This window comes from Roseibium sp. (assembly GCF_051016195.1).
Taxonomy (GTDB): Bacteria; Pseudomonadota; Alphaproteobacteria; order Rhizobiales; family Stappiaceae; genus Roseibium.
The window spans coordinates 3936347-4051689 of the sequence record NZ_CP134616.1 but is presented as its reverse complement, the minus strand read 5'-3'; the positions used below and the strand labels follow the sequence as shown (position 1 = coordinate 4051689).

At 58.6% G+C, this 115343-nt stretch carries 98 protein-coding genes (1 of these 98 cut by a window edge); 52 read left to right on the top strand and 46 right to left on the bottom strand.

Features of this window, described 5'->3' with window-relative positions; all coding sequences use genetic code 11:
* Positions 1 to 547 precede the first annotated feature (547 nt).
* Positions 548 to 1117 (top strand): hypothetical protein, encoded by a 570-nt coding sequence (locus tag RDA78_RS18410; protein ID WP_434051272.1) that lies wholly within the window; start codon positions 548 to 550, stop codon positions 1115 to 1117.
* Between the two features lie 418 nt (positions 1118 to 1535).
* Entirely contained in the window at positions 1536 to 3752 is a 2217-nt protein-coding gene (locus RDA78_RS18405) for an NADP-dependent isocitrate dehydrogenase (RefSeq protein ID WP_434051271.1), read from the top strand.
* Positions 3753 to 4377: 625 nt separating this feature from the next.
* Here RDA78_RS18405 and RDA78_RS18400 read toward each other — a convergent pair.
* A complete protein-coding gene (locus tag RDA78_RS18400; protein WP_434051270.1) occupies positions 4378 to 5334 on the bottom strand; it encodes an AraC family transcriptional regulator in 957 nt (318 codons plus the stop codon).
* Between the two features lie 179 nt (positions 5335 to 5513).
* Here RDA78_RS18400 and RDA78_RS18395 point away from each other — a divergent pair, with 179 nt between their 5' ends.
* The 7 genes from RDA78_RS18395 (at position 5514) to RDA78_RS18365 (ending at position 11999) form a co-directional block, all read left to right on the top strand.
* A complete protein-coding gene (locus RDA78_RS18395; protein ID WP_434051269.1) occupies positions 5514 to 5885 on the top strand; it encodes an SPW repeat domain-containing protein in 372 nt (123 codons plus the stop codon).
* A 217-nt stretch (positions 5886 to 6102) separates the two neighbouring features.
* Positions 6103 to 6588 (top strand): YHS domain-containing (seleno)protein, encoded by a 486-nt coding sequence (locus tag RDA78_RS18390; protein ID WP_434051268.1) that lies wholly within the window; start codon positions 6103 to 6105, stop codon positions 6586 to 6588.
* A gap of 371 nt (positions 6589 to 6959) precedes the next feature.
* On the top strand, positions 6960 to 8156 hold the full coding sequence (locus RDA78_RS18385; RefSeq protein WP_434051267.1) for an RNA ligase RtcB family protein: 1197 nt from the start codon (positions 6960 to 6962) through the stop codon (positions 8154 to 8156).
* Positions 8153 to 8845 carry a peptide chain release factor H gene (gene prfH, locus RDA78_RS18380; protein ID WP_434051266.1) on the top strand — a complete coding sequence of 231 codons (693 nt, stop codon included), beginning with the start codon at positions 8153 to 8155 and terminating at the stop codon, positions 8843 to 8845. The genes RDA78_RS18385 and prfH overlap by 4 nt, the downstream gene beginning before the upstream one ends.
* A 68-nt stretch (positions 8846 to 8913) precedes the next feature.
* A complete protein-coding gene (locus tag RDA78_RS18375; protein WP_434051265.1) occupies positions 8914 to 9648 on the top strand; it encodes an HAD family hydrolase in 735 nt (244 codons plus the stop codon).
* A 295-nt stretch (positions 9649 to 9943) separates the two neighbouring features.
* Positions 9944 to 11161, top strand: a complete 1218-nt coding sequence (locus tag RDA78_RS18370) for an NADP-dependent isocitrate dehydrogenase (RefSeq protein ID WP_434051264.1) — start codon at positions 9944 to 9946, stop codon at positions 11159 to 11161.
* Between the two features lie 196 nt (positions 11162 to 11357).
* Complete coding sequence (locus RDA78_RS18365) at positions 11358 to 11999, top strand: glutathione S-transferase family protein (RefSeq protein ID WP_434051263.1); 642 nt, start codon at positions 11358 to 11360, stop codon at positions 11997 to 11999.
* 3 nt (positions 12000 to 12002) lie between these two features.
* Here the strand turns inward: RDA78_RS18365 and RDA78_RS18360 are convergent, their stop codons facing one another.
* Entirely contained in the window at positions 12003 to 12698 is a 696-nt protein-coding gene (locus RDA78_RS18360; protein WP_434051262.1) for an aspartate/glutamate racemase family protein, read from the bottom strand.
* A gap of 61 nt (positions 12699 to 12759) precedes the next feature.
* Between RDA78_RS18360 and RDA78_RS18355 the strand changes: the two genes are divergently transcribed.
* A complete protein-coding gene (locus RDA78_RS18355; protein WP_434051261.1) occupies positions 12760 to 13230 on the top strand; it encodes a hypothetical protein in 471 nt (156 codons plus the stop codon).
* Between the two features lie 33 nt (positions 13231 to 13263).
* On the opposite strand, the gene RDA78_RS18350 is transcribed toward RDA78_RS18355, so the two are convergent.
* Entirely contained in the window at positions 13264 to 14535 is a 1272-nt protein-coding gene (locus RDA78_RS18350; protein ID WP_434051260.1) for a cyclic nucleotide-gated ion channel, read from the bottom strand.
* A 362-nt stretch (positions 14536 to 14897) separates the two neighbouring features.
* Here RDA78_RS18350 and RDA78_RS18345 point away from each other — a divergent pair, with 362 nt between their 5' ends.
* A complete protein-coding gene (locus tag RDA78_RS18345) occupies positions 14898 to 15023 on the top strand; it encodes a hypothetical protein (protein ID WP_434051259.1) in 126 nt (41 codons plus the stop codon).
* A 78-nt stretch (positions 15024 to 15101) separates the two neighbouring features.
* Here the strand turns inward: RDA78_RS18345 and alaS are convergent, their stop codons facing one another.
* Positions 15102 to 17759 (bottom strand): alanine--tRNA ligase, encoded by a 2658-nt coding sequence (gene alaS, locus RDA78_RS18340; RefSeq protein ID WP_434051258.1) that lies wholly within the window; start codon positions 17757 to 17759, stop codon positions 15102 to 15104.
* A 252-nt stretch (positions 17760 to 18011) separates the two neighbouring features.
* A complete protein-coding gene (recA, locus tag RDA78_RS18335; RefSeq protein WP_434051257.1) occupies positions 18012 to 19103 on the bottom strand; it encodes a recombinase RecA in 1092 nt (363 codons plus the stop codon).
* Between the two features lie 310 nt (positions 19104 to 19413).
* Between recA and RDA78_RS18330 the strand changes: the two genes are divergently transcribed.
* The 7 genes from RDA78_RS18330 to RDA78_RS18300 all read left to right on the top strand — a co-directional run bounded on the left by RDA78_RS18330 (position 19414) and on the right by RDA78_RS18300 (position 26895).
* Positions 19414 to 20355, top strand: coding sequence for a PfkB family carbohydrate kinase (locus RDA78_RS18330; protein WP_434051256.1), 942 nt, complete (start codon positions 19414 to 19416; stop codon positions 20353 to 20355).
* 97 nt (positions 20356 to 20452) lie between these two features.
* Positions 20453 to 21382 carry a pseudouridine-5'-phosphate glycosidase gene (locus RDA78_RS18325; RefSeq protein ID WP_434051255.1) on the top strand — a complete coding sequence of 310 codons (930 nt, stop codon included), beginning with the start codon at positions 20453 to 20455 and terminating at the stop codon, positions 21380 to 21382.
* A 27-nt stretch (positions 21383 to 21409) separates the two neighbouring features.
* Positions 21410 to 22309: an NAD(P)H-binding protein gene (locus tag RDA78_RS18320; RefSeq protein WP_434051254.1), complete on the top strand. Its 900-nt coding sequence runs from the start codon at positions 21410 to 21412 to the stop codon at positions 22307 to 22309.
* 230 nt (positions 22310 to 22539) lie between these two features.
* Positions 22540 to 23745, top strand: a complete 1206-nt coding sequence (locus RDA78_RS18315; RefSeq protein ID WP_434051253.1) for a cell surface protein — start codon at positions 22540 to 22542, stop codon at positions 23743 to 23745.
* 61 nt (positions 23746 to 23806) lie between these two features.
* Positions 23807 to 24742 (top strand): DUF6384 family protein, encoded by a 936-nt coding sequence (locus tag RDA78_RS18310; protein WP_434051252.1) that lies wholly within the window; start codon positions 23807 to 23809, stop codon positions 24740 to 24742.
* Positions 24743 to 24779: 37 nt separating this feature from the next.
* On the top strand, positions 24780 to 26231 hold the full coding sequence (locus RDA78_RS18305; protein ID WP_434051251.1) for a hypothetical protein: 1452 nt from the start codon (positions 24780 to 24782) through the stop codon (positions 26229 to 26231).
* A gap of 169 nt (positions 26232 to 26400) precedes the next feature.
* A complete protein-coding gene (locus RDA78_RS18300; RefSeq protein ID WP_434051250.1) occupies positions 26401 to 26895 on the top strand; it encodes a hypothetical protein in 495 nt (164 codons plus the stop codon).
* Between the two features lie 56 nt (positions 26896 to 26951).
* Here the strand turns inward: RDA78_RS18300 and RDA78_RS18295 are convergent, their stop codons facing one another.
* The gene (locus RDA78_RS18295) at positions 26952 to 27380 is read right to left on the bottom strand and encodes a VOC family protein (RefSeq protein ID WP_434051249.1); all 429 of its coding nucleotides are present in this window, start codon (positions 27378 to 27380) and stop codon (positions 26952 to 26954) included.
* A 121-nt stretch (positions 27381 to 27501) separates the two neighbouring features.
* On the opposite strand from RDA78_RS18295, the gene RDA78_RS18290 reads away from it, so the two are divergent.
* Complete coding sequence (locus tag RDA78_RS18290) at positions 27502 to 28095, top strand: TetR/AcrR family transcriptional regulator (RefSeq protein ID WP_434051248.1); 594 nt, start codon at positions 27502 to 27504, stop codon at positions 28093 to 28095.
* A 98-nt stretch (positions 28096 to 28193) separates the two neighbouring features.
* Here RDA78_RS18290 and RDA78_RS18285 read toward each other — a convergent pair whose 3' ends face one another.
* Both RDA78_RS18285 and RDA78_RS18280 read right to left on the bottom strand, forming a co-directional pair.
* Positions 28194 to 30956 (bottom strand): BspA family leucine-rich repeat surface protein, encoded by a 2763-nt coding sequence (locus tag RDA78_RS18285; protein WP_434051247.1) that lies wholly within the window; start codon positions 30954 to 30956, stop codon positions 28194 to 28196.
* Between the two features lie 430 nt (positions 30957 to 31386).
* Positions 31387 to 31806, bottom strand: coding sequence for a nuclear transport factor 2 family protein (locus RDA78_RS18280; protein ID WP_434051246.1), 420 nt, complete (start codon positions 31804 to 31806; stop codon positions 31387 to 31389).
* Between the two features lie 214 nt (positions 31807 to 32020).
* Here RDA78_RS18280 and RDA78_RS18275 point away from each other — a divergent pair, with 214 nt between their 5' ends.
* Complete coding sequence (locus tag RDA78_RS18275; RefSeq protein WP_434051245.1) at positions 32021 to 32731, top strand: DUF1287 domain-containing protein; 711 nt, start codon at positions 32021 to 32023, stop codon at positions 32729 to 32731.
* 100 nt (positions 32732 to 32831) lie between these two features.
* On the opposite strand, the gene RDA78_RS18270 is transcribed toward RDA78_RS18275, so the two are convergent.
* The 11 genes from RDA78_RS18270 to RDA78_RS18220 form a co-directional block, all read right to left on the bottom strand.
* Positions 32832 to 34439: an FAD-dependent monooxygenase gene (locus RDA78_RS18270; RefSeq protein WP_434051244.1), complete on the bottom strand. Its 1608-nt coding sequence runs from the start codon at positions 34437 to 34439 to the stop codon at positions 32832 to 32834.
* Positions 34440 to 34585: 146 nt separating this feature from the next.
* Complete coding sequence (locus RDA78_RS18265; protein WP_434051243.1) at positions 34586 to 36403, bottom strand: SLC13 family permease; 1818 nt, start codon at positions 36401 to 36403, stop codon at positions 34586 to 34588.
* 138 nt (positions 36404 to 36541) lie between these two features.
* Complete coding sequence (locus RDA78_RS18260; RefSeq protein ID WP_434051242.1) at positions 36542 to 37696, bottom strand: HlyD family secretion protein; 1155 nt, start codon at positions 37694 to 37696, stop codon at positions 36542 to 36544.
* Positions 37693 to 37938: a DUF3302 domain-containing protein gene (locus RDA78_RS18255; RefSeq protein WP_434051241.1), complete on the bottom strand. Its 246-nt coding sequence runs from the start codon at positions 37936 to 37938 to the stop codon at positions 37693 to 37695. Before RDA78_RS18255 ends, RDA78_RS18260 begins: the two co-directional genes overlap by 4 nt.
* A gap of 416 nt (positions 37939 to 38354) precedes the next feature.
* Complete coding sequence (locus RDA78_RS18250) at positions 38355 to 39242, bottom strand: DMT family transporter (RefSeq protein WP_434051240.1); 888 nt, start codon at positions 39240 to 39242, stop codon at positions 38355 to 38357.
* Between the two features lie 3 nt (positions 39243 to 39245).
* The gene (locus RDA78_RS18245) at positions 39246 to 40124 is read right to left on the bottom strand and encodes an ABC transporter permease (RefSeq protein WP_434051239.1); all 879 of its coding nucleotides are present in this window, start codon (positions 40122 to 40124) and stop codon (positions 39246 to 39248) included.
* Positions 40121 to 41128, bottom strand: coding sequence for an ABC transporter permease (locus RDA78_RS18240; protein ID WP_434051238.1), 1008 nt, complete (start codon positions 41126 to 41128; stop codon positions 40121 to 40123). The genes RDA78_RS18245 and RDA78_RS18240 overlap by 4 nt, the downstream gene beginning before the upstream one ends.
* Positions 41125 to 41928 carry an ABC transporter ATP-binding protein gene (locus RDA78_RS18235; RefSeq protein WP_434051237.1) on the bottom strand — a complete coding sequence of 268 codons (804 nt, stop codon included), beginning with the start codon at positions 41926 to 41928 and terminating at the stop codon, positions 41125 to 41127. The genes RDA78_RS18240 and RDA78_RS18235 overlap by 4 nt, the downstream gene beginning before the upstream one ends.
* A 6-nt stretch (positions 41929 to 41934) precedes the next feature.
* Positions 41935 to 42738 (bottom strand): ATP-binding cassette domain-containing protein, encoded by an 804-nt coding sequence (locus RDA78_RS18230; RefSeq protein ID WP_434051236.1) that lies wholly within the window; start codon positions 42736 to 42738, stop codon positions 41935 to 41937.
* Complete coding sequence (locus tag RDA78_RS18225) at positions 42728 to 44296, bottom strand: ABC transporter substrate-binding protein (RefSeq protein WP_434051235.1); 1569 nt, start codon at positions 44294 to 44296, stop codon at positions 42728 to 42730. The genes RDA78_RS18230 and RDA78_RS18225 overlap by 11 nt, the downstream gene beginning before the upstream one ends.
* A 286-nt stretch (positions 44297 to 44582) precedes the next feature.
* A complete protein-coding gene (locus RDA78_RS18220; protein WP_434051234.1) occupies positions 44583 to 45239 on the bottom strand; it encodes a hypothetical protein in 657 nt (218 codons plus the stop codon).
* A gap of 14 nt (positions 45240 to 45253) precedes the next feature.
* Between RDA78_RS18220 and RDA78_RS18215 the strand changes: the two genes are divergently transcribed.
* Complete coding sequence (locus tag RDA78_RS18215) at positions 45254 to 45805, top strand: Crp/Fnr family transcriptional regulator (protein ID WP_434051233.1); 552 nt, start codon at positions 45254 to 45256, stop codon at positions 45803 to 45805.
* A gap of 79 nt (positions 45806 to 45884) precedes the next feature.
* Here RDA78_RS18215 and RDA78_RS18210 read toward each other — a convergent pair whose 3' ends face one another.
* Both RDA78_RS18210 and RDA78_RS18205 read right to left on the bottom strand, forming a co-directional pair.
* Positions 45885 to 47423, bottom strand: coding sequence for an arylsulfatase (locus tag RDA78_RS18210; protein ID WP_434051232.1), 1539 nt, complete (start codon positions 47421 to 47423; stop codon positions 45885 to 45887).
* A 234-nt stretch (positions 47424 to 47657) separates the two neighbouring features.
* Entirely contained in the window at positions 47658 to 48530 is an 873-nt protein-coding gene (locus RDA78_RS18205) for a LysR family transcriptional regulator (protein WP_434051231.1), read from the bottom strand.
* Positions 48531 to 48641: 111 nt separating this feature from the next.
* On the opposite strand from RDA78_RS18205, the gene RDA78_RS18200 reads away from it, so the two are divergent.
* From RDA78_RS18200 to RDA78_RS18165, 8 genes are all read left to right on the top strand, one after another.
* Entirely contained in the window at positions 48642 to 49487 is an 846-nt protein-coding gene (locus RDA78_RS18200; RefSeq protein WP_434051230.1) for a putative hydro-lyase, read from the top strand.
* A 15-nt stretch (positions 49488 to 49502) separates the two neighbouring features.
* Complete coding sequence (locus RDA78_RS18195) at positions 49503 to 50549, top strand: TRAP transporter substrate-binding protein (RefSeq protein ID WP_434051229.1); 1047 nt, start codon at positions 49503 to 49505, stop codon at positions 50547 to 50549.
* A gap of 11 nt (positions 50550 to 50560) precedes the next feature.
* Positions 50561 to 51094 (top strand): TRAP transporter small permease subunit, encoded by a 534-nt coding sequence (locus RDA78_RS18190; RefSeq protein ID WP_434051228.1) that lies wholly within the window; start codon positions 50561 to 50563, stop codon positions 51092 to 51094.
* Complete coding sequence (locus tag RDA78_RS18185; protein ID WP_434051227.1) at positions 51091 to 52371, top strand: TRAP transporter large permease; 1281 nt, start codon at positions 51091 to 51093, stop codon at positions 52369 to 52371. The genes RDA78_RS18190 and RDA78_RS18185 overlap by 4 nt, the downstream gene beginning before the upstream one ends.
* A gap of 11 nt (positions 52372 to 52382) precedes the next feature.
* Positions 52383 to 53036, top strand: coding sequence for a DUF2848 domain-containing protein (locus RDA78_RS18180; RefSeq protein WP_434051226.1), 654 nt, complete (start codon positions 52383 to 52385; stop codon positions 53034 to 53036).
* Between the two features lie 39 nt (positions 53037 to 53075).
* The gene (locus RDA78_RS18175; protein ID WP_434051225.1) at positions 53076 to 54374 is read left to right on the top strand and encodes an amidase family protein; all 1299 of its coding nucleotides are present in this window, start codon (positions 53076 to 53078) and stop codon (positions 54372 to 54374) included.
* 125 nt (positions 54375 to 54499) lie between these two features.
* The gene (locus RDA78_RS18170) at positions 54500 to 55627 is read left to right on the top strand and encodes an efflux RND transporter periplasmic adaptor subunit (RefSeq protein ID WP_434051224.1); all 1128 of its coding nucleotides are present in this window, start codon (positions 54500 to 54502) and stop codon (positions 55625 to 55627) included.
* Entirely contained in the window at positions 55620 to 58733 is a 3114-nt protein-coding gene (locus RDA78_RS18165; protein ID WP_434051223.1) for an efflux RND transporter permease subunit, read from the top strand. The genes RDA78_RS18170 and RDA78_RS18165 overlap by 8 nt, the downstream gene beginning before the upstream one ends.
* A 39-nt stretch (positions 58734 to 58772) precedes the next feature.
* On the opposite strand, the gene RDA78_RS18160 is transcribed toward RDA78_RS18165, so the two are convergent.
* Together RDA78_RS18160 and RDA78_RS18155 are read right to left on the bottom strand one after the other, a co-directional pair.
* A complete protein-coding gene (locus RDA78_RS18160) occupies positions 58773 to 60518 on the bottom strand; it encodes a CAP domain-containing protein (protein ID WP_434051222.1) in 1746 nt (581 codons plus the stop codon).
* A 450-nt stretch (positions 60519 to 60968) separates the two neighbouring features.
* Entirely contained in the window at positions 60969 to 61913 is a 945-nt protein-coding gene (locus RDA78_RS18155; protein ID WP_434051221.1) for a helix-turn-helix domain-containing protein, read from the bottom strand.
* Between the two features lie 223 nt (positions 61914 to 62136).
* Here RDA78_RS18155 and RDA78_RS18150 point away from each other — a divergent pair, with 223 nt between their 5' ends.
* The 5 genes from RDA78_RS18150 (at position 62137) to RDA78_RS18130 (ending at position 69582) form a co-directional block, all read left to right on the top strand.
* Positions 62137 to 63777 carry a sulfatase-like hydrolase/transferase gene (locus RDA78_RS18150; RefSeq protein ID WP_434051220.1) on the top strand — a complete coding sequence of 547 codons (1641 nt, stop codon included), beginning with the start codon at positions 62137 to 62139 and terminating at the stop codon, positions 63775 to 63777.
* 16 nt (positions 63778 to 63793) lie between these two features.
* Positions 63794 to 65566, top strand: coding sequence for an alkaline phosphatase family protein (locus tag RDA78_RS18145; protein ID WP_434051219.1), 1773 nt, complete (start codon positions 63794 to 63796; stop codon positions 65564 to 65566).
* Positions 65567 to 65571: 5 nt separating this feature from the next.
* Complete coding sequence (locus RDA78_RS18140; RefSeq protein WP_434051218.1) at positions 65572 to 66843, top strand: DUF3179 domain-containing (seleno)protein; 1272 nt, start codon at positions 65572 to 65574, stop codon at positions 66841 to 66843.
* Positions 66844 to 66900: 57 nt separating this feature from the next.
* Entirely contained in the window at positions 66901 to 68571 is a 1671-nt protein-coding gene (locus tag RDA78_RS18135; RefSeq protein WP_434051217.1) for a sulfatase-like hydrolase/transferase, read from the top strand.
* A 216-nt stretch (positions 68572 to 68787) separates the two neighbouring features.
* Positions 68788 to 69582, top strand: coding sequence for a hypothetical protein (locus tag RDA78_RS18130; protein ID WP_434051216.1), 795 nt, complete (start codon positions 68788 to 68790; stop codon positions 69580 to 69582).
* A 25-nt stretch (positions 69583 to 69607) separates the two neighbouring features.
* On the opposite strand, the gene RDA78_RS18125 is transcribed toward RDA78_RS18130, so the two are convergent.
* From RDA78_RS18125 to flgB, 10 genes are all read right to left on the bottom strand, one after another.
* Positions 69608 to 69943: a cupin domain-containing protein gene (locus tag RDA78_RS18125; protein WP_434051215.1), complete on the bottom strand. Its 336-nt coding sequence runs from the start codon at positions 69941 to 69943 to the stop codon at positions 69608 to 69610.
* Between the two features lie 234 nt (positions 69944 to 70177).
* Positions 70178 to 71512, bottom strand: coding sequence for a chromate efflux transporter (gene chrA / locus RDA78_RS18120; RefSeq protein ID WP_434051214.1), 1335 nt, complete (start codon positions 71510 to 71512; stop codon positions 70178 to 70180).
* 4 nt (positions 71513 to 71516) lie between these two features.
* A complete protein-coding gene (locus RDA78_RS18115; RefSeq protein WP_434051213.1) occupies positions 71517 to 72335 on the bottom strand; it encodes a chromate resistance protein ChrB domain-containing protein in 819 nt (272 codons plus the stop codon).
* A gap of 137 nt (positions 72336 to 72472) precedes the next feature.
* The gene (gene cckA / locus RDA78_RS18110; protein WP_434051212.1) at positions 72473 to 75028 is read right to left on the bottom strand and encodes a cell cycle histidine kinase CckA; all 2556 of its coding nucleotides are present in this window, start codon (positions 75026 to 75028) and stop codon (positions 72473 to 72475) included.
* Between the two features lie 189 nt (positions 75029 to 75217).
* Positions 75218 to 76297 (bottom strand): flagellar biosynthesis protein FlhB, encoded by a 1080-nt coding sequence (gene flhB, locus RDA78_RS18105; protein WP_434051211.1) that lies wholly within the window; start codon positions 76295 to 76297, stop codon positions 75218 to 75220.
* A gap of 9 nt (positions 76298 to 76306) precedes the next feature.
* A complete protein-coding gene (gene fliR, locus RDA78_RS18100; protein WP_434051210.1) occupies positions 76307 to 77080 on the bottom strand; it encodes a flagellar biosynthetic protein FliR in 774 nt (257 codons plus the stop codon).
* Between the two features lie 22 nt (positions 77081 to 77102).
* Positions 77103 to 77369, bottom strand: a complete 267-nt coding sequence (gene fliQ / locus RDA78_RS18095) for a flagellar biosynthesis protein FliQ (RefSeq protein WP_434051209.1) — start codon at positions 77367 to 77369, stop codon at positions 77103 to 77105.
* Positions 77370 to 77390: 21 nt separating this feature from the next.
* Complete coding sequence (gene fliE / locus RDA78_RS18090) at positions 77391 to 77705, bottom strand: flagellar hook-basal body complex protein FliE (protein ID WP_306146192.1); 315 nt, start codon at positions 77703 to 77705, stop codon at positions 77391 to 77393.
* A 35-nt stretch (positions 77706 to 77740) separates the two neighbouring features.
* Positions 77741 to 78151, bottom strand: a complete 411-nt coding sequence (flgC, locus tag RDA78_RS18085; protein ID WP_434051208.1) for a flagellar basal body rod protein FlgC — start codon at positions 78149 to 78151, stop codon at positions 77741 to 77743.
* 30 nt (positions 78152 to 78181) lie between these two features.
* Positions 78182 to 78586, bottom strand: coding sequence for a flagellar basal body rod protein FlgB (gene flgB / locus RDA78_RS18080; RefSeq protein ID WP_434051207.1), 405 nt, complete (start codon positions 78584 to 78586; stop codon positions 78182 to 78184).
* Between the two features lie 417 nt (positions 78587 to 79003).
* On the opposite strand from flgB, the gene RDA78_RS18075 reads away from it, so the two are divergent.
* A complete protein-coding gene (locus tag RDA78_RS18075; RefSeq protein ID WP_434051206.1) occupies positions 79004 to 80596 on the top strand; it encodes a flagellar biosynthetic protein FliO in 1593 nt (530 codons plus the stop codon).
* Positions 80593 to 81369: a flagellar type III secretion system pore protein FliP gene (gene fliP, locus RDA78_RS18070; RefSeq protein ID WP_434051205.1), complete on the top strand. Its 777-nt coding sequence runs from the start codon at positions 80593 to 80595 to the stop codon at positions 81367 to 81369. Before RDA78_RS18075 ends, fliP begins: the two co-directional genes overlap by 4 nt.
* Before the next feature lie 74 nt (positions 81370 to 81443).
* On the opposite strand, the gene RDA78_RS18065 is transcribed toward fliP, so the two are convergent.
* The 5 genes from RDA78_RS18065 to carB all read right to left on the bottom strand — a co-directional run bounded on the left by RDA78_RS18065 (position 81444) and on the right by carB (position 90004).
* Positions 81444 to 82166, bottom strand: a complete 723-nt coding sequence (locus RDA78_RS18065) for an NAD(P)-binding domain-containing protein (protein WP_434051204.1) — start codon at positions 82164 to 82166, stop codon at positions 81444 to 81446.
* A gap of 165 nt (positions 82167 to 82331) precedes the next feature.
* The gene (locus RDA78_RS18060) at positions 82332 to 83048 is read right to left on the bottom strand and encodes a helix-turn-helix domain-containing protein (RefSeq protein WP_434051203.1); all 717 of its coding nucleotides are present in this window, start codon (positions 83046 to 83048) and stop codon (positions 82332 to 82334) included.
* On the bottom strand, positions 83032 to 84930 hold the full coding sequence (locus RDA78_RS18055; protein WP_434051202.1) for an ATP-binding protein: 1899 nt from the start codon (positions 84928 to 84930) through the stop codon (positions 83032 to 83034). Before RDA78_RS18055 ends, RDA78_RS18060 begins: the two co-directional genes overlap by 17 nt.
* Positions 84931 to 84990: 60 nt before the next feature.
* The gene (gene carA / locus RDA78_RS18050; RefSeq protein ID WP_434051201.1) at positions 84991 to 86757 is read right to left on the bottom strand and encodes a glutamine-hydrolyzing carbamoyl-phosphate synthase small subunit; all 1767 of its coding nucleotides are present in this window, start codon (positions 86755 to 86757) and stop codon (positions 84991 to 84993) included.
* Positions 86750 to 90004: a carbamoyl-phosphate synthase large subunit gene (gene carB, locus RDA78_RS18045; protein ID WP_434051200.1), complete on the bottom strand. Its 3255-nt coding sequence runs from the start codon at positions 90002 to 90004 to the stop codon at positions 86750 to 86752. The genes carA and carB overlap by 8 nt, the downstream gene beginning before the upstream one ends.
* A 459-nt stretch (positions 90005 to 90463) precedes the next feature.
* Here carB and RDA78_RS18040 point away from each other — a divergent pair, with 459 nt between their 5' ends.
* Entirely contained in the window at positions 90464 to 91537 is a 1074-nt protein-coding gene (locus RDA78_RS18040; RefSeq protein ID WP_434051199.1) for a DUF2336 domain-containing protein, read from the top strand.
* A gap of 54 nt (positions 91538 to 91591) precedes the next feature.
* On the opposite strand, the gene RDA78_RS18035 is transcribed toward RDA78_RS18040, so the two are convergent.
* The 5 genes from RDA78_RS18035 to RDA78_RS18015 all read right to left on the bottom strand — a co-directional run bounded on the left by RDA78_RS18035 (position 91592) and on the right by RDA78_RS18015 (position 99238).
* Complete coding sequence (locus RDA78_RS18035) at positions 91592 to 95857, bottom strand: hypothetical protein (RefSeq protein ID WP_434051198.1); 4266 nt, start codon at positions 95855 to 95857, stop codon at positions 91592 to 91594.
* A 285-nt stretch (positions 95858 to 96142) separates the two neighbouring features.
* On the bottom strand, positions 96143 to 96880 hold the full coding sequence (locus tag RDA78_RS18030; RefSeq protein ID WP_434051197.1) for a MotE family protein: 738 nt from the start codon (positions 96878 to 96880) through the stop codon (positions 96143 to 96145).
* The gene (locus tag RDA78_RS18025) at positions 96877 to 97485 is read right to left on the bottom strand and encodes a DUF6468 domain-containing protein (RefSeq protein ID WP_434051196.1); all 609 of its coding nucleotides are present in this window, start codon (positions 97483 to 97485) and stop codon (positions 96877 to 96879) included. The genes RDA78_RS18030 and RDA78_RS18025 overlap by 4 nt, the downstream gene beginning before the upstream one ends.
* Positions 97482 to 98678, bottom strand: coding sequence for a flagellar motor switch protein FliM (gene fliM, locus RDA78_RS18020; protein ID WP_319387686.1), 1197 nt, complete (start codon positions 98676 to 98678; stop codon positions 97482 to 97484). Before fliM ends, RDA78_RS18025 begins: the two co-directional genes overlap by 4 nt.
* 47 nt (positions 98679 to 98725) lie before the next feature.
* Positions 98726 to 99238, bottom strand: a complete 513-nt coding sequence (locus tag RDA78_RS18015) for a flagellar basal body-associated FliL family protein (protein WP_434051195.1) — start codon at positions 99236 to 99238, stop codon at positions 98726 to 98728.
* A gap of 277 nt (positions 99239 to 99515) precedes the next feature.
* Here RDA78_RS18015 and flgF point away from each other — a divergent pair, with 277 nt between their 5' ends.
* The 5 genes from flgF (at position 99516) to RDA78_RS17990 (ending at position 103820) form a co-directional block, all read left to right on the top strand.
* Positions 99516 to 100256, top strand: a complete 741-nt coding sequence (gene flgF, locus RDA78_RS18010; protein WP_434051194.1) for a flagellar basal-body rod protein FlgF — start codon at positions 99516 to 99518, stop codon at positions 100254 to 100256.
* A 21-nt stretch (positions 100257 to 100277) separates the two neighbouring features.
* Complete coding sequence (gene flgG, locus RDA78_RS18005) at positions 100278 to 101060, top strand: flagellar basal-body rod protein FlgG (RefSeq protein WP_434051193.1); 783 nt, start codon at positions 100278 to 100280, stop codon at positions 101058 to 101060.
* Between the two features lie 15 nt (positions 101061 to 101075).
* Positions 101076 to 102059: a flagellar basal body P-ring formation chaperone FlgA gene (gene flgA, locus RDA78_RS18000; RefSeq protein WP_434051192.1), complete on the top strand. Its 984-nt coding sequence runs from the start codon at positions 101076 to 101078 to the stop codon at positions 102057 to 102059.
* Positions 102060 to 102085: 26 nt separating this feature from the next.
* The gene (gene flgH, locus RDA78_RS17995) at positions 102086 to 102808 is read left to right on the top strand and encodes a flagellar basal body L-ring protein FlgH (RefSeq protein ID WP_434051191.1); all 723 of its coding nucleotides are present in this window, start codon (positions 102086 to 102088) and stop codon (positions 102806 to 102808) included.
* A 205-nt stretch (positions 102809 to 103013) separates the two neighbouring features.
* The gene (locus tag RDA78_RS17990) at positions 103014 to 103820 is read left to right on the top strand and encodes a lytic murein transglycosylase (RefSeq protein ID WP_434051190.1); all 807 of its coding nucleotides are present in this window, start codon (positions 103014 to 103016) and stop codon (positions 103818 to 103820) included.
* Positions 103821 to 103910: 90 nt separating this feature from the next.
* On the opposite strand, the gene dksA is transcribed toward RDA78_RS17990, so the two are convergent.
* Together dksA and RDA78_RS17980 are read right to left on the bottom strand one after the other, a co-directional pair.
* Entirely contained in the window at positions 103911 to 104327 is a 417-nt protein-coding gene (gene dksA, locus RDA78_RS17985; protein WP_306146208.1) for an RNA polymerase-binding protein DksA, read from the bottom strand.
* Between the two features lie 162 nt (positions 104328 to 104489).
* Positions 104490 to 104912, bottom strand: coding sequence for a flagellar assembly protein FliX (locus RDA78_RS17980; RefSeq protein ID WP_434051189.1), 423 nt, complete (start codon positions 104910 to 104912; stop codon positions 104490 to 104492).
* A gap of 337 nt (positions 104913 to 105249) precedes the next feature.
* Here RDA78_RS17980 and RDA78_RS17975 point away from each other — a divergent pair, with 337 nt between their 5' ends.
* The 10 genes from RDA78_RS17975 to flaF all read left to right on the top strand — a co-directional run bounded on the left by RDA78_RS17975 (position 105250) and on the right by flaF (position 115049).
* Entirely contained in the window at positions 105250 to 106374 is a 1125-nt protein-coding gene (locus RDA78_RS17975; protein WP_434056172.1) for a flagellar basal body P-ring protein FlgI, read from the top strand.
* Positions 106374 to 106685, top strand: a complete 312-nt coding sequence (locus RDA78_RS17970) for a rod-binding protein (protein WP_434051188.1) — start codon at positions 106374 to 106376, stop codon at positions 106683 to 106685. The genes RDA78_RS17975 and RDA78_RS17970 overlap by 1 nt, the downstream gene beginning before the upstream one ends.
* A complete protein-coding gene (locus tag RDA78_RS17965) occupies positions 106682 to 107176 on the top strand; it encodes a flagellar protein FlgN (protein WP_434051187.1) in 495 nt (164 codons plus the stop codon). The genes RDA78_RS17970 and RDA78_RS17965 overlap by 4 nt, the downstream gene beginning before the upstream one ends.
* A gap of 215 nt (positions 107177 to 107391) precedes the next feature.
* Complete coding sequence (locus RDA78_RS17960) at positions 107392 to 107787, top strand: hypothetical protein (RefSeq protein WP_434051186.1); 396 nt, start codon at positions 107392 to 107394, stop codon at positions 107785 to 107787.
* Positions 107788 to 108131: 344 nt separating this feature from the next.
* Positions 108132 to 109265, top strand: coding sequence for a flagellin (locus RDA78_RS17955; RefSeq protein ID WP_434051185.1), 1134 nt, complete (start codon positions 108132 to 108134; stop codon positions 109263 to 109265).
* A 231-nt stretch (positions 109266 to 109496) separates the two neighbouring features.
* The gene (locus RDA78_RS17950) at positions 109497 to 110630 is read left to right on the top strand and encodes a flagellin (protein ID WP_434051184.1); all 1134 of its coding nucleotides are present in this window, start codon (positions 109497 to 109499) and stop codon (positions 110628 to 110630) included.
* A 291-nt stretch (positions 110631 to 110921) separates the two neighbouring features.
* The gene (locus RDA78_RS17945; protein WP_434051183.1) at positions 110922 to 112412 is read left to right on the top strand and encodes a flagellin; all 1491 of its coding nucleotides are present in this window, start codon (positions 110922 to 110924) and stop codon (positions 112410 to 112412) included.
* Between the two features lie 292 nt (positions 112413 to 112704).
* Positions 112705 to 114198, top strand: coding sequence for a flagellin (locus tag RDA78_RS17940; RefSeq protein WP_434051182.1), 1494 nt, complete (start codon positions 112705 to 112707; stop codon positions 114196 to 114198).
* A gap of 91 nt (positions 114199 to 114289) precedes the next feature.
* Entirely contained in the window at positions 114290 to 114784 is a 495-nt protein-coding gene (flbT, locus tag RDA78_RS17935; RefSeq protein ID WP_434051181.1) for a flagellar biosynthesis repressor FlbT, read from the top strand.
* The gene (gene flaF / locus RDA78_RS17930) at positions 114666 to 115049 is read left to right on the top strand and encodes a flagellar biosynthesis regulator FlaF (RefSeq protein ID WP_434051180.1); all 384 of its coding nucleotides are present in this window, start codon (positions 114666 to 114668) and stop codon (positions 115047 to 115049) included. The genes flbT and flaF overlap by 119 nt, the downstream gene beginning before the upstream one ends.
* Before the next feature lie 92 nt (positions 115050 to 115141).
* On the opposite strand, the gene RDA78_RS17925 is transcribed toward flaF, so the two are convergent.
* On the bottom strand, positions 115142 to 115343 hold the final stretch of the coding sequence (locus tag RDA78_RS17925) for a flagellar protein (RefSeq protein WP_434051179.1). 1334 nt of this gene lie beyond the right edge of the window; the window shows 202 of its 1536 coding nt (coding positions 1335-1536); its start codon lies off the right edge, out of view; it ends in the stop codon at positions 115142 to 115144.

Here is a 115343-nt window from a genome sequence, read left to right as displayed (position 1 = left end):
ACCCGGCAGGACACGCAGCCGTCTTGCCGGGTTTTCTTGTTTTTGCGAGATGGCAGCAGCATCTGGACCTGAAGCAAGGCTCCAAAAGACGGAAGAATACTCCGTCATTCCGGACAAGTGAGGCACAGCCGAACGCCGATCCGGAAACCAGACATCAGTGTGAGCGAAGCGAACGCGCAAATCTCTGTTTTGGAAGATGCGGCGCCACCGGCGCGAGATGACTTCTCGAGTCCGGGTCGCCGCCCAGCTGCCGCTGCACATGTCCGGAATGACGTAGCGGCGTTTGCGGTGCCTGCCCCCTCTCCCATTTTGTCATCCCTGCGAGGGCAGGGAACCAGTAAACGCTGATCCCACAAGTTTTGATCCGGGAGCCGCCGGCGTATTACGACTCGGATCTACGCTGCGCCCCGTCCGGAATGCCAAAAGCAGAGCCCTTTCAATCCAGACACATGAGGCAAAGTCGAATGCAGTCCGGAGGCATAACGCCTTCTTAAAACCTCAGGTTTATGGATTTGAGTTCTCCATCAAAGGGCGTTATTTCGAAAAAATGGACTTCGATCCGAACAAAACAGTCAAGATCAGGCGGTCAGTTGTCAGCCTGTTTGTGTGGTTCGTCGTAACTTCACTCCTGGCGGCCTTCGGGGGCCTGACAACCTGGAAAGTCATCACATCGGGCGGGATTGAGGTGGAAAACGGCCTGACCGGTCTGTTGTTCCTGTTCGGCTGTGGTTCGCTCGCATGTCTGAACCTGAAGCGGCTCTGGAACGCAACTGAGCCCGTAGTTCTGATCGGGCCCAACGGATTTCACGACAAGCGTGTGTTCAGCCAGCCAATCCCTTGGAACGTCGTTCGGAATATCTATGTCAGAAAGCACGATTTCAGCAGGATTCTGTACATTGAGGCGACCGAATTTGAATACATCATTCCCAAATACATTGCTTGGCTGAAACCCTTTCGAAAGTATCACGACTTCTACCCGATCGGTGTCCTCGCCTTTGAAACGCGTCTCCTCGAACCGCTTCTGAGGGCATATGCCATCACCTGGAACGGTCGAAGCGACAACGAGCAGCCATCCGCACTGACGCTTGTCGATAGACATTTCTCCCCTGTTTGTTAGGGTACGGACCCATAAATGCAGTCAATTTGGTTTGGATCGTTTTGACCAGTTGCGAAGAGCGAAAGCGCAGGAAATGTGGTGCATTTTCAAGCCTTTCACGACGTGGCAGATGGCCAAAACGGTCAAATCCGAAGGACGGCAAAATGGCTTTACCTCGCCGCGTCACCGCGCTTGACCGGGCAAAAAGCCCGCTCTGCACACGCTTCCTCCCGAGATATTGCCATTTCTGCCGCCAAATCGGCTTCATTTATGGGGCCGTACCCTGGAACGTGGCCGATCAACAGCCTTTGTCTTTCGAAGGGCTGGCTTTTGATTGCGTACAATTGTATACGCTAGGCGAAATTCCGATCCCGGGGGCCAGATCCCGCCCCTGGCGAGCACACGTCGAACACATCGAACACTGGGAAATGTGAGCACCATGGCCGATATCATCTACACCAAGGTCGACGAAGCGCCCGAACTGGCAAGCGCCTCGTTTCTGCCCATCATCCGCACCTTCACCAAGGCAGCAGGACTTACCATCGGCACACGGGACATTTCGCTTGCAGGCCGCGTCCTGGCGAGTTTTCCCGAATACCTGACCGACGACCAGAAGCAGTCCGATGACCTTGCCGAACTCGGCCAGATGGTCAAGCAGCCGGACGCCAATGTCATCAAGCTGCCGAACATTTCCGCCTCCCAGCCGCAGCTTAATGCCGCGATCACGGAGCTGCAATCGCAGGGTTACAAGCTGCCCGACTATCCGGCGGAACCGGCAAACGAGGAAGAAAAGACCGTCAAGGCAAAATATGATGCCATCAAGGGTTCTGCCGTGAACCCGGTCCTGCGCGAAGGCAATTCCGACCGCCGCGCCCCCAAGGCCGTCAAGGAATACGCCAAGAAAAACCCGCACCGCATGGGCGCATGGTCCAATTCGTCCAAGACACACGTCGCTACAATGGGTAAGAACGACTTCTTCTCCAACGAAAAGTCAATCACCGTCCCGGCTGTCTCCACGGGGACCGCGAAGATCGAATTCGACGCAAACGGCGGTGACCTGACCGTTCTGAAGGCTGACTGGCCGCTGGAAGAAGGCGACGTCATCGACGCGACTTTCATGAGTGTCAAGGCATTGAAAACGTTTCTGGAAAAGGAAATTCAGGACGCCAAGGACCAGGGTGTGCTGTTCTCGTTGCACCTGAAAGCCACCATGATGAAGGTCTCCGACCCGATCCTGTTCGGCCACTGCGTCAAGGCGTTCCTGAAAGACGTTTTTGAAAAGCATGCCGCGACCTTCGCGGAACTCGGCGTCAACCAGGATCTCGGTCTCGGCGATCTGGACGCCAAGGTTGCCAGCCTGCCGGCGGACAAGCGCGCGGAAGTGGAAGCCGACATCAAGGCAGCCCTCGAAACCGGTCCTGATCTTTACATGGTGAACTCCGACAAGGGCATCACCAACCTGCACGTTTCCTCCGACGTCATCATCGACGCCTCCATGCCTGCCCTGATCCGCGCGGGTGGAAAAGGCTGGGGCCCGGACGGCAATGAACACGATTCCAAGTGCGTCATTCCGGACAGCTCCTATGCCGGCGTCTATTCCGCCGTGATCGATTTCTGCCGCGAGAACGGCGCGCTCGACCCCGCCAAAATGGGCACGGTGCCGAATGTCGGCCTGATGGCGCAGAAGGCCGAGGAATACGGCTCTCACCCCCAGACCTTCAAAGCCCCCGCAGACGGTGTCATGCGCATCGTCGACGAGACAGGGAACACGCTGATTTCCCATGAGGTCGAGGAAGGTGACATCTGGCGCGCCTGCCGCACAAAGGACGCACCGATCCGCGACTGGGTCAAGCTGGGCGTCACCCGGTCGCGTCTTTCCGGCATGCCCGGCGTCTTCTGGCTGAACGAGAAGCGCGCCCACGACGCGGAACTGATCAAGAAGGTCAACGCCTACCTGCCGGAACACGATACGTCCGGTCTCGATCTGAAAATCATGGCACCGACCGAAGCGGCCAGATACACCACCGAGCGGATTGCCCGCGGCGAGGACACGATCGCGATCACGGGCAACGTGCTGCGCGACTACCTGACCGACCTTTATCCGATCCTGGAAGTCGGCACCTCGGCCAAGATGCTGTCCATCGTGCCGCTGATGAACGGGGGCGGGCTCTTCGAAACCGGCGCCGGCGGCTCTGCCCCGAAGCACGTCCAGCAGCTTCAGGAGGAAAACTACCTGCGCTGGGATTCCCTCGGCGAATTCTGCGCGCTCGGCGCGTCTCTGGAGCACCTTGCCAACGCCAAGAACAACGCCAAGGCGCAGGTCCTGGCCGATGCCCTCGACACGGCGATTGAAGGCCTGCTCGACAACGATAAGTCCCCGGCGCGGCGCGTCGGCGGCCTCGACAACCGCGGCAGCCATTTCTACATCGCGCTTTACTGGGCCAAGGCCCTTGCCGCCCAGGACAAGGACGCGGAGCTGAAAGCCCAGTTCACACCGATCGCGGAAGCGCTGTCCGCCAATGAAGACAAAATCGTTGGTGAACTCAACGGCGTTCAGGGTTCTCCGGCCGATACGGGCGGCTACTACCATGCCCCGCAGGCCAAGGTCGACGCGGTGATGCGCCCGAGCGCAACGCTGAACGGCATTATCGGCTAACCGTCCGGCCACAATAAGACTTGAGGGGCGGACTTTTCCGCCCCTTTGTTTTGTCAGACGATGTCTAGGGTACGGACTCATTAATCAAGTCAATTTGGTTTGGATCGTTTTGACCAGCTGCGAGAAGCGAAAGCGCAGGAAATGTGGTTCATTTTGAAGCCTTTCGCGACGTGGCAGATGGCCAAAACGGCCAAATCCGAAGGACGGCAAAATGGCTGCATATCGCGGCGTCACCGCGCTTGACCGGGCAACAAGCCCGCTCTGCACACGCTTCCGCCCGAGATCTTGCCATTTCTGCCGCCAAATCGGCTTGATTTATGAGGCCGTACCCTAAAGTTTCTCCACAATTGGTCATTTACCACCAGCGTCATTCCGGACAAGTGAGGCACAGCCGAACGCTGATCCGGAATCCAGAATGAGCGTGAGCAAAGCGAACCCGGAAATCCATGCTTTCGGAAAGTGTCGCGCCCAGGGCGCGAAATGATTTCTGGATTCCGGATCGGCGCGCAGCCTTGGCTGAGCTTGTCCGGAACGACGAAGGACACATTAGGTTGGTTCAGCCCAAAGCCGCTGAGCTAAGAACCTGGATCACGCTGCCTGACTCTCCTCCACAGATGACCAGCCGCTACACCCCTTCCGCTGCAAAAGCCGTTCCCAACCGCCGCATCTGGCCCGGGGTCTGATTGAACTGGCGCTTGAACGCGCGGTTGAAGGCGGCCTCGGAGCTGTAGCCGATGTTTTCCGCGATATCGATCAGCGGCAGGTCCGTGTCACGCAGATCGCGGCGCGCCTTTTCCATGCGCCAATGCGTGACGTAGGCCAGCGGTGTCATGCCGACGAGACTGGTAAAACGTTCCGCGAAAACGGTACGTGACATGCCCGCCTCCCGCGCCAGCGTCTCTATGGTCCAGGGTTGCTCGGGCGCTGAATGTATCCGGGACATGGAGCGCCCCAGCTTCGAATTGAGGACCGCGGCAAGGCACCCTGCCCTGTCGCCTTCCTGATCGACAAAGGTGCGCACCACCTGGATGAAGATGATCTCCGTGAGCCGGTGCACGATGGCATCAGCGCCCGGCAGGTTCGCACGCACTTCGCTGGCGACAAAGCGCATGACGGTCTCCAGCCAGTGCGCGTTCAGTGTCTGGGTATTGGGAACATGGATGACCTGCGGCAACGCATCGAGGATCGGGTGGACCGAACCGTCCTCGAACTCAAAATGTCCGCAAAACAGCTTGCAGCTCTGTTCTTCTTCCGGCCCGCCGTAATAGAGCGCACCATCACCCGTATACCCGGTTTCCTGAAGAACCTGGTCGACGCTCGCAGCCTCCCGCCCGAGTTCGTCGCACAGGACATGGGCGGCCCCGTGCGGGATCACGACCAGATCACCTGTTGCCAGATAGATGGGCTCTGCGTAGCCCTCGACCTTCAGCCAGCATGCGCCACGCATCGCCATGTGGAACCGGGCAACATGTCCGAAGGCCGGAACGGCGACCGCCCAGGGCGGTGAAAAACTGGTGTGAAAATAGATCGATCCGCGCAGCTTCAAAGCATCCAGGATCTGGCTAAGGGCATCGTTTTTCATATCTGGTCATCCCGAGTGTCGGCCTGCACCTTTTTGCGGCTTTCGTTGCCGTACCGCAAGTACGTCGGACGATCGGTCAATTTTGAGGGACTTTCGTGCATGGAACAATCGTCATGTGCGGATCATCTTGAGGTTCATGAGGCACACGCCTCTCATCAGTCCCAATCCAGGAGCACGACATGAATATCCGCTTTGTCACGAAAACCATCCACGCCTATCTGGACTATCCGGTCGCCCTTGGCCTCATCGCACTGCCGATGCTGTTGGGTCTCGGTCAATCCAATCCGCTTGCCTTCTGGCTTTCCGTTACGACCGGCGTTGCGGCGCTGATCCTGACCATCCTGACCGACCACGAAACCGGCCTGATCCGGGTCCTGCCCTATTCGTTCCACCTGATCGTCGATTTCACCGTTGGCGTGGTCTTCCTTGCGGCTCCCTTCGTCCTCGGCTTCAAGGGTATCGATCTTGCGTATTACGTCGTCAATGCACTCGCGGTCCTGACGGTCGTCTCCCTGCACAAGCCCGAGACCGGCCAACCGCAAGCGGCGTGAGGCAAACGCACACAAGCTACATGAGCCCTTGCAGACCTGTTGGCAGAAAAACGCCGGCCCTTGGCCGGTGTTTTTCGTTTTCCGGCACACTCCGGACGATCTGCAAATTCAGGCGACGTTTCGCGCATGGATCTATCGATGCCCTGAACGCAAGGTGACTACGGCTGGTGCACGGCCCAGCCAGGCAGAGCTCAAATCCATACAAGGAAAAAACATCATGTCTCTCTCAAAGACACTCATCGCCGCAACGTTGCTTGGCGTCGCCAGCCTGACCAGCCCTGGCTTTGCAGCGGACGAATACAACACGTCCAGCGGCCTGACCGCTGCCGGAGCTCCGCTCGGGATGCACGGCGTCGACCCTGTCGCCTTTGTCAATCTCGGCAACCGGATTGACGGCGCGGCACGCCATACGGCCGTTCACGACGGTGTCGCATATTACTTTTCGTCAAAGGAAACCATGGACAGGTTCACCGCAGATCCAGCAGCCTACCTGCCGCAAAATGGCGGCTTCTGCACGTTCGGTGTCTCCGTCGGCAAAAAATTCGACGGTGATCCGCAATACGCCGCCATTGTCGACGACAAGCTGTACCTTTTCCTGAACGAGGAGATTTTCCGCGCGTTTCAGAAGGACGAAGCCGGCACCATCACCAAGGCCGAAGAGAACTGGAAAAAGATCCGCACGACAGCCGCAAAGGATCTCTGACGGGGTTGTCCGGAACCGGACGCTGTACGTGAAACAGACATCAGGCGCATCCGTGGGTGCGCCTGAATTTCATTTAGGACGGCCCAGAAGTTCGGGTACCGGTGCGTTGCAGGTTGGCAACAGGGCCCGGCAAAACCCCGGGCAATGGCCGCTGCCGCTTGCGAACTGACGCGGTCAAGCTTATCTAGGCGCCACCGCATCGAGCGGTCCGAAGATTTTTGAAAACGGGACAAAAAGACATGACGACCATGTTGCGCGCGCCCAAGAAGGCGGCAAACCTGCACTGATCCGCATGTGCGGTGCGGTGGAGGCACTCCGGGGCATGCTGGACTTGCACCCGAAACGCATCCTGTTTTCAAAAGGGTTCCCAAATGGGCACTTCTCATGAGGAAGGGCCGTCGGCATCTGCTGATGCGGCGCCCGTCCAACGATTTTATTCCGGAAAGACCTGGATCGAAGGTGCTGCCGATGAGCAGCTCGATCTTGTGTCGCGAATGTCCGGTGTCTCCCGTGTTGCCGCGTTTCCGGATCTGCATCCGGGCAAATACGGCCCCGTCGGCAGCGCGATCCTGGCTGACCGCATCTATCCGCAGCTGATCGGCAATGATATCGGCTGCGGCATGAGCCTCTTTGCGCTCGACCTTCCGGCCCGCAAGCTGCGGCTCGACAAGGCCGCACAGAAATTCCGCGCGCTCGAAGGACCGTGGAACGGAGACGCGCAAGAACGCCTTGCTGTAGCGGGCCTTCCTGTCGACCTGCATCTACAGGCGCTCGGCACCATTGGAGGCGGCAATCACTTTTGCGAATTGCAAGTGGTGGATGAGGCAGACGAGAGCCGCCTTCCGGCAGACCAAGACCTGAAGAAGGGTGACCTGATGCTGCTGGTGCATTCCGGGTCCAGATCGCTCGGCATGACGGTGTTCGGGTCTGTGCTGGACGGCTTCTCCGGTCTTGATCCGGAGAGTTCCGCAGGCAAGGCATACCTTGTTGCGCACGATGAGGCGGTGCGGTGGGCCAGCCTCAACAGGCAGCTGATTGCCGAAAGAGCCGCGTTTGCCCTGCGCACCGATCTCCGCCTGGTCTGCGATGTTCCTCACAACCTGATCGAAGATCACCGGAACCTGCTGCTGCACAGAAAGGGAGCTGCAAAAGCCGACGGACCGCTGGTTCCGCTCGCCGGGTCCAGGGATGCTTACAGCTACGTGCTGGCGCCCAGCAACAACAAGCCCCGCGCCCTCGCCTCGCTGGCGCACGGTTCGGGCCGCAAATACGATCGACGGTCGATGGCGGGACGCGCGGGTGCAACCCGGTCGGATCGTGAGAGCCTCGTTCGGACATCGTTCGGCGGTCAGGTGATCTGCGAAGACCGCCAGCTTCTCATCGAGGAGGCCCCGAATGCATACAAGGACCCCGAACAGGTGCTGGACGATCTTTGCTCGGAAGGCCTTGCAGATTGCGTTGCGACACTCAAGCCGCTGCTGACTTTCAAGAGGGCAATCAGCGCAGATCTCTTGACCGCCCGCCAGGAAAAGCAGAACCGCTTGAATAAGCGGAGGGCAGAACGATGACCGCTTCTGTCCGCAGACATCTGCTCGTGACGAGCGGGGACGGACCGCGCGAATGCCAGCGGGCGGTCGCGCAAGTCCTGCGCCGGATGAAGGCCGAAGCAAAGACATCAGAACTGCGCTTTTCAGCCGAAGTCTCTGCGCCCGCCAACGGCAAGGATCCCTCCTCTGCGCTCGTGACACTAAGCGGCTCCGGCGTCGATCGTTTCGCTGATGCATGGATAGGCACGATCAAGTGGATCTGCAAAAGCCCCTTCCGTCCGCACCACAAACGGCAGAACTGGTTTATCGGCGTGTTCGAGGCAGAAAGCACCGAGCTACCGCAGTTCGATCTGGATACCGGGGTGCTCAGGGTCGAGACCTTCCGCTCCGGTGGCCCCGGAGGTCAGCACCAGAACACGACGGACAGCGGGGTGCGGATCAAGCATCTGCCGAGCGGACTTTCCGCCATCTCGACGGACGAGCGCTCACAGCACCGGAACCGGGAGGTTGCACTTGACCGGTTGAGAGCGCTTTTTGTTCTCAAGCGGGAAGAAAGCTATGCAAGGGACCGGTCGGCGCAAAACCGCTTGCACCGCCAATTGGAACGCGGCAATCCCGTTCGCATCTTCAAAGGCGAAGCATTTGCAGAGGTCGCAAATCGCACGGAGAAAGCCGCACGCTTTTTAACCGCATGGAGAATACGAATGTAGTCTCGCCTCCAGGCTTAAGCAGCTAAGCTTGGGCCGCACCAGACGAGCAAAGGAAACAGGACCGGCCAATGACGCAAGAGGATCTGCACAGCAGGAAAACAGGTATCACGGCGGTCCTCTTCGACAAGGACGGAACGTTGCTCGATTTTGATGCGACCTGGGGACCGGTCTACCGGCAAGCTGCAAGCATTGCCGCCAGGGGCGAGCCTGCGGACACGGAGCGTTTTCTGCTGGCTTCCGGCTTCGATCCGGCCACGGGCAAACCGGCTGCCGGGTCGTTGCTGGCCGCCGGAAACACAGAGGAAATCGCCGAGGCCTGGATCGCTGTCGGTGCTGACTTCAGGCTTGAGGACCTGACAGAGAAACTCGACCGCTTGTTTGTCGACAGGATGCACGATTCGGAACCTTTGCCGGGAATACGAGAGGCTGTCGATTTGCTCAGGGCGCGCGACTACGAGCTTGGTGTCGCCTCCAGCGACAGCGAGGCCGCGATCCGTGCGTTTCTCGCCGGAACCGGACTGGAATCACGTTTTTCGTTCGTCACGGGCTATGACACCGGTCACGGCCCAAAACCCGAACCTGGAATGGTGCATGGATTTGCCGAAGCAATTGATCATCCCGCGTCGCGTATCGCGGTGATCGGGGACAACATGCACGACATCGACATGGCCCGCGCTGCCGGTGCAGGCCTGACGATCGGCGTTCTCACAGGCACAAGCCTGCGTCAAGATCTCGAACCGCACGCGGATGTGGTGCTGGACAGCGCCGCTGATCTTCCAGAGTTCCTTTTCGATCCTTTATGAGCGGATGCTGCTAGTCACGTTCGCTTGTGCCGGTTCACCTTCATACGAGACGCATGGTGTCTCACATCACCTCGGCAACAGCACTCGGGAATCGCTGGCAACGAATGCGCCAGACACCGTCTCGCGAACAAAAGTGTCTCCCTGAAGATTCCGCACCTCTGCGTTCTGCAGAAGCTTTTGTTGCCATGCAAGCAAATATTGTATACAAGCGCGCACAATAAATTTCAGCTACAAAAGGTGCCTCAACACCTCCTGTCCATTTTCCGGCACCCGACAAAGCAAGGCAGACCCGTCCATGTCAAAGATCAAAGTCGACAATCCCGTCGTTGAACTCGATGGCGACGAGATGACACGCATCATCTGGGCTTTCATCAAGGACAAGCTGATCCACCCTTATCTCGATGTCGATCTGCTTTATTACGACCTCTCGATCCAAAAGAGGGATGAGACGGACGACCAGATAACCGTCGACGCCGCCAATGCAATCAAGAAGCATGGCGTCGGCATCAAATGCGCAACCATCACACCCGACGAAGCCAGGGTGGAAGAGTTCGGCTTGAAGCGCATGTACCGGTCTCCGAACGGAACCATACGCAACATCCTCGGTGGCGTGATCTTTCGTGAACCCATCATCATGCAGAACGTACCGCGCCTCGTGCCGGGATGGACGCAGCCGATCATCGTCGGCCGTCACGCGTTCGGCGACCAGTACCGCGCGACCGACTTCACCTTCCCCGGCAAGGGAAAGCTGACGATCAGGTTCGTCGGGGAGGATGGAACGGTCATTGAACGGGACGTCTTTGACGCCCCCTCCTCCGGTGTCGCAATGGCCATGTACAATCTGGACGACTCGATCCGCGATTTCGCCCGGGCCTCCTTGAACTATGCGCTTCAGCGCAAGGTTCCCTGCTACCTCTCCACCAAGAACACGATCCTCAAGGCCTATGACGGCCGCTTCAAGGATCTGTTCCAGGAACTCTATGACGCAGAATTCAAGGACAGATATGCCGAGGCCGGCATCTGGTACGAGCACCGCCTGATCGACGATATGGTCGCCTCCTCGCTCAAGTGGTCCGGTGGCTATGTCTGGGCCTGCAAGAACTATGACGGTGATGTCCAGTCCGACACGGTTGCCCAGGGCTTCGGTTCCCTTGGCCTGATGACATCGGTCCTGATGACCCCTGACGGAAAGACCGTGGAAGCCGAAGCCGCCCACGGCACGGTCACCCGCCACTACCGGCAGCACCAGAAGGGCGAGAGCACATCAACAAACTCGATCGCCTCGATCTTCGCATGGACCCGTGGTCTGGCGCACCGCGCCAAACTCGACGGAAACGACGAGTTGGCACGGTTCGCAAGCACACTGGAGAAGGTCTGCATCGACACCGTGGAATCCGGCCATATGACAAAGGACCTTGCCCTCCTCGTCGGGCCGAACCAGGGCTGGCTGACGACGACCGGTTTCCTCGACAAGATCGACGAAAACCTGGCGAAGGCAATGGCTGACACTTGAGTGGAACGGGAGAACGCTCCAGCGCGTGTGTCTGCTTGCACGCGCTTCATCGGACCACATCCTGAAAGGTGTGATCCAGGTCCTGTTTTCCGAGACTGACCGGGGCTAGACTTTCGAAGCCGTTCGGGCCAGCTCGCCTGAGCAGCAACGCGAAACACAGGCCAATGCTTCGCGCTCCGCGCGATTGAGGGACACCATGATCGAACTCTTCGGCGCTGACTATTCGGTTTACGTGCGGTCCGTGCGCCTCGCCCTTGAAGAAAAGGGACACGCTTACACCCTGTCGCCAATCGACGTGTTCGCTCCCGAAGGCGTCTCGGAAGACTATCTCTCACTCAACCCGTTTGGCAAAATCCCCACGCTAAGACACGACGATTTTGTACTTTTTGAAACGGGGGCGATCCTGCGTTACGTGGACGAGGCACTTGAAGGACCGTCCCTGCAGCCCGCTGGCACCCGGGACCGGGCGATCATGAACCAGATCCTGTCGATCCTTGATGCCTACGCTTACCGGACGTGTGTCTGGGAAATCTACGTGGAACGTGTTGCAAAAACCCGGAATGGCGCTACCGCTGATGAGGTCAGGATTTTGTCCGCGGTCGGAGAGGCCCGCATTGTCGTCAGCACACTGGAAAAGTTGATCGAAACCGGTCCCTTCATGCTCGGCCCCAACCCTGGTCTCGCGGACTGCCATGCTGCTCCGATGATGCATCTGTTTGCGCAGGCGGAGGAAGGCGCGATGCTTTTGAAGAGGGCGCCGAAACTGACCAACTGGCTTGAATGCATGCGGGCACGCCGTAGTTTCAATCAAACGGCGCCAGGCCCGGACACCGCATAGCCGTCAGGCGCTGAGCGCAAAATCAAGCGCGGCTTTCGCGTGCAGCGCCGTCGTGTCGAAAGCCGGAACTGCAAAATCGTCCCTTGATACCAGCAGCCCGATCTCGGTGCAGCCGAATATGACTCCGTCCGCACCGGCCATGATTTCCTTTTCCACGATGTCCAGATAGGTCTGCTTTGAGTCTGCCCAGATCTCTCCCTGGCAAAGTTCTTCATAGATGATCCGGTGGATTTCGATCCGGTCATCTTCATCAGGAACTTTCACGGAAATACCATGTTCGCGCTCCAGGTGGCCCTTGTAGAAATCCTGCTCCATCGTATAGGCCGTTGCCAGCAACAACGGATGGGAACACCCCGCGTCTCTGATGGCAGGTGCTGTCGCGTCTGCGATGTGAAGCAGCGGTATGTCAATTGCCTCCTGAACATCTTTCGCCATTTTGTGCATGGTGTTGGTGCAGATCAGGAGACAGTCCGCGCCTCCCCGTTCCACCTGTCGGGCCGCGGCCACCATGGCTTCAATTGCCTTGTCCCAGTCCCCGGCGGCCTGCAAGGCCGCAATCTCGGCAAAGTCGCACGACCATATCAGGCACCTGGCGGAATGCAGACCGCCCAGGCGCTCGCGCGCCATCCTGTTCAGAAACTGATAATAGGTGACTGTGCTTTCCCAACTCATCCCGCCAAGCAATCCAATGGTTTTCATGGTAGCGTTTCCGGGTTTCAAGATACGTTTCTTTTCGAGTCGGATGTCAGGGAAGATCATAATGCACAAGACGTTGAGACGGCATGGGTTCTTAGGTGTTTTTCATGGCCTTGCCATATCGGTCCTGAGCCTGTTTCTGATGGCGGGTGTCACACTAAGCGCTGCGGCACAATCCGTCTACGAGCCCTCGCGCGGTTCGGCGGAAAGGCGAGACATCCTCAACGCAATCCGGCCCATGGTGGAAGCGCGCGTCGGCCCACCGGTTGAGTTTGTGGTCAGCTGGATGCGGTCCGGGGCGGGCTGGGCGTTTGTCAACGTCAATCCCCAACGGCCAGGGGGCGGCAGGATCGATCCGTTTCTGACGACTTTCGCCAGCCAGGCGGAATATATGGACGGCCTGTCTACCTACGCCCTGCTCCGCTACCAGTATGACCGCTGGAACCTGGTCGATTTCGTCGTCGGCCCGACCGACGTCTTCTGGGATGGCGATCCGCTTTATGCCCAGGTTCCACCGGGCCCGACGCCCTATTGAAACAAAAGCGCGGCGTTCGGCACCGCACCGGTCTCACGTTTGTTTGGATGGCTCAGACGGCGTTTCTTCCTCGAAGGACAGTTCAGGCTCGTCACCGCCTTCACTTGACGATGCATAAACCCCTGCCTGATGAAGTTCTTCTTCTGCCAGTTCACCCAGCACTTTCTTGCCTTCATGGACCCGTTCCCGGGCTTCATCCATGATTTTCTTAGCAAGCGAGGCATCCTTGTCGAGCAGGCGATGAAGAGCATCCGACTCAAGAACGAGCAGCTGACAGTCGCGATAGGCCGTCACGGTTGCGGTTCGCCGGCTCTGATTGATGAGAGCCAATTCGCCGAAGAAGCTGCCCTCGCCGAGATAGACCGTGTCGTGCTTGAGGTTGATGGCCACCTCGCCTTCCGAGATGAAATACATGCGGTCCGCAACGTCGCCCTGGGCCGCGATGATCCCACCCTTGCGCACCTGCTGCGCCTGCAGAAGTTTCGACACTTCGGCGATCTCGGTAGCCGTCAGGTCCTCGAACAATGGCACGCGTGCGACCATGGACCAGGTCACCACGAAATCACGCGAATGGATTTCTCGGGCAAAAGCCGAAGCGATGATACCGACAGGAAGCGCGATCAGGCCATAGCCCATCAGCATGACAAAGCTGCCGAGCAGTTTGCCCAGGTTGCTGACCGGTACCACATCTCCGTATCCCACGGTGGTGATCGTAGTGATGGCCCAGTACATCCCGTGGAGAATGCTGCGGAACTTCTCCGGCTGAACATTGTGCTCGACGAGATACATCAGCGTCGCCGACAACAGGATCACGCCGAAGATGATCATACTTGATCCAAGCAAGGCCTTACGCTCGCCGACGACAGCAGAGATCAGCGACCTGAGCGCCGGCGAATAGCGGGCCAGTTTCAGGAAGCGCAACAGACGCAGGATCACGACCACCGTAACCGCTTGATTGGGCAGAAACAGAACGAACAGCAGCGGCAGCGCGCCGATCAGATCGATGATCGCATCGGGATGGACGGCATAGCGCAGGCGCGCCCAGAACGGGCCATAACGGCGTAGCGGCGGATGCAGGTCGGCGACGTAGATCCGCAGCACATATTCGACAAGGAAAACGAAACCGCTGCCAAGCTGCACGAAGCGCAGGTGATGGCCGAGAGTGGCGCGAACCTGCGGAACGGTCTCCAGAACGGCAAGCACGATGTTCAGGAGAATCAGAAAAACCAGGAAATGGCGCAGTGATCGCGCTGCAACCCGTCTTTTGCCTGTATCTTCAAGCACTTCGTAAAGTGCCCGCTTCAAGCTTTGCTCCTGCACCGCTCGCTCCAGTCTGACAGCCAGTACATTCATGAATAGCCCAACATCGGCCCGTTACAAAATTGCGCCTTCCGTTCGATCACATCGTTCACGCAAAGCTGTGAGAATCCGGCGCTCCAATGTGATTGGGCAAAATTGTCGCAGATCCCATCTGTAGGGTACGGACACACAAGTGAGGCCGAAATGGTTTGATCCGGTTTGGTTCTCATCAAGGAGCGGAAGCGCGGGAACTGGACTTCATGTCTGAGCCTGTCGCGACGTGTCAGATGGCCAAAACGTTCCAAACCAGATTGACTTCATTTATGGGTCCGTACCCTGACGTGGGCGCAACCGAAAAGGAGAACGATATGACGATTGAAACGAACAAAGCCCGTGCCGCCGAGACATCACCGCATCACGTGGTGCTGAAAATGCTGATTGTCTCGACCTTTGCAACCGCTGCCGCATTGGCATTGGCCGCGGCCCTGAACTGATCCAACCCGAACAGTTCCTCATGAAAAAAGCGTGCCCGTCAGGCACGCTTTTTCATTTTCTACTGTCGGAACCGGGGACTACAAGCCTGCGAGATGGGACTCGATCGCCTCAATCGCGGAGCCAGCCTTAGAGCCATCCGGACCGCCTGCCTGCGCCATGTCGGGCCGGCCGCCACCGCCGCGTCCACCGAGAGCTTCTGAACCGATGCGAACAAGGTCGACAGCACTCACCTTCTCGGTCAGATCGCCTGTCACGGCAGTCACGATCGCCGCCTTGCCGTCTTCCGCCACACTGATCAGGATGACCACACCGGACCCCAATTGGGCCTTGGCATCGTCCGCCATGCCTTTGAGATCCTTGGGATTGATCCCTTCAACCGCGCGCGCCATCACTTTGAACGCACCAGCCTCTTTAACCGGTGCAGAACCGTTGCCGCCGCCGCCCATGGCAAGCTTCTTCTTGGCGTCGGCGAGTTCCTTTTCGAGTTTGCGGCGCTCGTCAACAAGCTGCGCAACCCGTGCCGGAACATCATCCGCACCGATTTTAAGAAGCGCCGCGATTTCACGCATGCGCTTGTCCTGCGCATCGAGGTACGTACGGGCCTCGGCCCCGGTCAGGGCCTCGATTCGGCGTACGCCCGCCGCGACCGCGCTTTCCGAAACAAGTGTGACAAGTCCGATATCCCCCGTCCGCTTGACGTGTGTACCGCCGCACAGTTCGAGGGAATAAGGTTTGCCTTCCTTGTCGCCATGCAGTGCCGTCCCCATGGAGACAACACGGACTTCTTCGCCGTATTTCTCTCCAAAGAGAGCCATGGCTCCGGCGTCGATCGCATCATCAACCGCCATCAGGCGCGTTTCAACGGGCGCGTTCTGCAGGATGATTTCGTTGGCAAAGGTTTCAACCGTGGCCAATTCGCCGTCGTCCACTGGCTTGGGATGCGAAAAGTCAAACCGCAGCCGGTCCGGAGAAACCAGCGATCCCTTCTGGACAACGTGGTTGCCAAGAACTTCACGCAGGGCTTCATGAACCAGGTGGGTTGCGGAGTGATTGGACCTGACAGCGCTCCGGCGACCATGATCAACCTTGAGTTCCAGCGCCAGGCCCGCAGTGAGTTCGCCTTCCTCAACGGTCACGGAGTGCACGAACAGGCCGTCGGCTTTCTTCTGCGTGTTCGTGACGGATACTTTCAGACCGGGCGCAAGCATGACGCCCGTGTCGCCGACCTGACCACCGCTTTCGCCGTAAAACGGCGTCTGGTTCAGGACGACAAAACCACTGTCGCCAGCCGAAAGCTTGTCGATTTCCTTGTCCTCGGACGCCAGCGCGGCAACAACACCTTCCGCGGTTTCGGTCTCGTAACCGAGGAAGTCCGTCGCTCCGTGCTTTTCCTTGATGGCAAACCAGACGGCTTCGGTGGCAGCGCCACCTGAGCCCGACCAGGCTGCGCGCGCCTCGGCCTTCTGCCGTTCCATGGCAGCGGCGAAGCCGTCGGTATCAACGGAAATGTCGCGCACGCGCAGGGCGTCCTGGGTGAGATCGAGCGGGAAGCCGTATGTGTCGTAGAGCTTGAAAGCGGTTTCGCCGTCAAGCTGACCGCCGGCGGTCAGGTCTTCCGTCGCACTGTCCAGAAGACCAAGTCCCCGTTCCAGCGTTTTGCGGAACCGTGTTTCTTCAAGTTTCAGAGTTTCCGTGATCAGGTCTTCCGCCCGGGACAACTCCGGATAGGCACGCCCCATCTCCCGCACGAGCGCCGGAACAAGCTTATGCATGAGCGGCTCGTCCGCGCCAAGAAGATGCGCATGGCGCATGCCGCGCCGCATGATCCGGCGCAGGACATATCCCCTGCCCTCGTTTGAAGGCAGTACACCGTCGGCGATCAGGAAACTCGTCGACCTAAGATGGTCGGCAATGACCCTGTGACTGCCGAGCGCTTCACCGGCTGCCTCGACGTTGGTTTCATGTTCGGATGCTGCGATCAGGGCTTTGAAGAGATCAATGTCGTAATTGTTGTGCACCCCCTGCAGCACGGTGGCGAGACGTTCGATGCCCATACCGGTATCGATGGACGGACTTGGCAGATCCAGTCGCTCCTCGATTGTCTGCTCGTACTGCATGAAGACGAGGTTCCAGATCTCGATGAACCGGTCACCGTCCTCCTCGGGTGTTCCGGGAGGGCCGCCCCAGATGTGATCACCGTGATCATAGAAGATCTCCGAGCACGGCCCGCACGGTCCGGTATCGCCCATCGACCAGAAATTGTCCGAGGTCGGAATGCGGATGATCTTGTCGTCGCTCAGCCCGGCAACCTTTTTCCAGAACCCGGCCGCTGCATCGTCCTCTGCGTAGACCGTCACGAGCAAACGATCTTTCGGCAGACCGTATTCCTTGGTGATGAGGTTCCAGGCGAGTTCGATCGCCCTTTCCTTGAAATAGTCGCCGAAGGAAAAGTTACCGAGCATTTCGAAAAACGTGTGGTGCCTTGCCGTATAGCCCACATTGTCCAGGTCGTTGTGCTTTCCGCCGGCGCGCACGACCTTCTGCGCCGTGACGGCGCGCGAATAGGGCCGCGTCTCCAGACCTGTAAACACGTTCTTGAACTGGTTCATGCCCGCATTCGCGAACATCAGCGTCGGATCATTGCGCGGAACAAGCGGCCCGGAATCAACCACTTCGTGATCGTTTTTCTTGAAGTAGTCCAGGAATGTGGAGCGGATTTCGTTTACGCCGGTCATTCGGGTCTCGCATCGGTCCGGCCCGTTCACGGGGCCAATTGAAAAAGGCTGCTGGCATTCAGTATCCGCATCAGGATCTGCGCCGGAACAGCCTTTTAGCTTTGACCTTAAATCCTGTCCAGCAATTGCGCGTTTTCAGGTCATCACCGTGTGTGCTCAATCGTCCGGGCAAATCCTTCAAAACAAAAAGGCTCCCTCCACTTCTGGAGAGAGCCTCCTCAACCTCAGTTGAAGCCCGTACTCGCGGTAGGATCAGGTCTCCGGTGGCGCTTCCTGATCTTCCAATGCTTCCTCCGAACCTTCCGGATCGATGATGGCTTCGGCGATCAGGCCCGCATTCTGGCGGATGGCCAGTTCGATTTCTTCGGCAATTTCCGAATTTTCCTTCAGGAACTGCTTGGCATTCTCCCGGCCCTGGCCGAGGCGCTGGCTATTGTAGGAGAACCAGGACCCGGATTTCTCGACGACGTTGCCCTTGACCCCGAGATCGATCAGTTCGCCCATCTTGGAGACACCCTCGCCATAAACGATGTCGAATTCGACCTGGCGGAAAGGAGGCGCCAGCTTGTTCTTGACGACTTTCACCCGTGTCTGGTTGCCGACCACTTCGTCACGATCCTTGATCGATCCGATGCGGCGGATATCAAGACGCACCGAGGCGTAGAACTTGAGTGCGTTTCCGCCCGTGGTTGTTTCGGGAGACCCGAACATCACGCCGATCTTCATGCGGATCTGGTTGATGAAGATCACCATGGTGTTCGACTTGGAGATGGATGCGGTCAGCTTTCGCAGGGCCTGGCTCATCAGACGCGCCTGCATGCCCGGCAGGCTGTCGCCCATCTCGCCTTCAAGTTCAGCCTTCGGCGTCAGGGCCGCGACGGAGTCGATCACTAGGACATCGATTGCCCCTGAGCGAACAAGCGTGTCGGCGATTTCCAGCGCCTGCTCACCGGCGTCTGGCTGCGAGATCAGGAGGTTGTCGATATCAACACCCAGCTTGCGTGCGTAGAGAGGGTCCAGTGCGTGCTCTGCATCGACGAACGCGCAGATGCCGCCCTCCTTTTGCGCCTCGGCAACCGTGTGAAGCGCCAGGGTCGTTTTACCTGAGGATTCCGGCCCGTAAATCTCCACGATCCGGCCGCGCGGCAACCCGCCGATCCCAAGGGCAATGTCGAGACCCAGGGACCCGGTCGACACGGACTGGATTTCAACGGCTTGCCCCTGGCCCATCCGCATGATGGACCCCTTGCCAAAGGAGCGTTCGATCTGGCTGAGCGCTGCATCAAGCGCTTTTGTCTTATCCATCTGGCTGCTTTCTACGAGACGAAGTGTACTTTGCGACATGGCTCACGCTCCTTATTCCACGATGGACGCGTTGTTTCAATGTTGGGATTTGTACTCTATTTGTTCTCAATTGGCAAGTCTCGAGAACTGATTGGTACTAAATCAAAAATTACAGTTTGTTTCCAATATGTTCCGCAAACGCCTCAGCAAAAGTCCCGTTACGTCAAACGAAGATGGAAACATATCGTGATTCTCTTGTGCGGCAGAATCGCGGGCCTCCGACGCGGTTGCCGTTGAGCGCATGATCTGTTAGCCCGCAAACATCAGTGCCGCCGGATCGGCGGTGCCCTCAGGACGAAAGTCTCCACCTTTGCAGTCTGCAGCCTCCACCCGCTTCGTTTCCATTGGCGCCGTGCATTCCGATACGGTTGCGCACGCTTTTGAGCCGATCCGCCGCGAGACGTCGACGCCTGCCGGTCTTTCTGCCTCGCCCGGCGGGGTCGCCACGAACATCGCGCGCGCGGTCAATGCTCTCGGTGTTCCGGCTCATCTGATCGGCGCCGTCGGGGATGACCACGCGGCAGGGGCTTTGCGTGATCGCCTGACTGGTGAAGGCCTGACCCTCACATTCGTTCCGCGAACCGGCTACGCCACGGGTCAGTATCTTGCGCTTCACGATCCGGACGGCTCGCTCGCCGCCGCTTGCGTCGATGATCGTGTGCTCGCCGAGGCCCCGGCGGCCATTTTCGATCACGCCATCGCCGATCTGCGGCAAGGCGCAAGTGACACGATCTGCTGGTTCACCGACGCGAACCTGCCTGAGGAGACGCTGGCCCGCGTGATTGCAGGCGTGGGAAACGCGGCCATATTCGCCAACGCCGTGTCGGATGCAAAGGCTCCTCGCCTCAAACCCTTCCTGTCCAGACTTGCCTGTTTGTCGCTCAATCGCGGTGAAGCCGCCGCAATGCTTGACATGCCGGTTCGCTCAGTGCCGGAAGAACTTGCAGCCGCGTTGCGCAGGGCAGGCCTGAAGCAATTCATCCTGACGGGCGGCGGCAATGAACTTCTGGCTTTCTCCGAAGACCGGCTTGAGCGCATCAGTCCGCCCGCGTCCGATGTTGTCAACGTGACCGGGGCCGGCGACGCTCTCAGCGCCGGTTTCCTGGCCGCGCAACTGCGCGGCATCGACTTTTTTCAATCGGTCCGCTACGGACTGGCAGCGGCATCATTGACGCTTCAAAGCACGGGCGCATTTGCAGACGGCTTGTCCTGGGACAGGCTGGAGAAATTTGCCCAGACGGACAAAATTTGAACTTGGCGCGGCATGGAGCCCTGCCTATAACGCCCCCTCTTGGCGGTCCAGGACCTGATACCTGGACCAACTCCAACACGAAAGGCAGCAAACGGTGATGCATTCTACCGAGGCAACGGAACTCAAGCAGCTGATCGTACAGAGCGACGAGGTTCGCGATGCCTTCGCGGCCGGCAAGCCTATCGTTGCGCTCGAGTCCACAATCATCACACACGGCATGCCTTTCCCGCGCAACGTTGAGACTGCGCGCCAGGTCGAAGCGGATATCCGCAGCGAAGGCGCGGTCCCCGCGACCATAGCGCTCATGGACGGAAAGGTTCATGTCGGCCTGAGCGATGCCGACCTCGACCGTTTGGCCCGAGCTGAAAACGTGATGAAATGCTCAAGGGCCGATCTGACTTTCGCGCTCGCAACAGGTGCCTATGGCGCCACGACGGTTGCCGCGACGATGATGGCAGCGCATCTGGCGGGAATTCATGTTTTCGCAACCGGCGGTATCGGTGGCGTTCACAAGGGTGCGGAGGAAAGTTTCGACGTCTCCGCTGATCTGGAAGAACTCGCACGGACACCGGTTTGCGTCGTCTGCGCAGGAGCGAAGGCCTTGCTGGATCTGCCCAAGACGCTCGAGGTGCTGGAAACAAAAGGGGTCCCCGTGATTTCCTTTGCAACGACGGAGCTTCCGGCTTTTTGGTCGCGCGAAAGCGGGCTTGATGCCCCCTACTCCCTCGACACGCCGGCAGAGATCGGCGCTCTTTTGAAAATGCGCGCGAATTTCCCGGACCATGGCGGCGTCCTGATCGCCAATCCGGTTCCCGAAGAGCATGAAATCCCGCGCGAAGAGATGGCCGGCCATATCGATGCGGCGATCCGCAAGGCGGGGTCTGAAGGGATCAGGGGCAAGGATGTGACGCCGTATGTTCTGGGCGCAATCCTGGAACTGACCGATGGCCGTAGCCTGGACACCAACATTGCGCTTGTTCGCAACAATGCACGTCTTGCGGCGAGGATTGCGTCTGAGCTGACGTGAAGCGCGCAGATATGCGCTTGACGCGAAATGGCCGAAGCGGTCTTCTCGAAGCTGGAAACGACACCGGGGAGCGCCGCCATGAAACTTGCCGTTACCGCAGCATCGGGCCAGCTCGGACGCGCGGTCATTGATCACCTGAAGACGGCGCACCCGATTGAGGACATCATCGGCATTGCGCGCACGCCCGCAAAGGCAGCCGATCTTGGCGTCGAGATCCGTCAGGGCAGCTACGGAGACCGTGACGCCTTTGCAACGGCACTTGAAGGTGTCGATGCCGTGCTCCTGATCTCCGGCAACGACGCCCCGGAAAAAAGGATCGAGCAGCACAGGGCGGTCATTGACGGCGCGCGCGCAGCTGGTGTCCGGCGTTTCGTTTACACGAGTGTTCAAGGCCCCGAACAGGGCGGCGGTTTTGCCAATATCGTCTGCAGTAACCGCCAGACCGAGACTGATATCAGACAATCGGGCCTTGATTGGGCAATTGGCCGAAACGGCATCTATATCGAACCGGACATCGAATACATCGACAGCTACAGGCGTCTCGGCGGCATTCGCAATTGTGCCGGCGATGGCCGTTGCGCCTATACATCGAGACCCGAGCTCGCCTTTGCCTATGCCTGCCTTCTCCGGGACGGCGCGCATGACGGCAAGACCTATAATCTGAGCGGGACCCCGATAAGCCAGAGCGACCTCGTGGGTTTGATGAATGGCGTGCTCGGCACGGAGATGACCTATGACTACGTCGATGCCCAGAGTTTCAGGGAAGACCGTATCGTCGAGATCGGCGAATTTTACGGAACCGTCGTAGCCGGCATCTACGAAGCAATTGCGTCCGGTGCCTTCGACAACGAAAGTCACTTCCTTGCAGCCACCGGACGCGAGCATGTGTCCTGGCCGGAATTCTTCTCAAAAATCCACGCGACCTGAACGGTTCGGGAGACACGCCTGTCGCATTTTGGGCGCATGCACGATGCCGGCATGACCGGTTCCACTGCCTTGTTTCTGGCTTGCTCATCCAAATCATCGTAAGCCGTTGACACAGCGGCGATAGCCTGCCCTTACTTGCGGCATAATATTTGATTGAAATGGCCGGGCAGCATTTTTAACGGGCGCAGATGGCGTTCAACAACAGGCCGTTTCGAAGAGGAGGCTAACAAATGTCAGAAGCGCCAACACCAGAAAGCAATACACCCGAGACGGCGCCGGCAGGCAGTTTCTCGCCGCTTCAGTATCTCGATCGGGCCTTGTCCACCCTGCGCGACATCGGCATCACGCCGGAATCGGAAGCCGACGCGCCGATCAACGCGTTGCTTGAACAGATTTCCGACCTGTCGCCTGACAAGGTACTGGTGATTTCGCGCACGCTCGCGCAGGCCTCGAACTTCAACGAAGTCGTCCGCACCCAGGTGCAGCAGATGGACATTGGCGAACGCTACGAGGAGATAACCAACGCGTTCAACTCCATTCGCGATGACGCTAAGGCACTGGTCGATCAGCTCGCGGACGGCAAGATCTCGTTCACGGAGAACCTTTCCAACAAATGGCGCGACATGCGCCGCGGTACGATCTCGGACCGCTTCCAGGATATTCGCGGCACCTACAAGGATGTTGCGCGGGCGACCAAGGACCAGATCGAGCGGGAACAGACAATCCTCGAGGCATACCGGGATTTCCGCGGCGCGCTGAAGCAGGCTGAAGTCACGGCCCTCGAACTCCTGAACATGGCAACCGAGAAGCTGAATGGAAAGAAACTGGCTCTGGAAACCGCATCCAAGGAAGTCGAAGCCTACGCCGGCGATGATCCTGCCCAGAAGGCCAGGCTTGAACTGGCCCGTGACGAGCGGCTTCGCGAAATGCAGGACGAGGAAAAACGCTACCAGATCGCCAAAGACCTCTCCGACAACCTGACGGTCGGCTACAACACCTCCGAGGTGATCATGGCGCGCCTGGTGCAGACCACCAACGCCAAGGAACGCGTTTACGCCCAGTCCGTGAGCTTCTTCTCCACCAACGAATCCGTCCTGACGGCTTTGAACGCGTCCTTCACCGGATTGCAGGGCCTGCACGAAAGCACGGAGACGCTGAACGCCATGAAAGATGGCATCAACAAGAGCCTGGAGACGCTGGCCGAAATAGGCGACGCGGTGCAGAAAGAAGCACTCAAGGCCGGTTACGGCCCGACAGTCGCCGCAGCGTCAGTGAAGAAGCTTGTCGATTCCGTCGTGAATTTCCAGGTTCAGTCGCGGGAGATCATTACCGAGATGCGCGACATGTCGACAAAGAACTCGGAGGAGATCCGCAACGCAGTCGAAGAAGGCAAGCGCCGCCTTGCCAAATTGACCGCACAGGGACAGGGTCTCTGACAAAAGCTGACTGAAGCGGGCCGGCACTTGCGCGGCCCGCTGCTCTAAAACACAGGTTTCGATGGCTAGCAGGACAAACAAATCCGACGCGCCGCTTGACGACCTCATGATGGTCATGGATGTCGTTGACACGTTGCGCCACGAAGAGAGCCAGGTTGCGCGTGAATTGAAGGCGGACGACCGCGACGCCGCAATGGTGGACAGGTTGCGGCAGGTCTATGCCTCGCAGGGAATTGAGGTTCCCGACCATATCCTCAAGGCAGGTGTGGAAGACCTCAAGCGCGACCGGTTCGTCTATTCCCCGCCAAAGACCGGCTTCCAGCGCACGCTGGCCATGCTTTACATCTCAAGGGGCACCTGGTCCAAGTGGCTCGCGGCGGCCTGCGCAGTGCTCCTGGTCGCGGTGATCGCCTGGTATTTCCTCGTCATCATGCCGAAACAGCGCGCGGAGGCGGAACTGACGGCACGCCTGGAAGCGTTGCCTGCCGCTTACTCCGAATTGGTTGAGCGCATCGACACACTGACCGACAACACGAACGTCGAAGCAAATGCGGCAAGCCTTGCAGAAGATGGCAGGCTTGCGCTGCAGGACGGCAAGAACGACGCCGCGTTCAAGGCGGAGCAGGATCTGCGCGACCTTGCCGGACGGCTGCAGCAGGTGTTCGAAGTCCAGATTGTCTCCCGCGAGGGCGAGCCGACCGGGCTCACCCGGATCCCGGAAGCAAATCCGAACACTGAAAACTTCTACATCGTCGTCGAGGCGATCGATCCGGACGGAAATGTCGTCGAACAATCCATTCAATCAGAAGAAAGCGGCACCTCCGAACGGGTTTCGAAATGGGGACAACGCGTCTCGGAGAACATTTACGACGCCGTGCGCCGCGACAAGCTGGAAGACGGGATCGTACAAAAAGGTGTCCTTGGCCAGAAGCGGCGCGGAGAGTTGGACATCAACTGGAACAGTGGCGTTCAGGACGGAGCGATAACCAAATGGTAGCGGTGCTTTCCTTGACCCGGGCCGCGGGGGCGTTCCAATGCTGACCGGACGGCAGACCCTGGGCACGATCGAGCACTCGATGGCGGACCTCCGGCGCGAGGAAGCCGAGTTGAGCAAACGCATCGAACGCTCGACCCGCGCCGTCACCGATCTGCAGGAACGGCAGAGCGAAGCCTACCGCGACCTCGCCCGCTTCCGGCTTGATACCGATGCTGCCGGAACCCTGAATACGCGTCTCGACAGCGCCGCACGCGAGGCCAGGCGGCTGCTCGACAAGCGGAACGCCGATTACAAGGTCCTGAGCGAGCAATTGCGCCAGAGCGAGGCGGAGCGCAATCAGAAACTGAAGAAACGCCAGGAACTCGACGAGGCGCGCGATCTGGCGGAAAATCAGATGGACGACCTGATGGATGCCGTCGACGGCCGGCTGGAAAACGACAGTGCCTATCTCGCACAACGAGATGCCACGGAAAAGGCAATCGCAATGGCCGAAGCGGCCGCTGACAAGGCCAGTACGTCGGAACAGGACCGGGAAAACAAGGGCAAGGCCTACGATGCCGATCCGCTTTTCGTCTACCTTTGGGAACGCGGATATGGCACCCCGGACTACAATTATCGCGGTCTCACCAGATCGCTCGACCGCTGGGTTGCGGGTCTCATCCGCTTTGACGATGCCCGCGCGAACTACGCCATGCTCACAGGCATTCCGAACCGCATGGCGAGACATGCGCAACGCTGCGCCGAAATCGCTGAACAGGAAGAGGAAAAACTCGCTGAATTCAGCCGAAATGCAATGACCGATGCGGCCGGCACGGATCTTGTCGGATCCATCGAAAGCTGCACCGACGAGATCGAACAGATAGATGCCGAAATTGAGAAGCTGGAGCAGCAGATCGACACGCTGTCAGGCGCCCTTGCCGAGTTTTCGGGCGGAGAAGACGCCGACTTCCAGAAGGCGGAAGAGCACTTGTCGGAATCGCTCAAGTCAGACGACCTGAACGATCTCTGGCGTGCTGCCATCGATACGCCGTCGCCTGAAGACGAAAAAATCGTGCAGCGGATCGAGGACTTCAGGGAGCGTGTGGAACAGGTCGCGCGCGAAATTCGCCAGGATCGCGAACTGCAACGTGACATCGGCCGTCGAAGAGCTGAACTCGCCGACGTGATCAAGCGCTTCCGCTCCAAGGGTTACGGCAGCTGGGAATCGACGTTCTCCGACGACAAGCTGACGACCGTTCTTTTGGGTGAACTCGTGAAGGGAGCCATCACCGGCGCCGACTATTGGGCCCGAGCGGAACGCGCGCACAAGCGGCGCAAGCCACGCGGCCGCAAAGTGGCGTTTCCAAACGGCACCGGGTTGCCGAAATCCATGGGCGGTTTCGGACGTTCGGGACGCAGGTCCGGCCGCAGCGGCGGTTTCGGCGGCGGCGGCTTCAAACGCGGCGGCGGCTTTGGCGGCGGAGGTTTCAAGACCGGCGACCAGTTCTAGCAAGACTTCGGCCGATGCCACGCCAAATGGAACAAGGCGTGCTTTTCTTGTTTTCCTGAAACAACGAAACGTGAGAATCCCACAGTGCAGTTGTATCAGGGATGCTAGATAGACTAGAAACAGGTGAGATCACCTGTTGAAACACATCTTCTGGATTTTGGACTGCTCAATGCGACATCCCGTCATCTTCAGCCTTTGTGCCCTTTTCCTGGCTGCATGCCAGTCCACATCCAACCAGTCTGCTTCTCTGGGCAACCAGCCCCGGCTTGATGTTCCCGCCGGCGCGCAGAGCGTCAATATCGGAGCCGACCCCGGAACCGTCAGAGCCGCTCTGGTCTCCAGCGCCCGCGAAAGAGGAACAGCCGTTCTACAGGATCAGCCGAACATGGTCATTCTGGAGCGGCCGATGGCCGGTGAAAACCCGGCCTTGGACAGTGAGTTCGGTCCTTCGGACAATGGTGACCGCGTGATCCGCATCCGCGTCCGCTTCACCGGGACCCAGTGCCAGACACTTGCGGTTCAGGATCTCGCCGTCATCAACAACGTCCGCACCGCGCTTGAGCAGAGCTTCGTTTTGCCCGGCAACCCGAACACCATGCAAAGCCTGCAGGGTCTGAAGTCGCGCGCCGAGCAAAGCAGCAGCTGCCCGCCGGTTGCGTCCTGATCTAGTCACCTGAATTGCAAATCCCGACGGGCTGAAAACGACCTCTCCCGCATCAATCAGACGGGAACCGCGTCCTCGGCGAACTGTGCCAGAAACTCCGCGCTTGGCGGGATCGGCTTGATGACATCGATCATGACGCCGTTGGGGTCCTGCGTGATGAAGTGGCGCTGGCCGAAGGGTTCGTCCCTGAGTTCCTGGAGCATGGGCAACCCCTTCTGCCTGAGCGTGTCGTAGATCGCGTCTACATCCTCGACCTCGAAATTCAAGAGCAGCCCCCCTGTCCCGCGGCCGCGGCCGCTCACCGGGATCGTTTCGTGGTTCATGTCCAGAACGGCAAGGTTGACGGATGCGTCTTCCTCGGACTGAAGATGGACGTACCAGTCGGCTTCGAACATGGCCTTGAACCTGAAGTGTTCCTTGTAGAATGCAGCCGTTTTGCTGACCTCGTCCGTCATCAGGACGGGATAGTATTGCGTCGCTTTCATTTCATCCTCCGACCACTGTTCTGCGAGACACTCCCCCGATTTCCTCCACGAAGGGCTTTTCAGGGGCAAGAAATAAACATACAGTATGTTTGTAAGTTACATAAACATACAGGCTGCATGTATGCAAGAGGAAAAATCACGCCGCACCCAGGCCGAACGCCGCACAGAGACAAGAGCCGCCCTGCTGGACGCTGCCCGGCAGTTGATCGTGGACAAGGGCTATGCGGAAACGGCAACGCCTGAGATCGTCAAGCAGGCTGCTGTTACCAGAGGCGCGCTCTATCATCACTATAAGGACAAGGCGGATCTCATGCGTGCGCTGGTGCACCAGGAATCCAGGGCGGTCGCCGAGGAGATCGATGCGGATACGGATACCGGCCAGTCGCCTCTTGATGCCTTCATGGCCGGCGCGAAAGCGTATTTCTCGGCCATGTCCCATCCCGGTCGCGCCCGAATCCTGCTCCTGGAAGGTCCTGCCGTTCTGGGGGTGGAGGAAATGGCCGCGATAGACCGCGAAACGGGCGGCGCAACGATTCTCGAGGGCCTGCGCCACGCGGCCGACCACGGAGCCCTCAGAGGCGTTCCCCTGGAACCCCTCGCTGATCTGCTGTCCTCTGCCTTTGACAGGGCGGCGCTGGCGATCGCAAATGGTGAGGATCGCAAGGCCTATGAAGACGCCACGAGCCTGTTGCTCGAAGGCATGCTCAAGGTCTGACACAAATGCGTCAGGCTTTCCGGCTGGTGATACGGCATCTGAAAACAGTCCGGCCAGCCTGCTGGAACAGGCAATGACCGAAACGTCTCTCGCAGCGATTAAAGGAAGTTGAACTGGTCCGCGCTGAGGTCGGATATGGACACGCCCTCAAGCGTCAGCGTATCGCCATTGCCGAAGTCAATTACGGTGTTGGAGCCACCATTTTCCGGGCTCATCAAGGCGAGTAGCGCATCGAAATTTACTGCGAGCCCGGCGTCGATTTCCAGGAAATCTTCCGCTGCGAAATCACCGATCGTGTCGTTGCCGTAGCCGTCCTTGAAGACAAACGTATCCTCACCGGCACCAACGGAAAGCGTGTCGTCGCCGCTGCGCCCGTCGATCCGGTTGTTATAGTCATCGCCGGCCAGCGTGTCGTCGCCATAACTGCCGAGTTTGAATGTCTGGGAGTCCGTTGCGACGAATTCGAAATCGTCCGCGTGGAGGTCGTTGATCGTTAGGCCTTCCAGAAAGATGGAATTATCGTCGTCGATCTGGATCAGGACACCGTTTTCCGTATCCGTGGCCTTTGTCAGGAGATCGGCGAAATTCGTCAGTCCGGTCAGTTCCAGCCGGATCACATCGCCAGTGCCTGCTCCTGCCTCGAAATCTTTGATCGTGTCGTGACCGAAATCGCCCTGCTCCCCGCCATAGTCGCGGAAGACGAATGTGTCCGCGCCAAAACCACCCGTCATGATATCATCCCCCTCGCCGCCGACGATGAGGTCGTCGAATGCGGTGCCAAGGATGGTGTCGTCGCCATTGAGCGCATGGATGACGCGCGCCTCTGTTTCACTGGAAAAATCTTGCGTCTCGGCTTCGTTGGTACCAACTGCGATCAGCGTCCCATCCAGTGTTTGGGTTGCTTGACGCATTTCGGTGATGTTCCAGTTGAGGACTTCAAGAAAATAGTTCATCGATGTTGCATCGGTGTAGTCGCTCCCCTCCGCCGTTTCGGATGTGAGCGGACCTCCGAACGTAACACCCGTATGGATATTCGTTTCACCGGATGCATGGTCAAGTGTCGCCCAGCCTGCGAGGAGTTTGTCGAGGTTTTCCGTGCTGAAATTTTGCTGGTCCTGGAACATGTCTTTAGCATTTCGAAGAGATGAGATGTCCCAGCCGCCAATGTCTTGGTCGAAACTTTCGGCGTAGGCAAACATCTTTTCCATGTTCGTTACGTTGCTTACGTCCCAGGTACCGACGTTCTCATTGAAAGCCTTCGCCTCATCAAACATCGAGTCCATGTTGGTCACGCTGCTCACGTTCCACACACCGATGTCATGGTTGGAGTAGCTCGTGCTAGCGAACATGTAACTCATGTCGGTCACTTTGCTCACATCCCAGCCGCTGATGTCCTGGTTAAAATCACGCGCACGCGCGAACATGCCCGCCATGTTTGTTACATTGCGCACGTCCCAATTGCTGATGTCCCCATTGAAGGCGGAGGCCCCCGCGAACATGTCTTCCATGGTCGTGACATTGCTGACGTCCCAGCCTCCGATGTTCTGGTTGAACTTTCTCGCACCGTTGAACATGCCTTGCATGGACGTGACGCTGCTGACGTCCCAGGCACTGATATCCTGATCGAATACCCATGCGTTCTGGAACAGTTTGTTCATGGATGTGACGCTGCTGACGTCCCAGTTCAAAACATAAGAGCCATTGAAGTCGTTCGCGTACTGGAACAATTCGCTGAAGTCCCGGTTCACCGAATCGATTATCTTCTGAATCTCGTCCTCAGTCGGCAAGTTCGAAAAACCGGTCTCGTTCTGGATCGCTTGCTGATAGCGCGCTTCCATCACTGAATTGCCATTGCCGTCGGAGAATCGAAAGACGTTCTCGGCCACGAGCGACAGATCGTCGTCAGTTACCAATATGCCGTTGTTGCTGCCTTCGTTGCCCGGTCCGTCGGAGCTGGAATCCTCAAATATCTCCTGCCTGACTTGCTCGAGCGTTTCAAACACATCCTGAAGGTTGAGCGTAACGTCCTGCGTTGTGGTGTTTCCGGACGCATCGGTCACTTGGATTGTGAGGACGAAACTGTTCGAACCGGCCTCGAAATTGTTTGCCGCAGCGGCAAGCCCGGCTTCGGTGAGCCTGATCGCGCCGGTGATATCGATCTCGAACCAGCCTTGTGCGTTCCCCCCAATGATCGCGTAGCTCACGATGCCGACATTGTCACTTGCGGCCACCGTGGCGAGGACAGCGCCCTCGGTCTGGTTTTCGTTATAGAGGTAGGACTGACCCTCTTCGAAAATCGGATTTTCGCGGTCATCCTCCAGAGTTGAGCTTGCTGTGTTCCCCGCCGCGTCAGTCGCCGCAACGGTGAAATCGGACAGGTCCTTTCTTGTCACATCGACGGTGAGCGCCCACAGTCCGTTCTCATCGGCCTGGGCGGTTCCGATCAGGACCCCGGCCGCAAAAAGCGTTATGATTGCATTGGCCTCCGCAGTCCCCGCGAAATTCAGCAACTCGTTGCCACCCTGGACTTCCGGCGTGACACTTTCGACCAAGGGTGCTTGTGAAACAGTATCGATCTGGATCGGTGTCGTTTCGGTTACGAGCACGCCGCCGCTCAGAGCCGTCACCTCAATCGTGTAGGCGCCATCCGGCAATTCTCCCGGATCGACGCGGAAAAAGCGACGCTTGTCAGTTGTCGTTTCAAAGGTTCGGACCGCATTGCCGTCTTCGTCCCGGATGATGATCGTCACGGGAGAACCGACATCTGCCTTTCCCAGTATCCTGGTTGGCGCAGCCGACATGAAGTAGTCGCCACTATACGATCCGTCTTCTGTTCTGATCCGGGTTATGAGAGCAGCCATTTTATTCACTCCAAAATGGATCGGCACCGACCAGTGCGGTGCAGGTTTTTGCGAGAAGCCCTCAGAGGCTTGCGTGCAACCGTCTCCTCCAGCGGGAATGGTCCGAATGTATTCGCTGCCGAACACGGTATTGCGTGACAAGCCGCAACATCCAGCAGTTGAGAAGACCTCGTAATTTTTATCAGTGAACCGTATAAGAGCATCACCACGACTGGTTATGCGCTTTACGACCTCATTAACGTTTTGGTAAACAAATAAAGGGAAATTTCTTCAATAGCTTAAAAGTGGTCTAAGCATTTTGCGCATGTATAAAAAGCATCTCGGAGGTCCTTCCAGGCGCACCGCCTCTCGCTTCGTATGGGAATGCCCGCAACGAAGAGCAAACAAATCAACCCCTGAGGCGCACGAGTGACGATGCCGGGCGAACGCGTCAGGCACTCGCCCCGGAGATCAGCGCGGCGGTGTCGTAAAATTCATAGAAGAAAACGATCTTGCCATCCCTGAACTTCAAAAAGTCCAGCTTCGGCGTGTCGATCAGTTTGCCGGTCTTTTTGTTCGTCCAGGCTGTGGAACCATACGCGCAGATCCTGTCACCATCGACGACATACTCATCGATCGTGTAGTGCTCCATTGACCAGTCGGCTTTCAAACCGGAAAGATACTGGATCACCTCGTTCTTGCTGCAGCACGGTTTGGTGAAATCGACGCTCGGGTCCTGTGCCATGGCGAGAGAGCGGAAATCAACGGTGTCGTCAAACAGGTCCAGCCACTCGCCAACGCTTTCGCCCTTGGTTTCGTTCCACAATTCATAGCAGCGTTTCAGGGCATTCAAATTCTCAGAAGAAGTCATGGTGCCATCCCCCCAACGGATAAAGCAGAAAGCCTAACGAGGGAAATATACACACTCACCTCAACCCAGGATAGTTCCAATCTACTAATTCTCTCTCTACGTAACTGCTAAAGAGACGGTCAGCAGCCCCGCCGGCGAAAATATCGTCTGGCCGCCCCATTCCTGACTCAGAATCCGCTTATTTCGAAAGTCGGGCGAGAAAAATGGATGGCGGATGAAACGCAGAGAGTTTCTGATCGGAGCGGGGTGTGTTGCCGGAAGCGGTCTGGCGGCTGCGGCCATGATCCCGGGGCGGCTCGAAGCCGGCCTGCAGATTGCGCAAGACGCAATCGCTCAAAACAGGGAACCCCTTGTCCGGATCAATTTTCAGCGTAGCCTCCTTGAAGCTGAACCCTGGGCTGAAAAACTGATTTCGGCTGCAGAAGACCAGATCGGCATCACTGTCATTTATGATCCCGCCTATGTCGGCCTCTCTTTCCCCGGCGGTGATCTGCCGCGAGAACGCGGCGTGTGTACCGACGTCATCATCCGCGCTTATCGCGACGCCTTCGACTTCGACCTGCAGGAAGAAGTCAACGCGGACATGAAGCGCGATTTCAACGCCTATCCGAGGATCTGGGGCCTGAAGCGCCCCGACAGGAACATCGACCACCGCCGTGTCCCAAATCTCCAGGCCTTTTTCGAACGCAAGGCGACGTCGCTTCCGGTGAGCACCAATCCGGCAGACTATCTGCCCGGAGACATTGTCGCCCAGATGCTTCCGGGCAACCTGCCCCACATTGCCATTGTCACCCACTACCGCTCCCGGGATGGCAAACGTCCTCTCCTCATTCACAACATCGGCGCAGGCACACGCCTGGAAGACCGCCTGTTCGACTTCCCTGTCACAGGCCACTACCGGTTCGAACCGGGTGTCAACAGCTGACACCTTTCATGCATGTCATTGGAACGCCTGAAACCAAACTGTTCCACGGTCCGCCGGTCACAAACCACCACCAATTGTCGACGCGACGCGCTGGAAGTGGTCAATGGCCGGTCAGGCCCGTTTGCTCGAAATAGGCGCCCACGCTGGTCAGGTCTGAGCTGCGGTAGGCCACATAACCATCAGGGCGCACCAGATAAATACAGGGACTGTCCGCACCATAGATGCGATGCATGTTGCCCTCTCGGTCGATGATCAGGGTCTGGCCCGCGAACGTGCTGTCCACCGTTTCGTCACCGACGACGTAAGGCTTCAGCCAGAGCGTGAAACGTTCAGATGCAGCGACCGCGTCCCGGATCGCCTCAACAGGCGGCGGGTTTGGTGTTCCGCAAAAGAAGAACAGCCGGTATTGGTCGTCTGCACGCAGCTTGAACAGGCTCGTCGCTTTCCCTTTGAAAACAAGATCCGTCGCATCCGGAGCGCGGGTTCCCGGTTTTGGGCCGCGCTCAAGGTCGTCGGCTACTGATACGCTGAGCGGGCTGGCACTGTAATCAAGGTCGACTTCCTGAAGGTGGCGGGCTGCATCCAGACGTGCAGCTTGCGGGGTGTACAGGTGCGAGACAAAGGTCTCCCGGTCCTCTTGCGGAAGTTCGGCATAACTCTCCATTGCCTTCGTAATTTTGCGTGTGGTTTCAAGGATTTCCTCGGCAACGACCCGTCGTTCCACTTCGTAGCTGTCAAGAAACCCGGCGGACGCCCTGCCCCTGGCAACCTGCGCCAGCTTCCAGGCCAGATTGTGGGCGTCCTGGATCCCTGTATTCATGCCCTGACCCGCCAGCAGACTGTGGACGTGAGCGGCATCACCCGCAAGAAAGACCCTGTCCTGCCGGTAACGGGGCACCAGACGGTAGTTTATCCGGAAGTAAGCGAGCCAATGCGGATCGCGCAGTTGCAGCGACGCTCCGGCTCTTTCCGTCACGATGTCCTGAAGTTGCCTGAGGGCCGGCATCCCCTCTGTGCTGATTTCCTCCCGCAGACTGGCGACAAGAAAGTGTCTGTTGCCGGGCAGTCTGGTGAACGCGAACAACACACCACTGTCATGGAAAAAGACATGTCCCTTGTCGGGTTCCAGGTCTTCGTCGCCATCGATCAAGACATCCCCGAGGATGTACGGAATGTCATCGGCGTCGCCCGGAAACGCTTCGCCAATATGGTGGCGCACCGCGCTGTGGGCACCATCACAGGCAATCACCCACTGGTATTGCGCTATCTCTTCCCGTTCGTCGCCATGCCGCAAAGTGACCGTCACACCGTCTTCGTCCTGGTTCAGCGCGGCCAACGAGACATCGCGTTCAACTTCGCTCCCAAGGCTTTCCAGATAGGCCGCCAAGGTCGCCTCGGTATGCGCCTGCGATTGCGACATGCCGAAGGGAAATGGCGAGTCGATGGGTGTGTGCGGGCTTTCCCCAACACGCTGTCCTTCCCGATAGAACACGAAGCCGATCTCGGAAACGGAACCCAGGGTTGCCTGCTCATCGATACCCAGGCCCTGAAAGATTTCCAGCGTACGCGAATGCAGCAGGTTTGCGCGGACATGCGGGTCAATCCCGGGAGACTTGTCGATACACCGCACCGGGATATCGCGCCTCGCCAGTTCCGCTGCCATCATCAAACCCGTAGTTCTTCCACCAACGACCAAGACCTTGTCCATGGTGTTTTCTCCCAGAAGATACCAATTGCCACCCGCGGCCGACGGCGGACGGAATGTGCTTCCAAGGCTAACCGGGAGGAACGACGGGCTCAACATTGTAAGTCCAGCGACCAGGCAGCTGAGACTTGTTGTCAGCCTTGCCCGCCTCAATACGGAAAGAAAAACGGTGCTGTGACGACCGTGATGATGCCGGTGAGGATCGTGAGTGGAATGCCAAGCTTGAGAAAATCGGAGAAGGCGTACCCGCCGGGCGTGACAACCAGCGTGACCACCGGCGTCGAGACGGGTGTGGAGAACGCCGCTGACGCCGCAATCAGCACGGAAATCGCGAAAGGATACGGTGAAACCTGCATCGTTTCCGCAGCGGTAATCGCGATCGGTGCGACCAGCACTGCCGAGGCCGTGTTGGACAGCACAAGACCAAGCAGCGCGGTCAGGAGAAACAGGGCTGCGGCCATGACGCTCGGGTTCGCTTCTCCGACCATGTCCAGCAGGAAACCGACGATCAGCTCCGAACCGCCGGTTACCTCAAGGGCGTTCGCCAGCGGCAGCATGCCTGCGATCAGAACAAGCGTCGGCAGGCTGATGGATGCATAGGCGTCTTCCGCGCTCATGGTCCTGAACAGGATCGCGGCCAGTGCCGCCAACAGAACAGCGACGGTGACGGGAACGAGGTTGAGCGCGCTCAGAACGACCATTGCAGCCAATATGCCGACCGCAACGCCGTATTTCGGCAGATTGGGCACCGCATCCTGCCGCTCCTTCGGATAGGCCAGGAGCACAAAATCCTCCCGCTGCTCCACAAGCGTATCAAGCTCGTCCCAGGGACCGAGCACCAGCAGCCGGTCCCCCGCCTTCAATTGTGTCTCCTCGACGTCTGCTACCGGCTCACCGCCCCGCAATAACCCGAGTGCATCCAGTTCGCGCGCATCATGCGACAAGGCTTCTTCCGGCCTTTCGCCGATGACGGTCGCTTCCGGGTGCACCATGACATCGGCAATGCCCAGACTGTCCTGCCAGTCCTCGGCCCGGACACCGAGCGCGGATCTGCGGGTGAAATCCGGCCGCGCCGCAATTGCATCCAGAACCTCTTGCGGCCCGTTGACGAGAACCAGATCGTCGCGCCGGAGCTCCATGCCGTCGCGAAAGAGAACCGTTTCCCGTTCCCGGTTGCGGTCGCGCCGGCGGCGGGCAACGAAATTCACGCCCTGTGCCCTGAAGTCACGGATCTCGTCAATGGAGACAGGTCCGCCGATCCAGTAATCGTAGACCTCGCCCCCGATCTGGTAGGTCATCCAGAGTTCGGCCGCGGCGCGGGCCGGACGCTTCCGCTTCGTGGTCTTGACCGGTTCGCGAGAGCCGAGCAGGTGGCGGCCCCACAAGAGCATGTAGGCAATTGTCGCGGCGAGGATGATCACGCCGAGCGGGAAAAAGGAGAAGAACCCCAGTGCCTGGTAACCTTGCGCCACGAGTTCGTCGCTGACGACGAGGTTCGGCGTGGTTGCAATCAATGTCAGCATGCCGCTGATCAGGGCCGCATAGGACATCGGCAGGAGCAAGCGCGACTTGTCCAGGCCGGTCTCCGCAGCGATGCGCAGCACAATGGGAATGAAGATCGCAACGACCGCGGTGGAACTCATCACGCTGCCGAGAAAACCCGCGCTGACCATAAGAAGGATCATGAGCCGGGTTTCGTTCGTCCCTCCCCTTTGAAGGATCAGGTCACCGACGGATCGCGCAACCCCGGTCCGCTGCAGCATCTCTCCGACGACGAGCAGACAGGCAACAAGAATGACGACGGAACTGCCGAAGCCGGACAGAGCCTGGCCTACTGTGAGAACGTTTCCCAGCACCAGCGCGAGCACGACCATGAGAGCAACGAGGTCATAGCGCACCCGGTTGCTCGCCATGAGAACGGCGGCAACCCCGATAAGCACAAAGACAAAGGCGGCATCTGATGTCATTGCAAACTGCACTCTCTCACACTGTCGCCCAACCGACTGCCTGGAAGCACGGTGACGTCAAGACCTCATTCTTGTCCGAAACTACCGATTGCGAAAGGGTTTTGGGCGCCGGGCGGGGCGTGGCTCCAATCGACGGGATCAATTCGGGATGATGTAGTTCAGCCAGGCATCCATCCGGATCATCACTTTCCGAATAATGTGTGTCGGCTGAACCGATGCTGTATAGATCGCGGCCGTTCCGCCCGCACCGGCAGGGATCTCGGAATAAAGGTCGGGACGGTCCGTCAGTTTCAGCACCACCCCCATCAATTCATTTGGGCCGGAAAGCTGTGCCAACGAAGGCAGCACCCCGTTCGGCGGGACCTGGGCGGCCGCGTTGATCGGAATAACCTCGTCCACGACCGCACCGAAAATCTCTCCCGGAAAATGAGCGAACGTGACCTCAGCCTGTTGGCCCGGGTGCACGAAACGAAGGCGGGATTGCGGTACAGCGACCACAAGGCGGCGCTGTTCAAAGGGGACAAACGCCATCCAGGAACGAAGTGGCAGGTTGGCGACACGTTGTCCCGGCTGGAGGGTCAGGCTGACAACAAAACCGTTGGATGGCGCACGCACGATTGTCTGCTCGAGGTTGAACTCGGCCCGCCGCAACTCCGCTTCCAGACGTGCCACGGTCGTGTTCACGCCGTCGATATTCGAAGCGTACGCCAGACGCGCCTGTTCCGCAGTCGCGAGCGCACGTGAGACAGACGCCTCCGATGCGACATATGTGAGCCGACGTTGCTCCACGTCGCTCTCGCTGAATGCCAGGCTCCTGTTGCCGGCCGCTCTGGCACTTTCATTGGCGGTTTGAAGGCGTTCGAACTCGTCCTTTGACCTGTCACGCAATGCCTCGGCTTCTGCTACGGCTGCACTGGCTGCGTCAAGGGATGCAGCCAGCTGCGGCACCGCCTGCCGTGCCTCGGCCAGCGCAGCGCGGCTCTGATCAACGGCAGCCTGAAACGGTATCGGGTCAATCTTGAAAAGTTCCGCGCCCTTTGAAACCGGCAGCAACGGTTCAACGGGAACCTCGATCACTTCACCGGTGACGTTCGGCACGATCTCGACGACATTCTGATAGAGCCGGATCGGACCTGAAGGCGCACCCCACTGCATGGGAATGAACAGGACCACGAAAAGCAAGACCATCCACAGCACGGGCGAAAGCTTCCAGAACGTATTGAAAGGCACGATCCGAAACTTGACCAGGCCGGCGAGAAGCGCGCAGTAACACAGTGTCAGGAAGACAATCATGCTTGATCACCGGCATCGCGTTCTGCGGGCGCAGGCGCTCCGTCCGCATAGGCCCAGATGAAAGCAAGTGGCATCAGAATACCGAGTGTCAGTGCGCCCCAGTATCCGCACACTCTAACGGCATCCGCTCTCGGATGGCCGCGCTGATCGGCAATACGCCCAGGCGTGATTGCGAGGAACACCCAGATCGCGACGGCAGATGCACACAGAACGATCAAAACGAAAAGAGCGAAATACATCATCGTGTCGTGTCACTTTCCCCTGTCATCGCATTCCGGACGTGTGAGAACATGATTTGACGATGGTCGGGAGGAGCCGGGAACAACGCCCGCCGCCGCGTGACGGCAATTCATCCCAAAGAGACCATCCTTAGACAATTCACGCGTCTGTTGTCCTGTATTCACCTAACGTTTCAAACAGATTAGCTAACGCGCACTTGGCTCGCCACTCGTAGAATTGCCAAGCGAACGAAATTGGTCCATCACCTAGGGGTTTTGAGACGCAGGCCGCTGAGTTTCGCCGGCTTTCAGAAGCAGTGATCGCAGGCAATACCGGCAAACGGCTGCCTTCAGCCGGATCAGATCGCCGGTGCACCCGGAGCGTCCCGCAGCCGTTTCCTTAAAACTGCCGATGCGCCGAAATCAGTGCCGTTCCGGCGTCAAGCAGCTGATGGTTTTGGTGTCTTGTCCTTCAGCGCCACCACGAGTGTCGCGCAGACGATGCATGTGGCCGCGGCATAAAAGGCGGGCTCGGGAAGAATGTCGAAGAAGAGCGCATCGGCGATCACCGCAAAGACCAGCGCCAGATATTCAAAGGCGGCCAGTTTCGAGATTTCGCTGTACTGATAGCTCAAGGTCATCAGGATATGCGCGATCCCTCCGGCAAATCCGGTGCAGATCAGGAGGCCGAGTTGGTTCCAGTTGGGTGTTGTCCAGTCGAACGGCAGGGTCGCAAGCCCCGCAAGCGTGCAGGTCAGCGCAAAGTAGAAGGCAATGGCACCGGCGTTCTCCGTCAGCGCGAGACTGCGGATCTGGATCTTCGCGCCGGCGGTCAGGACCGCCATTGCCAGGGCCAGGCCGACGCCCGTCAGATAGGTGACATCGACATCGGCGCTTGATGCCGTCGGCAGGTTGAGCACCAGCATTCCGAGGAATCCGAACAGGACGCCGAACCAGCGCGCGGCACTGACACTTTCCTTCAGCAGGATACCGGCCAGGACGACCGCGAGGATCGGAGCCATGTAGCCGATGATCGACGCATGGGAGAGCGGCAGGTATTTCAGGCTCGCGAAGCTGGCAAACATCGCAAGGCACCCCAAGATACAGCGGGCGACATGGCTGCCCGGCCGTTTGGTCCTTAGTCCGGACGGAAACTCGCGTGTCCACATCAAAAACAGGACGAGCGGGACCAGGGCAAACGCGCTCCGGAAAAACACGACCTGGCCAACGAGAATCTCGTCGGCGAGCCACTTGATGAAGAGCACCATCAGCGTGAAGAAGAACGTGGCACCGACCCTGAGGCTGATACCCTTGAAATCAATCGACATCTCTTAATCCGAAGTCGCACTGCTGCTGCCGAGAAGATCGCGCAGCTGGTCGCCGGTCAGGTTGATGGCCAGAACGCTGATGAGAATGGCAAGGCCCGGAAAGATCATGAGGTGCGGCGCCGTCTGCATATAGGCTTTGCCGTCGAGCAGCATGGCACCCCATTCCGCGTTTGGCGGCTGCACGCCGAAACCCAGAAAGCTCAGGCCGGAGATCGACAAAATCGTCCGCGACCAGGAGTTGGTCCACAAAACCAGCAGGCTTGGGCCCACATTCGGCAGAATGTGCCGCCACAGGATCAACCTTGACGGCAGGCCATTCAGCTTCGCCTGCGTGACAAAGTCGCGGTGTGCAATCTCAAGGCTCAGACCACGCGCCAGGCGCGCGAACCGCATCCAGCCAACGAGGATCAGCGCCAGCACCATGTTCGCCGTACTTGGACCAAGGACGCCGGCGATGGTGATGGCGGCAATCAGCTCCGGAAACGCGAAGAAACTGTCGGTGACCCGCATCAGTGTTGCGTCGGCTGCACGTCCGAAGTGGCCTGCTGCGAGACCGATGGCCGTGCCGGCGATTGCGCCCAAAGACGTGATCAGAAGCGCCAGGCCGACTGACCAGAGACCGCCATAGAGCAACCGCGTCGCGACATCGCGGCCAAGCTGGTCCGTGCCGAACCAGTGCGTTTCAGACGGCGGAGAGAGGCGGTTGAGAAAATCCGGCGCGTTTGGCGCATAGGGCGTGAAATAGAAACCCGCGCAGACCAGCATACCAAGAATGAGCACACCCGCGCCCACACCGATGAGAAACCGTTTCAGGCTCCGCTGGTGCAGCTTCTGCTTCAGATCGACCTGTTCGGCGAGCATCGGACCGTCTGCAACCGTCATGGCCGCACCTCCTTGCGGACCACCGGTTCAGCAGAGCCCAAAAGGCGCGCCTTCGGATCGAGTGCATCCTGAATGATCTCGATCAGGGAATTGATCAGCACATAGACAAGCGCGAAGAACATCACCAGAAACAGGATCAGCGGGTAATCCCGCGACAGCACGGCCCCGGCGAGCAATGACCCGACGCCGCCCCGCGCGAAGGTGAGCTCGACAATGACCGTTCCCTCAAGCAGGGCAGCGACATCGAGACCGATCATGGTGAGTGCCGGAACAGCAGCATGGCGAATGACGTGGCGCCAGAAGATCTCGCCCTCGCTGACGCCGCGCAACCTGAGGGTCTCGACATAAGGCGCTGATTTCGCTTCCAGGAAAAACGCGCGCAGGAGACGCGTCTGGGATGCAGTAATCCAGAACGCGAGTGTGACCGCAGGCAGGACGATATGCGCTGGTGTTCCCGTTCCGTATGCAGGCAGCCAATTGAGATGGGCAGCAAAGAGCAGGATCAGCAGCAGGCCGAGCCAGTAATTCGGCATCGCCGCACCGATCGAGGCAAGCGCGACGGCCAACCGGTCGGCTATGCTGCCCGGACGCCAGACCGAAACGGCGCTCAGACAAAATGCGGCCGCCAGGCCGATCACGAGCGAGACGGCGGTGAGCGTCAGCGTCTCGTTGATATTGGCGGCAAAGATGTCCCAGACAGGAACGTTTGACGCGAAGGAATTGCCGAAGTCACCTTGCACGAAACGCAGCAGCCATTGGAAGAACTGAACGAGGAAGGGTTCGTTCAACGAGAACTCCTCACGAATGCCTTCCAGGATTTCTGTAGGGAAACTCTGGGTCTCGGGATAGCGCGCATGAGCGATCGCCGCTGCTTTGTCACCGGGTGCGAAATAGGTCATCGTGAACGTGATGAAGCTGACCCCGAAAAGGACAGCGATCAGACCTGACACCCGTTTTGCAAGCGCGCCAAGTGGGCCTTGCAAACGCATACTCCCGTTAGTCATGGTGACACCTGTGTGTGGTCTTGGGCCGCTCCTGCGGCCCGCGGCAAACTTCCCAAGTCGCGCGCCGCCTCGACAAGGTCCACGCAATACCGGCTGGCCGGTGCCTCGAAAAACGACGTCGCAGGCTGATACGCTTCCACTTTCCCGTGTCGGAGCACCAGCATCTGATCCGCGAAGGCCGACGCGAAACCGAGGTCATGGGTGACAATCACGAACGTGATGCGGTAACGCTCCTGGATGCGTTTCATCGTCGCCGCGATTTGTTTCTGGACAATTGCATCAAGGGCGCTGAGGGGTTCGTCAAAGAAGATGAGTGATGGACGTGCGATCAGGGCACGGGCGAGGCAGGCGCGCTGGGCTTGCCCCAGAGAGACCTCGGACGGCTTTCGTGCCGCCATTCCCGAAGGCAGTTCGACATCGGCAAGCACGGTCGCGATGGCGTTGGCAAGGTCCGCCGCAGAGGGCTTCATTGAATAGGTGCTCTCTCCGATCGACGCGCCCAGTGTCAATTTGGGGTTCAGCGCCGCGATCGGGTCCTGCATCACCCAACGACTGCCGATGAGGCCGGGCTGTCCTTGCCAGTGGCCTTCATGAACGACTTTTTGATGGCTCCGAACATTGAAAATGAGCCCGTCAAACCGCGCCGGCATCAGACCGTTTATCGCCTTCAGCAGACTGCTTTTTCCCGAGCCGCTTTCACCTGCTATGCAAAGGGTTTGCCCTTCTTGAAGCGCAAAGGAAACATCTTCAAGGATCGGCTTCCCGCCGATGGTTATGTTCAGATTGTCGACGCGCAGCATCTGAAACTATTCCGCGGCCATGGATCGAGACGTATCGGCACCGTCAAGGGCCATCCACTCCCGATGGCTCACAAGCAGGCGGCCATAGTCTGATTGCGGGTCCTTCAGGAGCATGGCGGTCTCGCCGCTTTCGACCACCCGGCCGGCATTCATGATAACCGTGCGGTTCGCGTAGCGAGCCGCAAGCGAGAGGTCGTGCGTGACGATCAGGACCGCGATACCGAGTTTCCCGGCATGCCTTGCAACGGCGCGCAGAACCTGGGCGGCGATCAGCGGGTCCAGCGCTGACGTCGGCTCATCCAGCACCAGCAGCTTGGGCTCCCCCATCAAAGCCATGGCGAGCAGAAGACGCTGCTGCATGCCACGGCTCCATTCATGGGGAAAGTGTTTTTCGAACGGTTTCAGTCCAAGTTCGTCAAGCAGCTGCGACCGTGCTTCGGAAATCGCGGCACGGCCGGTAACAACCCTGGACGCTTGCGCCCACTGCCATCTCAGACGCTTGAGCGGGTCGAAACCGTGGTCCGGGTTCTGCGGAACATAGCCGATCCCGCTAGGCCGCCTTGTCTTGCCTGAACCTGCGAAATCAATGTGTTGGCCGTTGAAATGAAGCTGGCCCTCGAACGGTTCGGCAGGACGGGTCAAGCCCATCAGGCAGCGAAGGAGAGTGGATTTTCCCGCGCCGGACCCGCCCACGATCGCAACGCACTCGCCGCGCGCAACCCTCAGACTGACGTCATGCAAAAGCACCTGCCGGCCGATACGGGCCGACAGGTTCTCAAGTCTCAGCAGATCTGTTTCATCACTCGGCAAGTGTCAGGTCCGGGGTCACGAGATAGGTTTCCGCAGGGTGGATATTGTACCCCTCCACTTTGCCGTTTCCGACCGAAACCTGTGTTTTGTGAAAGACCGGGATCAGAGGCAGTTCGGCGTTGATGATTTCCTGGATACGGTCGTAGTGCTCCTTGCGGACCTCATCGTCGAAATCTTCGCGGCCCTTCTTCAAAAGCCCGTCCAATTCCTCATTGGAATAGCCGGAAAAATTGTATCCGACCCCTGATTCCACCAGCGTGCTCGGGAAATAATCGGGATCACCCTGTGGGGCGGTGCCCCAGGCCTGAAGATGCATGTCGATTTCACCGGCCTTCAGGGCTTCGTTGTTGGCGTCATACTCGCCCATCGCGATTTCAGCCCCGATGCCGATCTGCTGAAGCAGCGCCTGGGTGATCTCAAGAGTCGGGCGCAACGCGGCACGGCCTTCATAGGAGCGGATCTTCAGGGAGATCTCCTCACCGTCCAGTTCCCTGGTGCCATCACCATTTGTGTCCTTGATACCGGCCTCGTCCAAGAGCGCCTTGGCCTTTTCCGGATCATAATCGAGCGTCAGGTCGCCATTGGCCCACGAGGCCATGCTCGCGGGGAAGAGACTGTTCGCGACCTCACCGCCAACACCGTTCAGGGAGGCGGCGACAATGGTCTCACGATCGAGGCCGAGCGAGACAGCGGTGCGCAGCGTGTCATTGGCAAGTGGTCCGTCAGCAGTCCGGACCTGGAAAAAGAACAGCCGCGTTGTCGGATTGGAGAACAGCTGCCCCTCACCTTTTTCCTTGAGCGCAGCGAAATCGGGCTCCGGATAATTGGTCACCAGATCGACGTCACCGGCCTGGAGCGCCAGGGCCGCGACGGAGGGATCGGACAGCGCATCCATCACGATCCTGTCCAGCTTCGGCTCCCCGCCCCAGTAGTCGGCAAATTTCCGGGTCTGGTAGGTCTTGTCCGGTTCCGCCATAACGAACACGAACGGACCGGTCCCGATCAGCGGCAAGTCATCCGTGCCATCCTTCAAGACGGCCGCGGAGGGTTCGGTCAGCGACCAGAGGAACGCCGAATTGGGTGATTTGGTCTTGAACACGAGCGTGTGGTCGTCTTCGACCGTGATGCTCTCTATACCAAGCAGTCTGGAAAGGCGCGGGTTGTGCCCGGGATGACCTTCGATGTCGAATTTTTCGAAGGACGCCTTCACATCCTGCGCCGTCATGTCCGAGCCGTCATGGAACTTCACGTCCTTGCGCAGTGTCAGTTTCCACTCCGTCGGAGACAGGTTCTGGAACGTCTCGGCGAGGCGCGGCTGCATCGTCATGTCATGACCGAGACCGATCAGCGTCTCAGAAACGCCGGCACGGTTGCTGAGCCAGCCGTTCTGGCGGGCTCTCGGATCCGGAACGCTGCTCTTGGGACCGAAAGGCACGGCAATACGCATGGTTTTCTCCGCAGCCTGAACAGGCGGCGTCGGCAATGCAAACGCGGCAACTGCCAATGCGCTGATACCCAGCAGTGCGGTGACGGAGGATCTGGTTTTCTGATGCGACAAGGTTGAGCTCCGGAAACGGGAAACATGACGATGGAACGCAACATTGGGTACATGTTACAAAATAACATTACAAGAGAAATTTAGGTTTGAAGAGGCGATCACCCGGCGGCCTTTGAGCAGAGTCCAATGGGATCTGGCGGGTGGTGTACGCATTCCTCAGGACCAGCGTGGCAAGCAACATCTGGAACACCAGATCCCAGAACTCCGGATTGCACTCGGAGGGAACCGCAGCGGCGATTGACCTCAGCCTTGCGCGCCAGCACGTAAACGCCCGGCTGCGTTCAATCTAGTTGCAACCATTGTGCCGGCGCCACATGTCCGGATCGTGCCCCCGCGGTACTTGCAAACACGGATCAGACGCGTAGCCCCGCAGAGTATTGTATTTCTCGACTTGGCCGCGGCGGATTATCTCTGGCGTTAACAGATGAGTTGACAAGTGGATGTAACGGAGTTCGGCCCTTGCCTGCGCCGCTTCCGCAATGAGCTCGCGAAGAACTGTTGCTTCCGGGCTTTTGCCAGCAAAGGCATTGCTCAAGGCCGCCTCCGCCGATATCAGACGCTCGCCTGCGGCAATCGCATCAGACTTCATCTCCTCGAAAATTCGCCTGATCGCATCGACTTGTCCTTTCGTCAGTTCCAGTTCGTCTTTCAATTCCAGAAGATGCACGGGGCCGGGATGACCGTTCAATTCCGCCGGCAGGGCAAGGCCCCAGCCCCGACCCTGGCGCAACTCTTCGATATCTCGTTCCGACAGACTTTTGATCTGTCGTTCCTGCAAACCCGCATAAGGAGCCGCGCCTTTCCCGTGTCCATCTTCCTGGCCCCAGGCCGCCAAGGGTAGAAAAACGGCGGCAGAGATAGCTGTTCTGATAAGTCTGGCGAGCATTCCACGTTCCTTTCCACATCCGTGAATATCGCCAGTAGCAGCCGCCAGGTTCCGCACATATGATCACTATCATGTCGATTGATATCGCCGAAGTCTTTGCAAACGGACGCCCTCTGGTTCTGGAACCGGGTCAGATCATTTTCCGGACAGGTGACCTGGTCCGCTCGATGTTCTATGTGACAACCGGAGAGCTTGACCTTTTGCGGCACACGCCAAACGGAGCGCCGCTTATCCTGAACCGGGCGGTTTCCGGCTTCGTGCTTGCAGAGGCATCCGCGTATTCGCGCTCCTATCACTGCGATTGCGTTGCCAGAGACCAGTCCTGTCTTCGGTCCCTGACCGTTGGCGAGTTTCACGAGGTTCTGCGCAAATCTCCCGAATTGGCAGGATCGTGGGCCGCACAACTGGCCGCGTCGTTGCAGAAAGCACGCATGCTGTCTGAGATCAGGGCACTTAGAACCGTATCCGAGCGGCTCGACGCCTGGTTGTCCGACAACGGCCAGCTTCCGCCAAGGGGGCAAATTCAACACATTGCCCACATGCTCGGCGTGTCGCGTGAGGCGCTCTATCGGGAACTCGCCAAACGGCGTGCGAAATCGAAATCGACAATGGCTGGCGGTTGAGACAGCAAAGCCAGTCCTTGTCAAAAAAACAGGGCGGCCTTCGCCGCCCTGCCCTCAAGTGTCTGTCTCTGATCCCGGACTACTGGTTGCCCTGGGATCCGGCCGTCATCGCTTCCATGACATTGTCGAGATTGAAGCTTCCCGGTTTCTGGCGCGGCGGGAATTCCTGGAAGCTGGAAAGCCATTGCGCGACATAGGCACCGGCCGGTGCGAAGACGAACATGTGCTCGACCCACCAGCGCTGGTACCCCATCGCGTCTTCGGCTTCCGCCCGCTCGAATGGATCCATGCGCAGATTGGTGAGCGATGGTGCCCTCAGGACCTCAAACGGTGTCGTCCAGACCTTGTAGCCCTCCGCGTGCTGCTTGAGATAGGTGAATTTCCAGTCGTTCCAGCGCAGTGCGGCCACCGACCCGTCGTCAGTCCAGTAGATGAACTCTTCCCGAGGCCAGTCCGCTTCCCCCCTCAGGGCCGGACCGAGATCGTAGCCGTCGAGGTGGACCTTGTAGGTGCGTCCGATCGCTTCGACGCCGCCTTCGAGCAACTCAGCCTTGATGTCGGGATCGCCTGCGGCCGCAAGGATGGTCGGCAACATGTCCTCATGAGCGCCGATCTCGTTGACGACAGTTCCAGGCCCGATCGTGCCGGGCCAGCGGATCAGCGTCGGGACGCGGAAACCGCCCTCCCATTGCGTGTTTTTCTCACCCTTGAACATTGTGGTGCCGCCATCCGGCCAGGTGAAGGTTTCCGCACCATTGTCGGAGGAATACATCACGATGGTGTTGTCGGTGATGCCCAATTCCTCAAGCTTGTCGAGCAACTGGCCAACATGACCGTCATGTTCCACCATGCCGTCCGCATAGATGCCGTAGCCGGTCACACCTTCGCTTTCGTCCTTCAGATGCGTGAAGATGTGCATGCGTGTCGAATTCCACCACAGAAAGAAGGGCTTGTCCTGATCGACCGCGCGCTGCATGAAGTCGAGCGCGCCGCTGGTGACTTCTTCGTCCACGGTTTCCATGCGCTTGCGGGTGAGCGGCCCGGTATCCTCGATCGTCCCGTCGGCACTGGACTTGATGACCCCGCGCGGCCCGAATTTTTCACGGAATGCCGGATCCTTCGGGTAATCGGGGTGTTCCGGCTCCTCTTCGGCGTTGAGGTGATAAAGATTTCCGAAAAACTCGTCGAAGCCATGGTTCGTCGGCAGCATTTCATCCCGGTCGCCCAGGTGGTTCTTGCCGAACTGGCCGGTGACGTAGCCGTGGGTCTTGAGCAGACCGGCAATCGTCGGATCCTCGATCTGCATGCCCTCCGGCGCACCGGGCAGGCCCACTTTGGTCAGTCCGGTCCGCATCGGCGACTGCCCGGTGATGAAGGCAGCACGCCCTGCGGTGCAGCTTTGCTGGCCGTACCAGTCGGTGAAGTAGGCCCCTTCCGCGGCAATCCTGTCGATATTCGGTGTCCGGTAGCCCATCATGCCGCGATTGATCGCGCTGATATTGAACTGACCGATGTCATCCCCCCAGATCACCAGCACATTCGGCTTGGCACTGTCCTGGGCGATGGCAAAACCTGGCAGTGAGGCCGCAATGGCCGCAACCAACAGTCTTTTCAGCATGAAATGATCCTCCTTGATCAAATTGAAAAAATTAACGCAAGGGCAGTTTATCGGCCAACCACCGATAGAACAGACCTATTTCCGGATTTGCGGCAAGAAAGGCAGAGAATTTTGCTTCACGTGTCGGAAGGTCAAAAGTCTGGCGGGAAATGCACGTTTCAAGCCGGCCGCATGCTCGGCAGTTTTCCCGATCCCACGGTGCGGATTGCGTGCCGTTGCTCCCGGTTCCGCCTCCTACCCGGCCTCTTCGAAGTCTCGGGCAACCTCTTGCGCGATCCGCGCGGCCCGTTCGATCAGCTCATTCTTGGGTTCGCCGATATAGGTCGCTGTGAACCGCAGCGGTGTCGCCTGCCAGCCCGGGTCAAACGTGGTTATCCGCTTCTCCTCCACCAGCCGCCGTCCGAGGATACGCGGCAGAATGCCGACACCGATCCCCGATGCCACCATCTCGAACCCGGTCGACAGCGAATTCGTGGGAAAGATCTGGGCGGAACTGCCGTAGCGGTCGCGAAGTTCGTGTGTCAGCTCCCGGTGCGGACGCGAGTTCCGGTTATAGGTGATGACCGGTGTGGTGCTCAGGTCCGGCTCAGACAGATCGATCGGCCGGTACCAGGACAGTTCGAAAGGCGGCAGGTCCAGGTTGTCAACGCTGTATTCCGATACCGGGCCCATCAGCATCGTCAGATCGAGGGACCGGTCCAGCAGCATCTCCCGAAGGTTCACGGATATGTCGACCGAAACTTCGATTTTCAGCCTGGGAAACCGGCTGTGCAGCTCCCGTATGAAATCGGGCAGCCAGGTTTGTGCCACCGTCTCGGCAACACCAAGGCGAAGAAGACTGCTGACGCTGTCATCCGCCATGACTTCCCCCTTGATGCGTTCCATGATTTCCATGATCTGCTCGGCGTGGTTCCGCAGCAGCACGCCCTGGCGGGTGAGCACGACCCCTGTCGAAACGCGGCTGAACAGCTCCGTTCCAAGATAGGTCTCAAGGCTGGAAATCCGCGTCGAAACAGCCGGTTGGGAGACATTCAGCTGCTCCGCCGCGCGGCGCACACCACCCATGCGCGCGACACTGAGAAAGGTCTTGAGTTGCTCAAAGGTCATGGCGCTCCTCCGCAAAGTGATAAAAAAAGCTGATCACTTTGGACAAAAAATCACGATTTGACTTGATAATAGATACACCGCAGCATTTTGCCACCGACTTTCGAGGTGGACATGACCAGCGAGCGCGCACAGCTTCCCGACCTGTTCGATATGGATCTGCCGGCCCAGCGCCGATTGATCCGGGATGGACGCTACAATGGTCACACGGCAGGTCTCGCAAAAGGCAACCTGCAGTGCAATCTCGCCATCCTGCCGGCGAACCTTGCAGATGAATTCCACACTTATTGCCGCTTGAACCCGAAACCCTGCCCGTTGGCCGGTGTTTCCTGCGCCGGCGAACCCGCCATTCCACGTCTTGGCGCGGATGTCGACATCCGGACCGACGCTGCCCGCTACAACATCTACCGCCACGGGGTCCTGGAGCAGCAGGTCAACGATCTTTATGCGCATTGGCGCGGTGATCTCGTTGCCTTCGCGATCGGCTGCTCCTTCACCTTCGAGGACGCCTTGCGCAAGGCCGGCATCGCCATGCGCCACATCGACAGCAACGTGACCGTGCCGATGTTCCTGTCATCGATCGAGACCGCGCCAAGCGGCCCGTTCAAGGGCGGCATGGTCGTCTCCATGCGCCCCATACCCGAAAACAGGATCGGCGAAGTTCTGGACATCTGCGGGAAGTTCCCGCTTGCCCACGGCGCTCCGGTCCATGTCGGCGATCCGTCCGACATCGGCATATCCGATTTGAATACACCTGACTGGGGCGAAGCAGTCGCGTTCGAACCAGGCGAAGTGCCCGTTTTCTGGGCCTGCGGGGTCACGCCTCAAGCGGCGATCATGAGATCGAAACCGCCACTCTCCATTACGCATGCACCTGGTGCGATGCTGATAACAAGCGTCTCGGAAACAACGGGACCGCTCTATGCCTATAACGATAACCAACTGAAATATCTGGACTAACAGAGGAAGAACGACATGAACAGACTGGTATTGATGTCCGCGATCTCCATGATCGCGTTTTCCGCCGGAACCAACGTCAAGGCTGAGGAACTCGCCGTCGTCGGCAGTTGGAGTGGGTTGCCGCTTCACAAACAGTATGAAGCGCCGTTCTGGAACGAAAAGCTCCCCGAGCTTTCCGGTGGTGACCTGACTGCCGCGCTGACAACCCACGACCAGATGGGGATCGCCGGTGGCGACGTCTTCCGCATGCTCTCCCAGGGCGTTTTTGATGTGGGCATGACAGTTGCCGACTATGCTGTGTCCGACAGCGTCGCGCTGGAAGGCCTGGATGTGCCGCTCATCGCAACGGACGCCGCGACCGCGCAAAAGGCGGTCGAAGCCGCCCGCCCGATGGTCGACGATATCTACCAGGAAGTCTTCAACGCAAAAGTGCTCGGGATTGCGCCTTACCCGCCGCAAGTCGTGTTCTGCAATGCAGAGATCGGGTCGCTCGACGACCTGAAAGGCAAGAAGATCCGCGCATCCGGCAGGATGACGGCGAAGTTTCTGGAAGCCCTTGGTGCAGAAGGTGTCAATGTCGGTTTCGGCGAAGTGCCGGGCGCCTTGCAGCGCGGTGTTGTCGACTGCGCCATCACCGGAGCCGGTTCAGGCTACAATGCCGGTTGGTGGGAAGTCTCCACGCATCTCATGCCGCTGCCGCTTGGTGGCTGGGACCCCGTCGTGACTGCGATCAACCTCGACAAGTGGAACTCCCTGTCCGACGCGCAGAAAGCGGCACTTGAAAAAGGCGTCAAGGAAGGTCTCGAGGCACCCGCCTGGGAGACCGCGCAGAACGCCCTGGAAAACGATGTTGCCTGCCTGACCGGCAACGGCGAATGTCCATATGATGACGCCCGGGGCCTGATCCTGGTCGAAGCCAGCGAGGCCGACCAGGCCAAGGCCAAGGACGTTCTGATCTCCGAAGTGCTTCCGGACTGGGCAGAGCGCGCAGGCGGTGACTGGGCGGCGCGCTGGAGCGACAGCGTCGGCAAGGTCACCGGTGTGAAACTGGAAACCAACTGAGGCACAACCTGATGACGTCCCTGGCCCTCGCCCTCCGGCGGATCAATGATCGACTGGCAATCCTTGTAGGACTGATCCTGCTTGCCTGCGTTGCGTTCACGCTCATAGAGATCATTGCGCGCCGGCTGGGCGGGTCGCTCGGGGGTGTCGATGAAATCTCCGGCTACGTCATGGCCGTGACCACAAGCTGGGGCATAAGCTATGCCCTGACGGAGCAGGCGCATGTGCGCATCGACCTGCTCCGTCAGCGCCTCGTGCCCATGGGCCGGGCGGTGTTCGACACCATCTCCCTTGCGTGCCTTGCCGGCACGGCCATCGTCGTGGCCTGGCGCGGCTGGGGTGTCCTTGAAAAAACTCTGTCCACCGGCGCACGCGCCAACACGCCGCTTGAAACGCCCCTTTGGCTCCCGCAGTCCCTGTGGTGGGCAGGCTGGGTCTGGTTCGCGCTGTCGGCCTGTGTGCTGCTTGCGTCCGTTCTCGTGAGTTTCCTGAACTCCGACTATGAAACCGTCGATGCCGTCGCCGGCGCGAAGGGGGAAGCATGATCGCCTTTACCTCCGTCGGCCTTCTCGGTCTTCTGACGCTCTCCATTCCCGTCGGCATCGTCCTGTTCCTGCTGGCCTTCGGCATCGACGAATTCTTTAGCCCCTTCCCGCTGATGCGCGGGCTTGGCCAGATCGTCTGGTCGTCGTCGAACTCGGCGACCCTGATCGCGATACCAATGTTCGTGCTTCTGGGTGAAATCCTGGTGCGCAGCGGCGTTGCCCGGCGCACCTACACGGCGCTTGAGAAATGGGTTGCCTGGATGCCGGGCGGTCTGATCCACGCCAACGTCGCAACCTCGACAATGTTTTCCGCGACATCCGGCTCTTCGGTCGCAACCGCCGCGACCGTGGCCACCGTTGCCATGCCGCAGGCGCAGGCACTGGGCTACAATCCGAAGCTCTTTTCCGGCGCGATCGCAGCGGGCGGAACCCTCGGGATCATGATCCCGCCCTCGATCAACCTGATCGTCTACGGCTTCCTGACGGAAAGCTCCATCCCGCAACTCTTTCTAGCGGGCTTGATACCGGGCCTGTTCCTCGCCGGACTGTTCATGCTGATCACGGTGATCATCTGTGTCTTCAAGCCGTCCCTGGGCGGCCCGCGTCAATCCAGCACGATGAAGGAAAAACTCGACGGTCTGGCCGATCTGCTGCCGATTTTCGGGCTCTTTGCCGCGATCGTCGGGTCGATCTACGCCGGATGGGCAACGCCCACGGAAGCCGCGACCGTCGGCGTTGCCATCGCGCTCCTGATCGCAGCGCACCAACGGGCGCTGAACTGGGAGATGCTCCAGGACGCACTGCGCGGGTCCGTCAAGACCTCGGCAATGATCATGCTGGTGGTCATCGGCGCTTATGTGCTCAACTTCGCACTGACCGCCGCGGGCGTCAGCCGCGCGCTTCAGGATGTGTTGTCCGGCCTCGGACTGAGGCCGCTGGAGACGCTGCTGGTGATCATCCTGATCTACATCGTGCTCGGTTTCTTCATCGAGACCCTGTCTCTGATGGTTGCCACCATCCCGATCGTCGTGCCGATCATCGTGCAGCTTGGCTATGACAAGATCTGGTTCGGCATCCTGATGATCATTCTGGTGGAGATGGCCCTGATCACACCGCCGGTCGGGCTCAACCTCTATGTGGTTCAGGCCGCACGCAAATCGGGCAGTTTCAGCGACGTGATGCTCGGCTGCATCCCCTACGCACTGGCGATGCTCGCCATGGTGGGACTGCTCATCCTCATGCCGCAGCTGGCCCTGTTCCTGCCGTCAACCTTGTAAGAGAAGCATTCATGAAGTTTCAGACCGAGACCGGCGTGCTGGAAAGCACTCCCGAAAGACTTATCGTGGCCGGATGGACCGGCCGTGACCGTGCCGCTGTCGATCACCACATTGAGGAACTTGCCGCGATCGGCGTTCCGGCCCCCTCCACGGTGCCGCTCTACTACCAGTGTGCGCCCTACCTTTTGACGCAGGAAACTTCGATTCAGGCACTCGGTGAAGAAACATCGGGAGAAGCCGAACCCTTTCTGCTCAAACAGGACGGCAGGATCTGGATCGGTCTGGCCTCCGACCATACCGACCGCGCCCTGGAAGCCCATTCGGTCGCCGCCTCAAAGCAGATCTGCGCCAAACCGGTTGCGGACGTCCTGTGGCTGCTTGAGGACGCCGAACCGCATCTTGATGATCTCGTCCTGAAATCATGGATCGAAGAAGCGGGAAGCTGGGTGCCCTATCAGGACGGAAACCTCGCTTCGATCCTGCCGCTGGAGCAGCTTATGGCTGGCGCACCGCTCATCGACGGAACAGCGATGCTGTGCGGCACGCTGCCGGCGATTGGCGGCGTGCGTCCAGCCCCAGCCTTCAGGATGTCGTTGAGTGATCCGGTCCGAGGGCAATCGATTGACTGGAGCTACCGAACGGCTACTCTCCGCATCATCTCGTAATGCCCTTCCCGCCTTCTCCGCCATCACAGGACTCCCCGCATGAGCGCTTCATTTCCCTGGACATCCGGCACCGCCGCAAGCCGTCTTGAGACCACGCTGGAACGCGCGGCCGGGGAAACCGCCGCAGAGGCGGTTTTCCTGAAGCTGCTCGGAGACCGGGCGCGGCGCCAGGCAGCCAAGGCGTCTGAAGCCGGGGGGCCGCTTGCTGGTGCGCTGATCAGCGTGAAAGCGCTCTTCGATGTGAACGGCGAGACAACGACCAGTGCGACCAGGGTTCTTGCCGGCGACCCGCCCGCGGAAAGGGATGCGCCGGCCATCGCCCGCCTTGATGCAGCCGGCGGTGTCTTTGTCGGACTCACCAACATGTCCGAGTTCGCGTATTCCGGACTGGGGCTGAACCCGCACCATGGAACACCTCGAAATCCGGCCTATCCCGGTTGTGCGCCTGGAGGCTCGACCAGCGGTGGCGCGGTGTCGGTGGCCCTCGGATTGTGCGACATCGCAATCGGCAGCGACACCGGCGGATCTTTGCGCATCCCTGCCGCCTTCACCGGCATCACCGGCTTCAAGCCAACCCAGAGCTCTGTGCCGATGGCGGGTGGCAGACCGCTCTCCGACAGCCTCGACAGTTTCGGTCCCATGGCGAAATCGGTCGCAGAATGTGAACTTGCGTGGCAGGTCATGGCTGACAGGGCGACAACTCCGGCCACCCCGGCGGCTGCGCGCCTGATCATTCCGACCAACTTCGGTTTCACCGAGATGGATGACGCCGTTGCAGAAGGGTTCAGGGCAGCGGTCGAAAGGCTTCGGGACACGGGTCTGGAAGTCGCCGAACGGGAAATCGCGGCCATGCCGCTTCATGACAGCGTCCCCCCCTGGCACATGACTTCCGTGGAATCGCGCGCCCACTATGAACCGCATTTCCAGGCATCGGCTGAACAGTTCGATCCTCGGGTTCACGCGCGTATGGGCCGGGCGGAAGAAATCTCGGCAGTCGAATACCGGCAGACGCTGAACAGGCGTCAGGAATTCATTGCGGCCTTCCGGGAGGAACTCGGCGAGGACATGCTGCTCCTGCCGACGACACCGAAGCTGCCGCCACGGATTGAGGATCTTGCCGGCGACGATGCCTTCAACCGGCTGAATCTCCTTGCGCTTCGCAACCCTTCCCTCGCCAATGTCGCCGATGCCTGCGCCATAGCCTTGCCCTACCGGCATGCAGACAAGACGCTGAGCGCCATGCTTGTTGCCGCAGGTGGACGGGATGCGGAATTGCTCGCCTGCGCGAAATGCGTTGAGGCCGAATTGCAAATGCAGAAAAATGACGGTCGGCATTAGCTCGATACTGCCAATGGCAGGATCACCGCACTCTTCGGCCGTCTATGCCTTGCAAGATTCGGCATTGCTGTGATCTGTTCGACCGTGATGACAACTGCTTCGGTGAACGCAAGAGGGCTGATGCCATGACCAGGATCGCTGGGTCGATTGTTGCGCTTTTATGTGCGTTTGCCTTGGGCATCTGGATAGCTTCCAGCGGGCTGTTCCCTGCCGCTGAAGACAGAGCAGGCCAACAAGACCAGGCTGAAACCACGGAAAGCGGGAATTCGACCGAGCAGACCTTTCCCGGCAACGCCATTGTGGTGACAACGGCTGATGTTGCGTTTACCCCGCCGCGTTCCCGGATCCAGTCGATTGGCACCGGCAAGGCGATCCGCCTCATACATGTGACGGCAGATGTCGCCGGGACCGTAGAGAAAATCCACGTTCAGCCGAATACCGATGTCAGCGCCGGTGACCCCATCGTAACGCTGGAACGCAAAACCCAGGAAATCATCCTCGACAGTGCCAAGGCCGAGCTTGAGCAGCAGTCGGCCTCGTTCAACAGGTATCAGACGCTTTTGAGCCAGAGCAGCAACGCCGTTTCGCAGGCACAGGTCGATGAGGCCCGCGCGTCTCTTGCCGTCGCAGAAGCCAAGGTCGCGGAAGCGCAGTACGAGTATGATCGAAGGGTGATCAGGGCTCCGTTCTCCGGCCGGATAAACCTCAATGACCTCACCGTCGGCAGCTATCTTTCACAAGGGGCGGAAATCGTCACACTGGTCGATGCCAGCAGTCTTCTTGTTGAATTCACCGTGCCGGAAACCGCAATCAGCCAGATCAGCACGGGCGTTCCGGTGCGCCTGACGACACCGGCCCTCGTCGGACGTGTCTTCAACGGAGAAATCACCGCATTCGACAGCTCGATTGACGAGGAATTTCGCACGGTGCGTGTGCGCGCGCAGGTCAAGAATCCCGAAAATGTGCTCCTGCCGGGCATGACCTTCAGCGTCAGCCTCGCGAGCACCGACACGCCCATGCCGATGGTGCCTGCCGTGTCGATCCTGTGGAGCCCGAACGGAGCATATGTGTGGAAGCTTGCCGCCGACAACGCGCCAGAACGTATCGACGTCGTGCTGCGTCACAGGCTGGGCGACAGCGTCTGGCTGGAAGCCGATCTTGCGGAAGGCGACGTCGTCGTGAAGAACGGTGCCTTCAAGGTCAGTCAGGGCGTGTCCGTCGCCGTCGAGGTCGCGGAGCACACCGATGGATGACGCGGAGCCGGGAAGGATGACACGGGACCGGCTCGGCTTTGCGGCAACGTTCGTCGGCCGTCCCATCCTCGCGCTGGTACTCAATCTGCTTGTGATTATCGCGGGCATCACCGCGTTGAACGGCGTGGAGGTCCGCGAACTGCCGAACGTCTCCAATCCGGTCATATCAGTGCGCGCCACCTATCCTGGCGCGGCCGCGACCACGGTCGATTCGGAAGTGACCAGCGTCCTGGAAGACGCGCTTGCAAGGCTGGAGGGGCTCGAAAACATATCCGCGACGTCCTCCTACGGCAGTTCCAGTCTCACGCTGGAACTCAATGCATCGACCGATGTGACCAACGCAGCCAATGACGCGCGGGATCTCGTCTCCAGGGCGCAGCGCAATCTGCCTGACGATGTCGAGGACACGACCGTTCAGAAAAGCGATGCGGATGCGGATCCGATTATGCGCCTCGCTCTGAGCGGAACGCTTCCTCTGACAGAACTGACGTCGCTCGCCGAGGGCATCGTCTCGGACCGCCTTCTGTCGCTCGACGGTGTGTCGGAGGTGCAGGTCGCGGGCGACTATGCCCGGATCATGCGCGTCACCTTCTTCCCGGTCGCGCTTGCCAGCCGCGGCATCTCCCTTGCCGACATGCGCACGGCCCTTGCAAGCGCCAATCTTGATATTCCGCTGGGTGCGCTGGAGACCGGGACCCAGGAACTTGTCGTCAGGTCCATCGCTTCAACCACGACCGAGGCCGAAATCTCCGCCATCCGCCTCAACCGCGAAACGGTGATCGGAGACGTCGCCTTCGTTCAGTTCACGTCCGATGATCCTTCCGTCATCACCCGCATAAACGGTCAACCGGCTGTTGGATTGAATATCATCCGCCAATCCCATGCCAACACGTTGTCGATTTCCAACGCGGCGCGTGTTGCCGTTGCCGGTTTGCAGGAAGATCTGCCGGACGGCGCTCACCTGATGATCGTGGCTGATGACGGGGTTTTCGTCGAACGGTCCATATCCGGCGTCGTCACGAGCATCGCCATGGCCATCGCGATTGTCGTCGCGGTCATCTTCTTGTTCCTCCGGTCGCTTCGGGCGGTTGTGGTACCTGCCGTCGCCGTTCCGATCGCGCTGACCGGAACGCTCGGCGCGATCTGGGCAGCGGGCTTTTCGGTCAACACGATCACGCTGCTCGCACTTGTTCTGGCCACGGGAATGGTCGTCGATGATGCCATCGTGGTTCTGGAGAACATCGTGCGCCGCCGCAGGCAGGGCCTCGGCGCATTCGCTGCGGCTGCCGTTGGCACCAGGGAAGTCTTTTTCGCCGTCATCTCGACAACGGCCACACTTGCCGCCGTTTTCATCCCGATTTCCTTCCTTCCCGGGCAGGCGGGCGGCATCTTCGGTGAGTTCGGATTTGTTCTGGCGTTCTCCGTGGCCCTTTCCTCCTTTGTCGCGCTCACGCTGGCCCCTGCCCTCTGCTCATTCGTCGACCCCGGAAAATCGGATGCAATAGGCGGGCAGCGCGGAGACAAGGAAAGCGAAAGCGCGTTCCTGACGGGCTTCGGCAACCTGATCGGCTTCATTCTCAGGGCCCGCTACATTGTCCTGTTCGGCGCTCTGGCCTTTGCCGGAGGATCCTTGGCGCTTTACGGCTCCCTCCCCCAGGAAATCACGCCATCGGAAGACCGCGGTACGGTGATGATCGCGCTCCGGACGCCGTCCTCGGCCAGCCTGGACTACACGAGCCAACAGGTTGCCCGTGTCGAGAAAATCCTCGAACCGCTCGTGGCCTCAGGCGAAGTCGTGGCGGTTCAATCCCTGATCGGGTTGAGATCGACAAGTTTCGCGCTTGTTTTCGTTCGATTGGCGCCATGGGAAGACCGCGCCCGCAGCCAGCAGGAAATCGCGGCGCAGATACAGGGACCAGTCAGCCGGATCCCGGGCGCTTTCGTTGCGCTGCGCGCCTCGAACAGCCTCGGCATACGGGGCGCTGGCCGGGGCGTCCAGTTCGCCGTGGTCGGCAAGGAATATGATGTTCTCGGAGATCTCACCAGCGACCTGATTGCGAAGATGGACGCCGACCCCACCTTCGCGAACGCGCAACTCGTCAACGAGGTCAACCAGCCGCAGCTCTTGCTGGAAGTCGACCGTGACCAGGCTGCGAACCTGGACATCGAGCCGAGGGACGTTATTGAGACTCTCAACACGGTTATCGAGGGCAACAAGGCATCCGAGATTTTCCTGAACAACGAGTCCGTCGAGGTTCGGCTCGAACTCGGTGGGCGGCCGATCAACGACCAGGGAGACCTGGAAAACACGTTCCTGCGCGCCGGCAACGGCCAGTTTGTGCCGATTTCATCTGTCGCAACCCTGTCGGTCGCCGCCTCCGCCTCCACCTTGAGCCGTGAGGCGCGCGAGCGCGCTGTGACGGCGCAGGCCAATCTGGGAAGCGGAGTCGATCTTGGAACCGCAGTCGACCGGCTGAAGGAAATCGCACCTGACATACTCGGCAACGAGGGCCGCCTGGTCTTTCTCGGAGAAGCCGCCACGCTCGAGACGGGTGAAACGACCACTCTGCTCGTGTTCGGGGCGGCTATCCTGATTGTCTTCCTGGTGCTCTCCGCACAGTTCGAAAGCTTTTCAAGCTCCCTGATCATCCTGATCACCGTTCCCTGCGGTCTCGGGACGGCCCTGCTGGCAATCCTGATCTCAGGCGGAAGTCTCAACTATTACAGCCAGATCGGCCTGGTCATCCTTGTCGGCATCATGGCGAAAAACGGGATCCTGATCGTCGAATTCGCCAATCAGCTCCGCCAGGAGGGCGAAGACGTGGACACCGCCATCCGCAATGCCATGCGGATCAGGCTGAAACCGGTGATGATGACAATGGCGTCGACCGTGGCCGGCAGCATACCGCTGGTGCTGGCAACAGGTGCCGGAGCGGAGGCGAGAACCGCTGTCGGCTGGGTGGTCGTCGGCGGCCTCGGCCTTGCCACCATTTTCACCCTGTTCCTGACACCGGCGGTCTACCGGATCATTGCGGGTTGGTCACAGCCTCCCGGAGCTTCGGAAAAACGTCTTGCGGAGGAACTTGAAGGCCACGATGTCGCCTGACGCGAGCCTCTACCCGAATGGCGCAGGCTCGCGGCGCATTCAGAGAAGGCCCAAATCGTCCGGCTGATAAACCGCCCCGAACTGGAACACGAACTGATCAAGATGAGCGCCTTCAGCATTGATCGTCACGCTCCCGGCCCCGTCGTCCCAGGAAAGCACCATCTTGTCATTCGCGCTGATCGAGACGTCGACATCCGACCTCTTGAGATCCTTGAAGATCAGTTTGTCATTGCCGTTTCCGGCAAGTTCGACGATGTCGACCCGGCCTGACTTCGAAGTCACCACGTAAGTGTCGTTGCCGGACTGACCTGAGAGTTTCTGCACGCCTCCGGAGGATGCTCCCGGTTCGAGCCTGTCATTGCCGCTGCCGCCGATCAGCGTATCGGTTCCTCCACTCCCCTTGAGGAAATCATTGCCGCCCCCGCCTTTCAGAACGTAATCCACTTCGCCGCTGTTGCCGAAAACCTTGTCGTCTTCTTCAGCACCGGTGAACTTCTCGAACCCGTACTTGGAAAGCGCCGATGTGTTGAAGCGGGAGCCTGCCTCTACAACGAGAGTATCGACACCGGCACCGCCGATGTTACGCGGCGTGCCGTTGTCCCAAAAGACATCACCGTTGCCGTAATGGATCTCGTCGTCACCAGCACCGCCATACATGACGTCCCGTCCCGCGCCGCCCTTGATGACATCGTCCCCGGCCCTGCCGAAAAGACGGTCGTTTCCAGGTCCGCCGAGCAGCGTGTCGTCTCCACCGTTGCCCTGCAGCGTATCGTTGCCACCGGCACCGCTCAGCCGGTAGTCAACACTGGCATCATTGCCGGCGACGCGATCATTGCCGTCCGAACCGATGAAGCGTTCGAACCCGTACCAGGAGAGACCGGACGTGTTGAAGACCGAGTCCTTGTTGATGATCAACGTGTCGATCCCGGCCCCACCGATGTCCTTCGGCGATCCGTTGTCCCAGAAGTCGTCGCCAATGGTGTAGTAGACCGTGTCATTGCCGCTGCCGCCCGTGGGGGGTGGTGTCGTCCCGCCGCCCTCTGACCCGTCCTTGACATCGACCTTGACGTTCTTTCCGGAAACGGAAAACGACTTCTCGATCGTGCCGTCGATGCCGGCCCCGGTGTATCTGGCGGTGTAGGACCCGTTTGCCAGAGCAATGCTGTAGCCGCCCCCGGGATCGGTCGATGCCGTGGCAACCGTCTGGCCCGAGGCATTGACAATCGTGACCTTCGCCGATCCCAGTTCCTCGCCGATATCAAAGAACTTGTCGCCATCCGCATCATCGAAAACCACGCCGGTGACATAGTTTTTCGTTGTGCCGGCAAAATTCTGCGTCGCATAGCTGGTTGAATGGTTCGGGGCGCTCGGATGCCCCCCGATCGCATCACCGATGCCGATCACCGTATAATTCGTACTCAGGATGTTGGCCCTGTGGCCGGAAGAATTCATCCAGCCCGTATGCATGCCCTCCACGACCGCTTGGGGCACATAGGCACCCGAAATCGGCTGATGCTGGTTGAACGGATTGTAGGCGATGTTTTCGCCCATCGGATATTCGGTCCAGCCTTCCGCCTTCATGCGGTCCCACGGGCTTGAACCACCTGAACCGGTGTGATTGAGCACCCGCCCGTCCGCCATCCATTCAGAGTGTTTCTGCGCGGCGGCGTTGATCCGCCCGTCCGTCGCCAGCGGTTCCAGCCCCGCCGCTGCCCGCTCCTTGTTGACAAGCTCCAGGATCAACTGCTCGCTGGCACCCAGCGCCTTTGCGGGATTGTCGACCATAGCGTTTCCTTTCCTTAACTCACATCGCGCCGGAAGGCTTGCGATGAAATCTGGCGAAAGAAACGCCGCTTTGCGGAGGGATTCTGCTAAAGATGTGTCAGAAAAACTGACCCGCAATACGGGCATGGATGGTTGTCTTTGGCGCGACTTGAGACAAGCAGCGCAAATGCTTTTCAACGCAGCGTAAGTTTGGTGCCGCGTCGGACAATACGATTGGATGCAACTGAGAAAACGTCAAAACGTGGTTGGAACAGAGAATTCCGGTTGCACAAAGACAACAAACAATTTGGAAGTAAACTCTTCCAAATAAACAGAAAACTTCAAAACCCTGCGAAAACAAATTCGATTTTTTCTCAACGGATCAATGTGCTGAACCGTTGATCCGATAGCGCGATCAAGTTCAGCGAGGATAAGCCATTTCATGCAGACACAGGCTGCCACCAGAGGGCTTCAGCTGTATCGCCTCAAAGTATCAGATGGTCTTTCGCCAAACATCTTTCGGTAGTCCTGCGCGAACTGCCCGACATGGGAAAAGCCCGCGTGATCCATGACATCGGCAATCGAAATGTCGGCCACCGCAGCCAGTTGCAACTGCCGCCGTGCATGCGCAAGCCGGGCCGACTTCACGAATGCTGCAGGCCCTGTACCGAACTTGTCCTGGAAAGCAATCTCCAGCGCCCGCCGGGAAATTCCTCCTTGTCTGCAGAGTTCGGAAATCCGCAAATTGGCGATATCATCGGAGGCAACCGCGGTCACGATTTCTTCCATCACAATACGCGACGCGTTCGGCGCAAGGCTCCGTGGTTGAAGGCCGGTCTGTACGACCCAGCACCCAACCAGTTTCTCCACGAGCTCATCCAGCGTGCATGGGTCGACAAGGGCCGGTTGCTCATCGAGTTTTCCGAGAACGAAACGTACTTTCTTCAATAAATCGTCCGGCGCCCTGAAAACGCCTGGAAGTTTCGCCGGATCGGGCACGGTTAGACCGCACCGATCGAAATAGTCTGCAATCACCGCTACGTCGACGGCGATCAGGTGAACCTCGAAGTCTTCGCCCGAGATCGATACTAGCTCCGTGCCGGGCAAATAGACGAGAACATCGTTTTCTCCGGTGTTGTGGCCCCGCCACCAGAGTTCCTGCATCCTTTTTCCGGGGATTGTAAACGTGACTTTCCCCTGTGGCGGTGCCCCGCGCTGGTCGAAATTCATGTGAAATCGCGCATATGTGCAATCGAACTGAGCGGCACTTCCCTGAATGATTTTGGCGATGGTCTGTTGTGCCGGAACCGGGCCGAGGGGTTGAAACTGAAGGTCCCAATACCGGATGTCATGGCACAATTGGTCAACGTCCGTGAATTCGGCAACGAGGCTGGCCAGAAAACCCTTTCTCTCCAAGTAAATTGCTCCTCCACTTCGCAATTTCGATCATGGGAGCAGAGGATTTTCCTTAGAGTCAATTCGGCAAACATTACAAGTCGATCCGGAGGCTTGCGGTGAATTGTGCGATTTGGCAGAGAAAATCGCCAAAAAGACGGGGCCAGACGCCAACAACTAAGTCCCCTCGCAAAGCGCTAATTCTGGCCGCGAGCGTCCTCGATACCTATTTGGAGGCAAGCAGATGAGATTTTCATCCGCATTTCTGCTGATGCTGGCAATCAGTTTCAACGGCGCGAATGCGCAGGACAACCCGATCATCCGCGATGGTGAATTCGAATACCTGCATGCCCAGAAGAAAGAAGAATGGGCCGAACAGGACCAGAGAATCGAGGCGAGACTCAGCGAAATAAGAGAGGCGAACGGCGGCAGGCCACCGAACATTCTCTACATTCTGATAGACGACGTCAGCTTCGGCCAGATGGGCAACCGGACGCTCAACTACGTCACCGGGATCGACACACCCAATATCAACACGCTCGCATCCGAGGGCCTTTCCCTGATGCGTATGTACACAGAGCCCTCCTGCACCCCGACCCGAACGGCAATGCTGACCGGACGCCATCCGGTTCGAGCCGGTGTCGAAGAAGTGAAGGTTGCCCTGGTGGGTGAAGGTCTTTCGTCGGAAGAAGTCACAATTGCCGAGATTCTGAAGCAGGTCGGCTACAACACCGCGCATGTCGGCAAGTGGCACCAGGGTGATATCGAACAGGCCTATCCGCACAATCAGGGATTTGACTGGGCGGCCTTCCCGCTTCACCAGCAGGTCCAACTCAGCCTGATGACCCGCGAGGCCATGACCGCCAACAACATGCTCGGGTTTCACTCCAGCGGTCAGAACAATCAATTTGCCATTGACCAGCGGTTCAAACCCTACGGCCTTGTAACGGGCGTGGAGGCCAAGGCAGGGGGCATGGCTCGCGAGGTTGACATGGCCGCGGGCGAGGAATGGACCCAGGCCAAATACGAGGAAATGAACGAACGCTACCAACGCCAGATCCTCGAACAACTTGAACGGCTGGCCGGCGAAGACGAACCCTTTTTCCTTCAATACTGGCCGCTCTACCCGCTCAATTTTGTCTATCCCAACCAGGCAATATCCAGAAACGGCGGCTTTCACGCCGACAAGTTGCAGCTCCTGGACGGTTGGATTGGAGATCTCTTGACCAGGGTCGATGAGTTGGGGTTGCGCGACAACACCATCGTCATCCTGATGGCAGACAACGGGCTGATGTATCACTACGAAGGCTCGTCCGGTCTCAATCAGCTCATCTACAGGGGCGGCAAGACACAACACCTCGAAGGGGGTGTGAGAACAGACGCCTTCATCCGTTGGCCAGGCATCATCGAAGCTGGCAGTGCCGCCGGTGACATCATCCACGTTTCAGACCTGTTCACCACCTTCGCACGGATCGCGGACGCGACGGAGTTCATTCCCAGGGACCGGGTGATCGATGGACTTGACCAGACCGCCCTGTTACTTGAAGGCGAAGGCAATTCGAGAAGAGACTTTGTCTATGTGTACGAAGGTCCCGTGTTGCGCTCGGTTGTCAAACAGGAATTCAAGATGCACGTGCCAGCGCCCGGCGTTCCAGGGGCTGCAGCTCCCGTCTACAATATCTACCGCGACCCGCGCGAGGAGCACCCCCTTGTAGGATATTCGCTCTGGTCCGGTGCATCGTTCCAGGACATGGTCAAGCGACACCAGAAGACGATCGCGAAGTATCCTCACCTGCCGCTTGGCAAGGGACGCCCGTATGAAGGGATCGAAAACCTGCGGCCGGAGAGCGAGCTCACGCGCGAGGTCTTCGCGAGCTGGCAATGAGGAACGCGAAGCCCTCGTGACCATCCGGTTACGAGCCCTTGTCGGTATCTACGAGAACGGAGGAGCGAAATTGCGAAACACGAACCGTTGGGCCCGGCTGCTTTTCTTTACGTCCCTTGTAATGGTCACCGCCCCAGCGGGCGCCGTCGCAGAACAGGTTCGGCTTATTGTTCAGATCACCGTCGACGGGCTCCGGGGTGATCTCCTGAACCGCTATCACAAGAGTTTCGGGCCGGACGGCTTCCGGCGCCTCACGGAAGGCGGCCTCTGGTACACGGATGCCCATCACCTGCATGCGAACACGGAAACAATCGTCGGACATGCCACCCTTGCAACGGGCGCACACCCGTCGGAACACGGCATGATCGGGAATGCCTGGTTCAATCGCTTGGAAGGCCGTCTCGGCTACAATATAGAGGATCCCGACAATCCGATGCTCCCCATGCCGGGATTTGGCGGCGAAGGCGACCAGGTTGATCCGACTCAGGCTGCCGCAAAATCCAGCGGCCGTTCTCCCGTGAATCTTCTGGCAAGCACATTCGGGGACGAATTATCTAAATCGAACAACGGCCGCTCCAAGGTGTTTTCCGTGTCCGCAAAGGACCGCTCCGCCGTCGCCATGGGCGGCCATCGCGGCAAGTCGTTCTGGATGTCGACCGCCACCGGCGCAATGGAAACAAGCCGCTTCTACTATGATGCGTATCCCGACTGGGCAATCGAGTGGAACGCCGCGCGTCCCGCCGATGTCATGGTTGGTGAGACATGGTTCCCCGAGTGCCTCGAGGCCCCTTACCTTTTCGATAATGCTGACCGCCCCTACGCAACGGATCTGCGCGGCTTCGGCAAGTCGTTTCCCCATCACTACGGTGATCCCGAGGACGGCATGTATTACACCCAGGTCCTTGTTTCCCCGACTGGTGACCGTCTGGTAGCGGATTTTGCGAAGACGATTGTCACGGCCGAGCAGCTTGGCGCCGACGATTGGACAGACTATCTGAGCGTCAGCTTCTCCGGCGTAGATGCGACCAATCATTTCTTCGGCCCCTCGAGCATCGAAAACGAAGAACTTGTGCGCTGCCTGGACCAGACGCTAAGCACGTTCTTCACCTTTCTCGACGAGACAGTCGGAGCGGATCATGTTCTCTACGTGCTGTCTGCCGACCACGGGATGCCGGAAATGCCGGAGGAACTGAACGAGGCCGGTTTCGAAGCCTATCGGAATTCGACCGAGGTCCTTACGGCAAATTTGAACCCCGTCCTATTTGAGGAATTCGGCGTCAAGGACGCGATCCAGTATTTTTTCCGCCCTTATGTCTATCTCAACCACGAGGCGATTGCCGAAGTTGGTGCGGATAAGCGGGAAATTGAGCGCCGTGTCGCGGAAAGCCTGATGGCGGAAAAGGGCATCGCCATGGCGATGCCCGCCGTGCCGTTACCCGAGCAGGAAGGTGACTTCCTTCAGGCACCGATCAGGCGCAATTATCATCCGCAACGATCCGGCGACATTTACGTGGTCCAGACACCCTACTCGTTCCTGTTCGAACAAGGTGCGATTGCCGTCATGCATGGATCTCCATGGCGCTACGACACGCATGTTCCGATCCTGTTTTCAGGTCCCGGTATCGCGCCTGCGAGGATCGCCCGGCGAGTCGGTACGATTGACGTAGCGGTAACTTTGAGCGCACTCTTTGGAACGACGATCCCGAGCGGAGCGTCCGGTGAAGTCCTTGTTGAAACGGGTGGCGAGCGGGCGCAGGAGAATGCTGCCGGCGTTCCGGGAGCAAGGTAGGAGACATGGCAATTATCGGAAATCTGTTTTTTTACGCAGGCCTTGCGGTTTCCCTTGGCATTGGCCTGCTCTACTTCCGGGATCTCGGCGACGTCACCCAGATGGTGCTCAAGGTGAAGCGGGACAACATGGCTCGCTTCATCCGCAACGAGCACCGCCTTCTTGCCGTTGGCCTCGCAGCGGCCGCCGTTATGACGCTGGCCCATTTTGTATTTGGTGGTGGTCCCTTCTGGCTCTGGCTGGTGTCCATTCTGCTGATCGCCGTTCTCTACGCCTTTCCCTATGTGTGGGTCCATGTCGGCCTGAGAAACCAGAAGAACACCGCAAAATACCTTCCGGTCAGGGACGCGATGGAATGGGTCAGCCCGTCCAGCCAGGTGCTCGTCATTGAAAACAACGGCGTCGCCCGCGCGCATCCTGACGCCCAGATCATGCGCCCTCACCTTGCCGGCAACCGGGAGGGGCTCGACGGTGAAAATGTCATCATGACCTATTGCGCGATGGCCAATCTGGGGATCGGCTACACGCCGAAGATCGAGGGAGAGGATCTTGACCTGCAGGTGCTGGCGCAGCACGGCAACAACCTGATCTTGCGCGATAACCGGACCGGCGAACCGATCCAGCAGATCTACGGCTTCCGGGACCGGGATGCGGCACCTTCGGAAAACGGCCCCGCCTGCCCGGTCCGGCCACAAATGGCGATGCGCCCCTGGCCGACCTTCCGCATGACGATGCGCGGTTTTCAAAAGGCCTATCCGGACGGCAAGGTCTTCATCAACATGCCCTCGGAAAACCCGATCCTGTTTCTGTTCGACCTTGCCATCGAAACCATCTTTTCATCGGAGATTTCCCGCCAACACCGTGTCAACGAACCCATCATTCAGAACATGAACCGCGCTCCCGACAAGCGTCTGCACAACAAGACCTATGTCTGGGGCGTCGACATCGACGGCGACGTGGTGTGCTGGACGGATGATTTCGTCGTTGAAAGCGGCAACATCGTCAATGCAAGGGTCGGAACCAGGGATCTGGTGGTCGCCTGGGATCCGAAATTCGAAAGCCTCGGCGTCTGGTACAACGACACGGACGCGCCTGTAACCGAGATCGATTTTTTCGGCGTGACACCCGCCGGAAAATTGAGGCGCGTTGAAAACGTCCGCCCCGGGATGTTCTGGCATGTATGGGCGGAGTACTTCCCGAATACCGACATCAACCGCATCGGCGCAGCGTCCCACGCGGACGCACCAGGCGGTTCGGTAACCGTGGCCGCGCAATGAGGTGCCGCGGCCTGGACGAATGAAAAAGACTGAATTCACAAGAACCGGGAGCCTGGAATGAACAGACTGCTGACGACAATGACACTTGCACTGCTATCTGCGCCCGCCTTTGCGCAGAACGAAGCCATCGTCCATGATGCGGAGTATTACATTCTCCAGGCTCAGAACGGCGAGAGATGGGCCGAGGAAGATGCGGCCCTTGATAACGCCCTTGCAGAAATCCGCGAACGCAATAACGGCAAGCCGCCGAACATCTTTTACATCCTGATCGATGATATCGGTTTCGGGGACCTCGGCAGTGCAACCCTGAATGCAATCCGCGGCTACAAGACGCCTTCTATCAACGAACTCGCCAGCGAAGGCATGCGGCTGGCCCGCATGTATACTGAGCCCTCCTGTACGCCCACTCGCGTTGCCTTCATGACCGGGCGCCAGCCCCACCGCAACGGCATGGGCAACACGCAGGTGGAGCTTTCAGGGTTTGGCCTTGCTGACGCGGAAGTCACGCTGGCTGAGGTGTTGTCGGAGGCAGGTTACAACACCTCGCATGTCGGCAAGTGGCACATGGGCGACATCCAGGCGTCCTGGCCGAACTTCCAGGGTTTCGACTATGCCGTATTCCCGATCCACCAGCAGGGTCAATTGACCATCTATCATGACGATGCCGCCGACGAGGAAGTCTCGATCGGCATTGGCAACAACAACTACGATGACCGCTTCACCCTCGACCGTTGGTTCAGAACCGACTCCTCCCGCCTCGTGACAGGTGTCGAAGGCACCCGCGACGAGCCGGTTCAGGAAGTGGAGATGGCGTCCGGCGAACGCTGGAACGAAACCAAGTACCATGAAATGAACGTCCGCTACCAGAACCAGGCAATGGCGCAGCTGCGCGAACTCGCCGCAAAGGACGAGCCCTTCTTCCTGCAGTACTGGCCGCTCTATCCGTTGACCGGGCCACGCACAACGACGGATGAATACACCACCCCGAATGGCGGCATTTACGTTGAGAAGATGAAACTGGTGGACGAGTGGATCGGCGATCTGATGAGCGAAATGGACACCCTGGGTGTTGCCGACAACACCATCGTCATCGTCATGGGCGACAACGGCCATTTCACCAAGTATTCCCCGCAATCCGGGTACACCCCGATGATCTTCAAGGGCGGCAAGGGCAAGACAACGGAAGGCGGCGTGCGCGTCGATGCCTTTGTTCGCTGGCCCGGTGTTATCGAGGCAAACTCGGTCGTTGGTGACATGGTGCATGTCAGCGACCTCTTCACCACCCTCGCCCGCCTCGGAGGTGCATCTGACAACATCCCGACCGACCGCATCATTGACGGGATCGACCAGACATCGCTTCTGCTCAACGGTGAGGAATTCGGCCGCCGCGACTACGTTTTCCTTTACAACATCAACAAGCTGGAAGCGGTGGTCAAGGAGCAATACAAGCTCGCGATCCCCGGCGGCAGCATCGAGAATGCCATTCTCGCCGACTTCTACGACCTTTTCCGGGATCCACAGGAAAAGTATCCGGTTTCCACCGAGATCGGGGCCTGGGGCAGCGCGAAGTTCGTCAACATGCTGCAGCGGCATCTGATGCGGAAGGAAAAGTATCCGGACATACAGCCGGATGTTGGCATGCCCTATGACGGGGTGACAAACCTGCGGCCCGAAACCCAGGCAATGCTCGAGGAATGGCTGTTCATGCGGAAAACGCCCGAGCAATGAAACGCGAAACGAGGCTTGGCGGAGTGTTACCATCCTCACCTTTGACGATGTTGCATTTCCGCCATGCTCCGGCACTTATTGCGCTCGGCCGGTGGCGACCGCACCATGCATATGTTTAAATAAAATCAATCAGTTCAAATGATTTGAATTGAGAATTCGGCAAAAGGGCAAGCTTTCATGCGTAATTTTTACAGTATTTCTGGAAAAGCATGCGGCATGGGCTTGGCTTTACTCGCAGCGAGCTTGCCTTTCGCAGCGTCAAACGCAGCCGATCTGCCACAACCGGCGACCGAACCCTACCAGGTCAACGAGCGAATCGACCGGGCGTGGGAATTCATGATCGCGCCCTATTTTGTGGCTGCAAACATCACCGGAACCACCCAGGTTGGACGCCTTCCGGCAACCGACATCGACGTCGACACGGGAACCATACTGGAGAATCTGAAGTTCGGCGCAATGGTGCGGGCCGAAGCCCTTTACCAGCAGAAAGTCGGGGCAATGCTCGACATTGCCTATATGGGCCTTGGCGCTTCCGCCGACGTGCGCGCCGGTGGCGGGCGCATCAGCGTCGGGGTCGACCAGTTGATCGTCGAGGGAATGCTCTTCTACAGGGTCTTCAACTCGCCGCAGACCTCGGTCGACGTCTATGCAGGCGGGCGCTATTGGGACATCAATATCGACCTCAACGCGCAGGGCACCTTCGTCGGCAATTTCGACATCTCCCGCGGAGACGACTGGATCGACCCGGTCGTCGGCATCCGCGCCTTCCACATGTTCAACGACAAATGGTCCGCCAATGCCAGGGGCGACATAGGCGGCTTTGGCGTCGCGTCCGACTTCACCTGGAACGTCCAGGGCGGTTTCGGCTACCATTTCAACAAGACCTGGTCGGCGCACATGCAATACAAGGCCCTGAGCGTCGACTACGACAACGACAAGACCGGCACCGACAGCTTTGCCTATGACACCATCACTCACGGACCGCTGCTTGGTGTCGTCGCCCGGTTCTGACCGGTGAAACGACACCTGCCGCGCATCACGCCTTGACCGGGTACCTGTCCGCTTCCTCGAAAACGTCTATGACCTTCGTGCCCGCCTTGATGACAGCGCCATGTTCTGCGCCGCTCGGAATGTCGTAGATCGCCCCCGGTCCAAGGATCCTTGTCTCACCGTCAATCGTGAATTCGATCTCCCCGTCCAGCACTGTCCCCCACTGGGCTAGGTGGGCGTGGGGCGGCAGAACGAAATCCTTCTGAAAATCGAAGAAGACCACCAGCCCCGCATCTGACTGAATCGCATGCGAGGTCACAACATCCTCGGGAAACGGAATGTCGAGTGCTGGAAAATTCTTGATGAAATCCGGTAAATGCATGCGTCTTCCCCAAATGCGATGGCCTAACGAAGGCAGAGTGCACGCTTGTGGTCTTCCATTCAAGCACACGGGTCGAAACGCGATGAGAGAGCGGGACATCTCACCCGCGAATGTCGGGGACAAGAGCGTACCCACGCCTTCGCAAACCACACATTTTGATCCGAAACCAATGACTTGCAGCCGATTCCGGAATCAGTTTCCGACCTTGCCTTTCAACGTCCACCCCGAAAAGCCTCAACCAACCTGCGAAAGGGCCACCCCCGCGAAAGCGGCCGCAAGCAGTGTCCAGATCAGATTGGCATGGTACCTGAGCAGCAACAGGCCGCAGAGCACAGATATCAGGGGGACGCGCCAATCCAGGCTTGCCGGGTCCGGCACCCAGAAGGTCAGCCAACCCCGCTGTTCGGCACTGACGGACCTGAAGACGACATGCAGGGCGAACCAGACCGACAGGTTCAACACAACCCCGACCACGGCAGCAATGATGGCCGAGAGAGCCGACTGCAGCCTCGGCAAAGCCGATATCCGGTCAATGTAGGGCGCACCGGCGAAGATCCATAAAAAACACGGGACGAATGTCGCCCAGAGCGCGACAAGCCCCCCGGCCAGACCCAGCCAAAACCCACCGCTCTGGAAGGCGGCGAGAAATCCGACGAACTGCGTCACCAGGATCAGCGGACCGGGTGTCGTCTCGGCAAGACCAAGCCCATCCATCATTTCACCTGCACTGAGCCAGCCATGCAGTGTGACCACGTCCTGCGCCATATAGGCAAGAACGGCATATGCGCCGCCAAAGGTGACAACGGCAAGCTTGGAAAAGAACCAGCCGATCTCGCTCAGGATCGGCGCACCGCCCCACCAATCGAGCAGAGCCAGCGGCCCGAGCCACAAGAACAGCCAGACGGAAAAAAGCATCAGGGTTCGGGCCGGTGACATGCCGGCGTTGGAACCGGCAAGGCAATCGTTTTTATCTCGTCCGGACACCTGAGCAGACGCAGCGCCGAACAGCGCAGCAGCCAGCACGATCAGCGGGAACGGCAGCGAAACAAAGAAAATGGAGACAAAGGCCAGACCGGCAATGATCCATTGCTTGCGCTCCGTCAGCGCCCGTTTCGAAAGTTTCAGCAATGCTTCCAGAACGACAACAAGGACGGCTGCCTTGATTCCAAGGAACAGCTGGGACATCAGGACTACATTGCCGAAAGCCGCATAGAGACCGGCCAGGGTAAAAATGGCGGCTGCCCCTGGGATCACAAACAGCAGCCCCGCGACCAACCCGCCCGGAATGCCGCGCATTTTCCAGCCGCAATAGGTTGCAAGCTGCATCGCCTCCGGTCCGGGCAGAAGCATGCAGAAGCCGAGAGCGTTGGCGTAGGCGCGCCCTGAGAGCCAGCCGGTCTCCTCGACCAGCTTGCGATGCATCAGTGCGATCTGAGCCGCCGGACCGCCGAAAGACAGAAGACCGATGCTGCCGAACACGGAAAACATCCGGCGCCATGAGACCGGTGTGCTCTCGCACAGCGGCGCGGACCCGGCGGGCGACCGGGCGGGTTCTGACTGTGCCGGCATGTGATCAGCCCTTTCCACCGGCGGTGGGCCAGTCGTGTCCTTCGTCGGTTGCATCGCGCGCCCAGCGGTAGAAGGCATCATAGAGCCCCATGCCGGCCTCCAACTGGCGCAGATCATCCTTGTACATGCGCGACAGGCCGAGCGAAGCCGCCAGCAGCCCGGCAGCCTCCGGAGCCAGGTCTTGCCGATTGGTATCGGCAGCCCGCACGATCTCGGCTAGCCGCAGAAGCGGTTCGCTTTGAAGCTGAAATTCCTCAACCATCGTATCGAAGCTGCAGCGGTCACCGCGATGGCTCCAGTAGGTATTTTCGACGTCAAACGGTGTGGCACCGAACTTCTCCGCAACAGCGTCGACCTGCGCGGGTGACACGAACAGGAACCGGGCTTGCGGGTCGACAAACCGGCGGATGAGCCATGGACAGGCGATCCGGTCTATCTTGGGTCGGTGCCGCGTGACCCAGACAGTCTGTCCCTCCGAATTCCGATCTGGCACACGCGCCTCGGGAACCATGGGCTGCCCGGCGTCGCGCCACCCGGAGCAGCCGCCTTCCAGAAACTCGGCCTCGATGCTACTGCTTCTCAGCACCGCCGCCACCCCTTCGGACAGCTTCAAACCTTTCCAGCAGGCGACAACCACCCGCCTTCCTTGAAGTCGGCCGGCAAGGTCCTGAACGCTCTGAAACGGGTGTCTGAAAGAGGACGGGATAAATGCCGGATCCGATGCAAAGTCCTCCTCGATGCGCACATCGAGGATCACCGGTGCATCGGGCGTACCGACCAGTCGTGAGAGTTGTGAAATGGATATGGAGTTCAGAGACGGCATGGCGCGTCCTCCCGTTGCAATGGGTTTCCAGGACGCGAAACTTCAGCTTACGCCTCACGGGGTGTTCGCTCGCCCCATGGGAACTAAGTGCCAAATTGCCGAATGCCTGTCAAGAAAACCGGCTCAAGCGGTCTCTGTTATCCGTTCAGAACATCCTTCACCGTCGTCGCCAGCTGTTTCAGCGTGAACGGCTTCGGCAGGAAGAAGAACTGTTCGCCTTCGGGCAGGTTCTCCTCGAACGCGTCTTCGGCGTATCCGGAAACGAATATGATCTTCAGATCCGGCTGGGTCTTACGCAGCTCCACCAGGAGTGTCGGACCGTCCATTTCCGGCATGACCACGTCGGACACCACCAGGTCGATTTCACCCCCGGCCTCTTCCATGACCTCGAGCGCTTCGTTGCCCGAGCCTGCTTCATGAACCGTATAACCCCTGGAAGCCAGCGCGCGGGCGGCAAAGGCGCGCACGGCTTCCTCGTCCTCCACGAGCAGGATCGTGGCCGTTCCGGTCAGGTCGGCGACCTTTTCAGGTTCCGTTTCCTTCGGTTCGGGCTTGGGTTCATCGACGACTTCGCGAATGTGCCGTGGCAGGAACAGCCGGAAGGTTGTGCCGGCATCGACCTCGGACGTGCAGAAAATGAAGCCGCCGGTCTGCTTGACGATGCCGTAGACCGTCGACAGGCCAAGGCCGGTGCCCTTGCCCACTTCCTTGGTGGAGAAGAACGGATCGAAGATCTTCTCCATGATCTCCGGCGGCATTCCGTGGCCGGTATCCTCCACCTCGACGAGCGTATATTCGCCCGGCGGCATGCCCCGCGTGTTCTCGAACTGGGTGGACTGGGCTTCCTCCACATTGCTGGTGCGGATGGTCAGCCGGCCGCCTTCGGCCATGGCATCGCCGGCATTCACCGCAAGGTTGACGATGACCTGCTCAAGCTGGTTGAGGTCGGCCATCACAGGCCAGAGATCACGGCCGTGGATCACTTTCAGCTCGACTTTCTCGCCAAGCAGGCGATCCAGCAGGATCGAGAGGTCGGCCAGAACGTCGTTCAGCTCAAGCTGTTGCGGACGCAGCGTCTGACGGCGCGAGAAGGCAAGCAACTGCCGGACGAGCCCGGCGGCCCGGTTCGCGTTCTGCTTGATGTTCATGATGTCCTGGAAGGACGGATCGGTGGGCCGGTGGCTCGCAAGAAGAAGATCCGAGAACCCGATGATCGCCGTCAGGACATTGTTGAAATCATGTGCGACACCACCGGCCAGCTGGCCGATCGCCTGCATCTTCTGGCTCTGCGCGAACTGGGCTTCAAGGGCGCGTTGCTGCGTCGTCTCCAGCGCATAGACGATCGCCGTCTCGCCATCGCCCTCGCCATCTTGAACGGCGGACACGTAGAATGTTGCCGAACGCGGGTCGTTCCCCTCGACAAGTGGAATGTCGATTGGCGAAATCTCACCGATACCCTTGGCAGCAGCGGAAAGCGCCTTGGACAGCTCTTCACGCCCGTTCTCTGCGACATAGGCCTCGAGCTTCGGCGACTCCTCCACCGTATCTGCTGCCCCGAACAGTTTCAGGAACGGCGCGTTCGTTCGCAGCACCCTCCCCTCGTTGTTGAGCGAGGCAATCGAGATGGGCGTATTGTTGAAGAAGCGCGCGAAACGCACTTCAGCTGCGCGCAGCGCTTCGGACGCCTCCTCGCCCTCGCCACGCGAGCGGTTCAGGACCAGGGTGCGGCTGTCGCCGGGTTGACCGTTTTCGCCGAAGGGAACCCGATGCAGCAGGCGGACAGGAAGACCGCGCCCGTTGCGCGTCACGAAGTCGAGATCGAACGTTTCGCTTTTCACCTCCCCGGCCTGGCCCTTCACGGAGCGGATCAACTCGGTTCCATCGCCGCGGACGATTTCGGAAAGGTCGAGATCACCGGCATCAAACTGGGCAAGATCGTACCCAAGCCAGTCGGCGAGCGTCGCGTTCAGGTAGACAATGCGGCCCCTTGAATCGCTGGAAAAGAACCCCGCAGGCGCGTGATCGAGAAAATTGATGACCCTCTGCAGCTCTTGGAAGGAATTTTCCTGCTCGGCCCGGTCACGCGTAATGTCGGCAAGCTGCCAGATCGACATTTGCTTGCCACTTCGTTCCTTGGACGGCTGCAACGGCCGGACGGAAACGCGGTACCAGCGCGCAGCCCCCTCGACGCGCCCGAGCGGGAACGGCATGCGGATCTCCTCCTGCGCCTTGCGCCCTTCGCGCATGGCCTGAGAAAGCCGGAAGATCGCATCTGCTGCGTCCGGATCGGAAGAGAAGACCCGTTCAACGACGCGGATGTCGGAAGGCGTGTCCGCTCCCGTCAGTTCGGCATAGGCGGTGTTGGCATAAACCAGACGCCCGTCGGTGTCGGTGATCAGCGCACCGTCATCCATCGTGTCGACAAAGGCGGCGGCAAGCGGGTTGGCTTCGCCCGGCCTCGCGGACAAGCGCAGGAACCCGATGGCACCGGCAAACAGACAGAAGACGCCGACGACCGCCAGGATACCAAGCAGCGCCAGAATGAACGGCTGGGCAACTTCGCGGTCCATGACCGCAAAAGCAGCCGCCGCTCCGACCAGAAGCACAGCCAGGCCTATCAGAAGGCCAATATTTCCGGAGCGCTCCGGCCGGCTGATCATCGGCCCGCCTGACGCTCCGTCGGTATCACTCATACGTCCTGTCTCCGGGCCCGATTCGGTTTCTTTGGGGCCGTCTACAAGCATTCTGTGCTTGCCCCCCAATTTCAACTGATATGACGCTGACTTCTGTTGAAATTCACGCGTTTGACGGCGTTTTTTGACCCGCGGTGAGGCAGCCGGCCCGAGCCGTGCAGTCAAAAGCCTGTTTTTCGAAGAAAAGACCTAGTTCGCTCTCCACGACGCGCGATTGCGCATACGGAAGACGAAGCCGATCACCTCGGCAACCGCCTTGTAGTGCTCTTCGGGAACTTCCTGATCGATTTCCACAGTTGCGTAGAGGGCTCTTGCCAGGGGTGGATTCTCAACCACGGGAACCTCGTTGTCCTTTGCCACTTCACGCATCTTGAGGGCAATGGCGTCCGTACCCTTGGCAAGGCAGAGCGGTGCTCCCATTCCTTCTTCGTACTTGAGCGCCACGGCAAAGTGCGTCGGGTTGGTGACGACCACTGTTGCCTGGGGAACTGCAGCCATCATGCGTTTGCGGGAACGCTCCATGCGCAACTGCCGGATCTTGCCCTTGACCTGCGGATCGCCCTCGGTCTGTTTGAATTCTTCCTTGACCTCGCGAAGGGACATCTTCTGCTTGTTGAACCATTTGTTCTTCTGATACGCGTAGTCGGCCGCAGCCACGACCGTCATGACTGCAAGGATCGCAGCGAGCAGCTGAAGAACCAGGACCTGGACCTCTTCCAGGATGACACTCGTCTCGGCGAATATGATGATGTCGGCCTCGTCGCGATGCGGCCACATCACGGCTACCATGAGCGCGCCGACGATCGAGATCTTGAACATGCCCTTTGCGAAGTTCACCAGGCTGTCGGCGGAAAAGAGGCGCTTGAAACCGGATATCGGTGAGATCTTGGACAGTTTCGGTTTGATTGTCTCCGCGGTCAGCAAAGGCTGATGCTGGATGAGATTTCCCGCGACCGCCATGACCAGCAACGCAATCAGCGGCAGCCCGACAATGAGGGCAACCGACTGGCCGGTATCGCGCCAGAGCGCCTGCAGGGCGAAGCCGTCAACCGGAATCTGGTGCGCGTGTTCGATATAGCCTTTCATGAGCGCGCCGAGCGACGCCGCCGCTCCCGGGGCAAAGATAGCGATCATCAGCGTCGCACCGGCAAGCGTGAACCAGGTGCTGACTTCTTGCGATTTGGGAACGTCCCCCTTGTCATGCGCTTCCTTCAAGCGCTTTTGCGTGGGGTCCTCAGTCTTTTCTGAGTCGTCGGTATCGTCAGCCATGTCGACCCGTCACCCTATGATGAACTTGCCGATCGATTCCTGAAAATGCTCGAGATAGAACATCATCAGCGTCGCGATCAGCGCCATGAGAAGGAACAGACCCACGGCGATGTTCACGGGCATCGCGATGAAGAAGATCTGCATTTGCGGCATCAGTTTGTTGAGCAGGCCGAGACCGAAATAAAACACCAGTCCGACCACCAGGAACGGTGCGCTCATGCGCACCGCAATCGTGAACACATGCGCGACGGTTTCCGTGGCGTTTTGGGCGAAATCGCTCATGGGAGGGAGATTGCCGGGCGGAAAAATCGTGAAACTGTCATAGAGCGCGGCAATGACCAGGTAGTGCGAATCGGAAACGAAGACCAGCGTGATCCCAAGGACCGCCAGAAAGTTCCCGTAAAGGGCGCCCTGCTGGCCCTCGTTGGCAATGTCCGTTCCGAGAGCGAAGGCCAGTCCCGACTGGTTCGCCATGATCATGCCTGCTATCTGCAGTGCCGATGTGATCAGCCGTGCGCACAGTCCGATACCGAAACCAATTGCAAGCTCGCCGCCGAGCAGCAGGAGCAGCTGCATCATGTTTGCCGTGAGATTATCCGGATAAAGTGATGCAGCGACAGGGTACATCACCAGCGTGAGAGCAAGCGCGATGGTGAGCCGGAAACGCATCGGAATGGAGCTCTCGCCAAGCGCGGGAAGAAGCATCAGCATCGTTCCCAGTCGGGCAAACATCAGCATGAAGGCCGCTGCAACATCCGGCAGGAAATCAAGCTGAATGGTCATGAGGTCGCGCCCGCCAGATACGTCAGCCGGTGGTCAGGATCATTTCGGTGACCCGTCCCATGAAGGCCTGAAGCAACTGGCTCATGAAAGGCAGCGTTACCAGGATTGTCACGAAGATCGCAAGGATCTTCGGCACGAACACCAGGGTCATTTCCTGGATCTGCGTCAGCGCCTGGAACAGCGCGATCACGACACCGACGAGCAGCCCGACCAGCATGGCCGGCGCCGCCACCAGGATCATCGTCCAAACGCCTTCGCGCGCAAGATCGAGGACTTCGCCTCCGGTCATCTCCAGTCCCCCAAGGCGTGATCAGATCGGCATCCGCATAATTTCTTCATATGCGGAAATGACGCGGTCACGAACCGCGACCATGGTTTCCAGCGCGACCTCGGTCTCGGCCACGGCCGTAACGACATCAACCACGCCGGTTTTTCCTTCGATCATTCCCATCGTCTTCTCGTCGGCCTGTTGTCCCTTGTCGACAACGGTATCGACCGCTTCTTTCACCATCTGGCCGAAATCCATCCCCGTGGTTTCCGGCGTTGTTTCTTCGACGGCCTTCGCTTGCTGCTGAAGCTTGGCTGCCAGCTGGTAGGCATTGTTTGCAATTGACGGAGTGGTCACGGCTCCGGCCCCTTTCGGTGAGTGTATTCCAGAATTCAGGCGCGCAGGATGTCAATCGTTCGCTGCAACATCCGGCGGGTGGACTCAATGACGTTCAGATTGGCTTCGTAGGACCGCTGCGCCTCGCGCATGTCGGTCGTCTCGATCAGCGTATTCACGTTCGGCTGCTGCACATATCCGTTCTCGTCGGCGGCAGGATGCCCCGGCATATGCGTTGACTTGAAATCGGATGTATCTTCCGCAACCTTGCCGAGTTCGACGGTCTTGGCACCCAGTTCCTTGTCGAAATGACTCTGGAAGGTCGCAATCTTGCGCCGGTACGGATCTTCATCCGGCGTGCGCGCCGTCGAACTCGCGTTGGCGATGTTTTCCGCGATGATGCGCATCCGGCCATTTTGGGCTTTCAGTCCGCTCGCAGAAACGAACAGAGATTTGATCAGGTCCAACTTGCCAGTCCTCCTTCAGTCTGCGGTGCGCTAAACGCTCTTGGAAAGCGCGGTCCGGATGAGCCCGAGCCCCTTTGTGTAAAGGCTCGTCGCGGCTTGGAAGTCCATCTGGTTCTGCGTGATTTTCATCATCTGCTCTTCCAGATTCACATTGTTTCCGTCAGGTGTTATCTCAAACGAGTCCAGTTTCTCGACCTTGGCAGGCAGGTTGCCGGAGACGGAACCGGATATATGCCCAACCTTGGTGACCGAGGTGCTGACGGCAGCGTTCTGGAGGCCAATGTGATCCTGGAAAGAATAGGATTTCACGTCCCTGGACACATAACCGGGCGTGTTCGCATTGGCGATGTTTTCGGCCAGAACACTCTGCCGGGTCTGGTGCCACTGCATTTTTGACTTCAGCGCCTGGAAGAGCGGCAAGTCCATTGCGGCCATATTTCTCACCACTTGTTAACCAACTAGGCAATCATTGCCGCCTAAATGGTTAACGAATAGTTAATGCTCAATTTCGGAAATGGCGGAACTTCTACAAAAAACAGTGGAAGAGGACGACATTCCTTTGCAATTCGCAATTTCGGCTCGCCTCAAAACAGGCAATATTTGCCCACTTCTGTTAATTTTAAGCCAGAAAGAGATTCGAGTTCCACCAACAAGCGGAACGGGAAATTGTGACGAGCTGCCGGACAACAAACACATTCATCGGCTTGGGAAGCGGTTTGGGCAAGGCGGCCGAAGCCTGTCCGGCATGGTCCCCAATTACTGGGGAAAAACACAAAACACCCCAATTGCGGCGGCTGCGCGATGTAACGGCACAACGGGAAAATTCCGCTGGCGGGGCGGCACGAGGTCAATATGTACAATTGGATTGAATCAACCTTCAACGTGAGCGGCGGCGCAACCCAGGTCATCGCGGCCGTTCTGGCTCTGATCGCCGTCCTGCTGCTGTTCAGCATTTTCGTTTTCGTTCTGAAGCGCCTGACAGGTGCAAACGCGCCGCAAAACAGAAGCCGGCAACCGCGCATCGCGGTCATGGACAGCACGAATGTCGATGCCCGCAGACAGCTGGTTCTTATCCGGCGGGACAATGTGGAACATCTTCTTCTGGTGGGCGGACCGAGCGATGTGGTCGTGGAGCAGAACATCGTCCGCAACGCTCCGGTCGCGGCTCAGAGGCAAGTTGCAAATCCGCCAGCGGCCGGAACCGGCACGGGAACCATGAAAATGCCGACAGCCCCCGGCCCCGACATCCCTGCCAAGCCGGATGAAGGTGCACGGCAACCTGTCGCTGCCCTGGTGCGGCAGGACCCCGTACCGGCGGTGCCCTTGAAGCCCCGGGTGGAACCGAATGTCCGGCCGGCCCCGAAGCCCGTTGCCGCCAACACGCTGGTTCGACCGGTCTCGCCGCCGAAAAACGAAGACAAGACCCCACCTGTGGTCGCGCCGGTTCCGCCCGCAGTTTCCAATCAGACGCAAGAAAAGGAATCCGGTGCACGCCCGGACAGAGCTGCGGACCTCTTGAGAGCAGCCACTCAAAACGGTTTCAACCGCTCCAACAGTGCCGTTCAAGGCACCAAGGAAAACGAAGCGGAAGAGCCGGCGATCGTCACCGCTCCGAAAAACAAGGACGACACTGCGGTCGGTGCAGCACCGAAAGTCGAAGCGGAGCCGGTATCCAAACCGGCACCGGAGCCCGACATTGACAAGGTTTCTCCGGAGGACGATGAAGGCGCGTCGGCGCCGCTCAGAAGCCTTGGACGCTCTATCGCTGCGCGCGAACGTTCCACGCAGGCAGCCCATACGATATCGCCCCCTTCGTCAGGCCCTGCAGCACGCGCCAAGACTGCGCTCCTCCAGCCGGTCCAAGCCCCCAGCGAGCCCGATGAAAGCGGTTTTGTCTTCAAGGAACAAACGCAGGCGGAAGCGGAAACAGCACCGGTCGATCCAACCGGATCTGCCGGCGAAGGAGACGGTGTTCGCAATGACGGGGTAAAGCAGGAGGAAGAGAAACCCACAGTCTCCGAATTATTCGAAAACACGGAAAGGTTCGACTGGAAAGAAACGGCGGAGACGATCGAGGCGGACTCCTTGGACGAGGATGCACCTGCCGAAAAAGAGCAGGCGACCTCCGAAGAGGAAGAGGCAGCGCCTCCCAGGGAACTCAAGCTGGATCTCGAAATGGATGATCTCATCGATATCGAGACGCCGGAGCCTCAAAAAACCGGTCCGTCAGAGGACGTATCGATCACACCGGATCCGAACAAAAAAGACCCGCAAATGCAATCCGGAGGATCGGCTCCACACACCACCAAGCAATCGGCGACACTGGACATTGTGCCTGGAGCTGAACCGGCATCGCGCCAGCTTCAGGGGTTGGGTGACAAGAACCCGATCGAAGACGAAATGGCCAAGATTCTCTTCGAGTTGGGCGGACAGCAAAATCGATGAACGAAGAGCGTCGCGTCGCGGGGCATCGATGGTGGCACTGGCGCGCAAGCGGACTGCTGGCGCTGACGGTTGTCCTTTCCGTTTTCTCATCCCCTGCACTGGCCCAGGAAATTTCTGTCGGCTTCGGTGACGACACCAGCCTGACGGAGCGCGCGGTCCAGTTGGTCGTCCTGCTGACCGTTCTTTCGCTGGCGCCTTCCATCCTGGTGATGACCACGAGCTTCGTGCGCATCGTGGTCGTCCTGTCACTCCTGCGGTCCGCGATTGGTCTTCAGACTGCACCTCCGAACATGGTGATGGTCAGTCTGGCGCTGTTTCTTTCCGCCTTCATCATGATGCCGACCTTGCAGGCCGCCTATGACGCAGGCGTTCAGCCGCTGATCGAAGGCGATATCGAATTTGACCAGGCCTATGAGCGCGCGGCCGATCCCTTCCGCACCTTCATGCTGTCTCAGGTACGCGAAAAGGACCTTGAACTGTTTCAGGAGCTCTCGGGACAGGATGCCCCGGAGGGGCCTGAGGATCTGGCGATGGCAACGCTCATTCCGGCTTTCATGATTTCCGAGTTGAGACGTGCCTTCGAAATCGGTTTTCTGCTTTACCTTCCCTTCCTGATCATCGACCTCGTGATCGCATCGGTTCTGATGTCGATGGGTATGATGATGCTGCCGCCAGTCGTCATCTCCCTGCCCTTCAAGCTCATCTTCTTTGTTCTCGTTGACGGGTGGAATCTCGTGGCCGGTTCGCTGGTCAAGAGTTTCGGCGGTGGCTGACAAGGGATGCAAACCAAAGGGCGCGAGCATCCCGGAGCCCTGACACAAATCTCGGCATACCCGGAGGCGCACACTCACTTCAACGCGTTCAGCCCGGCCTTCAGGGTCTCTCCCACTCCGCTTGCCTCCATATGAAGTCGCAGGCGTTGGTTATACCCTCCGGGCGTGTTCAGCGCCTCGATCAACGGTTTGCAGGCACTATTCGCCAGGTTCGACGCGACAAGTTCTCTCAGGAACGTCTCGCCTTGTTCCTTGTCGCTGACCCGGTCTCCCAGCCAATCCGCCGCGTCGCTGACCATCCGCACCACCGGTGACAGCACAGCCTGTGCGCACAAATAGGCGGCCATTTCGTCAGGATTTTCGAGCACAAAAATGGAGTTTCGGCTTCCAAACAGCTCCTGCACCAGCTCAGCATCACCCTGCATCATGACCGGTGATCCACCAAGCGCGATCCCGGGAAACGGCATCACGAGCGCAACAGCATACGCCGGCTGAACCAGCGCGTCGGCCTGTTCCAGCGTGGCGCCGGCCATCAAGCTGATAACCTTTTGGCCTGCCCTGAAATCCAGCTTTGCCAGAACTTCGGACGCGACTTCTGCCATCAGGCCCAGAATGATGACGTCGCTTGCATCAATCACGCCCTGATTGTCAGCGATGATGACGTTCTCATATGTGTTAGCCAGTTGCCGGGCGCGACTGGCACTTCGTTCCGACACGGTGATCCGATGCCCATCTCCGGCAATACCATGGACGACAGCGCACGCAATCGCTCCACAGCCAAGCACTCCGATCCGCATGTCAGCCCTCCTTTTCAGGTCGCGTTGTGGCGCCTGCGTTCCTTGTCTCAAAAAGACCGGTCCCTTGCATCCCCATTCTAGGGTCTGGGCCCTAGTGCGGTGAATTTGAAGTTCGCATCATTGCTTCTGCAGACTCCGAAGCGAACTTCAAATTCGTAAACCGCACTAGTAGAACGTCGGCGAAACCGCGACGTCCGACCAGTATTGGATAATGGTGTCCATGGCTGAGACAAACTGGTCGTAATCCTGCGGTTTGCAGACAAATGCGCTGGCGTTGCGTTTGTAGCATTCGTGCATTTCGACCGCGTTGACCGAGTTCGACAGCATGATGATGGGTTGGTTCCAGTAGTTGGGATTGCGCGACAATTCCCGAAGAAAATCGATTCCGGACAATTGTGGCAAACGCACATCGAGAAAGATCAGGTCTGGAGGTACAGCCTTGCTGCCGGACTGGCCGATTTGCCTGAAATGGGCTTCAGCTTCGATTGCTGAACTGTAGCAGGTGACATTGACCTCACGCCGGCTTGCCTCCACCGCCTTGACGAACAGCAGCTGATCGTTGGCGTTGTCCTCGATCAGCATCACGTTGAGACGGCGATGGCGCCTGGGTGAAATGATGTCTTCCTTGTTCGGCACCCGGACCGGCCCATGCTCACTCTTTTCGAGCACCTCGAAGAAATAGTCTATCGGGACGCCAAGCACTTCAGCCAGTTTGAAAATCTGGAATGCCGAGATCCTCGATTCGCCAACTTCCTGCTTTTGAACCAGTTGTGGAGAGACACTGAGCCGTTTTGCAAGTTCGGCCTGGCTGAGCCCGAGTTGCCTGCGTCTTTCGCGCGGTCTCGAGCCAAGCCTGTCGTCAGGATCAAAGCTGTTGTTCATGAAACCGTTCTTTCGGGGCTGGCGAAGGGTCCTTGGGTATCGTGAAATAGAAAGTCGTCCCGGAACCCAGTTTCGTCTGTATCCAGATAACCCCACCCATTCGATAGACAGCCTTGCGGACAATCGCGAGGCCGACACCGTTCCCGGCCTGTTTCGTTTCAGGATGGAACCGCGAAAACACGTCGAAAACCGCCTCGCGGTTGTTTTGAGGAATGCCCAATCCGTTATCCGAAACCGCGAACTCATGGACACTTGGTTTTTCGGTGACACTTATTGCGAGCTGCAACGCACGATCAGGGTGCCGGTAGTTCATGGCATTCTGGATCAGGTTCTGGAACACATGCGTCAGGAGTGTTGAATTGCATGCAATGACAGGCAGACCGTCCGCGTCCAGATTGTAATCTCCCTTTCCTTCGGAGCGTTTTTCCAGATCGGAAAAGATTGAAAAGACAAGTTCGCCGCTGTCGACCGGCTGACTGTGATTGGCGACATGGTTCAGGCTGGAATAAACGATCAGATCGTCAATCAGGCTGCGCATCTTCACGGAAGCGTCGCGGATCCGGGTCAGGTATTGCCGGCACTCTTCCTGATCTTTGGTCTTTTCTGCCAGTTGCGAGAAAGAATGGATCGTGCGCAGCGGTTCTTTGAGATCATGTGTTGCGATGTAGGAGAAGTTTTTCATGTCCGGGTCTATGAGATCGTAGGCAGCATGCCCGACCTCGGCCAAGTCACCTCCCTGAATTTCCTCGGACGGGTTCAATCTGATCTGGGTGAACATGTTCAGCCCTCCCCACAGGATCAGGTTTGCGAAGACGACAAAAAGGCAGATCGCGGCAGCCCCGTAGACCTGGACCTCCCAGGATGCGTCATTCGCGAAACTGACGACCACAATCGCCGAAAACAGCCCCGGCCCAAGGTGGACCGGCACGGCGCCGACGGCGTCGTCGATCTTCAGACGAAGCAACAGCCGATCCGTCGCGATCATGATGGCAGCACCAAGTGCTCCAAACACGAACCCAAGATAGGCGTGTTGCGAGTGCGGCGCTGCCGTTATCGCCACCAGGCCGGCAAGGGCTCCGTTCAAGATGATGACCAGATCCCAACGGCGAAGGATCAGCCTTGAATAGACACAGGCAAAGAGAACACCGCCAACCGCGCCCGAATTCGTAAAGGCGACAATACGCGGGATATCGGCAAAGCCGTTGAGATCCTCGACAGGCAGGGCCGAACCTCCGTTGAAGCCGAACCAGCCGATCCAAAGCAGAAACACGCCCAGCGTTGCGAGAGGCAGGGACGACGGTGTGGTTTGAAGTTTCGCACCGGGATGATCGAAGCGGTTCAATCGCGGCCCCAGAATCAAGCTGCCGATCAAGGCAGCGAGGCCTCCGGCCGTGTGCACGACGGTTGCGCCGGCAAAGTCATGAAATCCATTCTGCTGGAGCCAACCGCCCCCCCGGACCCAATGGCCGATCAGCGGGAAAACCAGCGCTCCGTTGAAGGCGGCAAAAATCAGAAAGGCGTTGATCCGCATGCGTTCCGCAACTGCACCGGACACAATCGAGGTCGACGAAACCGCAAAAAGAGACACGAAAAGCCAATAGGCGGGCTGAACCAGCCCGCCCGATGGTTGATCGCTGTCTCCCCAGATCTGATAGGCGGAAAAGAAGTCTCCGTCTGCGATGCCGAACATGATCTGATGCCCAAGGAGGTAGAAAGACATCGTGGTGACGGCCAGGGCCGCCACATTCTTGGTGAGAATTGCCGCCACCGATTTGCGCGAAACAGCACCTGCCTCCAGGAATGCAAATCCCACGATCATCAGCATGATGAGGCCGGCGCTGATCAGGAGCCCCATTGAGCTCAGGACTTCGGTTATGCTCATGAACACCTGTTCTTGAATAACGGAATATGGCGGCTATCCGACTACATTGGCGAGGGCGGCTCACGCAGACATTGCTTGAACGTCCGGCACGGAAAGCGTTTCGGGGTTGTTTCCGGTCTCCTCGTGCATCACCGTCCGGGCGCGTTCAACAAAGTCATCGAACAGATACGCGGCGTCATGCGGTCCCGGAGATGCTTCGGGATGGAACTGGACCGAGAGAATTTGCTGCTTTGGAAGCTCAAAACCGGCAAGTGTCCCGTCGAATAGAGAGACATGGGTCGTGACCGTCTCTTTTGGCAGGCTGTCACGGTCGACGACAAACCCATGATTTTGACTCGTAATCAGAACCTTGTCCGAGTGCTTGTCATAGACCGGATGGTTGGCCCCATGATGCCCGAAATGCATCTTGGAGACCTTGCCGCCCAGCGCGAGCGCCAGCAGCTGATGTCCGAGGCAGATCCCGAAAATAGGCAGTCCGTTCCGGGTCAGGCTCCGGATGGTCGGAACAGTGTATGGCGCGACGGCAACCGGATCGCCGGGGCCGTTCGACAGGAGAATGCCGTCCGGCGCAAGTTTCATGACCTCTTTTGACGAAACGGTTGCGGGCACGACCGAAACCCGGCATCCGCGCCGTGTCAGGCAATCGACAATGTTGCCCTTGACGCCATAATCGATCAGCGCGACATGCGGCTGGGTCTTTTCCATATCTTTTTCTCCTTGGCTTTGGACGGTCCGAACTGATTTGGTCGAAGCGCCTTCAACGAGTTTCTGCGACACGAGGCTGGGTTGATTGGCTGCAAGAGTTACGAGGCCCGACGGATCATGGCGCGCCTCACGATCAAATGAGATCGCGCAATTCTGAGCTCCGTTCTCGCGCAGATGGCGGGTGAGAGCGCGTGTATCGATCCCGCAGATGCCGGTCAGGCCGTGATCGCAGAGCCACTTCTCGAAATGCGTTTCGGACCGGTGGTTCGAGGGGGCCGTGATTTCATCTCTCAATACACAGCCACGCGCCAGGGGAACCTGTGCTTCGTCGTCGTGTCGATTGACCCCGACATTTCCGATATGCGGGAACGAGAACGTGACCACTTGCCCGGCGTAAGAGGGATCGGAGAGGATCTCCTGATAGCCGGTCATCGCCGTATTGAAACAGAGTTCGGCACTGACGACGCCCTCGCGGCCGATCCCCTTGCCGTAGAACAAGGTTCCATCGGCGAGAGCGAGCAACGCCGTGTGGCGGCAAGGTGCTTTCGGTGTAGCACCGGCATATGTCTTTTTTTCCGGCTCCTGAACACGATCCAGAAGCGCTTCGCTGGTTCTGGTGAATTTCTGGCGTGCCGCGAGTTCGAGAAAGGTCCACAAGGGGCGGCGCAGATCGCGCGGCTTGTCGAACTCCACATACGTGACGTGTCCGAGATCCTCCAGGTCTCGTATCAGCGTTGTTTTGATTGGCGCGTTGCGCCAGACCGCAAACAGCATCGGCACGTTCTCGCCGCCAAAGATGTTGTATGCGACCTCGAATGCCGTGCTCTCACTCATGGCGGTGCGAATGTTGATGAACGCATCGGCATTGCGCATCAGCGAAAGCCTGTAGTTGCGGAAATTGCGCGGTGTGAACGGTGCACCGATGTTCTGTTCGAATGTTTCCCGAAACGACTCGTTGGATTGAGCTTCTGAGCTCCCAAGGAGTGAAATGTTGGCGAAGTGACCGTCAATGCGCTTGATTTCCGACAAACACTGACTGATGACACTGGCTTCCAGTTCCGAGGACTGGGTCAGCGGTTGACGCACGAGTATGTTGAGCAGATTGTTCGCATGGTTAGACATTGGCAGACTCCTGTTGATTGAGCAGCTGAATGCACGGACGGATTGACGGCGTGGAACCGCTCTGTGTCAGCGCCGCGACAGCCAGGTCGCAAGACCGCATGGTGGTGTAGCAGGGGATGTCATTTCGAAGGGCGAACTTCCGGACACGTTTTGCCTCCGGTGTTGCGCACTCGGATGCGTCTGGATGAAGGACAAGCCGCGTCTGGTCCGGATCGAGTACCTCGAACGGATCGCCATCATAGGCAAAGACGTCCAGACCGCGTGTTCCAAGGAACGCCTGCACCTCTTTGGGAGCCCCAATTTCAATGCCCTTCTTGTGCAGAAGTTTCAGCATTTCGACAAAGCCCGCCCTGTCCGCAGGCATGGCGGGAACAATCACCGCACCATCCCGGTCCAGAGGAAAACCGGCCGCCTCCTGGGATTTGGCGAAGGCTTTCGGCAATGTGCATTCGATGCCCATTACCTCGCCCGTTGACTTCATCTCCGGCCCCAGCACCGTGTCACAGTCAGCAAAGCGCTTGAAAGGAAGTACGGCTTCCTTGACCGAGTAGAGACCGCGTGTCTCCGAGCGCAACTCCTCGAATTCGTGCAGTTTCCTGCCGGCGATGACCTGCGCGGCAATTCTTGCGACCGGTACGCCTTTCGCCTTTGCCACGAATGGAACGGTTCGGCTGGCTCTTGGATTTGCCTCGATCAGGAAAACCTGATCCTTCACGACCGCAAACTGCACGTTGATCAGACCGACGACCTTAAGTTCCCGGGCAAACTCCGATGTCTGCCGGCTCAATTGCTCGACGATATCGGGCGGCACCGAATAAGGCGGTATCACGCAGGCGCTGTCGCCGGAGTGCACCCCGGCGGGCTCGACATGTTCCATGACACCGGAGATGCGCACTTCTTCGCCGTCACACAGCGCATCGACGTCGAACTCGATCGCATTTTCAAGGTAGCCATCGATCAGCACCGGCCGGTCATTTGAGACGCTGACTGCATTGTCGATGTAGGATCTGAGTTCGGTGTCATCACGCACGATCCGCATCGATTGTCCTCCGAGCACATAGGACGGGCGGATGACGACCGGATACCCGATATCCTCGGCGCATTGGAGAGCTTCGGCTGCGGACCGGGCAATCGCATTGGGTGGCTGCTTCAGGTCGAGCCGGTCCACCAGGTCCTTGAACCGTTCGCGGTCCTCGGAAAGGTCGATCGCTTCGGGCGGTGTCCCCAGGACAGGGATGCCAGCATCCTGGATGGCTGCCGCCAGTTTCAAAGGCGTCTGCCCTCCCAGCTGCACGACAACGCCGACGAGGTCTCCGCTCGCCTGTTCCTTGCGCAGCACCTCCAGAACGTCTTCCTGCGTGAGGGGTTCGAAATAGAGCCGGTCCGAACTGTCATAGTCGGTTGAAACCGTTTCAGGGTTGCAGTTGATCATGATCGTTTCGAAACCGATCTCCGACAACGCAAGACAGGCATGTACACAGCAGTAATCGAACTCGATTCCCTGCCCGATCCGGTTTGGACCACTTCCAAGAACCACGATTTTCCGCCGGTTCGATGGATCGCATTCGCATTCCGGGGCAGACATTCCATCGCCCTCGTAGGACGAATACATGAAGGACGTCATGCATTTGAATTCTGCCGCGCAGGTGTCGATCTTCTTGATGACCGGCTCAATCCCCGCACTCCGGCGAAAGGCCGCAACCTCGGCTTCGGTGTAACCGGCAAGTTCCGCGATGCGGGCGTCGCTCATCCCCTGTTTCTTGATCATCAACAAAGTGTCGCGATCCTGCGAGAGACTAATCTGGCCGCTGCGCATACGGGATTCGAGATCGACAATAGATCCGATCTGGGAAACGTACCAGGCATCGATCCCGGTACGCTCGCAGATCGTGCCAACGTCAATGCCGGCTCTAAGTGCCTGAGCGACCAGCAGGATCCGCATTGGAGCCGGTTTCTCCAGGTCACGAAGAATCGCTGCCTGGTCCAGCCCGTGGGGAGTTTCGTTTAACCCGGTAAGCCCGATCTCCAGCGACCGCAGCGCCTTTTGCATCGATTGCGCGAAGTTCCGCCCGATCGACATGACTTCACCCACCGACTTCATCGACGTGGTCAGGTGCGGGGTTGTTTCGCCGAACTTGGAGAAATCAAACCGCGGGATCTTGGTCACCACGTAATCAATCGTCGGTTCAAAACTGGCCGGCGTCGACCCGGTGATCTCATTGGTGATTTCGTTCAGCGTGTATCCGATCGCCAGCTTCGCCGCGATCCGGGCGATCGGAAATCCGGTCGCCTTTGATGCTAGCGCGGAGGAACGTGAAACGCGCGGGTTCATCTCGATCAGAATTTGCCGTCCGTTTTCGGGATTGACGGCAAACTGGACATTGGATCCGCCGGTATCGACGCCGATCTCGCGCAGGCAGGCCATCGCGGTGTCGCGCATCACCTGATACTCTTTGTCGGTCAGGGTAAGCGCCGGCGCGACCGTAATCGAATCTCCGGTATGAATGCCCATCGGATCGATGTTCTCGATGGGACAGACAATGATGCAATTGTCCGATCTGTCCCGGACGACTTCCAGCTCGTACTCCTTCCAACCGAGCAGAGACTCTTCAACCAGAACGGAATTGACGGGAGATGCATCGAGCCCCGCCTTCAGGAGTTCGACGAATTCGTCTTGGGTATAGGCGACACCACCTCCGGTTCCGCCGAGCGTGAAAGAAGGCCTCAGAATCGCGGGGAGACCGGTTTCCTCCAGCGCGGAGAGCCCCTGCTCAATCGAGGTCACCTGCACGGATCTCGCACACTCAATTCCGATCTTCTCCATGGCATCCCGGAAAAGTTCGCGATCCTCGGCCTTTCGAATGACGTCCGGCCTTGCTCCGAGCAACTCGATGCCGGCCTCGGTCAGGAAACCGCAGTCTGAAAGCGCAAGGGCAACATTCAGCGCAACCTGCCCCCCCATGGTCGGCAGTATGGCGAAGGTCTCGTTCGGACGTGCCTGCATTTCTTGCGCTATGACGTCTCGCACCGCGTTCGGCGTCAGCGGCTCGATATAGGTCGCATCGGCGGTTTCCGGGTCAGTCATGATCGTGGCGGGGTTCGAGTTTATCAGCACAACCCGATAGCCGTCTTCGCGAAGCGCTTTGCAGGCTTGCGTCCCGGAATAGTCAAACTCGCATGCCTGACCGATCACAATGGGTCCAGCACCCAACAAAACAATGGTGTCAATGTCCGTTCTCTTCGACAAAGAAGGTCTCCCCGAATGTTTGCTCTCTGAAGCGTGGCGCCGCTCCAGTGGGAGTTTCTTAGACGCAAGGCAGTAGTATTGACATGAGTTACTTGTACAGCGATTCTAATTTGATTAGTATTTCATTTCAAAGACAAGATATTAAATCGAGAATCACCGGATGATATCGCAACATTAAAATAGACTTAAAATTAATTACTTTAAGGCATTGAATAAATGAAGATTTTTTTGCTCTGACTTCAATGCGTCAGAACCTTGTTTTCAAGTCTCGAAATTCAATTGAGTGCCGCTCGCGGAGCCAAATGTTCCAAAAGCGCCTGTCCCGTAATTGCAGGACGGAAACTTCGCTCACGGCAATCGGTCTTACGTTGCCAAAAGTAGAACAAAATTAATCAAGACATGAAATACTCTGCGGAAGTGGGGAGGCCGCATGCCGGCCGTATTTGTTATGGACGTTCTGTGATACGCGATCAGCTTGAACAACTCGCAAGAATCAAGGAACCGGAAGCGCGGTCGAAACTGATCCGGACGCTGGTCGGCGAGTATGCGCGTTCGGAAGACCATGAGCCGACCCCAGTCGAACGCGAACTGTTTTCAAGAATCGTGCTTTCCGTTTTCGATCAGCTTGATCGCGAAGCGCGTTACGAACTTGTCGTGAGGCTTGCAAAGACTGATCGCATCATTTCCGATCTTGCCGATCGTCTGACCCAGGAGGATTACGATCTTTCCGAACCTGTGATCGAATGCTCGCCGGTCATCAGCCAGACGGCGCTCATGCACCTGTCCAAGGCCGGAAGCAACGACAAGCGCGAGTCGGTCGCCCGCCGGCCAGACCTGAGCGAGGAAATCAGCGACACGATGATCGCGCGCGGCAGCCGGAAAGTGGTTCACGTGCTTCTTGACAACGCGGACGTCCCCTTTTCCGTCAAGGGAATGCTGGCCTTGCTGATCTTCGCGAACACGGAGATTGAAGTCCTCGCCGGCATGGCGAAGCGGGCGATCAAGGACGAAGAGTTCCTGGAAACACTCAAGCTTGTTCTTGAAACCGACTGCCCGCTGATCCCTCCCCCTCTCAAGAGAGCTTTGGAGGAAGACGATCTGGAGCGCCTCGCTACCTCGATCGGGGACCTGGAACGCGAAGGCGACATCGAGATTGACGGTGTACGGTATTCGCGGCACGAGGCCAGCATCCAGATCGCCAATGGAGAACTCTCCTTCGACGCCATCTTGCGGACGCTCTTTGAAGACGAGCGCATAGACGCGGCGATCTGGCTGATTGGGCGCAAGCTCAATCTTTCTGACGATGTAGTCGCAGAAACACTCAAGTCCGATGCCGATGGTGCAATCCTGCGCCTGATGCTGCAGACCGGGATCGACGACAAGACCTATCGTGACTTCCTGAAAGCCCGCTGCCGCTGGCTTGACCGGAACACGCGCACGATCCCGGAACTGGTCATGCGCTACAAGGCCGAGCTGAAAAAACCGAACATAGCTGCAGCCCCGCCGACAGCAGCACTCGGGGCCTTGGGCTGATCGGCAACCCGGGCGTCAGCTCAGCCAACCTTGTTCATTTCAGCGAAGAGTGTCTCAGCCCGCTGGATCGCCTGATTGGTTTCCGGCAGCGGCCTGATCATCCGTCGACCGGTTGGGCGACATGTACTGGCGGCGGTACTCCTGCAGGAATGTCTCCAGAGAATCCGTATCGGCCAGGCGGTTGGCAACCTCCAGAAACTCCACACCCTGCGTTTCGATCGGGCGCGTCACGACCTGAAAGGCGAGCGCTTCGGGACTGTTCGCCATTTTGTCCGTGTACTTTGTCTGCAGCCGTTCCAGGCTGAGCTGGTCGCCCGCAAGCGAATAGGCAATGCCGGCGCGGAGAATGTCGCGCCTTTCCAGCTCGTCGAGCGGAATGTTGTCCGACCAGCGCGACCCGTGCATGGCTTCCAGTTGTTCACCCGCATCCCGCCAGCTCTCTGCCGCCCAGAAGGTGTCGGCTCGCAGGCGGTCGACATCGGAGCCGCGCATGTTGCGGACAAGTTCAAGCGCCAGATCCGGGCGGCCGTTTTCCGTGAGGGCCCGCGCCTCGACGATGTTTCTCTGCCGCTCAAGGGTCGACGGCAGGCTGGCTTGCCTCGACCTGTTGAGGACCCTGAGCGCTTCGTCTGCCTTCTGGTCCATCAGGTAAATCGCGGCAAGGTCGGCTGCAATCTGGGCTCTTGCAGCGCCTTTGAGCCGATTGTCCACCTGGTGGCGCAGCAATTCGGTCGCCTGATCAAGCAAATCGATTTCAACAAGACGCTTGGCAAGCTGGCGCACCATCTCGTCGCCCTGGCGCCCGATCGGTGTCAGTTCGCGGAAATCATAGTAGAGCGCGAGTGCCTTGACCGGTGACAGCTCATCGGCCTTGCCATCCAGGAAGAGGGCATTGAACAGGCCGTTCATTTCTTCCTGCAAAAGGCGCGTGGTGTCTGAATCCGGATCTGCCTGCACCGCCGACTTCATCGCTTCGAAGGCTTCCCGGTACTGCCCACGTTCGGCAAAAAGCTGGGCCAGAAACCGCAACGTCTTTAACTCGACTTCGTCACCACGCCACGAGGTTGCAAGGCCAGCGAGCCGGTCAATGGTCTCGTTCACATCAGCTTCGCCATCGCGGTACCGGATACGCAGAGCCCGGTACTCGGCCTCGGCCGCGCGCGGACGATCACTGGACCGGCTCACGAGATCGAAAACGGTAAGGGCTTCCTGCGAGCGTCCGGACGCGTCCGCGACCCGGCCGCGCAGGATGTCATATCGCGCCGCCTGCGCCGAGGTGACTTCGCTTGGCTCGATCTCCGCGAGAACCCCGTTTGCAAGGCCGAAATCATTGACTTCCACGAGCGCCTGAGCGGCGGCAAGTTTGAACTCGGTCTGGATGGCGCTCGGGTAATTGCCGATGACCGCGCGCCCGCGCGGCATGGCGATGCGCGCAGATGTCCAGTTGCCGAGCCTGACGTCAACGATCGTCTGCCAGACGGCGGCATCGGGGCTGTTCTTCAGGTCCGGCCGGTTGAGATGCGTATAGGCTTCCGATGGCCGGTTCGCCATCGTTTCGGCAGCGCCCATCATGAGATTGAAGGATGTGTCCTCGGCAAGCGCCGGTTCTTCTTCCAGCGCGAGCTTCATCAAGCCCAGAGCTTCCTGGGCGAACTGATGCGCCAGATAGAACCGGGAGAGTTCAATCAGTTCCTTGCGCCGCTTTCCGGCAGGCGCGCGGGACAGTTTCCTTTGCAGCTCGATCAGTCTCGAACGGTAGGCACCGGGCCCTTCCGTGCTGAGCGAAACGAATTCGACATTCGTGTTGTCCGGATCGACAATGGAGTTCAGCGCGCCCGTACCTCCGCGCAAATGCCGGTTGGACAGCGCAAGGCCGCCTTCCCGTTCGATGATCACGTCATCGCCGAGAACCTGCATGTTGATGCCGTCGGACCGTGTAACGATCGCGATCCCTTGAGCTGAACTGAGCGCTTCCAGATCGACGAACTTCTGCGGTTTCAGCAATCCGCGCGGGGGACCGAACCCTGTCACCAGCGAGATTGTATCTCCGACAAATGGATCAACGATCTTCCTGATATGCTGGGGATTGCGATAAAGAACACGCAGCACGGAGCCCCCGTCCCCGCGCACATTCCTCTCAAGCTGCAGCGGAATCGACGGTTCAAGGATCATGTCTCCGATGACCAGCGACCAGGCATTGCCGTCAACACCGACGGTCGCAAGAACGGGATCGTTCATGTCCAGCCGGATGATCTGGTAATCATCGAACTGCTTCACCTCGATCGTCTCGGAGATTTCCGCCAACGCGGAAGACATACCGCGTGTGTCGATCGTCGCACTGGTATCGAAGACCAGCCAGATACTGTCGTTCCGGCGGAACACCGAGCTTGAAACCGGCTCCGAAAACGGAAACACAACCCTTACCGTGTTGCCGATGCGACGCGCTTCCGCCGAAACGAACTCACGTATCTCCTTGGCCGCGCTCTCCGGCGGACGTTCGGGAGACAGGCGTTCGGGAACATAGTCGCTGCCCCCATTCGCGCGCCAGACTTCTGGTGAGGAACTCGACCTGCTCGGCAACTGTATTGCCGTCGGCACGCCGCTGCGGCCCAGGCTGTCGCCGGTCTGTATTTCGACTTTGTCCGACTGGCCTGTCTGAGCCGGCGCGTCCATGGCGACATCGCCCTGGGACTGCGGTTGCAACGTTGGTATGCCATTGTTGACCGGCGTTTGTGTGCCGCCTGCCTGAGGCGCCGTTTGCTGCTTGGACAGATCGAGCATCGGGGCCGGCCGGACAACATCGGCATCATCGGCTTCGGCGCTTTCGGGCGCGACATCAGCCAGCGGCAACGCACCGGGCGATGCCTGAACACGCACGATGCCGGGCTGTGGGTTGGTCAGAAGCCGGGCGTTTGCTGTAACAGTCGGGAGGATCGCCGAGGTGACCAGATCGTCGTCTGCGTTTGCCGGAACACCGTCACTGCCCGCAAACGCCGCCGTCAGCTCGGGCGCAGGAAGCGTTTCGACCGCCGAAGCGGTCGAAGCCAATCCAGATTGCGACGACGCGGGGTTTGCCGGACTGCCCGGCGCCGGAACCAAGGCAACATGCTCTGAGATGCTGCCGGGCGGATCAGCCGTCTGGGTTTGCGGCTTCAATCTGGGGGTGGACCCGGAACTCGGGTCACCATCACTCTCCGCAACCTGGATCCCGGCCGGAGGTTCCAATGCCGGCAAAGGCGGAAGAGCAGGTGCGCGCGCCTCCTCGTCTCCCTTCGGCATGGTTTCGAACGGCACGGCAATATAGGCTGCGGATTCGTCGGCACGCGACTCTTTCAATGTACCGCTGGAGCTGCGCCCGACCGTGACGGGCGGCAGCCCGCGCGGATTGTCGACTTCGCGTGTGTCGCGAAGCCCCGGCGCAGTGATCATGTTCTTGCGGTTCTCGTTATCCGCGACCGACAGCTCCTTGTTGATCAACGCGTTCGCCGGATCGTTGACTTCCATGTTCTCCGGCGTCACATCGATCACGTAAGTCTGCTCTTCCCGGAAGGCCCGAATGTCCACCGAGGGCTCGACGCGCATGAGGAACTTGAGCTTCCCCTTGTCAAGGAACGACGTGGCGTCAATGACACCTTGCGGCAGATGCGCCCGCAGATGCGAAATATCGAGCTGCGCCGGATGATTGAACGTGAGCTTGATGATGTCGTTTTCCCGCACGAAGGCAGTGTCGAATTTGATCGACCAGTCGAAAACGAGGCGGGTGAACGTCGGATGCTCTCCGACATGAAGTGTGACCTCAGGACCTTCCTGCGCCTTCAGGCGCGCCTGTTCCAGCGCCCGCACCTTACGCATCGCGGCCTCGGCCCGCTTTGCGAGTTCGCGCACGACATCGTCGGGCAGTCCGGGCGGCAGCCCCTGCCAGCTCATCGGAAGGATGTCGACAAACAGCTTTTCACCCGCTTCCAGCGTGTTGATCTGGTACTGGTCCTTCAGGGCAAAACGGATCGCACTCCCGTCGGGATCACGCCGGGCGATCGTCACATATTCACCGAGATCAAGCGGAACGTCATCAACCTTGATGTCGACGGGCTCCTCGAACGAAATCCGGAGAACCCCGCCCGTGATCAGCGCATCATAGATCGGAAGCAGCGTCCGATCCTTGAACGTCAGCACCATGCGCCCGTAGCCCTCTTCGGGGATCACCTGCAGATCCACCGGCTCAAGCGGCTGAGCCTTGACCGGCTGCTGCAAAGCAAAAAGCAGGAAGGTGAAACAGCCCAAGAACAGCACGACGGATTGCAGGAAAACGCGTGAGCCCATTCTGCCCCCGGTCCTGCGTGTCTGTCGGTATGTCGGGATCAATCCCTGCAAGCTTTTCATCCCTCGAAAAACGCCAACGTCCTAGGGTAAGGACCCTAGTGTTAGTTAAGTGTTCTTAACGCGCCCTTACGCAGACCCCTCAAATCCGGCTATACCGGCACATTTTTCGTCAGAGAACATGTCCATGGCGGCGTTGGTATTTACGGGCCGCAACTCCTGAACCTCAAACCTGCAATGCCCTGGTCGCAGGATCCGAGCTGCCACCTTTCCACCTTCGAAAAACAACTAGTTTGACGGTATCTTCGGAAGCGCTTCCTGCGCGGGTGCCCGGGCTTGTGCCTGTGCGGCCGGAGCTGCCGGGGCAGAGCCCGAACCGCTGCTCGCGATTGCAACCGTGAGACGCTCGGCAGCTTCCGGCGACATCTTCGCCAGGACGTCTGCCATCTTGCGCGGTTTCATCTGGCGGACGACCTTGAGCAGAATGGGAAGGCTCAACCGGTCGAAAATCCGCGCCGCGTCTTTGGGTTTCATCGTCTCGTACATGGTGACAAGGCCGGCGACTTCGTTCTCTTCCTGTTGCCGCTTCTTTTCAACCGCAGCTTCAATGCGTTGCTCGAGCACTTTCAGTTCGTCGACACGTTTCTGGATTCGTTCCTCGGTCGCCTGCAGAAGCTTCTCCCTAAGATCGAGCTGACCTTCCTGCTCCTGGAGGGACTCCCGACGCCTGCCGAGACTTTCCAGAACCGCCCGCTCGGCCGCCGAACCGCCGATCTCCAGGTTGTCGGGCAACACCGGCTGTGCAGGCAGGCCTGGTTCCGCGGGAGGAGCCGGCGGTGCTGCCATCGTCTCCACATCCGCGGGCATCGCCTCGCCTTCAGCAGCATCCGCTGCAGGTGTTTCCTGTGCGACTGCGCCGTTGATGGGCAAACTTCCGCTTTCGGGTCCGAAGGTGAACCCGAGCAGCTTCAGCGCAAGCAAGGCGCTTGCAGAAACACCCAACAGAGGCAACAGTCTCAAATTCATGCAGCAGCACCATTTCGTCTGCGGAACTGTTCAAGTCTTGCGGTCGCTTCGGCCGCCGCGCTGCTGATATCCGCCGCTCGGCTCGGGCGTTTGCGTTCCGGTTCAAAGACTGGAGCCGTCGCAGCGGTGACCGGCGCGGGTTGCACAACCTGAGTAGGTTGAACGGTTTGCGCAGGCGGTGCAGCGTAGCCAGCCGACTGCGGCACATGCTCCACAGGTGACCGGACCGCATATGCCCCGGCGCGCGATGCCGGTTCGGGATGAGACGATGCCGCGCGCGCAGCCTCTGCAATCTGCGAAATTCTGGTAAAGATTTTCTCACCTTCACCAATCTGTTCGGCAAGGCTGCCGGACATCGTTTCAGCTTGCTTGAGCCGCGTCCCGAGAACCTTGTCCGCTTCCGCAGCCGTCGTCTTCAGGCCGAGGATCGCGCGTTCGGCGATCTCCGTTGCCGTCATGAGTTCGGAAATTGTTGCGCGAAGAACCTCTTCGTCAGCCCGGAGCCGCTGCAGGCGTCGGTTCAGCATCCAGCAATAGCCGATGGTGATCAGCAACAGCACCGCAACCAGGCCTTCAATGATCATTCCGATTGGCAAAGTGCTCATGGTTGCTCCATTTCGTTCTGCATGGCGCGCTCGAAAGCGGCCAGGGTCATTTTGGGCTTGCGCAAGTTCTTTGCGACCCGGATGGCAATGGAATCCTCCACCTTGCCGAGCGTACCTTCGGTAAGCGGGACATTCCCGCATTTGATCGTGACCGGATCCGCCGGATCCACGTCGAAGACGAGGGTTTGACCGATGTCGAGACTGAGCACGCGGCTGAGCGGCAGATGGGTCTCGTAGAGGACGGCGTCGACTTCGACCTCCGCAGCGTGGATTTCGCTGGCTAGGTGGCCCTCCCAGATCGGATCACGGCCGAACTTTTCCCCCATGAACATCTGGAGCAGCAGATCGCGGATCGGCTCCAGTGTCGCGTAGGGCATCATGATTTCAACGGAACCGCCCCGGTCTTCCATGTCGATGCGGAGTTCCACGAGGATCGCCGCGTTCGCAGGACGCGAAATGGCCGCGAACCGGGGATTGGTTTCGAGGCGTTCGAGATTGAAGTGGACCGGGGACAGCGGTGCGAACGCTTGCTCGGCATCCTGAAGGATCAGCGCGACCATCTGTTGGACGAGCCCGGTCTCGATCGTGGTATAGGGGCGCCCTTCCACGCGCACGGCGGATGTTCCGCGCCCGCCGCCGAGCAGCACGTCAATGATCGAGTAGATCAGACTGGATTCAACGGTGATCAGTCCGAAGCCATCCCACTCTTCAGCCTTGAAGACGCCCAGGATCGCAGGCAACGGTATTGAATTGAGGTAGTCGCCGAAGCGCACCGAACTGATCGAATCCAGCGAGACTTCCACATTGTCGGACGTGAAGTTGCGCAAGGACGTCGTGGTCAGCCGCACAAGCCGGTCGAACACGATTTCCAGCATCGGCAGACGTTCGTAGGAGACCATCGCCGAGTTGATCAGAGCCCGGATACCGCTTTGGTCACCGGCAATGGTATCCTCGATATTGAAGCCGAGGAGGTTGTCGATTTCTTCCTGGTTGAGAACACGGTCAGCGCCGCGCGTGGCGTTTTCCAGATCCGGTTCGCTGTCGTCGATCATCGCCGCCCACTGGGCAGCCATGTCATCAGAGCTTCCGGCACCCTGCTCCTCTAGCGCAGCACCCCACGCAGCAGCCAGGTCGTCATCATCGTCGCCACCGGCCCCCTGCTCTGCCAGGGCCGCTCCCCAGGCATCGGCCATGTCCTCTTCGGACAGATCGTCGTCGTCGCTGTCAGCCATTCAATGTGTCACTGAACAAGGATTTCCTTGAACAGAACCCCTTCTACTCTTGCCGGGTAAACCGACAGATTGATCCGTCTGAGCAATTCTTCCTTCAGACGGAACAGACCGGCGGACCCTTCCAGGTCCGCGGGGCGCAATTCACGCAGATAGATTTGGAACGCATCGAGAATACGCGGAAGGAACGGCTGGATCTGGTCGATCATGGCACGGTTCTCGACTTCCAGCGCAATGCGCACTTTCAGATAGGTCGTCCGCCCTTCCGTAGCCAGGTTGACCGTCATCTCGGGCAGGTCAAAGAACACCACCGGCTTTTGAACTTCGACCGGCTCGGCCGTTTCACCCGAAACCATCATCGGCGCCGGGGAACCCATCAGGAAATAGTAGCCCGCGCCGCCTGCCGCGAGCAGGACCACAAGCCCGATGCCCCCGAACAACAGCAGTTTTTTCTTCTTCCCACCTGCTGCGCCGGCACCGCCTTCTTCTTCGACGTCGTCGGCGGCTGCGGTTTCGTCAGCCATGTCGCACTCCGCATAATTCAGCGCTCGCGCGCGGTATTTATTACTAAAGAGTTAAAGGTTAACGAATGGTTACCAGGCATTAACGCGAGTCACCGGGCAATAATTGCCAGGTGGTTAACTTCTGCCGGAATCTCTTGCCGCACGCACCCTCGCCGTTTCGCTTTTACCCAGATTTTCCAAGGATTTAAAAACTGGCACGCCGCATGCATTAACCTTAACGAGCCCGCCGGTCTGGGGAGACAAGCTGGCTCATCGGGGAGCAAAAGGAGCCGTTCACATGGAGAACGCACTACTCATTGGCCTGTCGCGCCAGACCGCCTTGCGGAATCAGCTCGACGTGGTCGCCAACAACATGGCGAACATCAACACGTCGGGTTTCAAGGCGCAGAACCTGCTGTTTGAAGAATACATGATGCCGGTTGCCGAGGCGACCGAGTTCCAGACGCAGGATGAAACACTTTCCTACGTCCTTGATTACGCCACGCACACGGATTTCACCAACGGCAGCTTCAAGGCGACCGGCAACGATTACGACCTTGCGCTTGAGGGCGAAGGGTTTTTTGTCGTGCAGCTTGCCGACGGCACCGAGGCCTACACGCGCAATGGCGCGTTTCACCTGAGCACGGACGGCCAGCTCATGTCGTCCGAAGGCTGGCCCGTTCTCACCACCGGTGGCCCAATCAACTTCACCGCGGAAGACGGCATCGTCGAGATTTCGCAGGACGGAACGATCGCGACCGAACTCGGCACGCGCGGCCAGATCCGGGTCGTCTCCTTCGAGAGGCCACAGGATCTGGAAAAGCGGGGCGAAACAACATTCCTCGGCGAAGATCCCCTGATCCCTGAAGACACCCGGATCGTGCAGGGCGCACTCGAGCAGTCGAATGTCGATGGCGTGTTTGAAGTCACGCGCCTCATCGAGATCACCAGATCATACGAATCCGTTTCGAAAATGCTGAAGGACGCAGATGAACTGCGTCAGCAGGCAATCTCCACACTTGGCAAAATTCAGGCCTGACGGCACCAGGGAGTTTAGACAATGAAAGCACTCCAGATCGCTGCCACCGGCATGAAGGCGCAGGAACAGAACGTCGAGGTCATCTCGAACAACGTGGCCAACATGCGCACCACGGGCTTCAAGAAACAAAGGGCCGACTTTCAGGATCTGCTCTATCAGAACCTGCGCAGGATGGGCACGGAGACCTCGGACGCAGGCACGATCGTGCCGACCGGCGTCCAGATTGGCTCCGGCGTCAAACTGGCATCCACTGCCCGCATCATGTCGCAGGGTTCACTCGAACAGACAGATGACTCGCTCGACATCGCCATCAGGGGCGAAGGATTTTTCCAGATCGACCTGCCGGACGGGACGACCGGCTACACACGGGACGGTTCGTTTGAAAGGGATGCGGACGGACAACTGGTGACGGTCGACGGCTATACCGTCAATCCGGGAATCACCATTCCCGAAAACATCCAGGACCTGACGATTTCCAACGATGGTTCGGTTCAGGGCGTGGACAACACCGGCACGACACAGCAGCTCGGTCAGATCCAGCTCGCACGTTTCGTGAACAAGGCCGGGCTTGAGGCAATCGGTGACAACCTCTTTCTGGAAACGGATGCCAGCGGCGCTGCTGAAACCGGCAACGCGAGCGACAACGGCTTCGGAAGCCTGCAGCAATACTTCCTGGAGATGTCCAACGTGGATGCTGTCACGGAAATTTCGGACCTGATCGCCGCCCAGCGTGCCTACGAGATGAATTCCCAGATCATCCAGGCCGCAGACGAGATGTACTCAACCACGACGAACCTTCGCTAACACGGGATGGCTGACATGATGAAACAGCTTTGCAAAGCCGCACTCGGCGTCCTGTTGACGGGTTTCGCTTTCGCTCCGGCATTGGCGGGCGAACCTCCGGTTCTGCGCTCCCAGGTCATGACGCTGTCGGAAATCGTCACGGTCGGCGACTTCTATTCGAATGCGGGCACCCATGCACAAAAGCCGCTCTTCAGATCTCCCGATATGGGTACGTCGGGCGACGTTGCCGCCAACCTTGTTGCTGAACGCGCCCGCGCGGCGGGTCTGACATCGGCCGGAACCGACGGTTTGCGAACGGTCACCGTTCATCGGGGAGCGACCAAGATCAACAGGGAGCAGTTGGCCGGCCTCGTGAAGAAGGCCTTGGCCCGCCGCAACGCCGCTATTGATCCCGCCAGCCTTGAAGTGCAGCTGTTTCATGCGCCGAACCAGATCCTCGCCGACCCCAAAGCCGCAGATCCAGTCCGGATCGAAAGTGTTCAATGGGCGGAAGCGAATGGCAGGTTCGTCATACAGGCGACCGTGTCCGTGGAGCACGGAACCGAGCCCCTCACCCTTTCAGGCATTGCCCAGGAGATGGTCGAGGTCATGGTGCTGGCACAGCCTCTGCGGCGTGGAGATCTTCTCAACGAAGAGGACCTCACAAACGTGCGGATGGTCCGCTCCAGCGTTCCCGCGGGCGCCGTCCTGTCGCCGGATGAGATTGTCGGCAAGGAAGCAAAAACCAATGTCCGGGCAAACACCCCCCTTTCCCGAAGAACCTTTCAGCATCCGGTACTCGTCGGGCGTGGCGACAAGGTCACAGTAACCTTCAACATGCCGGGGTTGAAGCTCACATCCCGGGCCAAGGCGCTCGATGACGGTGCGAAGGGCGACGTCATAGACGTCATGAATCTCCAATCCCGCCGGATTGTGCCGGCAATCGTAACCTCACGCGGCCAGGTGCGCGTTCAAACCGCCAATCCTGTTGTTGCAAGCCTGAACAGCGAGACCAACTGATGCCGACTCCAAGACATAGACACCTGATGGCGAGCATCGCCCTGGCTGCGCTTCTTGCCGGCTGCAGCACCGCAGACCAGCTTGCGCAGGTTGGCCAGCAGCCTACCCTCAACGCGATCCAGGACCCGACCACCACGCCCGGTTACCGCCCGGTCCAGATGCCGATGCCCGAACCTCAGCAGGTACACTACAATCCGAATTCTCTCTGGCAGTCGGGAAGCCGTGCCTTCTTCAAGGACCAGCGCGCCAGCCAGGTTGGCGATATCCTAACCGTCGTGGTCACCATCGATGATGAAGCCGAGATCGAGAACACCACGGAACGCAACCGGACCGAGTCAAGCGGTGCCGGCGTGGGAGGTGCACTCGGCACGGCCATCGACACGATCTTCCTGCCAGCAGGCACCGCCGCCAGCGACCTCGCCAATGTCGGAAGCAACTCCAGCTTCCAGGGCGCGGGCAGCGTCGATCGGGAGGAAACGCTGCAGACACAGATCGCCGCGGTTGTCACCCAGGTCCTGCCCAACGGCAATCTCGTGATTGAAGGCAGGCAGGAAGTCCGCGTCAATTTCGAAGTTCGCGAACTCATCGTTGCCGGCATCGTGAGACCTGAGGACATCACCGCGAATAACCGCATCGCCAGCGAGCAGATCGCCGAGGCCCGGATCGGTTATGGCGGCCGAGGCCAGATCACGACCGTCCAGCAGCCGCGTGTCGGCAACCAGGTCCTGGATATCCTGCTGCCCTTCTGACCCGGTCCGACCCTATTCAGTCCCCCGGCCAGCCCTGGCAAAGTGTTCTAGAAGCTCTGCCCAGGGCGGCTGACGACGGGCACGGCATCTCGCTCCCCGAGTGCCGTGCCCGTTCTCGATTTTTGTTCGAATTTGCTTTTCTGATATGACGCTGCGTCATTTTTCCGTAGAATAGACCACATCGATTCAGGTAACCGGAGGCACCATGCGCCCGCTATTCTTGATTGTCGTTTGCTTTTTGTTTTTGTCGGCAACGCCCGCGCTCGCAGCTACATGCGGAAACGGACCGAACGGGTTTGAAGCCTGGAAAGCTGATTTCATTGCCAACTCCAAGCGGTACGGACTGAAGCAAAGAACCGTCAGTTCCGCTTTGCAGAACGTGAAATACAACTCCAAGGTCATTCGCCTGGACCGGAACCAGAAATCGTTCAAGCTCAGCTTCCAGCAGTTTTACGCAAAACGCGTCAACAATGCGATGATCCGCCGGGGCAAGAAACTCGGCCAGACATATGCCCGCCTGTTCAACAGGATCGAAAAGAAATACGGCGTCCCTGCCCCCGTCATCCTCGCTATCTGGGGCCTGGAAACAAATTATGGCGGTTATCTCGGCAACATGCCCGTGCTGCAGTCCCTGGCGACACTGGCCTATGACTGCCGGCGATCGAAGTTCTTCACCAACGAATTGGTCAACGCCCTGAAAATTGTCCAGCGGCGCGACATGACGCCAGGAGAAATGCGCGGCGCGTGGGCCGGTGAAATCGGCCAAACGCAGTTTCTTGCCTCGTCCTACATGAAATATGCTGTCGATTACGATCGGGATGGCCGGCGGGACCTGATCCGCTCGGTGCCAGATGTTCTTGCATCGACCGCGAACTATCTGCAGAAAAAGGGTTGGCGCCGTGGTCAACCATGGGGACCCGGCACCGCGAACTACCGGGTGATCAGGGAATGGAACAAGGCAAGTGTCTACGTCCAGACCATTTCTGTCATGGCCGACAAGATTGCCAACTGACAGCAACATAAGAAAAAGGCCTCCCCATTCCGGGAAGGCCTCGCAGTTGTTCAGGCCCGCCGCGCTCGGCCGGCCCGCCGTTTCTGGAAATCAGTCGTCGCGGTACACTTTTTCACGACGCTCATGCGCCTCCTGCGCCTCGATCGACAAGGTCGCGATCGGTCTTGCCTCAAGGCGCCGCAGGGAAATCGGCTCGCCGGTTTCCTCGCAATAACCATAACTGCCATCCGCAATCCGTTCCAAAGCATCATCGATCTTTGAAATCAGCTTGCGCTGCCGGTCACGAGCACGCAGCTCGATCGAGCGATCTGTCTCAGAAGACGCTCTGTCGGCAAAGTCAGGGTGGTTCTGGCTTTCTTCCTGAAGGTTCGTAAGCGTTTCTTTGCTTTCCTTCAGAATCTCATCTTTCCATGCAAGCAGCTTATCCCGAAAATACTCGCGCTGCCTGTCGTTCATAAACGGCTCGTGTTCAGAGGGACGATAGTCAGACTCAATTTCAACCGTCATCGATTGCTCCGGATTACCGTTAGGCCGCGCGCAATATATAGCCGGTTCCCTCAGGCGACAACGGTTCATTTTTGAAAAATATCATTAAAAAAATGTCATAATTTTCAATTTGTTGCGCGCAAACCAAAGAGTTTCACCGTAAATTAGCGTCAAGTTTTTCCATCACCTGTCCGTGAAACGGCCGAGCTTTGCAAGCTCGACTTTCACTCTCAATTCGATCTCGTCCAGGACAGATTCGATGCGCTCATCTCCGCTGGATTTGCGGTTGGCAACCTGACTTGCCAGAGCTTCCAGGCGTGCCTCCGAGACAACTCCGGCGAGCAGATCGGCGCGCACCGCTTCGAGCGAATCGAGCATGGAATGCCCGTGCCTTGCCGCCCGGGAGCGGCGTTCCGCGCGTTCATCGACCTCCTGCAGTGCAAGAAGAGCGTCCATTCCCTGGATCGCGTTGCCGCCGGCAACCTGCGTCGATTGGGCGACTTCACCGCCCATGTCGGGCTTGAACTCTTCGGCACCGGACGCGGACTTCTTGCGCGCGCCCTTGCCCTGGACACCTGTGACCGGTTTGTTGCCTGTGATGCGCATGACGATCGTTCAGCCTGTCTGGATCCTGTTTCGGCCGAAAATGCTCCGGTCCTCTTGTGCCGCCTCTCGAAACTTCCGGGAAGGGTAAATGAGTCCGTGCAGACGAGGCAATATTTGCCGACCCGGAAAAAGAATTCATTAACCAATTTCATCAGGATTGACCTGAAAATACGGGCTTGTACGCGATTTTCGTACAGAAAACCGGCACTTGCGCCAAACTGTCTTTGTCCGGACAGAGATGGCACGGCTTTCGCATATGAGAGCACAACATAGGCAGGCCGGCGATCAGACCGGAAAAACTGGACCGGGAACAGTGATGCGAGCAGTACACAGGAACATTTCGGAATTGACGACGAAGATGCTGCTGCTCGCATGTCTGATGACAGTCTTGGCTGCGGTAAGCCTGACCTCGGCGCAGGCAGCCTCGCGGATCAAGGACATCGCGGACTTCGAAGGTATCCGCGAAAACCAGCTGATCGGTTATGGCCTTGTCGTCGGACTGAACGGCACTGGAGATTCCCTCAACAACACGCCTTTCACCCAACAGAGCCTGCAGGCAATGCTTGAACGACTGGGCGTGAACACACGCAACATCGCCCTGAACACAAATACCGTCGCAGCGGTAATGGTGACGGCAAACCTGCCCCCTTTCGCGACGCAGGGCACGCGGATCGACGTGAATGTCAGTGCGCTTGGCGATGCGGATTCCCTGCAGGGCGGCACGCTGCTGGTCACACCGCTTGTCGGCGCGGACGGCGAGGTATACTCCATCGCGCAGGGATCGGTGGCGATTGGCGGATTTTCAGCGCAGGCGGACGCAGCCTCCGTGGTACGCGGCGTGCCGACCGCCGGCCGGATCGCCAATGGCGGCCTTGTAGAGCGGGAACTTGAGTTCAAGCTGGCCTCGCTCACCTCATTGCGTCTGGCCCTGCGCAATCCGGATCTCACGACGGCGCGCCGTGTCGCCCTGTCTATCAACGAACTGATCGGGATGCCGACCGCCGAACCGCTTGATCCGGGAACGGTCCGACTTGACCTGCCCATGAACTACGACGGCAACATTGTCGACCTTCTCACCGATATCGAGCAGCTCATTGTCGAACCTGATCTCGCTGCCAGGATCGTCATCGACGAAAACTCGGGCATCATCGTCATGGGCCAGGACGTCAAGGTGTCGATGGTTGCCGTCGCTCAAGGCAATCTCACGGTCACGATCGCGGAATCGCCTCAGGTCTCGCAACCACTTCCCTTCGCTGAAAACGGCCAGACGGTCGTGGTCCCCCGCTCCGAGGTTGGCGTGGACGAGGAAGGCACGAAACTGGCGATCGTTCCGGAAACCATTACGCTGAAGCAACTCGTCGACGGCCTGAACGCGTTGGGCATCGGTCCGCGTGACATGATCTCCATCCTGCAGGCGATCAAGGCTGCAGGCGCTCTCCAGGCCGAAATCGAGGTGCTGTGATGCTGGAAACCGCGGCAGCCTACACAAACCGGCCGGACCCGATGGCTTCGATCCGCGGCGTCGACACGAACAACAAGAGCGCCGTGCGCGAAGCAGCTGAGGAATTCGAGGCGGTTTTCCTGAACACGATGCTGCAGAACATGTTCACCGGATTGAACGAGGGAGGCACCTGGGGCGGCGGAACCGGTTCCGATGCCTGGCAGGACCTCCTGATCGACGAATATGCACGTTCGATTTCCAAAGCGGGCGGAATAGGTCTGGCTGACAGTGTCGAACGCGAATTGCTGAACCTGCAGGAGGGGACCCTATGACTGCTCAGCCGAATTCCCACGCCTTTCCGTTTTCACTGGAAAGACCCGCAAGCAAGCAGGATGCAGACAATTTCTGCTCTGCGCTTTCCGGGACAATGGAGGCCCTTCTTTCGGTCATTGAAATGGAAACCGACCTGGTTCGGGCCGGCAAGCTGAAGGAAGCAGGAGAGCTTCAACCCGACAAGGCACGCCTCATTCATGAATATACCCGGGGCATGATGGCGGCGAAGGAACATGCGGTCGCGCTCGGCAATCTCTCCTCCGCAGCAACCCAGGCCCTGCGGCGCCAGCACGGCGAATTCCAGCCGGTTCTTCGGATCAATCTTGCGGTTCTGTCGACCGCCCGGGATGTCGCCAACTCCCTTGTTTCCACCGTCGCAAAGGCGGCCGGTGCAAAAAATGCCGCTTCGCCAACCACATATGGGCGCGATGGCGCGGCCCCTTCCGGACCGCAATCCGCCCGAGGGATCGCGGTCAACCAGGCTCTATGACCGCACGGACCTGCAATCCGGACACCAAGAGCCTCCCGAACCGGAGGCTTTTTTTGTGACCACACATCGAGGAGAGGCCGCAAGCGCGAATCAACATCGCGATTCGCAGAGCGGCAATCCCGCAATTCCTAATCATTTCGTTAACAGAAGATTCATTTCCTTACGTTAAGTTGGAAATTGTACGGGTGTTTGTTTTGAGTATCCCGGAGGGAAAGATGTTGGATACGGGAATTGCCCGGCCGCCATCGCCGACCTATACGGCGATCACGCCGGTAACACGGGCTCCGGAAAAGAACGAGCCTGCCGCCAGGACGGAGTTGCCTGCACGGGAAACCGTCAGCCCCTCGACCGATTCAAGCGAAAGCCAGCGCTCCGCTCAGAACAGCCGCGATGGCAAGTCACTTTTTGACAGTGTCACACCGCAACTGGACCGCCGCAATGTGGTCGATCCGGAAAGCAACAGCGTCATATATCAGGCCACCAACACCGACACAGGTGAAGTGGTCCGCCAGGTGCCGAGCGAAACGCTCCGCCGGTTGCGTGCTTATGCCGAGTCTATCGAGACGCAGGCTACGCAGGCAGGCGCATCCAATCTGCAGCGGACCGTGTAAACAGGCGCACCGCCCCTATTCTCAAGCATGACCGGCTGCGCGCCTTTTCGGCGCGCTTTGCTTTCCCCACCCCCATCGCACTATGCCTCCGCCGCCGGATTCCGTGATCGTTTTCAGGACGATACGCCGCTGCCGATGGGTCCATCTCAAGGTTAAAAATCAGGGTTAAAATAATTCAAACGTTCGAGTTAACCAATTAACCAAATAAATTTACGATAAGAGTTCACGAATACTTTAGGTTAAATCACGCTAACCAAATATATTATCAATTAATACAAAAACTAACCTCAGAGTTCAGTTGCCATTCAGGAAGAATGGTATTTTACAGCAGAAGGAACTCTGTAATGACTGGAATTACACTCTCCAGTGCGGTGCGCACGAACCTGAATTCTCTTCAGGCAACCTCAAGCCTCATGAGCGCTGTTCAGGAAAGACTCTCCACGGGCAAGAAAGTGAACTCGGCGTTGGACAACCCGAATTCGTTCTTCACGGCTCAGGGTCTTGAAAACCGTGCAAACGATCTCAGCACCCTGCTCGACGACATGGGTCAGTCGATCCAGGGCCTGAAAGCCGCGGACAAGGGCATTTCCTCGATCTCCGATCTTGTAGATGCCGCGAAGGCGAAGGCCAACCAGGCGCTCCAGACCTCCAGCCAGACGGAACGCGCGCAGTTCGCGACGGAATACAACGAACTCCTCGGCCAGATTGAAGATCTCGCCAAGGATGCCGGCTACGGTGGCAAGAACCTGCTGGGCGGCACGGGTAACGATCTCAGCGTTGTTTTCAACGAAGACGGCACGTCCTCGCTGTCGATCTCCGCTGTCGATTACACTGACTCGTCCCTGTCGACCGGTCTGAACCTGTCTGATCTGGCAACTGCGACCGACGGTACCGCAACCCTGACGCTCAGCACGACTGCTACTTCAGGATCCACCCTCGACGGCAATTATGGCTTCACCGCCGGTGACACGATTACGTTGACGGACGCAAACGGCTCGGAAGTCGGCTCGCTGACGATCGATACCACGACAACGGCTGCCGATCTGGAGGCGCTCTATGACGGCGTCGATGGCGTCAGCGCTTCACTCGCCACCGGTACACTGACGATCACCTCCGAGTTCCGGTTGACAACCAGCTCCAGCGCGGCAACGCCTGCGGACTTCACAACCAACGGCACCGATTCCGGCTTTGCGACAGACACGGCAATCGAGTCGACTCTGACCTCGCTGAAAAGTGCCCAGGATACGCTGCGTGCGCAGGCGTCTACATTCGGTACCAACCTTTCCATCGTGGAAAATCGTCAGGACTTCACAAAGGCCCTGATCAACACGCTGGAAGAAGGTGCAGGTAAACTGACCCTGGCCGACACCAACGAGGAAGGCGCAAACCTTCTGGCACTGCAGACCCAGCAGACCCTGGCATCAACCTCGCTGTCGCTGGCAGCGCAGGCCGACCAGAACGTGCTGCGTCTCTTCTAAGAAGTGACAAGGTTCGGCCGGTAGATCCGGCCGAAATAAATGAAGCGGCGGGCAAATGCTCCGCCGCTTCAGCTTTTTAAGGCACGCAAGAAAATTTACGCCTAGTTACAAAGCGTTAAGGTTAAGCCACGCTAACCAAACTTCTTTAGAGCTTGTTTTCAAATTCGGCCGTTTGATGAGCCCCGGACCCAGGAAGGGTTCCGTATCTCGTATTCCTAGAAGGGAAACAAAATGGCTGACATTACACTTTCGAGTGCTGTGCGCTCGAACCTAAATGCACTTCAAGCAACCTCCGCGCTCATGTCTTCCGTTCAAGAAAAGCTTGCAACGGGCAAAAAGGTGAACTCGGCTCTCGACAATCCGAACTCGTTCTTCACTGCGAAGGGTCTTGAGAACCGTGCGAACGATCTCAGCACCCTGCTCGACGACATGGGGCAGTCAGTCCAGACTCTGAAAGCCGCCGACGAAGGTATCTCGGCAATTTCCGATCTGGTCGATGCGGCGAAAGCCAAGGCCAATCAGGCCCAGCAGACCTCAAGCCAGACAGAACGTGCTCAGTTTGCTCTCGAATACAATGAGCTTCTGACACAGATCGAGGATCTGGCCAAGGACGCCGGTTATAAGGGCAAGAACCTGCTTGGCGGCACGGGTAACGATCTCAGCGTGACCTTCAACGAAGACGGCACGTCCTCACTGTCGATCTCCGCTGTCGATTACACTGACACGTCCCTGTCGACTGGTCTGAACCTGTCTGATCTGGCAACTGCGACGGACGGTACTGCAACCCTGACGCTCAGCACGACTGCTACTTCAGGGTCCACCCTTGATGGCAACTATGGCTTCACTGCCGGTGACACGATCACGTTGACGGACGCAAACGGAACGGAAGTCGGCTCGCTGACGATCGATACCACGACAACGGCTGCCGATCTGGAGGCGCTCTATGACGGCATCGATGGCGTCAGCGCTTCACTCGCCACGGGCACGCTGACGGTCACCTCCGAGTTCCGGTTGACAACCAGCTCCAGCGCGGCAACGCCTGCGGACTTCACAACCAACGGCACCGATTCCGGCTTTGCGACTGACACGGCAATCGAGTCGACGCTGAGTTCGCTGAAAAGTGCCCAGGATGCGCTGCGTGCCCAGGCGTCCACATTCGGTACCAATCTTTCCATCGTGGAAAACCGTCAGGACTTCACCAACGCCCTGATCAACACGCTGGAAGAAGGTGCCGGACAGTTGACCCTGGCAGATACCAACGAGGAAGGCGCAAATCTGCTGGCTCTGCAGACCCAGCAGTCACTGGCCTCAACCTCGCTGTCGCTGGCAGCGCAGGCCGACCAGAACGTGCTGCGTCTCTTCTAAACCAGCAAGCGTTTTCAAAGACTCACGGAAGGCGGGCCTCGGCCCGCCTTTTTTGATTCCCGGCAGAACCGGTCCAAGCCTCTTTGCAGGCGAACACCCCTGCCCCCGCACGCCCAGGTGTGGAACCGCGGATTCCTGCCGGTTTCTCTTTCCAATTCAGCGCGTTAAGTCCTCGTTAACCCTATAATGCCATCCAATTAACCAATGATTAGGGTTAACAGGAGATGATCCTAATCAATCGGCTCAGGAAGAGCGGAAGTAGTTAGTTGACCCAGGAAAGGGATATCTAAGATGCAGGACATCACCCTGTCAGCTGCCGTGCGGCAGAACCTTCTCACACTTCAATCCACCGCAGACCTGATGTCCGGCGTCCAGAATAAACTGGCGACTGGCCTTAAGGTCAATTCGGCTCTCGACAATCCAAACTCGTTCTTCACCGCGTCGGGGCTGAACTCCCGGGCAAGTGATCTGAGCAACCTGCTCGACGACATGGGACAGTCTCTGCAAACGATCAAGGCAGCCGACAAAGGTATTCAGACCATCACCGATCTGGTCGAGTCCGCCAAGGCGAAAGCCAACCAGGCGCTGCAGACGCAAAGCCAGTATGAGCGCAAAACCTTCGCCGCTCAGTACAACGACCTTCTTGAACAGATTGAAGACGTTGCGAAAGACAGCTCCTACAAGGGTAAGAACCTTCTCGGCGGCGTCGGCAACGATCTGACCACCATCTTCAACGAAGACGCGACGTCGAAACAGACCATCGAATCCGTCGACTATACCGACACTGCCCTGTCGACCGGCCTGAACCTTTCCGACCTTGCCGAGGGCCAGGGATCCACCAGCACGCTGCAATTGCAGGGTGGCAAGGTGACACTGGCACTGACCGATGGCACCGGGGCCGCGTTGAACAGCAGTTCGACCCTGGCAGATTACACGGCAGTTGCCTCCACGACCACAACGCTGTCATTCGTGGACGCAATCAGCACCGCGGCCTCTTTGGGCGCCGTAACGGGGGCCTCCAGCGTTCAGGATCTGGTTGACGGACTGAACGCGCTGTCCGGTGTACGTGCCGAATTCGACAACGGCACCGGCGAACTGACCGTATACAGCAACGAAGACTTCTACATCGGCAACGGCTCGGTAACGACGACTTTGGCCGGCTCGGCGGTGACTGCAGCGGCCGTCACCGACTCTAGCGCGCTACTGACCGACTCCGGCTCCTTCGCTGTTGGCGACACGCTGACCCTGACTGATGGCAACGACTTCGAGCTTGGTTCCCTGGAAATCGAGGAAGACACGACGGTTGATGACCTTGAGAACTTCATCGGTGATTTCAACGGCGTTGATGCAAGCTTCAGCACCTCGTCCGGACGGATCACGATCACGTCGGAAACCGATCTTACCCTGACAAGTGACAACGCCGACTTCAATTCCACCGGCTTCGCGCAAGACACGGACGGTATTGTTCTGGATGCAATTGCAGACTCCGGCTTCGCGACGGACAGCGACATCAACAGGATCGTCGACCGGTTGAACACGGCTCTGTCGAACCTTCGATCACAAGCATCCGAATTCGGTACCAACCTTTCTGTTGTTGAAATTCGTCAAGACTACACCAAGACGATGATCAATACTTTGCAGGAAGGTGCTGGTCTTCTGACCCTGGCCGATACCAACGAGGAAGGTGCGAACCTGCTGGCGCTTCAGACCAGACAGCAGCTGGCATCCACCTCGCTGTCCTTCGCATCGCAGGCGGACCAGACAGTGCTATCCCTCTTCTAAGTCTAGAAGAATCAGTCAGACGCACGACTCACAAGCTGACAAACAGAAACGGCGGGCCCACAGCCCGCCGTTATCGTTTCATCCTGCGAATACAGTCTAAATTTTTCAAATTTTCCTCAAAAATTTCAGCTACTTAAAAGAAAGCTTTTGGTAACTATTATTTACATCGCGTTAATCAGTGCATGACCGATTAACTTTCCATTCAGATTTACGTCATCTGTGCGCCCTCAACTTTGGCAGTTTCTGAGAAGCACTTTCGGCGGGTACTGAATTAGAAAAGCGGTGAAGTCTGATGTCTGATATTGTTCTATCAAGCGCGGTCCGGGACAACCTTCTGTCGCTCAAGCAAACGGCAGATCTGCAATCGATCACCCAGACGCGACTTGCCACGGGCCTCAAGGTCAACACGGCGCTCGACAATCCGAACTCCTTCTTTACGGCACAGTCTTTGAACGACAGGGCCAGTGATCTGTCCAATCTGCTCGACAACATGGGACAGGCGGTTCAGACCATCAAAGCTGCGGACAAGGGCATCACGTCGATCACGAAACTCGTTGAATCGGCAAAAGCCATTGCCAACCAGGCACTTCAGACATCCAGCGAATTCGAACGCAAGCAGTTTGCCAGTCAGTACAACGACATTCTCGAGCAGATCGAGGACATGGCTCGCGACTCCAGCTACAAGGGCAAGAACCTGCTTGCCGGGGCCGGCAACGAGCTGGAAGTCATCTTCAACGAAGACAGCACGTCCAACCTGACCGTCGAACCTGTCGATTTCACCGACACGACCCTCGACGACGGCCTGAACCTCGATGATCTCGACACGGGCGGCACCGGCACGGCCTCGTTCAATCTGTTCGGCGGCACGGGATCGCTGACGCTGACCGGTCTGCAGGCATCTTCCAACCTGACCGACCTCGGCGACTGGGCGGCCGGTGACCAGGTCACGATAACGGACAGCTCCGGAACAACGACACTGACGGTCGGAACAGACATCACGACCGTTCAGGACTACGTGGACGCGTTGAACGATCTGGACGGTGTTCACACCACCTTCGACGAATCGACGGACTCCATAAACATCACGAGCGGCACGTCCGGTCCGATCTATATTTCCAAGGACAATGCAGGTGGCGGGACAGCGACCGACGGTGGGGCAACAGGTGGAACGACGACGACTTTGACAGTCTCCGCCCTGAGTTCAACGTCGACACTTGTCACGTCGGGCGGCTTCCAGGCCGGCGACACGATAACCATCACCGATGGAAACGGTTTCGAACCGGCCTCGATTGAAATTGACGACGAAACGACCGTCAGCGATCTTGTCAGTTTCATAGACAACGTGAAAGGCCTCGACGCATCCTTCTCCGGCGGCAGCATCAGTCTGATCGGCGAAGTTTCTTTCGATATAACAAGCAGTAACGCGGACTTTAACCGGACAACGCTTGGTAGCACATCAGGTACTGTCGGATTGACGGCGGCGGCATCAGAGTTCAAGTCGGATACCGATATTGACCGAACGCTTCAGGCGATCAACGCGGCCCTTGACGAACTCAGGACGGCGGCAAGGTCCATGGGTACGTCGCTCTCGACGGTGGAAATCAGAACCGATTTCACACAGCAGCTGATCAACACGCTTGAAGTAGGCGCCGGTGAGCTGACCATAGCGGACATGAACGAGGAAGGGGCGAACATGCTTGCCCTGCAGACACGGCAGCAGCTGTCCTCGACCGCATTGTCGCTTGCGAACCAGGCGGACCAGAGCGTCTTGAGCCTGTTCGGTTAACAGCCGGGATGAAAAGCATTAAGGTATCGGCGAACATCATTAACCAATTCGTTAGTGTTTCACGGCGATACTCAAGCGTGGAGGTCACGGAATGGCGCTCAAGGTCGAGCTAAAACCGGGCGAGAGGATTATTATTGGTGACAGTGTCATCACAAATGACAATCAGCGGACCCGTCTGTTTATCGAAGGCCAGGCACCCATTCTGCGTGAAAAGGACATTCTCACGCCCGCCACAGCGGACACACCTGCGAAACGGGTCTATCTGGCCGTTCAGCTTATGTATTTGTCCACGGATCTGGAGAGAATTCAGGAGAATTACTTCACTCTCGTAAACGACATTGTGAAGGCGGCGCCGAGTACGATTCCCTACGTTACGAGAATTAGTAACGCCATCCTAACCGGCGCCTTCTATAAAGCACTGAAAGAAGCACGCAAGCTCATCGAGTATGAAGGGACGCTGATCGGTCATGTACAAACAGGCAGCGCAAGCTTACCAGAAAACCAGCCAGGTGGCGCTGTCACCGAGGGAACTGGAAGCGAATCTGCTGATGAAAGCCGCAGCCCGGCTGCAGCTGATCAAGGATGAATGGGAAGAGACCTCGCTTGCCGAGAAAGACGATGCACTGGTCTATAATCGCAAGCTCTGGAGCATACTTGTAACCTCGGCAACAAGCGAAGAAAGCCAGTTGCCGCAGGATATCAAGAACAATATCGCATCGCTCGCTGTCTTTGTCTTCAAGCAGACCATCACCGTCATCACGACGGACGATCCACAAAAGCTCAACACGCTCATCAGCATAAACCGTGCAATCGCGGAAGGTTTGCGTGCCCGGGCCGCAGCCACTGAGTGACCCCCCGAAAGCAGGGAAACGAACAAAGCCGGGACAGATGCCCGGCTTTTTTTGTTGTCGACTGAAAAGACTGAGCGCACGCCTTTCGTACCCTAGAGATAATCGGCGAGGCTCAGGTTGAAGACAATGGACGAGGCTCTGTAGGAGACTTCAATGTTGTTCTGAAGCTGAAGGATCTCGGCAGCGACCTGGTTCTGGTCGATGCCTTCGATTTCGGCGATCGTTCCCTCGTAGGTGCTTTTCATCTGAACATGCCTGTCGCTGGTGAGCGAGACGGTCCTGTGCGTGATCGCA

Excerpts from the sequence above, each read along its gene's own strand:
- RDA78_RS18410 (WP_434051272.1), top strand. The coding sequence starts at position 548 with ATGGACTTCGATCCGAACAAAACAGTCAAGATCAGGCGGTCAGTTGTC.
- RDA78_RS18405 (WP_434051271.1), top strand. The coding sequence starts at position 1,536 with ATGGCCGATATCATCTACACCAAGGTCGACGAAGCGCCCGAACTGGCA.
- RDA78_RS18400 (WP_434051270.1), bottom strand. The coding sequence starts at position 5,334 with ATGAAAAACGATGCCCTTAGCCAGATCCTGGATGCTTTGAAGCTGCGC.
- RDA78_RS18395 (WP_434051269.1), top strand. The coding sequence starts at position 5,514 with ATGAATATCCGCTTTGTCACGAAAACCATCCACGCCTATCTGGACTAT.
- RDA78_RS18390 (WP_434051268.1), top strand. The coding sequence starts at position 6,103 with ATGTCTCTCTCAAAGACACTCATCGCCGCAACGTTGCTTGGCGTCGCC.
- RDA78_RS18385 (WP_434051267.1), top strand. The coding sequence starts at position 6,960 with ATGGGCACTTCTCATGAGGAAGGGCCGTCGGCATCTGCTGATGCGGCG.
- prfH (WP_434051266.1), top strand. The coding sequence starts at position 8,153 with ATGACCGCTTCTGTCCGCAGACATCTGCTCGTGACGAGCGGGGACGGA.
- RDA78_RS18375 (WP_434051265.1), top strand. The coding sequence starts at position 8,914 with ATGACGCAAGAGGATCTGCACAGCAGGAAAACAGGTATCACGGCGGTC.
- RDA78_RS18370 (WP_434051264.1), top strand. The coding sequence starts at position 9,944 with ATGTCAAAGATCAAAGTCGACAATCCCGTCGTTGAACTCGATGGCGAC.
- RDA78_RS18365 (WP_434051263.1), top strand. The coding sequence starts at position 11,358 with ATGATCGAACTCTTCGGCGCTGACTATTCGGTTTACGTGCGGTCCGTG.
- RDA78_RS18360 (WP_434051262.1), bottom strand. The coding sequence starts at position 12,698 with ATGAAAACCATTGGATTGCTTGGCGGGATGAGTTGGGAAAGCACAGTC.
- RDA78_RS18355 (WP_434051261.1), top strand. The coding sequence starts at position 12,760 with ATGCACAAGACGTTGAGACGGCATGGGTTCTTAGGTGTTTTTCATGGC.
- RDA78_RS18345 (WP_434051259.1), top strand. The coding sequence starts at position 14,898 with ATGACGATTGAAACGAACAAAGCCCGTGCCGCCGAGACATCACCGCAT.
- alaS (WP_434051258.1), bottom strand. The coding sequence starts at position 17,759 with ATGACCGGCGTAAACGAAATCCGCTCCACATTCCTGGACTACTTCAAG.
- recA (WP_434051257.1), bottom strand. The coding sequence starts at position 19,103 with ATGTCGCAAAGTACACTTCGTCTCGTAGAAAGCAGCCAGATGGATAAG.
- RDA78_RS18325 (WP_434051255.1), top strand. The coding sequence starts at position 20,453 with ATGCATTCTACCGAGGCAACGGAACTCAAGCAGCTGATCGTACAGAGC.
- RDA78_RS18320 (WP_434051254.1), top strand. The coding sequence starts at position 21,410 with ATGGCCGAAGCGGTCTTCTCGAAGCTGGAAACGACACCGGGGAGCGCC.
- RDA78_RS18315 (WP_434051253.1), top strand. The coding sequence starts at position 22,540 with ATGTCAGAAGCGCCAACACCAGAAAGCAATACACCCGAGACGGCGCCG.
- RDA78_RS18310 (WP_434051252.1), top strand. The coding sequence starts at position 23,807 with ATGGCTAGCAGGACAAACAAATCCGACGCGCCGCTTGACGACCTCATG.
- RDA78_RS18305 (WP_434051251.1), top strand. The coding sequence starts at position 24,780 with ATGCTGACCGGACGGCAGACCCTGGGCACGATCGAGCACTCGATGGCG.
- RDA78_RS18300 (WP_434051250.1), top strand. The coding sequence starts at position 26,401 with ATGCGACATCCCGTCATCTTCAGCCTTTGTGCCCTTTTCCTGGCTGCA.
- RDA78_RS18295 (WP_434051249.1), bottom strand. The coding sequence starts at position 27,380 with ATGAAAGCGACGCAATACTATCCCGTCCTGATGACGGACGAGGTCAGC.
- RDA78_RS18290 (WP_434051248.1), top strand. The coding sequence starts at position 27,502 with ATGCAAGAGGAAAAATCACGCCGCACCCAGGCCGAACGCCGCACAGAG.
- RDA78_RS18285 (WP_434051247.1), bottom strand. The coding sequence starts at position 30,956 with ATGGCTGCTCTCATAACCCGGATCAGAACAGAAGACGGATCGTATAGT.
- RDA78_RS18280 (WP_434051246.1), bottom strand. The coding sequence starts at position 31,806 with ATGACTTCTTCTGAGAATTTGAATGCCCTGAAACGCTGCTATGAATTG.
- RDA78_RS18275 (WP_434051245.1), top strand. The coding sequence starts at position 32,021 with ATGAAACGCAGAGAGTTTCTGATCGGAGCGGGGTGTGTTGCCGGAAGC.
- RDA78_RS18270 (WP_434051244.1), bottom strand. The coding sequence starts at position 34,439 with ATGGACAAGGTCTTGGTCGTTGGTGGAAGAACTACGGGTTTGATGATG.
- RDA78_RS18265 (WP_434051243.1), bottom strand. The coding sequence starts at position 36,403 with ATGACATCAGATGCCGCCTTTGTCTTTGTGCTTATCGGGGTTGCCGCC.
- RDA78_RS18260 (WP_434051242.1), bottom strand. The coding sequence starts at position 37,696 with ATGATTGTCTTCCTGACACTGTGTTACTGCGCGCTTCTCGCCGGCCTG.
- RDA78_RS18255 (WP_434051241.1), bottom strand. The coding sequence starts at position 37,938 with ATGATGTATTTCGCTCTTTTCGTTTTGATCGTTCTGTGTGCATCTGCC.
- RDA78_RS18250 (WP_434051240.1), bottom strand. The coding sequence starts at position 39,242 with ATGTCGATTGATTTCAAGGGTATCAGCCTCAGGGTCGGTGCCACGTTC.
- RDA78_RS18245 (WP_434051239.1), bottom strand. The coding sequence starts at position 40,124 with ATGACGGTTGCAGACGGTCCGATGCTCGCCGAACAGGTCGATCTGAAG.
- RDA78_RS18240 (WP_434051238.1), bottom strand. The coding sequence starts at position 41,128 with ATGACTAACGGGAGTATGCGTTTGCAAGGCCCACTTGGCGCGCTTGCA.
- RDA78_RS18235 (WP_434051237.1), bottom strand. The coding sequence starts at position 41,928 with ATGCTGCGCGTCGACAATCTGAACATAACCATCGGCGGGAAGCCGATC.
- RDA78_RS18215 (WP_434051233.1), top strand. The coding sequence starts at position 45,254 with ATGTCGATTGATATCGCCGAAGTCTTTGCAAACGGACGCCCTCTGGTT.
- RDA78_RS18210 (WP_434051232.1), bottom strand. The coding sequence starts at position 47,423 with ATGCTGAAAAGACTGTTGGTTGCGGCCATTGCGGCCTCACTGCCAGGT.
- RDA78_RS18205 (WP_434051231.1), bottom strand. The coding sequence starts at position 48,530 with ATGACCTTTGAGCAACTCAAGACCTTTCTCAGTGTCGCGCGCATGGGT.
- RDA78_RS18200 (WP_434051230.1), top strand. The coding sequence starts at position 48,642 with ATGACCAGCGAGCGCGCACAGCTTCCCGACCTGTTCGATATGGATCTG.
- RDA78_RS18195 (WP_434051229.1), top strand. The coding sequence starts at position 49,503 with ATGAACAGACTGGTATTGATGTCCGCGATCTCCATGATCGCGTTTTCC.
- RDA78_RS18190 (WP_434051228.1), top strand. The coding sequence starts at position 50,561 with ATGACGTCCCTGGCCCTCGCCCTCCGGCGGATCAATGATCGACTGGCA.
- RDA78_RS18185 (WP_434051227.1), top strand. The coding sequence starts at position 51,091 with ATGATCGCCTTTACCTCCGTCGGCCTTCTCGGTCTTCTGACGCTCTCC.
- RDA78_RS18180 (WP_434051226.1), top strand. The coding sequence starts at position 52,383 with ATGAAGTTTCAGACCGAGACCGGCGTGCTGGAAAGCACTCCCGAAAGA.
- RDA78_RS18175 (WP_434051225.1), top strand. The coding sequence starts at position 53,076 with ATGAGCGCTTCATTTCCCTGGACATCCGGCACCGCCGCAAGCCGTCTT.
- RDA78_RS18170 (WP_434051224.1), top strand. The coding sequence starts at position 54,500 with ATGACCAGGATCGCTGGGTCGATTGTTGCGCTTTTATGTGCGTTTGCC.
- RDA78_RS18165 (WP_434051223.1), top strand. The coding sequence starts at position 55,620 with ATGGATGACGCGGAGCCGGGAAGGATGACACGGGACCGGCTCGGCTTT.
- RDA78_RS18160 (WP_434051222.1), bottom strand. The coding sequence starts at position 60,518 with ATGGTCGACAATCCCGCAAAGGCGCTGGGTGCCAGCGAGCAGTTGATC.
- RDA78_RS18150 (WP_434051220.1), top strand. The coding sequence starts at position 62,137 with ATGAGATTTTCATCCGCATTTCTGCTGATGCTGGCAATCAGTTTCAAC.
- RDA78_RS18140 (WP_434051218.1), top strand. The coding sequence starts at position 65,572 with ATGGCAATTATCGGAAATCTGTTTTTTTACGCAGGCCTTGCGGTTTCC.
- RDA78_RS18135 (WP_434051217.1), top strand. The coding sequence starts at position 66,901 with ATGAACAGACTGCTGACGACAATGACACTTGCACTGCTATCTGCGCCC.
- RDA78_RS18130 (WP_434051216.1), top strand. The coding sequence starts at position 68,788 with ATGGGCTTGGCTTTACTCGCAGCGAGCTTGCCTTTCGCAGCGTCAAAC.
- RDA78_RS18125 (WP_434051215.1), bottom strand. The coding sequence starts at position 69,943 with ATGCATTTACCGGATTTCATCAAGAATTTTCCAGCACTCGACATTCCG.
- chrA (WP_434051214.1), bottom strand. The coding sequence starts at position 71,512 with ATGCCGGCACAGTCAGAACCCGCCCGGTCGCCCGCCGGGTCCGCGCCG.
- RDA78_RS18115 (WP_434051213.1), bottom strand. The coding sequence starts at position 72,335 with ATGCCGTCTCTGAACTCCATATCCATTTCACAACTCTCACGACTGGTC.
- cckA (WP_434051212.1), bottom strand. The coding sequence starts at position 75,028 with ATGAGTGATACCGACGGAGCGTCAGGCGGGCCGATGATCAGCCGGCCG.
- flhB (WP_434051211.1), bottom strand. The coding sequence starts at position 76,297 with ATGGCTGACGATACCGACGACTCAGAAAAGACTGAGGACCCCACGCAA.
- fliR (WP_434051210.1), bottom strand. The coding sequence starts at position 77,080 with ATGACCATTCAGCTTGATTTCCTGCCGGATGTTGCAGCGGCCTTCATG.
- fliQ (WP_434051209.1), bottom strand. The coding sequence starts at position 77,369 with ATGACCGGAGGCGAAGTCCTCGATCTTGCGCGCGAAGGCGTTTGGACG.
- flgB (WP_434051207.1), bottom strand. The coding sequence starts at position 78,586 with ATGGCCGCAATGGACTTGCCGCTCTTCCAGGCGCTGAAGTCAAAAATG.
- RDA78_RS18075 (WP_434051206.1), top strand. The coding sequence starts at position 79,004 with ATGTACAATTGGATTGAATCAACCTTCAACGTGAGCGGCGGCGCAACC.
- fliP (WP_434051205.1), top strand. The coding sequence starts at position 80,593 with ATGAACGAAGAGCGTCGCGTCGCGGGGCATCGATGGTGGCACTGGCGC.
- RDA78_RS18065 (WP_434051204.1), bottom strand. The coding sequence starts at position 82,166 with ATGCGGATCGGAGTGCTTGGCTGTGGAGCGATTGCGTGCGCTGTCGTC.
- RDA78_RS18060 (WP_434051203.1), bottom strand. The coding sequence starts at position 83,048 with ATGAACAACAGCTTTGATCCTGACGACAGGCTTGGCTCGAGACCGCGC.
- RDA78_RS18055 (WP_434051202.1), bottom strand. The coding sequence starts at position 84,930 with ATGAGCATAACCGAAGTCCTGAGCTCAATGGGGCTCCTGATCAGCGCC.
- carA (WP_434051201.1), bottom strand. The coding sequence starts at position 86,757 with ATGTCTAACCATGCGAACAATCTGCTCAACATACTCGTGCGTCAACCG.
- RDA78_RS18035 (WP_434051198.1), bottom strand. The coding sequence starts at position 95,857 with ATGGGCTCACGCGTTTTCCTGCAATCCGTCGTGCTGTTCTTGGGCTGT.
- RDA78_RS18030 (WP_434051197.1), bottom strand. The coding sequence starts at position 96,880 with ATGAATTTGAGACTGTTGCCTCTGTTGGGTGTTTCTGCAAGCGCCTTG.
- RDA78_RS18025 (WP_434051196.1), bottom strand. The coding sequence starts at position 97,485 with ATGAGCACTTTGCCAATCGGAATGATCATTGAAGGCCTGGTTGCGGTG.
- fliM (WP_319387686.1), bottom strand. The coding sequence starts at position 98,678 with ATGGCCGATGCCTGGGGAGCGGCCCTGGCAGAGCAGGGGGCCGGTGGC.
- RDA78_RS18015 (WP_434051195.1), bottom strand. The coding sequence starts at position 99,238 with ATGGCTGACGAAACCGCAGCCGCCGACGACGTCGAAGAAGAAGGCGGT.
- flgF (WP_434051194.1), top strand. The coding sequence starts at position 99,516 with ATGGAGAACGCACTACTCATTGGCCTGTCGCGCCAGACCGCCTTGCGG.
- flgG (WP_434051193.1), top strand. The coding sequence starts at position 100,278 with ATGAAAGCACTCCAGATCGCTGCCACCGGCATGAAGGCGCAGGAACAG.
- flgA (WP_434051192.1), top strand. The coding sequence starts at position 101,076 with ATGATGAAACAGCTTTGCAAAGCCGCACTCGGCGTCCTGTTGACGGGT.
- flgH (WP_434051191.1), top strand. The coding sequence starts at position 102,086 with ATGGCGAGCATCGCCCTGGCTGCGCTTCTTGCCGGCTGCAGCACCGCA.
- RDA78_RS17990 (WP_434051190.1), top strand. The coding sequence starts at position 103,014 with ATGCGCCCGCTATTCTTGATTGTCGTTTGCTTTTTGTTTTTGTCGGCA.
- dksA (WP_306146208.1), bottom strand. The coding sequence starts at position 104,327 with ATGACGGTTGAAATTGAGTCTGACTATCGTCCCTCTGAACACGAGCCG.
- RDA78_RS17980 (WP_434051189.1), bottom strand. The coding sequence starts at position 104,912 with ATGCGCATCACAGGCAACAAACCGGTCACAGGTGTCCAGGGCAAGGGC.
- RDA78_RS17970 (WP_434051188.1), top strand. The coding sequence starts at position 106,374 with ATGCTGGAAACCGCGGCAGCCTACACAAACCGGCCGGACCCGATGGCT.
- RDA78_RS17965 (WP_434051187.1), top strand. The coding sequence starts at position 106,682 with ATGACTGCTCAGCCGAATTCCCACGCCTTTCCGTTTTCACTGGAAAGA.
- RDA78_RS17960 (WP_434051186.1), top strand. The coding sequence starts at position 107,392 with ATGTTGGATACGGGAATTGCCCGGCCGCCATCGCCGACCTATACGGCG.
- RDA78_RS17955 (WP_434051185.1), top strand. The coding sequence starts at position 108,132 with ATGACTGGAATTACACTCTCCAGTGCGGTGCGCACGAACCTGAATTCT.
- RDA78_RS17950 (WP_434051184.1), top strand. The coding sequence starts at position 109,497 with ATGGCTGACATTACACTTTCGAGTGCTGTGCGCTCGAACCTAAATGCA.
- RDA78_RS17945 (WP_434051183.1), top strand. The coding sequence starts at position 110,922 with ATGCAGGACATCACCCTGTCAGCTGCCGTGCGGCAGAACCTTCTCACA.
- RDA78_RS17940 (WP_434051182.1), top strand. The coding sequence starts at position 112,705 with ATGTCTGATATTGTTCTATCAAGCGCGGTCCGGGACAACCTTCTGTCG.
- flbT (WP_434051181.1), top strand. The coding sequence starts at position 114,290 with ATGGCGCTCAAGGTCGAGCTAAAACCGGGCGAGAGGATTATTATTGGT.
- flaF (WP_434051180.1), top strand. The coding sequence starts at position 114,666 with ATGTACAAACAGGCAGCGCAAGCTTACCAGAAAACCAGCCAGGTGGCG.